This window comes from Pantoea sp. MBLJ3 (genome assembly GCF_000816655.1).
GTDB lineage: Bacteria > Pseudomonadota > Gammaproteobacteria > Enterobacterales > Enterobacteriaceae > Pantoea > Pantoea eucalypti.
Genome location: NZ_JSUT01000004.1, coordinates 1 through 115,343, shown reverse-complemented (window position 1 = coordinate 115,343; position 115,343 = coordinate 1). Strand labels below are relative to the sequence as shown.

The 115,343-nt window shown below is 55.4% G+C and carries 102 protein-coding genes, 2 tRNA genes and 1 riboswitch; of the genes, 64 read left to right on the top strand and 40 right to left on the bottom strand.

Translation table 11 applies throughout. From position 1 onward, the window contains the following. Nucleotides 1–430: 430 nt before the first annotated feature. A tRNA-Ile gene (locus NP77_RS05800) sits at nt 431–506 on the bottom strand. A 202-nt stretch (nt 507–708) separates the two neighbouring features. Then, nucleotides 709–1,500 carry an SDR family oxidoreductase gene (locus NP77_RS05795; protein WP_039659382.1) on the bottom strand — a complete coding sequence of 264 codons (792 nt, stop codon included), beginning with the start codon at nt 1,498–1,500 and terminating at the stop codon, nt 709–711. A gap of 138 nt (nt 1,501–1,638) precedes the next feature. On the opposite strand from NP77_RS05795, the gene NP77_RS05790 reads away from it, so the two are divergent. Both NP77_RS05790 and mug read left to right on the top strand, forming a co-directional pair. Continuing rightward, a complete protein-coding gene (locus tag NP77_RS05790; RefSeq protein ID WP_008925744.1) occupies nt 1,639–2,223 on the top strand; it encodes a TetR/AcrR family transcriptional regulator in 585 nt (194 codons plus the stop codon). Beyond that, nucleotides 2,220–2,738, top strand: coding sequence for a G/U mismatch-specific DNA glycosylase (gene mug / locus NP77_RS05785; RefSeq protein ID WP_039659380.1), 519 nt, complete (start codon nt 2,220–2,222; stop codon nt 2,736–2,738). Before NP77_RS05790 ends, mug begins: the two co-directional genes overlap by 4 nt. A 74-nt stretch (nt 2,739–2,812) precedes the next feature. On the opposite strand, the gene rpoD is transcribed toward mug, so the two are convergent. The 3 genes from rpoD to rpsU all read right to left on the bottom strand — a co-directional run bounded on the left by rpoD (nt 2,813) and on the right by rpsU (nt 7,063). Further along, nucleotides 2,813–4,654: an RNA polymerase sigma factor RpoD gene (rpoD, locus tag NP77_RS05780; protein WP_003848431.1), complete on the bottom strand. Its 1,842-nt coding sequence runs from the start codon at nt 4,652–4,654 to the stop codon at nt 2,813–2,815. 329 nt (nt 4,655–4,983) lie between these two features. Next, nucleotides 4,984–6,729, bottom strand: a complete 1,746-nt coding sequence (gene dnaG, locus NP77_RS05775) for a DNA primase (protein WP_039659379.1) — start codon at nt 6,727–6,729, stop codon at nt 4,984–4,986. A gap of 118 nt (nt 6,730–6,847) precedes the next feature. Further along, entirely contained in the window at nt 6,848–7,063 is a 216-nt protein-coding gene (gene rpsU, locus NP77_RS05770) for a 30S ribosomal protein S21 (protein ID WP_001144069.1), read from the bottom strand. 278 nt (nt 7,064–7,341) lie between these two features. Between rpsU and tsaD the strand changes: the two genes are divergently transcribed. After that, a complete protein-coding gene (gene tsaD / locus NP77_RS05765) occupies nt 7,342–8,355 on the top strand; it encodes a tRNA (adenosine(37)-N6)-threonylcarbamoyltransferase complex transferase subunit TsaD (protein WP_039659377.1) in 1,014 nt (337 codons plus the stop codon). 29 nt (nt 8,356–8,384) lie between these two features. Here tsaD and plsY read toward each other — a convergent pair whose 3' ends face one another. Beyond that, a complete protein-coding gene (gene plsY, locus NP77_RS05760) occupies nt 8,385–8,990 on the bottom strand; it encodes a glycerol-3-phosphate 1-O-acyltransferase PlsY (protein ID WP_003848436.1) in 606 nt (201 codons plus the stop codon). A gap of 108 nt (nt 8,991–9,098) precedes the next feature. Here plsY and folB point away from each other — a divergent pair, with 108 nt between their 5' ends. Further along, nucleotides 9,099–9,458, top strand: coding sequence for a bifunctional dihydroneopterin aldolase/7,8-dihydroneopterin epimerase (gene folB / locus NP77_RS05755; protein WP_039659376.1), 360 nt, complete (start codon nt 9,099–9,101; stop codon nt 9,456–9,458). Nucleotides 9,459–9,648: 190 nt separating this feature from the next. Beyond that, complete coding sequence (gene bacA / locus NP77_RS05750) at nt 9,649–10,467, top strand: undecaprenyl-diphosphate phosphatase (protein WP_003848438.1); 819 nt, start codon at nt 9,649–9,651, stop codon at nt 10,465–10,467. 15 nt (nt 10,468–10,482) lie between these two features. Here the strand turns inward: bacA and NP77_RS05745 are convergent, their stop codons facing one another. Next, the gene (locus tag NP77_RS05745; RefSeq protein WP_039659452.1) at nt 10,483–11,715 is read right to left on the bottom strand and encodes a multifunctional CCA addition/repair protein; all 1,233 of its coding nucleotides are present in this window, start codon (nt 11,713–11,715) and stop codon (nt 10,483–10,485) included. A 158-nt stretch (nt 11,716–11,873) separates the two neighbouring features. Continuing rightward, the gene (locus tag NP77_RS05740; protein ID WP_008925741.1) at nt 11,874–12,494 is read right to left on the bottom strand and encodes a TIGR04211 family SH3 domain-containing protein; all 621 of its coding nucleotides are present in this window, start codon (nt 12,492–12,494) and stop codon (nt 11,874–11,876) included. A gap of 272 nt (nt 12,495–12,766) precedes the next feature. Between NP77_RS05740 and NP77_RS05735 the strand changes: the two genes are divergently transcribed. The 3 genes from NP77_RS05735 to hldE all read left to right on the top strand — a co-directional run bounded on the left by NP77_RS05735 (nt 12,767) and on the right by hldE (nt 18,458). After that, nucleotides 12,767–14,077: an inorganic triphosphatase gene (locus NP77_RS05735; protein WP_039659374.1), complete on the top strand. Its 1,311-nt coding sequence runs from the start codon at nt 12,767–12,769 to the stop codon at nt 14,075–14,077. A gap of 33 nt (nt 14,078–14,110) precedes the next feature. Further along, entirely contained in the window at nt 14,111–16,963 is a 2,853-nt protein-coding gene (gene glnE, locus NP77_RS05730; protein ID WP_039659372.1) for a bifunctional [glutamate--ammonia ligase]-adenylyl-L-tyrosine phosphorylase/[glutamate--ammonia-ligase] adenylyltransferase, read from the top strand. Nucleotides 16,964–17,033: 70 nt separating this feature from the next. Continuing rightward, nucleotides 17,034–18,458 (top strand): bifunctional D-glycero-beta-D-manno-heptose-7-phosphate kinase/D-glycero-beta-D-manno-heptose 1-phosphate adenylyltransferase HldE, encoded by a 1,425-nt coding sequence (hldE, locus tag NP77_RS05725; RefSeq protein WP_039659370.1) that lies wholly within the window; start codon nt 17,034–17,036, stop codon nt 18,456–18,458. Between the two features lie 40 nt (nt 18,459–18,498). Here the strand turns inward: hldE and NP77_RS05720 are convergent, their stop codons facing one another. After that, nucleotides 18,499–18,888, bottom strand: a complete 390-nt coding sequence (locus tag NP77_RS05720) for an accessory factor UbiK family protein (RefSeq protein WP_039659368.1) — start codon at nt 18,886–18,888, stop codon at nt 18,499–18,501. Nucleotides 18,889–19,058: 170 nt separating this feature from the next. Next, nucleotides 19,059–19,216: riboswitch (FMN riboswitch) on the top strand. A 110-nt stretch (nt 19,217–19,326) separates the two neighbouring features. Between NP77_RS05720 and ribB the strand changes: the two genes are divergently transcribed. Beyond that, nucleotides 19,327–19,983 (top strand): 3,4-dihydroxy-2-butanone-4-phosphate synthase, encoded by a 657-nt coding sequence (gene ribB, locus NP77_RS05715; RefSeq protein ID WP_003848447.1) that lies wholly within the window; start codon nt 19,327–19,329, stop codon nt 19,981–19,983. 235 nt (nt 19,984–20,218) lie between these two features. Then, complete coding sequence (ygiD, locus tag NP77_RS05710; protein ID WP_003848449.1) at nt 20,219–21,004, top strand: 4,5-DOPA dioxygenase extradiol; 786 nt, start codon at nt 20,219–20,221, stop codon at nt 21,002–21,004. Nucleotides 21,005–21,056: 52 nt separating this feature from the next. Here ygiD and NP77_RS05705 read toward each other — a convergent pair whose 3' ends face one another. The 3 genes from NP77_RS05705 to tolC all read right to left on the bottom strand — a co-directional run bounded on the left by NP77_RS05705 (nt 21,057) and on the right by tolC (nt 24,505). Then, on the bottom strand, nt 21,057–22,217 hold the full coding sequence (locus NP77_RS05705) for a glutathionylspermidine synthase family protein (RefSeq protein ID WP_003848450.1): 1,161 nt from the start codon (nt 22,215–22,217) through the stop codon (nt 21,057–21,059). Nucleotides 22,218–22,224: 7 nt separating this feature from the next. Then, nucleotides 22,225–22,896, bottom strand: coding sequence for a DUF1190 family protein (locus NP77_RS05700; RefSeq protein WP_003848451.1), 672 nt, complete (start codon nt 22,894–22,896; stop codon nt 22,225–22,227). 142 nt (nt 22,897–23,038) lie between these two features. Then, a complete protein-coding gene (tolC, locus tag NP77_RS05695) occupies nt 23,039–24,505 on the bottom strand; it encodes an outer membrane channel protein TolC (RefSeq protein WP_003848452.1) in 1,467 nt (488 codons plus the stop codon). Between the two features lie 213 nt (nt 24,506–24,718). Here tolC and nudF point away from each other — a divergent pair, with 213 nt between their 5' ends. The 6 genes from nudF (at nt 24,719) to NP77_RS05665 (ending at nt 30,169) form a co-directional block, all read left to right on the top strand. After that, the gene (gene nudF, locus NP77_RS05690; RefSeq protein ID WP_033761442.1) at nt 24,719–25,354 is read left to right on the top strand and encodes an ADP-ribose diphosphatase; all 636 of its coding nucleotides are present in this window, start codon (nt 24,719–24,721) and stop codon (nt 25,352–25,354) included. After that, nucleotides 25,351–25,776 (top strand): DUF1249 family protein, encoded by a 426-nt coding sequence (locus NP77_RS05685; RefSeq protein WP_008925735.1) that lies wholly within the window; start codon nt 25,351–25,353, stop codon nt 25,774–25,776. The genes nudF and NP77_RS05685 overlap by 4 nt, the downstream gene beginning before the upstream one ends. 42 nt (nt 25,777–25,818) lie before the next feature. After that, nucleotides 25,819–26,646: a 3',5'-cyclic-AMP phosphodiesterase gene (gene cpdA, locus NP77_RS05680; RefSeq protein WP_003848455.1), complete on the top strand. Its 828-nt coding sequence runs from the start codon at nt 25,819–25,821 to the stop codon at nt 26,644–26,646. 3 nt (nt 26,647–26,649) lie between these two features. Further along, nucleotides 26,650–27,231 (top strand): esterase YqiA, encoded by a 582-nt coding sequence (gene yqiA, locus NP77_RS05675; protein ID WP_003848456.1) that lies wholly within the window; start codon nt 26,650–26,652, stop codon nt 27,229–27,231. Between the two features lie 48 nt (nt 27,232–27,279). Then, on the top strand, nt 27,280–29,175 hold the full coding sequence (gene parE, locus NP77_RS05670; RefSeq protein WP_003848457.1) for a DNA topoisomerase IV subunit B: 1,896 nt from the start codon (nt 27,280–27,282) through the stop codon (nt 29,173–29,175). A 94-nt stretch (nt 29,176–29,269) separates the two neighbouring features. Next, nucleotides 29,270–30,169, top strand: a complete 900-nt coding sequence (locus NP77_RS05665) for a LysR substrate-binding domain-containing protein (RefSeq protein ID WP_003848458.1) — start codon at nt 29,270–29,272, stop codon at nt 30,167–30,169. Nucleotides 30,170–30,549: 380 nt separating this feature from the next. On the opposite strand, the gene NP77_RS05660 is transcribed toward NP77_RS05665, so the two are convergent. Next, on the bottom strand, nt 30,550–30,858 hold the full coding sequence (locus NP77_RS05660) for a putative quinol monooxygenase (protein ID WP_003848459.1): 309 nt from the start codon (nt 30,856–30,858) through the stop codon (nt 30,550–30,552). 47 nt (nt 30,859–30,905) lie between these two features. Beyond that, nucleotides 30,906–31,487, bottom strand: a complete 582-nt coding sequence (locus NP77_RS05655) for an NAD(P)H-dependent oxidoreductase (RefSeq protein ID WP_003848461.1) — start codon at nt 31,485–31,487, stop codon at nt 30,906–30,908. A gap of 167 nt (nt 31,488–31,654) precedes the next feature. On the opposite strand from NP77_RS05655, the gene NP77_RS05650 reads away from it, so the two are divergent. The 4 genes from NP77_RS05650 to ftsP all read left to right on the top strand — a co-directional run bounded on the left by NP77_RS05650 (nt 31,655) and on the right by ftsP (nt 37,237). Next, nucleotides 31,655–32,419, top strand: a complete 765-nt coding sequence (locus NP77_RS05650; RefSeq protein ID WP_052250633.1) for a transporter substrate-binding domain-containing protein — start codon at nt 31,655–31,657, stop codon at nt 32,417–32,419. A gap of 189 nt (nt 32,420–32,608) precedes the next feature. Beyond that, nucleotides 32,609–34,882 (top strand): DNA topoisomerase IV subunit A, encoded by a 2,274-nt coding sequence (gene parC / locus NP77_RS05645; protein WP_003848464.1) that lies wholly within the window; start codon nt 32,609–32,611, stop codon nt 34,880–34,882. 45 nt (nt 34,883–34,927) lie between these two features. Further along, nucleotides 34,928–35,665: a 1-acylglycerol-3-phosphate O-acyltransferase gene (locus NP77_RS05640; RefSeq protein ID WP_003848465.1), complete on the top strand. Its 738-nt coding sequence runs from the start codon at nt 34,928–34,930 to the stop codon at nt 35,663–35,665. A 141-nt stretch (nt 35,666–35,806) separates the two neighbouring features. After that, the gene (ftsP, locus tag NP77_RS05635; RefSeq protein WP_003848467.1) at nt 35,807–37,237 is read left to right on the top strand and encodes a cell division protein FtsP; all 1,431 of its coding nucleotides are present in this window, start codon (nt 35,807–35,809) and stop codon (nt 37,235–37,237) included. A gap of 99 nt (nt 37,238–37,336) precedes the next feature. Here the strand turns inward: ftsP and dkgA are convergent, their stop codons facing one another. Then, nucleotides 37,337–38,161, bottom strand: coding sequence for a 2,5-didehydrogluconate reductase DkgA (gene dkgA, locus NP77_RS05630; RefSeq protein WP_003848468.1), 825 nt, complete (start codon nt 38,159–38,161; stop codon nt 37,337–37,339). Between the two features lie 204 nt (nt 38,162–38,365). Here dkgA and NP77_RS05625 point away from each other — a divergent pair, with 204 nt between their 5' ends. After that, nucleotides 38,366–39,274 carry an AraC family transcriptional regulator gene (locus NP77_RS05625; protein WP_008925731.1) on the top strand — a complete coding sequence of 303 codons (909 nt, stop codon included), beginning with the start codon at nt 38,366–38,368 and terminating at the stop codon, nt 39,272–39,274. 50 nt (nt 39,275–39,324) lie between these two features. On the opposite strand, the gene NP77_RS05620 is transcribed toward NP77_RS05625, so the two are convergent. The 5 genes from NP77_RS05620 to NP77_RS05600 form a co-directional block, all read right to left on the bottom strand. Continuing rightward, nucleotides 39,325–39,987, bottom strand: coding sequence for a DedA family protein (locus NP77_RS05620; RefSeq protein ID WP_003848472.1), 663 nt, complete (start codon nt 39,985–39,987; stop codon nt 39,325–39,327). A gap of 174 nt (nt 39,988–40,161) precedes the next feature. Beyond that, complete coding sequence (gene metC / locus NP77_RS05615; protein ID WP_039659364.1) at nt 40,162–41,352, bottom strand: cystathionine beta-lyase; 1,191 nt, start codon at nt 41,350–41,352, stop codon at nt 40,162–40,164. A 133-nt stretch (nt 41,353–41,485) separates the two neighbouring features. Then, nucleotides 41,486–42,772 (bottom strand): TRAP transporter large permease, encoded by a 1,287-nt coding sequence (locus tag NP77_RS05610; RefSeq protein ID WP_003848476.1) that lies wholly within the window; start codon nt 42,770–42,772, stop codon nt 41,486–41,488. Between the two features lie 13 nt (nt 42,773–42,785). Next, nucleotides 42,786–43,292, bottom strand: a complete 507-nt coding sequence (locus tag NP77_RS05605) for a TRAP transporter small permease (RefSeq protein ID WP_003848478.1) — start codon at nt 43,290–43,292, stop codon at nt 42,786–42,788. A 49-nt stretch (nt 43,293–43,341) separates the two neighbouring features. After that, a complete protein-coding gene (locus NP77_RS05600; RefSeq protein WP_003848480.1) occupies nt 43,342–44,313 on the bottom strand; it encodes a TRAP transporter substrate-binding protein in 972 nt (323 codons plus the stop codon). A gap of 350 nt (nt 44,314–44,663) precedes the next feature. Here NP77_RS05600 and exbB point away from each other — a divergent pair, with 350 nt between their 5' ends. The 3 genes from exbB (at nt 44,664) to NP77_RS05585 (ending at nt 47,377) form a co-directional block, all read left to right on the top strand. Then, nucleotides 44,664–45,386, top strand: coding sequence for a tol-pal system-associated acyl-CoA thioesterase (gene exbB / locus NP77_RS05595; RefSeq protein ID WP_181162245.1), 723 nt, complete (start codon nt 44,664–44,666; stop codon nt 45,384–45,386). A gap of 6 nt (nt 45,387–45,392) precedes the next feature. Next, a complete protein-coding gene (exbD, locus tag NP77_RS05590) occupies nt 45,393–45,815 on the top strand; it encodes a TonB system transport protein ExbD (RefSeq protein WP_039659362.1) in 423 nt (140 codons plus the stop codon). A 236-nt stretch (nt 45,816–46,051) separates the two neighbouring features. After that, complete coding sequence (locus NP77_RS05585) at nt 46,052–47,377, top strand: MFS transporter (protein ID WP_003848486.1); 1,326 nt, start codon at nt 46,052–46,054, stop codon at nt 47,375–47,377. Here NP77_RS05585 and NP77_RS05580 read toward each other — a convergent pair. From NP77_RS05580 to NP77_RS05560, 5 genes are read right to left on the bottom strand one after another with little or no spacing between them, the layout of a single operon-like run. Beyond that, the gene (locus NP77_RS05580; protein WP_039659361.1) at nt 47,374–48,351 is read right to left on the bottom strand and encodes a spore coat U domain-containing protein; all 978 of its coding nucleotides are present in this window, start codon (nt 48,349–48,351) and stop codon (nt 47,374–47,376) included. The two genes, NP77_RS05585 and NP77_RS05580, sit on opposite strands and share 4 nt — an antisense overlap. After that, nucleotides 48,348–50,795 carry a fimbria/pilus outer membrane usher protein gene (locus NP77_RS05575; protein ID WP_039659359.1) on the bottom strand — a complete coding sequence of 816 codons (2,448 nt, stop codon included), beginning with the start codon at nt 50,793–50,795 and terminating at the stop codon, nt 48,348–48,350. Before NP77_RS05575 ends, NP77_RS05580 begins: the two co-directional genes overlap by 4 nt. 7 nt (nt 50,796–50,802) lie before the next feature. Further along, on the bottom strand, nt 50,803–51,501 hold the full coding sequence (locus NP77_RS05570; protein WP_008925724.1) for a molecular chaperone: 699 nt from the start codon (nt 51,499–51,501) through the stop codon (nt 50,803–50,805). 25 nt (nt 51,502–51,526) lie between these two features. Further along, a complete protein-coding gene (locus NP77_RS05565) occupies nt 51,527–52,018 on the bottom strand; it encodes a spore coat U domain-containing protein (RefSeq protein WP_008925723.1) in 492 nt (163 codons plus the stop codon). 46 nt (nt 52,019–52,064) lie between these two features. Further along, nucleotides 52,065–52,634: a spore coat protein U domain-containing protein gene (locus NP77_RS05560; RefSeq protein ID WP_008925722.1), complete on the bottom strand. Its 570-nt coding sequence runs from the start codon at nt 52,632–52,634 to the stop codon at nt 52,065–52,067. 543 nt (nt 52,635–53,177) lie between these two features. Here NP77_RS05560 and NP77_RS05555 point away from each other — a divergent pair. The 3 genes from NP77_RS05555 to NP77_RS05545 all read left to right on the top strand — a co-directional run bounded on the left by NP77_RS05555 (nt 53,178) and on the right by NP77_RS05545 (nt 59,111). Continuing rightward, nucleotides 53,178–55,262, top strand: a complete 2,085-nt coding sequence (locus NP77_RS05555) for a bifunctional diguanylate cyclase/phosphodiesterase (RefSeq protein ID WP_039659450.1) — start codon at nt 53,178–53,180, stop codon at nt 55,260–55,262. A 171-nt stretch (nt 55,263–55,433) separates the two neighbouring features. Further along, nucleotides 55,434–57,578 carry a bifunctional diguanylate cyclase/phosphodiesterase gene (locus NP77_RS05550; protein WP_039659357.1) on the top strand — a complete coding sequence of 715 codons (2,145 nt, stop codon included), beginning with the start codon at nt 55,434–55,436 and terminating at the stop codon, nt 57,576–57,578. Nucleotides 57,579–57,707: 129 nt separating this feature from the next. Next, nucleotides 57,708–59,111, top strand: a complete 1,404-nt coding sequence (locus tag NP77_RS05545; RefSeq protein WP_033761419.1) for a PLP-dependent aminotransferase family protein — start codon at nt 57,708–57,710, stop codon at nt 59,109–59,111. On the opposite strand, the gene NP77_RS05540 is transcribed toward NP77_RS05545, so the two are convergent. Beyond that, on the bottom strand, nt 59,108–59,590 hold the full coding sequence (locus tag NP77_RS05540; RefSeq protein WP_003848494.1) for a YlaC family protein: 483 nt from the start codon (nt 59,588–59,590) through the stop codon (nt 59,108–59,110). The two genes, NP77_RS05545 and NP77_RS05540, sit on opposite strands and share 4 nt — an antisense overlap. A gap of 309 nt (nt 59,591–59,899) precedes the next feature. On the opposite strand from NP77_RS05540, the gene NP77_RS05535 reads away from it, so the two are divergent. Together NP77_RS05535 and NP77_RS05530 are read left to right on the top strand one after the other, a co-directional pair. Beyond that, entirely contained in the window at nt 59,900–60,511 is a 612-nt protein-coding gene (locus tag NP77_RS05535; RefSeq protein ID WP_003848496.1) for a cupin domain-containing protein, read from the top strand. A gap of 272 nt (nt 60,512–60,783) precedes the next feature. Beyond that, the gene (locus NP77_RS05530; protein ID WP_003848498.1) at nt 60,784–63,633 is read left to right on the top strand and encodes a bifunctional diguanylate cyclase/phosphodiesterase; all 2,850 of its coding nucleotides are present in this window, start codon (nt 60,784–60,786) and stop codon (nt 63,631–63,633) included. A 41-nt stretch (nt 63,634–63,674) separates the two neighbouring features. Here the strand turns inward: NP77_RS05530 and NP77_RS05525 are convergent, their stop codons facing one another. Beyond that, nucleotides 63,675–64,739 carry a LacI family DNA-binding transcriptional regulator gene (locus NP77_RS05525; protein ID WP_039659356.1) on the bottom strand — a complete coding sequence of 355 codons (1,065 nt, stop codon included), beginning with the start codon at nt 64,737–64,739 and terminating at the stop codon, nt 63,675–63,677. 223 nt (nt 64,740–64,962) lie between these two features. Here NP77_RS05525 and NP77_RS05520 point away from each other — a divergent pair, with 223 nt between their 5' ends. After that, on the top strand, nt 64,963–66,273 hold the full coding sequence (locus NP77_RS05520; protein WP_003848505.1) for an MFS transporter: 1,311 nt from the start codon (nt 64,963–64,965) through the stop codon (nt 66,271–66,273). A 10-nt stretch (nt 66,274–66,283) separates the two neighbouring features. Continuing rightward, a complete protein-coding gene (locus tag NP77_RS05515) occupies nt 66,284–68,647 on the top strand; it encodes a TIM-barrel domain-containing protein (RefSeq protein WP_039659353.1) in 2,364 nt (787 codons plus the stop codon). 60 nt (nt 68,648–68,707) lie between these two features. On the opposite strand, the gene ftnA is transcribed toward NP77_RS05515, so the two are convergent. Then, nucleotides 68,708–69,214: a non-heme ferritin gene (gene ftnA, locus NP77_RS05510; RefSeq protein WP_003848509.1), complete on the bottom strand. Its 507-nt coding sequence runs from the start codon at nt 69,212–69,214 to the stop codon at nt 68,708–68,710. 488 nt (nt 69,215–69,702) lie between these two features. Here ftnA and NP77_RS05505 point away from each other — a divergent pair, with 488 nt between their 5' ends. Genes NP77_RS05505 through NP77_RS05495 form a run of 3 tightly spaced genes read left to right on the top strand, consistent with a single transcriptional unit; the run spans nt 69,703 to nt 71,942 of the window. After that, nucleotides 69,703–70,371 carry a nucleoside recognition domain-containing protein gene (locus tag NP77_RS05505; RefSeq protein ID WP_039659352.1) on the top strand — a complete coding sequence of 223 codons (669 nt, stop codon included), beginning with the start codon at nt 69,703–69,705 and terminating at the stop codon, nt 70,369–70,371. After that, nucleotides 70,361–70,834 (top strand): YjiG family protein, encoded by a 474-nt coding sequence (locus NP77_RS05500; RefSeq protein ID WP_003848518.1) that lies wholly within the window; start codon nt 70,361–70,363, stop codon nt 70,832–70,834. Before NP77_RS05505 ends, NP77_RS05500 begins: the two co-directional genes overlap by 11 nt. Nucleotides 70,835–70,838: 4 nt before the next feature. Continuing rightward, nucleotides 70,839–71,942, top strand: a complete 1,104-nt coding sequence (locus NP77_RS05495; RefSeq protein WP_008925715.1) for a M20 peptidase aminoacylase family protein — start codon at nt 70,839–70,841, stop codon at nt 71,940–71,942. Nucleotides 71,943–71,986: 44 nt separating this feature from the next. On the opposite strand, the gene NP77_RS05490 is transcribed toward NP77_RS05495, so the two are convergent. From NP77_RS05490 to NP77_RS05460, 7 genes are all read right to left on the bottom strand, one after another. Then, nucleotides 71,987–72,658, bottom strand: coding sequence for a DUF1989 domain-containing protein (locus NP77_RS05490; protein ID WP_039659350.1), 672 nt, complete (start codon nt 72,656–72,658; stop codon nt 71,987–71,989). Nucleotides 72,659–72,671: 13 nt separating this feature from the next. Then, nucleotides 72,672–73,337, bottom strand: a complete 666-nt coding sequence (locus tag NP77_RS05485) for an amino acid ABC transporter permease (protein WP_033743155.1) — start codon at nt 73,335–73,337, stop codon at nt 72,672–72,674. Next, nucleotides 73,337–73,987: an amino acid ABC transporter permease gene (locus NP77_RS05480; RefSeq protein ID WP_039659348.1), complete on the bottom strand. Its 651-nt coding sequence runs from the start codon at nt 73,985–73,987 to the stop codon at nt 73,337–73,339. Before NP77_RS05480 ends, NP77_RS05485 begins: the two co-directional genes overlap by 1 nt. 6 nt (nt 73,988–73,993) lie before the next feature. Further along, nucleotides 73,994–74,641 carry an urea carboxylase-associated family protein gene (locus NP77_RS05475; RefSeq protein ID WP_033761425.1) on the bottom strand — a complete coding sequence of 216 codons (648 nt, stop codon included), beginning with the start codon at nt 74,639–74,641 and terminating at the stop codon, nt 73,994–73,996. Further along, nucleotides 74,625–75,254, bottom strand: coding sequence for a DUF1989 domain-containing protein (locus NP77_RS05470; RefSeq protein ID WP_033761428.1), 630 nt, complete (start codon nt 75,252–75,254; stop codon nt 74,625–74,627). The genes NP77_RS05475 and NP77_RS05470 overlap by 17 nt, the downstream gene beginning before the upstream one ends. 3 nt (nt 75,255–75,257) lie before the next feature. Continuing rightward, the gene (locus NP77_RS05465; protein WP_008925710.1) at nt 75,258–76,085 is read right to left on the bottom strand and encodes a transporter substrate-binding domain-containing protein; all 828 of its coding nucleotides are present in this window, start codon (nt 76,083–76,085) and stop codon (nt 75,258–75,260) included. Between the two features lie 250 nt (nt 76,086–76,335). After that, entirely contained in the window at nt 76,336–77,187 is an 852-nt protein-coding gene (locus NP77_RS05460) for a MurR/RpiR family transcriptional regulator (protein WP_039659345.1), read from the bottom strand. 308 nt (nt 77,188–77,495) lie between these two features. Between NP77_RS05460 and prfC the strand changes: the two genes are divergently transcribed. The 10 genes from prfC to mrdA all read left to right on the top strand — a co-directional run bounded on the left by prfC (nt 77,496) and on the right by mrdA (nt 88,851). Further along, on the top strand, nt 77,496–79,082 hold the full coding sequence (gene prfC, locus NP77_RS05455) for a peptide chain release factor 3 (protein ID WP_008925708.1): 1,587 nt from the start codon (nt 77,496–77,498) through the stop codon (nt 79,080–79,082). A 258-nt stretch (nt 79,083–79,340) separates the two neighbouring features. Continuing rightward, the gene (gene osmY, locus NP77_RS05450; RefSeq protein WP_039659344.1) at nt 79,341–79,955 is read left to right on the top strand and encodes a molecular chaperone OsmY; all 615 of its coding nucleotides are present in this window, start codon (nt 79,341–79,343) and stop codon (nt 79,953–79,955) included. Nucleotides 79,956–80,054: 99 nt separating this feature from the next. Next, nucleotides 80,055–80,216, top strand: coding sequence for a DUF1328 domain-containing protein (locus NP77_RS22805; RefSeq protein ID WP_003848537.1), 162 nt, complete (start codon nt 80,055–80,057; stop codon nt 80,214–80,216). Nucleotides 80,217–80,435: 219 nt separating this feature from the next. After that, nucleotides 80,436–81,488, top strand: coding sequence for a patatin family protein (locus NP77_RS05445; RefSeq protein WP_003848541.1), 1,053 nt, complete (start codon nt 80,436–80,438; stop codon nt 81,486–81,488). After that, the gene (locus tag NP77_RS05440) at nt 81,485–82,282 is read left to right on the top strand and encodes a TatD family hydrolase (protein ID WP_039659343.1); all 798 of its coding nucleotides are present in this window, start codon (nt 81,485–81,487) and stop codon (nt 82,280–82,282) included. The genes NP77_RS05445 and NP77_RS05440 overlap by 4 nt, the downstream gene beginning before the upstream one ends. 248 nt (nt 82,283–82,530) lie before the next feature. Further along, nucleotides 82,531–83,310, top strand: a complete 780-nt coding sequence (deoC, locus tag NP77_RS05435) for a deoxyribose-phosphate aldolase (RefSeq protein WP_008925705.1) — start codon at nt 82,531–82,533, stop codon at nt 83,308–83,310. 61 nt (nt 83,311–83,371) lie between these two features. Continuing rightward, nucleotides 83,372–84,700: a thymidine phosphorylase gene (deoA, locus tag NP77_RS05430; RefSeq protein WP_039659341.1), complete on the top strand. Its 1,329-nt coding sequence runs from the start codon at nt 83,372–83,374 to the stop codon at nt 84,698–84,700. Between the two features lie 95 nt (nt 84,701–84,795). After that, entirely contained in the window at nt 84,796–86,019 is a 1,224-nt protein-coding gene (deoB, locus tag NP77_RS05425) for a phosphopentomutase (RefSeq protein ID WP_039659340.1), read from the top strand. Between the two features lie 26 nt (nt 86,020–86,045). Continuing rightward, on the top strand, nt 86,046–86,759 hold the full coding sequence (gene deoD / locus NP77_RS05420) for a purine-nucleoside phosphorylase (protein WP_003848553.1): 714 nt from the start codon (nt 86,046–86,048) through the stop codon (nt 86,757–86,759). A gap of 220 nt (nt 86,760–86,979) precedes the next feature. After that, the gene (gene mrdA, locus NP77_RS05415) at nt 86,980–88,851 is read left to right on the top strand and encodes a penicillin-binding protein 2 (protein WP_008925702.1); all 1,872 of its coding nucleotides are present in this window, start codon (nt 86,980–86,982) and stop codon (nt 88,849–88,851) included. Between the two features lie 27 nt (nt 88,852–88,878). On the opposite strand, the gene NP77_RS05410 is transcribed toward mrdA, so the two are convergent. After that, entirely contained in the window at nt 88,879–90,198 is a 1,320-nt protein-coding gene (locus tag NP77_RS05410) for a PAS domain-containing methyl-accepting chemotaxis protein (RefSeq protein WP_039659337.1), read from the bottom strand. Between the two features lie 219 nt (nt 90,199–90,417). Here NP77_RS05410 and NP77_RS05405 point away from each other — a divergent pair. From NP77_RS05405 to NP77_RS05385, 5 genes are all read left to right on the top strand, one after another. Next, a tRNA-Phe gene (locus NP77_RS05405) sits at nt 90,418–90,493 on the top strand. Nucleotides 90,494–90,965: 472 nt separating this feature from the next. After that, nucleotides 90,966–91,931: a sensor domain-containing diguanylate cyclase gene (locus tag NP77_RS05400; RefSeq protein WP_039659335.1), complete on the top strand. Its 966-nt coding sequence runs from the start codon at nt 90,966–90,968 to the stop codon at nt 91,929–91,931. A gap of 745 nt (nt 91,932–92,676) precedes the next feature. Continuing rightward, complete coding sequence (locus tag NP77_RS05395; protein WP_004571242.1) at nt 92,677–92,841, top strand: general stress protein; 165 nt, start codon at nt 92,677–92,679, stop codon at nt 92,839–92,841. A gap of 503 nt (nt 92,842–93,344) precedes the next feature. Beyond that, on the top strand, nt 93,345–93,827 hold the full coding sequence (locus NP77_RS05390; RefSeq protein WP_004571241.1) for a ferritin-like domain-containing protein: 483 nt from the start codon (nt 93,345–93,347) through the stop codon (nt 93,825–93,827). 10 nt (nt 93,828–93,837) lie between these two features. Beyond that, complete coding sequence (locus NP77_RS05385) at nt 93,838–94,344, top strand: ferritin-like domain-containing protein (protein ID WP_004571240.1); 507 nt, start codon at nt 93,838–93,840, stop codon at nt 94,342–94,344. A gap of 72 nt (nt 94,345–94,416) precedes the next feature. Here NP77_RS05385 and treF read toward each other — a convergent pair whose 3' ends face one another. Both treF and NP77_RS05375 read right to left on the bottom strand, forming a co-directional pair. Further along, complete coding sequence (gene treF, locus NP77_RS05380; RefSeq protein ID WP_050540840.1) at nt 94,417–96,075, bottom strand: alpha,alpha-trehalase TreF; 1,659 nt, start codon at nt 96,073–96,075, stop codon at nt 94,417–94,419. A gap of 356 nt (nt 96,076–96,431) precedes the next feature. Next, nucleotides 96,432–97,289: an SDR family oxidoreductase gene (locus tag NP77_RS05375; RefSeq protein WP_039659332.1), complete on the bottom strand. Its 858-nt coding sequence runs from the start codon at nt 97,287–97,289 to the stop codon at nt 96,432–96,434. A gap of 97 nt (nt 97,290–97,386) precedes the next feature. Between NP77_RS05375 and NP77_RS05370 the strand changes: the two genes are divergently transcribed. The 8 genes from NP77_RS05370 (at nt 97,387) to NP77_RS05335 (ending at nt 104,359) form a co-directional block, all read left to right on the top strand. Continuing rightward, nucleotides 97,387–97,767, top strand: a complete 381-nt coding sequence (locus NP77_RS05370; RefSeq protein ID WP_004571237.1) for a helix-turn-helix domain-containing protein — start codon at nt 97,387–97,389, stop codon at nt 97,765–97,767. A gap of 780 nt (nt 97,768–98,547) precedes the next feature. Next, complete coding sequence (locus NP77_RS05365; protein WP_008925698.1) at nt 98,548–99,960, top strand: cytochrome ubiquinol oxidase subunit I; 1,413 nt, start codon at nt 98,548–98,550, stop codon at nt 99,958–99,960. Between the two features lies 1 nt (nt 99,961). After that, nucleotides 99,962–100,966: a cytochrome d ubiquinol oxidase subunit II gene (cydB, locus tag NP77_RS05360; protein WP_008925697.1), complete on the top strand. Its 1,005-nt coding sequence runs from the start codon at nt 99,962–99,964 to the stop codon at nt 100,964–100,966. Nucleotide 100,967: 1 nt separating this feature from the next. Then, nucleotides 100,968–101,141 carry a DUF2474 domain-containing protein gene (locus NP77_RS05355; protein ID WP_004571235.1) on the top strand — a complete coding sequence of 58 codons (174 nt, stop codon included), beginning with the start codon at nt 100,968–100,970 and terminating at the stop codon, nt 101,139–101,141. Between the two features lie 218 nt (nt 101,142–101,359). Further along, the gene (locus NP77_RS05350) at nt 101,360–102,229 is read left to right on the top strand and encodes a helix-turn-helix domain-containing protein (RefSeq protein WP_039659329.1); all 870 of its coding nucleotides are present in this window, start codon (nt 101,360–101,362) and stop codon (nt 102,227–102,229) included. Nucleotides 102,230–102,461: 232 nt separating this feature from the next. After that, nucleotides 102,462–102,644 (top strand): hypothetical protein, encoded by a 183-nt coding sequence (locus NP77_RS05345; RefSeq protein ID WP_231572317.1) that lies wholly within the window; start codon nt 102,462–102,464, stop codon nt 102,642–102,644. 321 nt (nt 102,645–102,965) lie between these two features. After that, entirely contained in the window at nt 102,966–103,748 is a 783-nt protein-coding gene (locus NP77_RS05340) for a siderophore-interacting protein (protein ID WP_039659328.1), read from the top strand. 71 nt (nt 103,749–103,819) lie between these two features. Further along, nucleotides 103,820–104,359: a PadR family transcriptional regulator gene (locus tag NP77_RS05335; protein ID WP_004571231.1), complete on the top strand. Its 540-nt coding sequence runs from the start codon at nt 103,820–103,822 to the stop codon at nt 104,357–104,359. Here NP77_RS05335 and NP77_RS05330 read toward each other — a convergent pair whose 3' ends face one another. After that, entirely contained in the window at nt 104,360–104,656 is a 297-nt protein-coding gene (locus tag NP77_RS05330) for a SelT/SelW/SelH family protein (RefSeq protein ID WP_004571230.1), read from the bottom strand. 239 nt (nt 104,657–104,895) lie between these two features. Here NP77_RS05330 and NP77_RS05325 point away from each other — a divergent pair, with 239 nt between their 5' ends. From NP77_RS05325 to NP77_RS05300, 6 genes are all read left to right on the top strand, one after another. Then, nucleotides 104,896–107,268, top strand: a complete 2,373-nt coding sequence (locus tag NP77_RS05325) for a TonB-dependent receptor domain-containing protein (RefSeq protein WP_039659327.1) — start codon at nt 104,896–104,898, stop codon at nt 107,266–107,268. A 49-nt stretch (nt 107,269–107,317) separates the two neighbouring features. Beyond that, entirely contained in the window at nt 107,318–108,349 is a 1,032-nt protein-coding gene (locus tag NP77_RS05320; RefSeq protein WP_004571228.1) for a hemin-degrading factor, read from the top strand. Then, nucleotides 108,346–109,167: a hemin ABC transporter substrate-binding protein gene (locus NP77_RS05315; RefSeq protein ID WP_039659326.1), complete on the top strand. Its 822-nt coding sequence runs from the start codon at nt 108,346–108,348 to the stop codon at nt 109,165–109,167. The genes NP77_RS05320 and NP77_RS05315 overlap by 4 nt, the downstream gene beginning before the upstream one ends. Then, entirely contained in the window at nt 109,160–110,158 is a 999-nt protein-coding gene (locus NP77_RS05310; RefSeq protein ID WP_039659324.1) for an iron ABC transporter permease, read from the top strand. Before NP77_RS05315 ends, NP77_RS05310 begins: the two co-directional genes overlap by 8 nt. Next, the gene (locus NP77_RS05305; RefSeq protein WP_082040832.1) at nt 110,158–110,934 is read left to right on the top strand and encodes a heme ABC transporter ATP-binding protein; all 777 of its coding nucleotides are present in this window, start codon (nt 110,158–110,160) and stop codon (nt 110,932–110,934) included. The genes NP77_RS05310 and NP77_RS05305 overlap by 1 nt, the downstream gene beginning before the upstream one ends. A gap of 91 nt (nt 110,935–111,025) precedes the next feature. Beyond that, nucleotides 111,026–111,523: a CinA family protein gene (locus NP77_RS05300; RefSeq protein ID WP_039659321.1), complete on the top strand. Its 498-nt coding sequence runs from the start codon at nt 111,026–111,028 to the stop codon at nt 111,521–111,523. Between the two features lie 28 nt (nt 111,524–111,551). Here NP77_RS05300 and NP77_RS05295 read toward each other — a convergent pair whose 3' ends face one another. Next, nucleotides 111,552–112,535: an MDR family oxidoreductase gene (locus NP77_RS05295; protein ID WP_039659320.1), complete on the bottom strand. Its 984-nt coding sequence runs from the start codon at nt 112,533–112,535 to the stop codon at nt 111,552–111,554. Between the two features lie 561 nt (nt 112,536–113,096). Here NP77_RS05295 and NP77_RS05290 point away from each other — a divergent pair. After that, complete coding sequence (locus tag NP77_RS05290) at nt 113,097–115,250, top strand: ornithine decarboxylase (RefSeq protein ID WP_039659318.1); 2,154 nt, start codon at nt 113,097–113,099, stop codon at nt 115,248–115,250. Nucleotides 115,251–115,343 lie beyond the last annotated feature (93 nt).

Sequence of the window (115,343 nt, the reverse complement as noted above, 5' to 3'; positions counted from 1 at the left end):
CGCGCTAAATAACTCTGAGAGTATTTCGAAAATCTGATGCATAGCTGTTGCTCACTTGTTCGAGTCAGGCAATGCCAATGACTTTAACATGAAGCTAATATTTAATGGGCCGGATTTATGAGAGGCGTTGAGGGTTAGTTACAGGTGAGAAACCGTGTCGCTGTTTCCGGCTTCAGCCATTATTGATGCGTGGTGGACTCTTTGAAACCGTCTACTGATTCTGCTGTGTGGCGCCAGCCGTGCCATTGATGATAAAGACTCGCAGAAGGCTCTGCAATTCACGGTCTTGATTCGGGCTGCTCAGGATAATCAGTTGAGGATTTCCCATGGCAGTGAAAATGCATCGCCACTTTGCCGCCACTCGAAAAGCCAGTAACAAAAAAGCCGCTTCAACGAGCGGCTTAGGTATATGTTTTTTTATCACTAAATTTGGTGGCCCCTGCTGGGTTTGAACCAGCGACCAAGCGATTATGAGTCGCCTGCTCTAACCACTGAGCTAAGGGGCCAGCGGAGCGGGGATTATAAAGTATCTCTTCAGGACGATCCAGCACTCAGCTACCGGTTGCTGAAATAAGCAGCAGCGATTTACCTGCTGATTTATATAACAAATCTGGCAACGCCTGGCGCAGTAGTCGCAAATCGGCACGGATAATGCTTCCCCGTGCCTTAAGTAAAACCCGATGTCAGGTGCTATGGCAGATGACTGACTCAGCCCTGACGGTAGCGGGATGCTGATCGATTCCTTGAAAGATGGGGAACCATGGCGCCACGTGCCTGATCGTAGTCGTGCCACATCTGCAGATCTTCCAGCGCCGGAATAGTTACCGTCTCCTTGCTGTCGAGTCCGGCCAGCGCGGCGTCCACCATCTCATCAACGTCCATCAGCATTTCAGTCGGGATTTCATTAATAGACTGGCCTGCGCGATCAAAAATCTCTGTACGGGTTGCGCCGGGTAACACCGCCTGTACCTGCACACCGCTCTCCGCGAGTTCACGCTGCATGGCGCGCGTCAGGGTCAGCACATAAGACTTAGTGGCGTTATAGGCGCCATTGAACATCTCATGCACCAGCGACAGCACCGAGGCGATATTGATAATAGTGCCGTGACCGCGTGCTTTAAATGCCCGGCCAGCCGCCTGTGCCAGACGCGTCGGTGCCAGAATATTTAACGCCAGCATGCTGTTGATGCGTGTGATGTCCGCCTCCAGAAACTCGCTTTCGACACCCATGCCTGCGTTGTTCAGCAGCAGCGTAATCTGTGCGTTGTTTGCGAGCTCTGACTCCACACGCTGCAGGTCCCGCTCATGCGTTAAGTCAGCCTTCATCACGGTTACCCGAATATCGTGCTGTTGTGTCAGCGCATCAGCCAGTGTGGTGAGTCGTGCCTGATCCCGTGCGACCAGGATGAGGTCATAACCGCGTGCTGCCAGTCGTTTTGCGTACGTTGCACCGATACCGCTGGATGCGCCTGTGATTAATGCTGTGCCTGATTTTGACATGTTTGCTTCCTCGTATGATGGTCGTCATAATGGTTATCAATATGACGACCATCATATGATTCGTCAAGCTGGAATATGATGAGTGTAATAATTACTATAATAGCCAGAAGCCATGCAGTTAAAACCGCAGGAGATGAGATGGAGAAGCAGAGCAGCAAGATGCAGACCCGCCAGCGTATCCTTGATGAGGCGGCGCGTGTGATGCGTGAAACCGGCACTGAAGGGATTGGGGTGGCGGCGCTGATGAAGCGGGTTGGCCTGACACATGGCGGCTTCTATGCACATTTTGCGTCACGCGAGGAGCTGGTTGAGGAGGTGCTGAAACATATGTTTGCTGAATCTGATACCTTCAGGCCTGCTAAATCCGTGACCCAACCAGCAACGCAGCTGGCTGATTTTATTGATAGCTATCTTTCCGAGGCGCATCGCAATGCACCGGCTCAGGGCTGTCCGCTGGCGGCACTGGTGAGCGAAGTGGCCCATCTTCCACAGCCGACACGGCAGATCTTCGCCCAGGGCTTCAATACGATGCATGCCGGTCTGGTGCAGATACTGCGTGAGCTGAGATTGCCGGATGTGGAAGCGCTGGCCTCCAGCATGCTGGCAGAGATGGTGGGCGCACTGGCGCTGGCACGGGCCTGTCCGGATGCTGAGCGGGCCAGTCAGATGCTGCAACGCAGTCGCGACGCGCTTAAGCAGCGTACGCTGGAGGTGGCGGCATGAGTGAGCATGCTATCCGCGACATTATCAGCTCCGATCTTGATGTGCTGTTCTGCGGCATCAATCCAGGTCAGTCAACGGCCCATCAGGGATTTCACTTTGCGCATCCCGGAAACCGGTTCTGGAAGGTTATTCATCTGGCGGGATTCACCCGGCAGCAGCTGAAGCCGGAAGAGGAGCAGCGCCTGACGGAAACCGGCTGCGGCATCACCATGCTGGTAGAACGGCCAACTGTGCAGGCAAATGAGCTTGCGCCTGATGAGCTGCGGGATGGCGGTAAACGCCTGATGGAGAAGGTTCTGGATTATCAACCCGCCGCGCTGGCCATTCTGGGTAAGGATGCATTCCGTCGTGCTTTTAAACAGAGCAAAGTCGAATGGGGCAAACAGCCGATATGTATGGGGAAAACTCAGGTGTTGGTGTTGCCGAATCCCAGCGGACTGAATCGTGCATCACTGGACGAGATGGTCGGGGCGTATCGTCAGCTCTGGCTGGAACTGCATCCGGAGAGTCACTGACGTCGGGCAGGGCAGGGGAGTGGCGCGAACAGGCAGGCATAAAAAACCCCGGCGAACCGGGGTTTTTGTCGGACTTAATCGTCGAGGAAGCTACGCAGCACTTCCGAACGGCTCGGATGGCGCAGTTTACGCAGGGCTTTCGCTTCAATCTGACGAATACGCTCACGCGTCACGTCGAACTGTTTGCCCACTTCTTCCAGCGTATGGTCCGTGTTCATATCAATACCGAAACGCATGCGCAGTACTTTCGCTTCGCGCGCGGTCAGGCCAGCCAGCACGTCATGGGTGGCAGAACGCAGGCTCTCTGACGTTGCAGAATCCAGCGGCAGCTCCAGCGTGGTGTCTTCGATAAAATCGCCCAGATGTGAATCTTCATCATCACCAATCGGCGTCTCCATAGAGATCGGCTCTTTAGCGATTTTCAGCACTTTGCGAATTTTATCTTCTGGCATCAGCATACGCTCAGCCAGCTCTTCCGGCGTTGGTTCGCGGCCCATCTCCTGCAGCATCTGGCGCGAAATACGGTTGAGCTTGTTGATTGTCTCAATCATATGCACCGGAATACGGATGGTACGCGCCTGGTCGGCGATAGAGCGGGTGATGGCCTGACGGATCCACCAGGTCGCATAAGTCGAGAACTTGTAACCACGGCGATATTCAAACTTATCTACCGCTTTCATCAGGCCGATATTACCTTCCTGAATCAGGTCGAGGAACTGCAGACCACGGTTGGTATATTTCTTCGCAATCGAAATAACCAGACGCAGGTTAGCTTCCACCATCTCTTTCTTAGCGCGACGCGCTTTGGCTTCACCGATCGACATGCGACGGTTAATATCTTTAACCTGTTCAATGGTCAGGCCGGTCTCTTCTTCAACCTGTGCCAGTTTCTGCAGGGAACGCATCACGTCATCCTGCACTTCCAGCAGTTTCTCAGACCACGGCTTGTTCATCGCCAGAGCGGCTTTGAACCAGCTTTCGTTGGTTTCGTTGCCGGTAAACAGCGTGATGAAGTTCTTCTTCGGCATTTTGCACAGCTCAATACAGAGCTTCATGATCAGACGTTCCTGAGTACGGACACGTTCCATCATAGTGCGCATGCTGCCTACCAGGTAGTCGAACTGCTTCGGTACCAGGCGGAACTGTTTGAAGACGTCAGAGAGGTTCTGGATTTCGGCAACGGCAGCAGCATGACTGCGACCTTTGCTCTTAATCACGCTGCGGGTCGCTTCATACTGCTTACGCAGGTCAGAAAACTTCTCGCGCGCCAGTTCCGGGTCGATTGAGTTATCGTCGTCGGAGCTGTCGTCATCCTCTTCATCTTCTTCTTCATCGTCGTTACGATCGGCTTCAGAAAGTTCAGAGCCTACGTGCGTTGCCGTTGGGGCAATATCTTCTTCTGCGTTAGGATCGACGAAACCGGTGATCAGGTCGGAGAGGCGTGATTCGCCTGCTTCAACTTTGTCATACTGATCCAGAAGATAAGTAATGGCTTCAGGGTATTCGGCGACAGAACACTGAACCTGGTTGATACCGTCTTCAATACGCTTAGCGATGTCGATTTCGCCTTCGCGCGTCAGCAGTTCAACGGTACCCATTTCACGCATATACATGCGAACCGGGTCGGTAGTACGCCCGATTTCAGATTCAACGCTGGATAACACCTGAGCGGCAGCTTCTGCGGCATCTTCATCAGTATCGGAGCTGTTTTCGTTCAGCATCAGATCGTCGGCATCCGGGGCTTCTTCAACCACCTGAATACCCATGTCGTTAATCATCTGGATGATGTCTTCGATCTGATCTGAGTCGACGATATCTTCCGGCAGATGGTCATTGACCTCAGCATAGGTCAGATAGCCTTGCTCCTTACCACGGGTGACAAGAAGCTTGAGCTGTGACTGCGGGTTTTGCTCCATAAGACGGTATCCACACTTCTGTTAAATTAGATTGGTGTCGGTCGGCAGCGCGCCAACAATAAGCAGTGAAGGCGTTTAGTTCTTGCCGCTGCCTTCATCGCGGCGTGGGCTTTGCCCATCAGTAATCGGCACTTAAGCCGCTTGTTAACTCTGTGCTAAGGGCCTGGCTTACTTGCCATTCTGCTTCCCGGCAGTGCTCGCTCTCCTCACGTACATCAGTACGCTCCGGGAGCTGTGCGCTGGCGGTAACCAGACTGGCAGCGACGCCGACCCCTAAAATTCGTGCGGCTGCCCTTTGATCGTTCAAGCGGGCAGCATGCTGAAAACGGTTATTTTCTGGCAAACGCCTGACTGAGTGTCCAGAATTCACGGCGCTCATCGGCGCTGAGTCCCTGAGTGCGCTCACGCGCAATCAAAAACTCCAGGCGCTCTTCAAGCGCTGCATCATAGATGCTGGCCAGCGAGTCCTGAAACACCGCTTCGGCTTCTTCATCTACTATCATGTGGTTCCAGATCGCCAGTGTTTCAAGCGTCTGACTAAAATTTGTTCCGCGATATAACTCTAGTAGCTGACCGGTGGTCAATCCAGGATTCTCATTACAACGGCCCACTAATTCAATAAATAGCGGTAAACCCGGCATTTTTGACTCAGACAGCCCATCCAGAGAAGGCACCATCGTGGCCAGTTGCGGGTTCTGAATCAGTAACGCAATCAGTACACGCATGGTGGTACGCTTCAACGGAGGCGCAACCGGCGCGGTTCCGCTTGCGGCCTGCTTCGGCATCAGCTTTTCAAGCTGATTATCGTCAAGAATACCCAGTTTATTCCCCAGCTCCTGACGCATATAAATACGTAAGGTCTCACCGGGGATCTGCGTTATCAGCGGTAAAGCCAATGTGCTCAGGCGCGCTTTTCCATCGCGTGAGCTCAGATCCACCTGCGGCAGCAGGCTATCAAATAAAAACGAAGAGAGCGGCATCGCCTGCTCCATCCTCGCTTCGAAGGCGACTTTACCCTCTTTACGAACCAGCGTATCCGGATCTTCACCATCAGGTAAAAACATAAAGCGTAGCTGACGACCATCATTCATGTAAGGCAATGCGGTCTCGAGCGCACGCCAGGCCGCTTCACGACCCGCTCTGTCGCCGTCGTAACAGCAGATCACGGTGTCGGTACTGCGAAACAGCAACTGAATATGTTCAGCAGTGGTTGAGGTGCCTAATGACGCAACGGCATAGTCGATGCCGTACTGCGCCAGCGCAACCACGTCCATGTATCCCTCGACCACTAACAGGCGGGCGGGTTCAGGATGGTTCTTAACGGCTTCATACAGGCCATAGAGCTGACGGCCTTTATGAAAAATGGGTGTTTCCGGTGAGTTGAGATACTTCGGCGTATCGTTACCCAGCACGCGTCCGCCAAAACCAATGACGCGTCCACGCTTATCGCGGATCGGAAACATGACGCGGTCGCGAAACCGGTCATAGGTACGGCCTTTGTCATTGCTGACCAGCATGCCCGCTTCCATCAATGACTCGCGGTCTTCCGATTGCTTGCCAAAACGTTTGAGAACGTTGTCCCAGCCGGCTGGCGCATAACCTATAGCGAAATGATTGATGATGTCGGCGCTCAGACCACGACGATCAAGATAGTCGCGTGCTGGCTGCGCACTGGATTGCTGCAGGCCCTGCTGATAAAAACCGTTCAGGTTCTCCATCAACTGATACAGGCTCTGGCGCTGATGGCGTTCCATCTGGCTGGGCCCGCTGCCTGCTTCGTAAGGCACGTCTAAACCGTGGGAAGTGGCGAGCTCTTCAATACTTTCAACGAACTCCAGACGATCAAAGTTCATTAAAAAGTCGATAGCATTGCCGTGTGCACCACAGCCGAAACAGTGATAGAACTGTTTTTCGCCGTTTACGGTGAAAGAGGGCGTTTTTTCATTATGGAAAGGACAGCACGCATGAAAATTCTTACCCTGCTTTTTCAGCTTAACGCGGGCATCGATAAGATCCACGATATCCGTGCGGGCAAGTAAATCGTTGATAAATACGCGTGGAATTCGTCCAGCCATACGCCCCAGATTTTCAGCTCATAAACGGCAACAAGCCGCGCTTCCTTTCGGAAAGCACGGCCTTTTACTTGACTCTGTCTGCGTGAATCACGCTGTGGAGGCGAACCTCCGGAACGACTTAGTACAGACGAGTGCGGCGTGCGTTTTCGCGAGCCAGTTTCTTGGCGTGACGCTTAACTGCTGACGCTTTAGCGCGCTTACGTTCGGTAGTCGGTTTTTCATAGAACTCACGACGACGAACTTCAGCCAGAACGCCTGCTTTCTCGCATGAACGCTTGAAGCGACGCAGTGCTACGTCAAATGGCTCGTTTTCACGTACTTTAATTACCGGCATGTAACTCTCACCTCGATAAAATTCGGTTTTTGCTGCTGACTGCGGCGCCAGCACATTTCAAAATGGTGCAGCATTTTACTCCAACTCGCGTTGGTTTGTAAAGCACCAAGGATAATTTGAAACCAACAGGAGCGTTTGCCTGTGCGGCTGCCGGTTTTTCCAGGGGCGGGAGTATAGCGCACTCTTTAGCCGACAGAAAATGACTTTTTACGCCGGATGTCCGCGCTGCACATCCTATTGCTGTGATAAACTGCGCGCCGCAAGAATGAGGTGATGCAATGCGAATTCTGGGTATTGAAACGTCGTGCGATGAAACTGGCATCGCTATTTATGATGACGAGGCTGGATTACTGGCTAACCAGCTCTACAGCCAGGTAAAACTGCACGCCGATTATGGCGGTGTGGTGCCGGAACTGGCCTCACGTGATCACGTGCGTAAAACCGTGCCGCTGATTCAGGCCGCACTGAAAGAGGCCGGTCTGGCGCCGCAGCAGATTGATGCCGTAGCCTACACAGCGGGTCCCGGACTGGTTGGTGCGCTGCTGGTCGGTGCCACCATTGGTCGCGCCCTGGCATTTGCGTGGAAAGTGCCTGCGGTGCCGGTCCATCATATGGAAGGCCATCTGCTGGCGCCGATGCTGGAAGAGAATCCACCGGAATTTCCGTTTGTCGCCCTTCTGGTCTCGGGCGGACATACTCAGCTGATTAGCGTTACTGGCGTCGGTCAATATGTGCTGCTTGGTGAATCGATCGATGATGCCGCGGGTGAGGCCTTTGATAAGACGGCGAAGCTGCTCGGTCTGGATTATCCGGGTGGGCCAATGCTGTCGAAGATGGCGCAGCAGGGCACAGCGGGACGCTTTACCTTCCCGCGTCCGATGACTGACCGTCCGGGCCTGGATTTCAGCTTCTCCGGCCTCAAAACCTTTGCTGCGAATACCATTCGCGCCAATCCTGACGATGATCAGACCCGTGCTGATATCGCCCGTGCGTTTGAAGATGCAGTCGTCGATACGCTGTCGATCAAATGCAAGCGTGCACTGGATGAGACAGGCTTTAAGCGTCTGGTGATTGCGGGCGGTGTCAGCGCTAACCGCACACTGCGCGAGCAGATGGCGATCATGATGCAAAAGCGCGGCGGAGAGGTGTTCTACGCCCGTCCTGAGTTCTGTACCGATAACGGTGCGATGATCGCGTATGCGGGCATGGTGCGGTTAAAAGGCGGCACCCGAGGCGAGTTGAGCGTCAGCGTGCGACCGCGCTGGCCGCTGGCGGAACTGCCCGCCATCTGATGTGAAAAAAGCCGGCTTGCCGGCTTTTTTTATGGTTGAGATTTCTTTTTGCGCTTCCAGATCTTGCCTTCCTGACCCCGCCACAGCCGCTGAATATTGTCGTGATGACGCAGCAGGATGAGACACGAGAGCATGGAGACCGGGAACGTGAACTGCGGTTTGAACCACCAGACATAAAAGGGCGCGATCAGGGCGCTGACGATGGCACCCAGCGAGGAATAGCCGCTGAGTAAGACCGTTAACAGCCAGGTCCCGGTAACCAGCCCGGTTAAGTCCCAGCCAATTGGCGCTATCGCGCCGAATGCAGTCGCCACGCCTTTGCCGCCGCGAAAGTGAAAGAACACCGGGTAGATATGACCCAGACAGGCCGCAATGGCGGTCAGGCCGAGATAAAGCGGCGTGACGTGCATCAGATAGGCCAGCCAGACCGGCACCATCCCTTTCAGCACATCAAACACTAATACGGTTGCTGCGGCGGCTTTACCGCCCAGACGCAGTACGTTGGTCGCACCGGGATTGCCGGAACCGTGTGTGCGCGGATCGGGCAGGCCAGCGAGTTTGCAAACCAGAATCGCACTGGAAATCGAGCCGCAAAGATACGCGAAAATAATCATACCAAGCGCGAAAGCACTCATAACACCGTACCGTTCCCTTTAGGGTCGTTTTGATCTCATCAACCGTGGATAATACGCATAATCCGCCGGAAGTGGTATCCGGCTTAGCCAAAAACAGAGACCCTCATCATGGATATCGTATTTATAGAACAACTCACGGTGTTCACCACCATTGGCGTTTACGACTGGGAACAGGGCATACAGCAGAAGCTGGTGCTCGATGTCGAAATGGCCTGGGATAACCGTCTGGCGGCCAGCAGCGACGATGTGAAAGATTGCCTGAGCTATGCGGATGTCTCATTGGCGATCCTGACGCATCTGAACGGGGGGCGTTTTGCCCTGGTTGAGCGGGTTGCTGAAGAAATCGCGGATCTGTTGATGAACCGTTTCAGTTCGCCTGGCGTGCGAATAAAGGTAAGCAAACCGGGGGCTGTAGCCCAGGCGGCGCAGGTTGGCGTGCGAATTGAGCGCGGGACTATTCCTAAATAAATACGATGTGATTGCCATCACAATGAAACCAAACCAAATTACTGTCTGTCATAGCGTGTGCCGTTTCGTTACAGCAGGCGAAACGGTGTAGACCTTAAGGTTTAATTCAGGCTTATAGCGGCATAATTTCAGGCGATAGCAGTGCGCTACCGCCTTTTTAATGGTTTGAAACGGATAGAGGGAACATTTGATGGCAGATATTCATCAGCTTTGGGTAGCTGCAATCCTGGGCGTTGTGGAAGGGCTGACCGAATTTTTACCGGTCTCTTCCACAGGGCACATGATTATAGTGGGTCACCTGCTGGGCTTTGAAGGTGAAAAAGCCGAGACCTTTGAAGTTGTGATTCAGTTAGGATCAATTCTGGCTGTGGTAGTGATGTTCTGGCGCCGTCTGTTTGGCCTGATCGGCATCCACTTTGGCGAAGTTAAACATGAAGGTGTTGGCACCGGCCGTCTGTCGTTGATCCACATCCTGCTGGGTATGGTGCCGGCGGTGGTTGTGGGTCTGGTCCTGCACGATCAGATTAAAACGCTGTTTAACCCGATCAACGTGATGTACGCGCTGGTGGTGGGGGGCGTTCTGCTGCTGGCTGCTGAGTACCTCAAGCCAAAACAGCCGAAAGCCGTCGGCGTTGATGATATTACCTATCGTCAGGCGTTCATGATTGGCTGTTTCCAGTGCTTAGCACTGTGGCCGGGCTTCTCACGTTCTGGTGCAACCATCTCGGGTGGCATGCTGATGGGCGTGAGCCGTTATGCCGCGTCAGAGTTCTCCTTCATCCTGGCAGTGCCAATGATGATGGGTGCGACCGTGCTGGACATGTACAAGAGCATCGGTTTCCTGACAATGGCGGATTTCCCGATGTTCGCCGTCGGCTTTGTCACGGCGTTTATCGTGGCGCTGATTGCGATCAAAGCCTTCCTTGAGCTGATTAAGCGCATCTCTTTCGTCTCGTTCGCGATTTATCGCTTTATCGTGGCGGCAGCGGTTTACATGGTCTTCATGTAAACCCTGGGCAGCCTGCTAGTCAGGCTGCCTGATCGCCAGACCCTGCGCGACGGCGTCAATTCGTCTCCGCGTCATCTCTTCCCGCACCTCTGCACCTTTAAACCCTGCTTCGACGACCGCTTTGGTCGGCACCGCCTGCGCCAGCGCAAAAGCACGACGCAGATAGTCGCCCTGCGGATAAGGCATGCTCTCCAGTCCAGCCCGCCCACGTGCATCCGCTTCGCTGGTCAGTGCCATCTGCTTAATACGCTGCGGCTTACGCCAGGCATCGATCCGATCAAACAGCGCCACCAGTGATGCCGGGGATTGCCGTTCGATGGTGTGCACAATGTCGTGGAACTCGGTCACGATTAACGCCAGATCGCGAATCGCGTTAGGTACCCGCAGTCGCTGACACAGCGCCTCGACCAGTGGAACGCCCGCCAGTCCATGACCGTGATGGCTCGGCCACAGTTCAGGCGGCGTCAGCGCCTTGCCGACGTCATGGAACAATGTAGCGAAGCGCACATCGATCTCGCTGGAGAGGGCTGCAGCCATCGCCAGTGTCATCAGGGTATGAACACCGGTGTCGATTTCCGGGTGCCATTTAATCGGCGCAGGAATACCAAACAGATTATCCAGCTCAGGAAACAGCACCTGCAACGCACCGCAGTCACGCAGAACCTGAAAATAGACCTGAGGATTACGGGCACTCAGCGCCTTTTCCGTCTCTTTCCACACGCGTTCGGCAGTGAGATTCGACAGCTCGCCGCTTGCGGCCATCTGCTGCATCAGTTGCTGGGTTTCGGGGGCAATACGAAAGTTGAGATGAGCAAAACGCGCAGCAAAACGCGCGACGCGCAATACCCGCAGCGGATCTTCACTGAAGGCTTCAGAGACATGACGCAGCAGGCGCAGGGCAATGTCACGCTGGCCATTATAGGGATCGACCAGTTCGCCGTTTTCATCCTGTGCGATAGCATTGATGGTGAGATCGCGGCGCTGTAAATCCTGCTCCAGCGTCACGTCGGGCGCGGACCAGGTGACAAATCCAGTGTAGCCTTTCCCGTTTTTCCGCTCGGTCCGTGCCAGTGCATACTCTTCGCGACTGACGGGATGCAGGAAAACGGGAAAATCACGACCGACCTGTTGATAACCCTGCTCAAGCATGGCTTCGGGTGTGGAACCAGTGACAACCCAATCTTTATCTGTAACCGGCAGATTCAGCAGCGCATCACGCACCGCACCGCCAACAAGAAACGTCTTCACGCAAAACTCCAGAGAAAAAGAAATGATCTGCATGCCGGGCACGTCCCGCGCCTGAAATCAGCAGTGCATCTCATTTTATTGTTGCACAGATTCCCCGGATTGCAGACATGCCAAAAGGGGGATCCTGCGATCCCCCGCGAAAACCCGACAGAATGGGGTCAGTTCATCCAGCGATCGCTTTTCTTACGGCGCGGCAACATATGCGGCAGTAGCAGTCCCAGCAGCAGGCCGACACCCAGCACGCCGCCACCATACATAAACCACTGCATAATGATGGTGCGCTGTTTGTCATCCAGCTGAACGTTGGCGGCGCTGACTTTCTTCTGCGCGACAATCAGCTCATTTTTGAGCTTCTGATTTTCGCCTTTCAGCCCATTAATCACGCCGTCGCTGCTGGCGACTTTGTTCTGCATCTCAGCGGTACGCTGGTTCCAGCTGTTGTCGATATTATCCAGCTTGGCCGTCAGATCCTTCACCTGCTGCTCAAGCTGCGGCACCCGGGTGCGCAGGCTCGGATTTGCGCTGAGCTGCGACAGAGGAATCCAGGTGGTGCGGCCTTCGGAATCGCGGATCTGGCCATAATGAGTATCGTTGTTGGTCTGTAATAGCTGAACTTCTTCCCCGGCATTCAGCTTACCGAGCAGGCGGAACTGATCGCCCGGCCCGCTACGAACCCAGGTTGAAAGCTCATCAGACACATAACGTTTTTCGTCGGCATGGGCAGGTGCAAGGGTGCTAAGGGCCAGCAAAGTGAGTCCAGCGAGTGTAATTTTTTTCATTCGATTTCGTTTGGCTTAGTCTGACTTAAAATTTACCGGCACAGTCTGGAGAGGCCTCGCATAAATCTGAATGAGAACTATCCTGGTCTCATGAGAGTGCGAAAAGGTCTGCGAAAGAGCAAAGAAAGCAGAGACAGCGCGGCTTCTGTGCATTAATCTTCGCCTGATAACCCCTTGCCCTCCAGGCGACAGCATGAGTAACCTGCTGATAATCGCCTGAAATATGCAGGAAAAACCCTCTTAAGTGCCAGCGGCGTAGTGAATAAAAAATTATGACCATCGAAATCGAACTAAAGTTCATTGCAACTCCACAGGCAGCCGGGAAACTGGCTGAACTGCTCTCCACTCTGCCGCATCAGCATCAGGCTGCTCGCGAGCTGACCAACATCTACTTCGAAACCGACGACAACCAGCTGCGACGCTGGGACATGGGATTGCGTATCCGTGGCGTTGACCAGCGCTATGAAATGACGCTGAAAGCCGCGGGGCAGACGCTTGGCGGACTGCATCAGCGTCCGGAATACAATGTAGAACTCAGTGAGCCAGTACTCGACATTGCGCGCCTGCCCGCAGAGATCTGGCCGCAGGGCACCGATGTCACTGCGCTGCAGCCGCGCTTACAGCCGCTGTTCACTACCCATTTCCAGCGTGAAGTCTGGCTGATCACCGCAGGCAACAGTGAAATTGAAGTGGCATTTGATCAGGGCGAAGTCACGGCGGGTGAGCTCAGCGAACCGTTGTGCGAGATCGAATTAGAGCTGAAACGGGGTGAACGCCAGGATCTGCTGGCCTTTGCGCAGCAGCTGGTGGCGCTGGGCGGTCTGCGTATGGGCAGCCTGAGCAAAGCCGCCCGAGGCTATCAGCTGGCCCAGGGTAATCCACCGCGTCAGGTTGAGGCGTTCCCGCTGCTGAAAGCCGGTGCGAAAGCGACTGTGGAGCAGGGTATGGTCGCCTCAATGTCGGCGGGGCTTCGTCACTGGCAATATCATGAAGAAGTCTGGCTGCGTGGTAACGCGGCGGCGCAGGACGCAGTGCGCGAAGCGCTGGATCTGCTGCGTCAGGCGTTCAGTCTGTTTGGTGCGCTGGTGCCGCGTAAAGCCAGTAGCGCTCTGCGTCAGCAACTGACCACGCTGGAAGAGACGCTGGTGAATGAAGAGCAGGAAGCCACCACGTTCTGCTTATCTTCCCTCTCTGTTGAGACGCAACTTGCGCTGACCCACTGGCTGGCGGAATCGCAATGGCGTCAGTGGATCGACGCTAAAGGAGAAGCCAAGCTTCAGGGATCGTTTAAACGCTTCAGCGATATCATGCTGAGCCGTGTTAATGCCGATCTGAGAGAAACCTTCATTACGGTAAAACAGCCTAATGAGTATCAGGACAAAGCCACCCGCCTGGCGCGTCAGCTGCTGACGGTGCACCTGCTGGCGGGTTCTTATCCTGTGGAAACGGTGATGGCCTGGCTTGATCCCTGGCAGCAACTGCAGTCAGCGATTCACGAAAAACAGACGTCCGGATTAGCCTGGCTGACGTCGCAGGCCCTGAAACAGCAGCCGTTCTGGCTCACCAGCGGCGCTGCCCGCTAAGGGACATTCCGTCACGCCATCAAGGAGGGAGTTATGTTGTCAGCACTGCCCGCGTTGCTACGCGACCAGGCCGAAGCGGCCGCCCGACAGCTGGAGATTCCGCTGGATTCGCTCAGTCCGGAGCAGGCTGCCGGACTGGCTTTCAGCGATTTTGTGCTGGAAAACCTGCAACAACATCCCGACTGGTGGCAGACGATGCTCGACCAGCCGCCGCAGCCTGATGAGTGGCAACACTATTCTGCATGGCTGAATCAGGCGCTGAATGCAGTCGACAGCGAAGCGAGCCTGATGCGCGAACTGCGGCTGTTTCGACGCCGTATGCTGGTACGTGTCGCCTTGATGCAGGCTCTGCAACACGCGACGACCGAACAGAGCCTGCAGCAGCTCAGCGTATTAGCTGAAGTGCTAATCAGCCGGGCACGTGACTGGGTCTATCAGGATTGCTGTCGCGATTTTGGTACACCCTGTAATGCGGAGGGTGATGCTCAGCCGTTGCTGATTCTGGGCATGGGCAAGCTGGGCGGCGGCGAACTCAACTTCTCCTCTGATATCGACCTGATTTTTGCCTGGCCGGAAAACGGCACCACACGCGGTGGACGGCGTGAGCTCGACAACGCCCAGTTCTTTACCCGCATGGGACAGCGGCTGATCAAAGTGCTGGATCAACCCACCATGGATGGCTTTGTCTATCGGGTGGATATGCGGCTCCGTCCGTTTGGCGACAGCGGCCCGCTGGTGATGAGTTTTGCCGCGCTGGAAGATTATTACCAGGAGCAGGGGCGCGACTGGGAGCGTTATGCCATGGTCAAAGCGCGGCTGATGGGGGATGACTACGATCGCTGGAGTCTGGAGCTCCAGCAGATGCTGCGGCCCTTTGTTTACCGGCGCTACATCGACTTCAGCGTGATCCAGTCCCTGCGTAACATGAAAGGGATGATCAGCCGCGAAGTTCGTCGACGTGGTCTGAAAAACAATATCAAACTGGGTGCGGGCGGCATCCGTGAAACCGAGTTTATCGTGCAGGTGTTCCAGCTGATTCGTGGCGGACGAGAGCGCTCGCTTCAGCTGCGATCGCTGTTGCCGACGCTGGAGGCGATCAAAGATCTGGCCCTGCTTCCTGCTGAGCAGGTCGATGCACTTCGCGACGCTTATCTCTTCCTGCGGCGGCTGGAGAATCTGCTGCAAAGCCTGGGCGACGAGCAGACCCAAACGCTGCCAGAGGATGAACTGCATCGTGCCCGACTGGCATGGGCGATGGATTGTGTCGACTGGGATGCTCTGATGACGCGGCTCGATGGGCAGATGGCGGCGGTGCGCGCCATTTTTGACGAGCTGATTGGCGAAGATACTCCAGACATTGGCGATCAGCGTGAGCTGGCGGAGTTTCAGGTGTTGTGGCAGGACCAGCTGGAGGATAGCGAGCTGGCGCCGCTGGTCCCGCAGCTCAGCGACGATCAGCGGTTAACGCTGCATCAGACGCTGGAGGCGTTTCGTCAGGATATCAATCGACGCACTATCGGTCCGCGTGGTCGTCAGGCGCTGGATCAATTGATGCCGCGACTGCTGAGCGAAGTCTGCCCGCGTGACGATGCGGCTGTCACGCTGAGTCGCCTGACACCGCTGCTGATCGGCGTGCTGACCCGCAGTACCTATCTGGAGCTGCTGACCGAATATCACGGTGCGCTGCGTCACCTGATTCGCCTGTGCGCCGCCTCACCGATGGTGGCCAGCCAGCTGGCGCGTCACCCCTTGTTGCTGGATGAATTACTCGATCCCGCCACGCTCTATCAGCCGACGGCCACCGACGCCTATCGCGATGAGCTGCGTCAGTACCTGCTGCGCATCCCCACTGAGGATGAAGAGCAGCAGCTGGAAGCTGTGCGGCAGTTTAAGCAGGCGCAACACTTGCGCATTGCTGCGGCTGACATTGCGGGCACGCTGCCCGTGATGAAAGTCAGCGACCATCTTACCTGGCTGGCAGAGGCGATTATCGAGTCGGTGGTCCGCCAGGCGTGGAATATGATGGTACAGCGCTACGGGCGTCCTTCGCATCTGAGTAATGAACATGAGCGCGGCTTTGCGGTGCTGGGCTACGGCAAGCTGGGTGGCTGGGAGCTGGGTTACAGTTCCGACCTGGATCTCGTCTTCCTGCATGACTGTCCGGCTGACGCGGTAACAGAAGGGGAGCGCAGCATTGATGGCCGTCAGTTCTATCTGCGCCTGGCCCAGCGCATCATGCATCTCTTCAGTACCCGCACTTCGTCCGGCATTCTTTATGAAGTCGATGCGCGGCTGCGTCCTTCGGGTGCGGCGGGCATGCTGGTCAGTACCTTTGAGGCCTTTGAGGAGTATCAGCGCAGTGAGGCCTGGACCTGGGAGCATCAGGCGCTGGTCCGGGCGCGCGTAGTATTTGGCGAGGCGACACTGGGTGAACGTTTTAACGTAATCCGTCAGGCGATTCTCTCACTGCCACGCGCCGCGGATGCGCTGCAAACCGAAGTGCGCGAGATGCGTGAAAAGATGCGTACTCATCTCAGTAACAAACATAAAGGGCGCTGGGATATCAAAGCCGACGCGGGTGGCATTACCGATATTGAATTCATCGCCCAATATCTTGTCTTACGCTACGCCGCTGAGCAGCCTGAACTGACGCGCTGGTCTGACAATGTGCGCATTTTTGAGCTGATGGCGAAGTACCATAAAATGCCCGCAGATGAAGCGCAGGCGCTGACGCAGGCCTATGTGACGCTACGCGACGCACTGCACCATCGCGCCCTGCAGGAGTTGCCTGGTCATGTTGAACCTGAGGCGTATGCAGCGGAACGGCAGACGGTGATGAACAGCTGGCAGCGCTGGCTGGTAACCCCTGCGTCTATCCTGGCGTGATGCTGATAGCACAAATCGCAACTGTGCTATCATCCGCGCACTATTTTTAATGCAGTCTGGAGTGTCTGGAATGAAAGTGACTCTGCCCGCGTTCGGCCAAGCCTCAGTGCTGGTTGTAGGCGATGTAATGTTGGATCGTTACTGGTATGGCCCAACCAGCCGTATCTCCCCTGAAGCGCCGGTGCCGGTGGTGAAAGTGGACACGGTTGAAGAGCGCCCTGGCGGCGCGGCAAACGTAGCGATGAACATTGCAGCACTCGGTGCCGCGTCGCGCCTGATTGGCCTGACCGGTGAAGATGATGCGGCGCGCGTGTTGAGTAACACGCTGAAAGACGTCAACGTTCATTGTGACTTTGTGGCGATCAAAAGCCATCCGACGATTACCAAACTGCGCGTGCTTTCCCGCAATCAGCAGCTGATCCGTCTCGATTTTGAAGAGGGATTTGATCAGGTTGATCCGGCGCCGATTCATCAGAAAATGCGTGAGTCACTGGCAGCAGCCGGTGCACTGGTTCTGTCCGACTACGCCAAAGGCGCGCTCTCCAGCGTGCAGACCATGATTACGCTGGCGCGCGAAGCGGGCGTGCCGGTATTAATCGATCCGAAAGGCACTAATTTTGCGCGTTACCGGGGCGCGACGCTGCTGACGCCGAACCTCTCTGAATTTGAAGCCGTGGTCGGCAAATGCAAAAACGAAGAAGAGATCGTCGCGCGCGGTGCGCAGTTAATTGCAGATTTTGATCTCGCTGCGCTGCTGGTGACCCGTTCAGAAAATGGCATGACGCTGCTGCAGCCGGGCAAAGCACCGCTGCATCTGCCGACTCAGGCACAGGAAGTTTATGACGTGACCGGTGCCGGCGACACGGTGATCGGCGTGCTGGCTGCGGCGCTGGCTGCGGGTGACTCGCTGGAAGAAGCCTGTTTCCTGGCCAATGCCGCGGCGGGTGTGGTGGTGGGTAAACTGGGTACGTCGACTGTCAGCACCGTCGAGCTGGAAAATGCGATTCACGCCCGCCCTGAACAGGGTTTTGGCATCATGACGGAAGCGCAGTTAAAAGCCGCCGTTGAGATGGCCCGCCGTCGCGGTGAAAAAGTGGTGATGACTAATGGTGTATTCGACATTTTGCATGCCGGCCATGTCTCCTATCTGGCAAATGCCCGCAAGCTCGGCGATCGCTTGATCGTCGCGGTGAACAGTGATGCGTCAACTAAACGTCTGAAAGGCGAAAGCCGCCCGGTGAATCCACAGGAAAACCGGATGATCGTGCTGGGCGCACTGGAAGCGGTCGACTGGGTGGTGGTATTTGAAGAGGATACGCCGCAGCGTCTGATTGCCGGCATTCTGCCTGACCTGCTGGTCAAAGGTGGCGATTACAAGCCGGAAGATATCGCGGGCAGTAAAGAGGTCTGGGCAAATGGCGGCGACGTGCAGGTGCTGAACTTCGAAGACGGTATCTCTACCACCAACATTATTAAAACCATTCGCGGTAGCTGAAGCAGAGCAGTAAGCGGGAGCCGGGCTCCCGCTAAACCGCTTATTCTGGCTTATTATCCGCAGCAGGCTTCGCCACGTCGGCAGCCGGTGCCTGTGACGCCGCTGGCGAACTCGCTACGGAGGCAGAAGGGGTGACTGCTGCAGAAGTGGTGACAGGTGCCGTTGCGGTCGGTGGCGTACCGGCTGACGAACCCTGACTTTCCAGCTGGGCCAGACGTTGTTCCAGCGCCGCCAGTTTCTCACGCGTACGCAGCAATACCTGCGTCTGCACATCAAACTCTTCACGGTTGACCAGATCCATACGGGTCAGCTGCGCCTGAAGAACCTGACGAATTTTCTTCTCGACATCATCACCAAACTCACGAACACCTTTAGGCATCGCTTCGTGAACCTGACGGGCAAGTTGTTCAATTTTTTTCGTGTCGATCATGATGATTTCCTGGTTACGGGAGCTGTGTCAGCGTGTTTACCAACGTAATAAGTGTTAAGTGTAATGCCAGAAATGAAAAGGATAAACCTCAAATCGGTAACGCAGGAAATGCAAAAGCAATTGCGCTATTGATGATTGCCGCTTCAAACGATCGGCGTTATAGTTTAAAGGCTTATTCTCAGGGCGGGGCGCAATTCCCCACCGGCGGTAAATTAGCTTCGGCTGAAAGCCCGCGAGCGCTTTATCTTGATGAAAAGAGAGATAAAGGTCAGCAGATCCGGTGTAATTCCGGGGCCGACGGTTACAGTCCGGATGGGAGAGGGTAACGACTTCTGTCGGACAATTGTGTCTGCTTCACGTTATTGCCACGTCTTTTTGACGTCACTCCTAAGCACGCCCTGATTCTGGTAACCCATACATTTTAAGGTTTTTATTACCATGAATCAGACGCTACTTTCTGAATTTGGCACGCCTGAACAGCGTGTAGAACGTGCTATCGCCGCCCTGCGTGAGGGACGCGGTGTGATGGTACTCGACGATGAAAATCGTGAAAACGAAGGCGACATGATCTTCGCCGCAGAAACCATGACGGTTGAACAGATGGCGCTGACCATTCGTCACGGCAGTGGCATCGTCTGCCTCTGCCTGACCGAAGCGCGTCGCCAGCAGCTCGATCTGCCTATGATGGTGGAGAACAACACCAGCTCCTTTGGCACCGGATTCACTGTGACCATTGAAGCCGCAGAAGGCGTCACCACGGGTGTCTCCGCTCAGGATCGTATCACCACTATCCGTACAGCTATCGCCGACAATGCCAAACCTTCTGACCTGCATCGCCCGGGCCATGTCTTCCCGTTGCGCGCCAGCGAAGGCGGTGTATTAACACGTGGCGGACATACGGAAGCGACCATCGATTTAGTGACGCTGGCCGGCTTCAAGCCTGCCGGTGTCTTGTGCGAACTGACCAACGATGACGGCAGCATGGCTCATGCACCCGAAGCGATTACTTTCGCTCGCCAGCACAACATGCCAGTAGTGACTATCGAAGACCTGATTGCATGGCGTCGCACGCACGAAACGCGCCACGCCAGCTAATCGTTCTGCTGCATTTAACGGGCCCCTTTCGGGCCTGTTTCCTTTGTGCCGTCCTCAGGATGGCCCGGTTTAATTCTTCGCATTCCTTCTCTTTTGTCCGATAAATATCTGAAATTCCTGCTACGTTAAATTTCATTCAAATTTCCTGATGATCTCCATCATGCTTATCAGCGTGATAAAGCGGCGAATGCGCGTATCGTAGTGGCTATCAAACAGACGATCCCGGGGATCACGAATGAGCCAGTTACGTATGCCAGCGCTGTTTTTGGGTCATGGCAGCCCAATGAATGCCCTTGAAGAGAACCGCTATACCGCCGCATGGCGTCATGCGGGTGACACTCTGCCACGTCCACGTGCGATTATTGCGGTTTCAGCGCACTGGTATACGCGCGGCACCGCCGTGACAGCAATGGCTCATCCTAAGACGATTCATGATTTTGGTGGCTTCCCGCAGGCGCTGTTTGACACACGCTATCCGGCGCCGGGATCGCCTGAACTGGCCCAGCAACTGGCAGAGCTTTTAGCGCCTGTCGACGTAAAGCTTGATCAGGAATGGGGACTGGATCATGGATCATGGGGCGTCCTCATCAGGATGTATCCCGATGCCGACATTCCGGTCGTGCAGCTAAGCATTGATGGCACTAAACCAGCGGCGTGGCACTTTGAGATGGGCCAGAAACTGGCTGCGCTGCGCGATCAGGGTGTGATGATTGTCGCCAGCGGCAACGTGGTGCATAACCTGCGTAAAGTGCGCTGGGACGGCAACAGCGAAGTCTATCCGTGGGCCAGCAGTTTTGAGCAGTTTGTCCGCGATAACCTGGCGGTGCAGAGCGATGCGGCTTCTCATCCGCTGGTCAACTTTATGGACCATCCGGGTGCGGCGCTGTCTAATCCAACACCCGAACACTATCTGCCGCTGCTGTATGTGCTGGGCGCACGTCAGCCGGATGAAACCATCAGCATTCCGATTGATGGCATGGAGATGGGTGCAATCAGCATGTTGTCGGTTCAGGTAGGTTAGGGCAAAGCTAAGAGAATACAGGCCAGAATCTGACCTGTATTCTCGCGGCGCGTTAGCCGATAAATGCGTGCGGGTAGAAACGGGAGAGATCCTGAGTGATCAAATCGCGATCTTCACGCAGGCCAATACCCGCCGGTTGATCGTCAATCAGCCAGCTGCCGATCAGCGTATAGCTGTCGCCAAATTTAGGCAGAGGATGGAACTGCTGAACGATCATTCCCTCTTCACCGTATGGCCCATCAACGCGGGCAATCTCCTGACCATTTTCTACGATCCGGATATTGGCACCTTCACGTGAAAACAGCGGCTTCACCACATATTTGTCCATGTGCGGAACGTCATCTTCGGCGAACCAGGCGGGCAGCAGGTTAGGGTGATTCGGGAACATTTCCCACAGCAACGGCAGCAGGGCTTTGTTCGAGACGATGCTTTTCCATGCCGGTTCAAGCCAGCGTACGCCAGCATCACCCAGCTTGGTTGAGAACATCTCACGCAGCATAAACTCCCACGGATAGAGCTTGAACAGGTTACTGATCACCTGATCCTGAGCATCGGTAAATTCCCCTTTTTCGCCCAGGCCAATTTCATCTATATAGAGAAATTCACTCGGCAGCCCCGCTTCAGTAGCGCAGTCCTGAAGATATTGCACGGTGCCACGATCTTCGTCGGTGTCGCGGCAGCAGGCGAAGTGCAGCCAGTTAAAGCCGTGCTGCTGATGTAATGCGGCAAAACGTTCAATCAGCTTTTCCTGCAGGCTATTAAACTGGTCACTGCCTGCCGGGAGCTGACCTGCGTTGAGCTGGTCTTCCAGCCACAGCCACTGGAAAAATGCCGCTTCATACAGTGAGGTCGGCGTATCGGCATTGTTCTCCAGCAGCTTCACATCGCCTTTGCCATCCCAGGCAAGATCAAGGCGTGAGTAAAGCGACGGCTGACGCTGATGCCATGAATCGCGCACGAAGTCCCAGGTGTGTTTTGGAATGCGGAATTTGGTCAGCAGCGCTTCGCTGTTTACGACCTTATCCACGACCTGCAGGCACATCTGATGCAGTTCTGCAGTGACATCTTCCAGATGCTCGATTTGCGCCAGCGTGAACTGGTAATAAGCATCTTCACACCAGTAGGGTTCGCCATGCATGGTATGAAAACGAAAACCGAACTCGGTGGCTTTTTCACGCCAGCCTGGGCGTTCTGAAATGGCAATGCGTTCCATCGGGGCGTTAGCCTCCCATTGAGCGGCTGGATGTACCGCTGGCGCTGCTTCGCTGCATGCTGTTCTGTTTCGCGACGGTTTCACCAAAGCCACCACGGGTAATGGTGGAGGTCGTTGCCGGTTTCGGTGCCAGCGCCGTTTTAGGCACGGTCATGGTTTTGCCGGAAGTGGCAGCACCATAGTTACGGCCGGAGGCATCAACAAACTGGCCGTTTGCCGGGCTGCGGGCATTTTTCGGTGAGAATAGCGGTTGCTGCGCAAAGCCCGAACCACCGCCCATCATGCGGCCCATCATGTAACCGGCCATTAGTGGCATCCAGAAGCTGCCGCCACTCTGCTGCGATTCAGCATTGGTGGTGCCAACGCCCGCCTGAGCCGGTGTCTGCTGACACTGATTTTCACCAAATTCAGCGACACAATCTTCACGCGTGGCATATTTTGGCGCAGTACGTTCAGCCTCTTTTTTAGCCTCATTGAATGCGGTAGTACACTGCGCACTCTGGCCCGGATTGGCTTTAGAACAGTCATCCGCATTCTGGTACATCGAAACCGTTTCATCGTTCTGTTCGCAGCCAGCCAGCATAAATACGGCTGAAACGGCGATAGCAACGGGCGTCAAGTGGCGTGCCTGCCAGCTTTTACGAAAAGCGGCATAGCGAATAGATTTTGTGCGTTTCATTATGATTATCCTGTGCCCAAAGGTAGCGCATAGAATAGGGGAAGGGGGGGTAAAATTGAAGCTGGAGGCCTGATACAACAGGGATCTTTACTTAGTTATACGTTCAACAGAGAGACGGGCCGCAAAGCAGCCCGTCCACTGATTATTGACCGAAAGGATTACCGCTGCTGTGGCGAGCCGCAGGACGCGCTGCCTCAGACGAGCCAGTTGCCACCGGACCGCTATCCACACGAGCGGTCTGCTGGGCATTTTCCGGCGCCACCGTTTCCGGGGAAGTCGGAATCTCTTTACCCAGCTGGCTGTTCAGTTTCTGCAGGCTCTGCTCGTTGAGCGTACCCAGTGCATAGCTGATATTCAGCTGGTTAATCAGGTAGCTATAACGCGCATCAGAGAGCTGCTGTTTCGCGTTGTAGAGCACGGTCGTTGCATCCAGCACATCGACGATGGTACGTGTACCCACCTGATAGCCCGCTTCGGACGCATCCAGTGAGCTTTGCGCAGAGACGACTGCCTGTTTGTAGGCGTTGATGCTGCTGATAGACGCATTCACGTTGTTAAACGAGGAGCGTACCGTCTGTACTGCTGTGCGGTGAGCGCTTTCCAGCTGTTCGCTGGCGCTGACAAAATTGTATTGCGCCTGTTTCACCTGAGAGGTAACGCTGCCGCCGCTATACAGTGGCAGTGAGAAACTCAGGCCAACCTGGTTTGAACCGGTAATTGAATCGGTAGAACCCTGGCTCTGGTTTGCACGGCTGCCGCCATATTTGCTGTTTGACATGCCGGTGGAGGCGGTCAGATCCAGCGTCGGCATATGGCCGGTTTCCGCTGAGCGAATCTGCTCACGCGCCAGATCCTGATTCAGACGCGCAGAGAGCAGTGACAGGTTACGGCTTTCTGCCTGCTTAAGCAGCGCACTCACCGCTTCGGGCTTATCGGTTCTGAAACGATCAATGCTCAGCGAAGCCAGCGACATATAGTCCATGCCGGTAATCTGACGCAGCGTTTCTACGTTGTTATCAAGATTGTTACGCGCGGTCACTTCATTGGCCAGCACGCTGTCATACTGCGCACGGGCGTTCTGAACATCAGTGATGGCAACCAGGCCAACGTTAAAACGCTGGGTGGTCTGATCCAGCTCGCGGTAGATAGACTGTTTCTGCGCTTCAGTGTAAGAAAGGGTATCAATCGCTTTCAGCACGTTGAAGTAGGCCGTTGCGGTGTTCAGAATCAGATCCTGCTGCGCCACCTGATAGGTCACATCCTGAATACCGGCGGTCTTTTCCTGCAGAGTCAGCGCGCGCCATTTCGACATGTCGAAAATAGTCTGGGTTAAATTCAGAGAGCCGCTGGTCGTGTTGGAATGAAGACCACTACTGTCGCGATAACCGTTATTATAGGCGTAGTCTGCACCCAGTCCGAGCTGAGGTAATAATGGGCTACGCGCTTCGTTGATTTTCTCAAAAGCAGAATCACGATCGGCAGCGGCGCTGCGCAGATCCGGGTTGCTCAGACGTGCTTGCTGGTAAACCTGAAGCAGGTCTTCGGCCTGGCTGGCGAAGCTGAAACCGCCCAGGCTAAGCCCAATAAAAAATGGGAGCAGTTTTTTCATTTGCATTCCTTTTGTTGCAGCAAATTGCAGTGGGTGCGCTGCCGGGTAAGCCAAAAAATTATCGCCGATTCTAGCAGAGGGCAACTGTGAGATAAGTTGGCTGAAAGTGCCTTCTATCTCTAATCTACGTAAATATTTCAGAAAGAACTACTTACATGGAGCACGGTTACAGGCTTTTTTCGCTCCACCCCAATCTGCACAAGGAACCTGATGATGCCGGAAGAAAAAAAATCCCCTGTGACTTTCACAAAAAACGATGTAGAAATTATTGCACGAGAAACACTCTACAAAGGTTTTTTTTCCGTTGAGCGATACCGCTTCCGCCACCGCCAGTTTAATGGCGAAATGAGTGGAGAAGTGCAACGCGAAGTTTTTGAGCGCGGACATGCTGCCGTGCTGCTACCTTATGATCCCTTACGCGATGAAGTGGTGCTGATTGAACAGATCCGCATCCCGGCTTATGACAGCAGTGCTTCACCCTGGCTGCTGGAGATGGTCGCCGGTATTATCGAGCCCGGTGAATCGGTCGAGCAGGTTGTGCGCCGTGAAGCCGTTGAAGAAGCAGGATTGGACGTCGGTCGGGTTAAGCCCATGCTTAGCTATCTGGCCAGCCCTGGCGGCACCAGCGAACGTTTATCGGTGCTGATTGGGGAAGTGGATGCCAGCCAGGCAGAGGGATGCCATGGTCTGGAGGAAGAGAATGAGGATATTCTTGTCCATGTGGTGAGCCGCGAACAGGCGTACCGCTGGGTGGAAGAGGGGATAATTGATAATGCGGCGTCTGTCATCGCCTTGCAATGGCTGGCGTTGCACCATGAAAAACTACGCGAAGAGTGGATACAAAAATGAAACAGCGCTATACCCCTGACTTTCCCGAAATGATGCGGCTCTGCGAAACCAATTTCGCCCAGTTACGCCGCCTGCTGCCGCGTAACGATGAGGCGGGAGAATCGGTGATCTATCAGGTGAGTGGCGCCCGTTATCAACTGACGATTCAGGAGTCGACACGCTACACCACGCTGGTGGAGATCCGCCAGGTCGCACCTGCCGTGAGTTACTGGAGTCTGCCCTCGATGTCGGTCAGGCTCTATCACGATGCGATGGTCGCCGAAGTGTGTTCAACTCAACAGATCTATCGGTTCAAAGCGCGCTATGATTATCCTAATAAAAAATTGCATCAGCGCGATGAAAAACATCAGATAAACCAGTTTCTCGCAGACTGGCTGCGTTACTGCCTGGCACATGGCGCGATGGCGGTTCCGGTCTGCTGATGCGTATAATGCAGTAAATGGCGTGGAGACGAAGGAAACGCTTTGGATAGCCTGCTAACTCTTCCTGCAGCGAACGGTTCCGAAATCAGGATTTTGCAAATCACGGATACCCACCTGTTCGCGGGAAAACATGAATCGCTGCTTGGGGTGAACACCTGGTCGAGCTACGACGCCGTGCTGGATGCGATTATTGCGCAACATCGCGACTATGACCTGATCATCGCCACGGGCGATCTCGCCCAGGATCACTCTATCGAAGCCTATCAGCATTTTGCTGAGGGCATCTCTCGCTTGCCGCGGCCCTGCGTCTGGCTACCCGGTAATCACGATTTTCAGCCCGCAATGGTGGATACACTGGCGGCAGCGCACATCAATGCCCATAAGCAGGTGCTGGTGGGTGAGCAGTGGCAGATTGTGTTACTCGACAGCCAGGTCTACGGTGTTCCGCATGGAATGCTGAGCGACTATCAGCTGGAGTGGCTCGACAACGCGCTGGCCCGCTTTCCGCAACGGCATACGCTGGTTATGCTGCATCACCATCCGCTGGCCTCTGGCTGCACCTGGCTCGATCAGCACAGCCTGCGCAATTCGCATCAGCTTGATGCCGTGTTGCAGCGCTACCCGTTAGCCCGGACGCTGGTCTGTGGCCATATTCACCAGGAGCTGGATATGGAATGGCATGGCCGTCGGGTGCTGGCGACGCCGTCTACCTGTGTCCAGTTCAAACCGCACTGTACCAGTTTTGCGATTGACACCGTGGCTCCCGGCTGGCGCTGGTTTACACTGCATCCGGATGGCGGCCTTGAGACCGAAGTGAACCGGCTTGACACCGACGCTTTTCGTCCCGATTTAGACTCCGAAGGATACTGACGCGTGGCAGCACTGCTCTATCTGCACGGTTTTAACAGTTCGCCGCAGTCCGCGAAGGCGACTCAGTTCCGGCAATGGTTAGCGATGCAGCACCCGGAGATCGACATGATCGTGCCACAGCTGCCGACCTTTCCCGCTGATGCGGCGGCAGTGCTGGAAGACCTGGTGCTGAGCCGCAGTGGCGAAACCCTGGGCGTGGTAGGATCGTCGCTGGGCGGTTATTACGCTACCTGGCTGTCCCAATGTTTTATGCTGCCGGCTGTTGTCGTCAATCCCGCAGTACGCCCTTTTGAACTGCTGGTGGATTTCCTTGGCGAAAATCAGAATCCCTACACGGGCCAGCAATATGTGTTAGAGTCACGCCACATTTACGATCTCAAAGTAATGCAGATTGAACCGCTGGAAGCGCCCGATTTACTCTGGCTGCTGCAACAGACCGGCGATGAAGTTCTCGATTACCGACAGGCACTCGACTATTACAGCGCGTGCCGTCACACGGTAGAAGAGGGCGGAAATCATGCATTTACTGGATTCGAGCGCCATTTCCCGCAGATTCTGGACTTTCTTGGTCTGAATCATCCCTGAGTAATGCGGAAATCGCACCAATTTCACCCTTCTAATCAGACATTTACGATGAGTCAATCAAACTATAACGCGGATGCCATTGAGGTCCTGACTGGCCTTGAGCCTGTTCGCCGTCGTCCGGGCATGTATACCGATACGACGCGGCCCAACCATTTGGGTCAGGAAGTGATTGATAACAGCGTCGATGAGGCGCTGGGCGGCCACGCGAAGCGGGTTGAAGTGATTCTGCACGCTGACCAGTCGCTGGAAGTTATTGATGATGGGCGCGGCATGCCGGTGGATATTCACCCGGAAGAGGGCGTACCTGCTGTCGAGCTGATCCTGTGTCGTCTGCATGCGGGCGGCAAGTTCTCCAATAAAAACTATCAGTTCTCGGGCGGTCTGCACGGCGTCGGCATTTCTGTGGTTAACGCCCTGTCAAAACGCGTCGAAGTCACGGTGCGCCGTAATGGCGAAATCTATGACATGGCGTTTGAAAATGGTGACAAAGTTCAGGATCTCACGGTTACCGGCACGGTGGCGAAACGCAACACCGGTACGCGCGTCCATTTCTGGCCTGATGAAAGCTTCTTCGACAGCCCACGCTTCTCGGTATCACGCTTATCCCATCTGCTGAAAGCCAAAGCGGTGCTCTGCCCTGGCGTTGAGATTGTCTTTAAAGACAAACTGAACAATACCGAACAGACCTGGTGCTACGAAGATGGCCTGACAGACTACTTGTGCGAAGCGGTGAATGGCTTACCGACACTGCCGGAAAAACCCTTTGTCGGTAGTTTTGCCGGCGATGTGGAGGCGGTGGACTGGGCGCTGTTATGGCTGCCGGAAGGCGGTGAACTGTTAACCGAAAGCTACGTTAACCTCATCCCGACGATGCAGGGCGGGACACACGTTAACGGTCTGCGTCAGGGACTGCTGGATGCGATGCGCGAGTTCTGCGAATACCGCAATATCCTGCCGCGTGGCGTCAAACTCTCAGCGGAAGATATCTGGGATCGCTGTGCCTATGTGCTGTCGGTCAAAATGCAGGATCCTCAGTTTGCCGGGCAGACCAAAGAGCGTCTCTCTTCACGTCAGTGCGCAGCCTTTGTCTCTGGCGTCGTCAAAGATGCCTTCAGCCTGTGGCTGAACCAGAACATTCAGACGGCAGAACAGCTGGCTGAGCTGGCGATCTCCAGCGCCCAGCGGCGTATGCGGGCAGCCAAAAAAGTGGTGCGTAAAAAGCTCACCAGCGGTCCGGCGCTGCCGGGCAAACTGGCGGACTGCACCGCGCAGGATCTGAATAAAACGGAATTGTTCCTTGTCGAAGGGGATTCGGCAGGCGGATCGGCCAAGCAGGCGCGCGATCGTGAATATCAGGCGATCATGCCGCTCAAGGGCAAGATCCTGAATACCTGGGAAGTCTCGTCCGATGAGGTGCTGGCATCGCAGGAAGTCCATGATATTTCTGTGGCGATCGGCATTGATCCTGACAGCGAAGATCTTTCGCAGCTGCGTTACGGCAAAATCTGCATTCTGGCGGATGCGGACTCAGATGGTCTGCATATTGCCACGCTACTCTGTGCGCTGTTCGTCAAACATTTCCGCTCACTGGTCAGCAATGGTCACGTCTATGTGGCCATGCCGCCGCTTTACCGTATTGATCTCGGTAAAGAGGTCTACTATGCGCTGGATGAAGATGAGAAAGAGGGCGTGCTGGAGCAGCTGAAACGCAAAAAGGGTAAACCTAACGTTCAGCGCTTTAAAGGGTTGGGTGAGATGAACCCACTGCAGTTGCGTGAAACCACGCTGGATCCGAATACCCGCCGCCTGGTACAGCTGACTATCAGCGAAGAGGATGTCGATCAGACGATACGCATGATGGATATGCTGCTGGCGAAAAAACGTTCCGAAGACCGGCGCAACTGGTTGCAGGAAAAAGGCGACACGGCCGATATCGACGTGTAAAAGACAGGACGCGAAAGCGTCCTGTTTTGTTTATGCTTGCACCTGTACACCTTCATCGAACCTGGCTGATTTAGAGAGCAGAGACAGCAATCTTGTGAAAATTACCCTGGAAGAGCTACGTGCCTGGGTAGCGGTGGTAGACAGTGGTTCCATTACTGCGGCGGCATCCCAGCTGGCGCAGACCAGTTCAGGCATCAGCCGGGCACTCTCCCGGCTGGAGAGCAAGCTGCAGACCACGCTGTTGCATCGCACTACCCGACGGCTGGCGCTGACCGAAGAGGGTCAGGTTTTTCTGGAGCATGCGCGCCAGATCCTGGCCTCCGTTGAGCAGGCCGAAGAGCAGATTGCCCTGCGGCGCGAGATGCCGTCAGGACGGCTTCGGGTGAACGCTGCAACACCCTTCATGCTGCATGTGATTGTGCCGCTGGTAGACGATTTCCGCGCCCGTTATCCGCTGATCCAGCTTGAGCTGAATACCGACGATATTATGATCGATTTGCTTGAGCAGCAGACGGACATTGCTATTCGTATCGGTGAACTGCGTGACTCTACATTACATGCACGGCTGCTCGGCAGCAGTGCGATTCAGCTGATGGCCAGTCCGGCCTATCTGGCAAAAGCGGGCACGCCACAAAGCGTGGCCGATCTCGCACAGCATCAAAAAATCGGCTTTAGTCATCCTGAATCCCTCAACGTCTGGCCGGTCCTGCAGCCTGATGGTGATTTCATGCGTATTAAGCCGACTATCTCAGCTTCCAGTGGCGAAACCATCCGGCAGCTGGCGCTGGCGGGACAGGGCATTGCGCGTATCTCCGACTTTTTCAGCCGGGAAGATTGCGCCACTGGCCGGCTGGTGCCTGTACTCTCCGCGGAAACCCGCGATCTGCGCCTGCCGGTGCATGCGGTTTATTACCGAAACACCACGCTCTCTTCGCGCATCGGCTGCTTTCTGGATTTTCTTCGCAGTGAGATTGATCGGCGGCAACTGCTGTAAGCCGGTCTGCCAGAAACAAAAAAACCTCTGTCGCAGGACAGAGGTTCAGATAGATGACAATTACGCATTCGGGCACATCTGACCGCAATGCATTCGCTCAGCGCGCAGGGGCCAGGGTCAGAGGAGGAAAACGTCCCGCGGCCTGGGACAAAAACGCCGGGAGCGTTTTTGAACAACGCAACGCGTTGGCCCGGTAACGGGCGCACCTCAGGGATGAGGTGCGTAATCGCGCGGGCCGGGCATGTCATGGATGACGGCTTTTGCGTTTTTCCGATCTGACCCTGATCCCTGTGCCAGCTCGATCTCACAGCGACGGTGGCCGGAATTTATCCCCAGCCTTAACCCCAGCTACACAACCGCAGTAAAGCCTTCAGCACTAATCAGGCGCTGGGTTCCAGCACCAGAATCTTCACATCCACCACATCATCTTTAATGATGCTGCGATGCGCATCCATGTGCGGCATCTGCTGATGCTGCTCAAGATGGCGCAGGCTTTCCCACTGCTCTAACATGAAAATGGAGTCCGGCGAGTTCTGCTTCCACGGCACCTGCGCCTGATGGTCCAGCAACGCGTCATACTGATGGCAGCCATCTTCTTCTAACACCAGCGGGATCAGCTTTTTCACCGCATCCAGCACGGCCTGACGGCGACCGGGTTTAACACAAATTTCAGCAACGACGGTTAACATTCGTGAATTCCTCTTTCGTGGGAAAATAGGGGTAGCCCCTCATCATCTTACGCAAAAACGCGGCTAAGATGGGTCCGATAAGCGGCAATATCACGCGGCACGTCCGGTGCTTTGATCACATCGTTGCAGATAAAGGTCGGCAGCGCTTCCATTCCCAGGAACTGGTTGGCTTTGTGGAAGTGCAGATAGAGACCATCGACGCCAACACCTTCAAAGAACTGCTCCGGGTCAGTAAAAGCCTGTAGCGGCGCATTCCACGTCAGTGACAGCATATATTTTTTGCCCTGCAGCAGACCGCCGGAACCGTACTTCTTCGCCGCATCAGAACGGGTTCGGCCATCGCTGGCGTAGAGCGAGCCGTGACCTTCGGTAAAGACCTCATCAATGTAACGCTTCACGGTCCAGGGTTCGCCCATCCACCAGCCCGGCATCTGATAAATCACGACATCGCTGTCGACATATTTCTGCACTTCATCGGCAATCACGTAGTTGCTGTCGGCCACGGTCACTGACACTTCATGGCCCATATCACGCAGCTGACTGGCTGCAACATCGGTCAGGGTGTGGTTCAGTTCACCTTTAGAGTGGGCAAACGTTTTGCCGCCATCAATAATTAAAATCTTGCTCATGCACAGGTTGCCTCGTTTTCTGAATATGTCGCCTAGCTTACACGTGCGCCATTCCCGGAAAAATGGGAGGTAGATCACAACACTTTTGCTGTGGCAGCAACAATACGCCGGTTTATGGCACCATCGTTGGGCAAACTCACTATGAAAACAGTCAAGAAAACATCAAAATGAAAAAAATCGTTTTCTCTTTACTGCTGGCCAGCAGTGCGGTCCAGGCACAATCTCATCTCGACACCATTCTCAGTTCTAAAACGCTCAGGGTCTGCACCACCGGGGATTACAAGCCTTACAGCTTTCTTCGCCCGGATGGTCAGTATGAAGGGCTGGATATCAGCATGGCGAACGCACTGGCGATGTCGCTCGGCGCGAAAGTGGAGTGGGTACCGACCACCTGGAAAACCCTGATGCCTGACTTTCTGGCAAAACAGTGTGATATCGCCGTCGGCGGCGTCTCCGTCACGCTGAAACGTCAGCAGACCGCCTGGTTCGCCCGGCCGCTGGATGTGGATGGCAAAATCCCGCTGGTGCGCTGCACAGATAAAGATCGCTTCCAGACCCTTGAACAGCTCAACCGGCCTGAGGTGCGGCTGATTGAACCGGCGGGCGGCACCAACGAAGCCTTTGTACACAGCCACCTGCCGAAAGCCTCACTGACGCTGTTCCACGATAACGTCACCATCTTCCAGCAACTGGTGGATAAAAAGGCGGATGTGATGATTACCGATGCCTCTGAAGCGCGTTTTCAGCAGCAGCATTACCCGACGCTCTGTGCGATCAATCCCGACAAACCGCTACAGTATGGCGAGAAGGCTTATATGATTCCGCGTGACGATATCAGCTGGAAGCTCTATGTCGACCAGTGGGTGCATCTCAGCACCGCCACCGGCGAATATCGTGATATTGCCCGCCAGTGGATGGGCGCAAAGCCCTGACGCACTCGCGCTGAGAGTCCATGCACCTGGCGCGAGAATCAGGTACTTCCGGCGACTGAAATCGCGCTGAGTGACGCCTGCTGTCCCGCGCTTCCCCTGTGACTAACACTGGCGAATAAGGTACTATCCTCGCCAAACCACCGCCGGGTGTCCCGCCGTTGTGGGCCACGATGTGAGGATGAGAAATTCATGAGTGAACTGACGCAGGATGGTGCAGAGCGTCTTGCCCTGCATACCTTTACCGAGGATGCGTATTTAAAATATTCGATGTACGTCATCATGGACCGCGCGTTGCCTTATATCGGTGACGGGCTGAAGCCTGTACAGCGACGCATTATCTACGCCATGTCGGAACTGGGTCTCAATGCCAGCGCCAAATTTAAAAAATCCGCGCGCACCGTGGGTGATGTGCTGGGTAAATACCATCCGCATGGCGACAGCGCCTGTTATGAAGCGATGGTATTAATGGCGCAGCCGTTCTCTTACCGTTATACGCTGGTCGATGGACAGGGTAACTGGGGTGCACCGGATGATCCCAAGTCGTTTGCAGCCATGCGTTACACCGAATCACGCCTGTCAAAATATGCCGAGCTGCTGTTAGGTGAGCTAGGCCAGGGAACGGTGGAATTTCAGCCGAACTTTGACGGCACGCTGCAGGAGCCAAAAATTCTGCCGGCGCGTCTGCCTAATATCCTGCTCAATGGCACTACCGGCATTGCCGTCGGTATGGCGACCGATATTCCGCCGCATAATCTGCGCGAAGTCGCTCAGGCCGCCATTGCGCTGATTGACGCACCAAAAACGACGCTGGAAGCGCTGCTGGATATCGTTCAGGGACCGGATTACCCGACCGAGGCGGAGATCATTACGCCGCGTGACGAGATCCGTAAAATGTATCAGACCGGTCGCGGCTCTATTCGCCAGCGTGCGGTATGGAAAAAGGAAGAGGGTGAGGCGGTCATTACCGCGCTGCCGCATCAGGTCTCCGGCGCACGCGTGCTGGAACAGATTGCTAACCAGATGCGCAATAAAAAGCTGCCAATGGTTGAGGATCTGCGTGATGAGTCTGACCATGAGAACCCGACCCGTCTGGTGATCGTGCCACGCTCCAATCGTGTCGATCTCGATCAGATAATGAACCATCTGTTCGCCACCACCGATCTTGAGAAAAGCTACCGCGTTAACCTCAACATGATCGGGCTGGATAACCGCCCGGCGGTGAAAAACCTGCATGAGATCCTGACCGAGTGGCTGGTGTTCCGCCGCGACACGGTCAAGCGTCGTCTTAATTACCGACTGGATCGCGTGCTGCGCCGCCTGCATATCCTGGAAGGATTGCTGGTTGCGTTCCTGAACATTGATGAAGTCATCGACATCATCCGTACTGAGGATGAGCCGAAGCCGGTTCTGATGTCACGTTTTGGCATCAGCGAAACCCAGGCCGAATCGATCCTCGAACTGAAGTTGCGTCACCTGGCGAAGCTCGAAGAGGTGAAGATCCGTGCCGAGCAGGCGGATCTGGAAAAAGAGCGCGATCAGCTGCAGGCCACGCTGGCCTCTGAACGCAAGATGAACACCCTGCTGAAAAAAGAGTTACAGGCTGATAGCGCCAGTTACGGCGACGATCGCCGTTCACCACTGCGTGAGCGTGAAGAAGCCAAAGCGCTGAGCGAAACCGAGCTGGTGCCGTCTGAACCGGTCACCATTGTGCTGTCGCAGATGGGCTGGGTGCGCAGCGCCAAAGGTCACGATATCGATCCGGCCGGACTGAGCTACAAAGCGGGCGACAGCTATCTTGCTGCGGCACGCGGCAAGAGCAATCAGCCGGTGGCCTTTATCGACTCCACCGGCCGCAGCTACACGCTGGATCCGACATCACTGCCTTCCGCGCGCGGTCAGGGCGAGCCGCTGACCGGCAAGCTGACGCCACCGCCGGGTGCCGTCGTTGAACAGGTGCTGATGGAGCCGGATGACCAGCGTCTGCTGATGGCTTCTGATGCAGGCTACGGCTTTATCTGTACTTTCAGCGATCTGGTATCACGTAACCGCGCCGGTAAAGCGCTGCTGACGCTGCCGGAAAATGCCCGCGTGATGACGCCGATGGCCGTCCATCATGAAGATGACATGCTACTGGCGATTACACAGGCGGGACGGATGCTGATGTTCCCGGTTGGCGAACTGCCGCAAATGTCGAAAGGCAAGGGCAATAAAATCATCTCGATTCCGTCAGCGGAAGCGGCTGCCGGTCAGGATAAACTGGCCTGGCTGATGATTCTGCCGCCGGGCAGCGCTATCACGCTGCACGTGGGCAAGCGTAAAATGCTGCTGCGCAGTGAAGAACTCCAGAAATTCCGCGCCGATCGCGGACGTCGCGGCACGCTGTTACCGCGCGGCCTGCAAAAAATTGATCGTGTTGAACTGGATGCGCCTGCGCGTCCGGCGAGCCCGGATAGCGAAGCGTAAACTACCCGGCTGACCCTGCGTCAGCCGTGGCTCAATGAGGGAACTATGTTACTGATTCTGCGTGCCATTATCGTCATCATTTATTCGATTTTAATCTGTATTTTTGGCTGTATCTGGTGTCTTTTTTCACCCCGCGATCCGCGCCACGTCGCGACGTTTGGTCGTCTGTTCGGCAAATTGTCGACGGTGTTTGGCCTGAAAGTAGAGTTGCGCAGACCGGAAGGCGCAGAGAATTATGGTAATGCGATCTACATCGCCAACCACCAGAACAACTACGACATGGTCACTGCGGCTAAAATGGTGCAGCCCTATACGGTCACCGTGGGCAAGAAGAGCCTGCTGTGGGTGCCGTTTTTTGGCCTGCTCTACTGGCTGACCGGTAATCTGCTGATTGATCGCGATGACCGGGCTAAAGCGCGCGGCACCATCGGTGAGCTGGTGGATCAGTTCAACAGCAAGCGCATCTCGATCTGGATGTTCCCGGAAGGGACGCGCAGTCGTGGTCGTGGCTTGCTGCCGTTTAAAACGGGTGCCTTCCACGCTGCCGTGGCGGCCGGTGTGCCGATCATTCCGATTGTGGTCTCGAACACACACGGCAAGATCAATCTTAACCGCTGGAACAATGGACTGGTCATCGTTGAAATGCTGCCACCGGTTGATGTTAAAGCTTTCGAGTCGTCGTCGGTACGTAAGCTGGCAACCCACTGTCGCGAACAGATGGCGGCAAAGCTGGAAGAGTTGAACGCCGAAGTCGCCGAACGCGAAAAAAACGGAAAAATCTGACCGGCGAATCACTCGCCGAACTCATCTGCAGGGATGCAACCCGGCGAGCCTTTACCGGCTCGTCGTGAACGCAGCACAGCAAAACAGATCAATAAAAACAGGGTCGGCGCTCAGCGCCACGCGTAAAGGGTCAGAAGTTTTATGTCTTTCAGCAGACGTCAGTTCATCCAGCTTTCTGCTGGAGCGGCGCTTAGCGCCAGTGTACTACCTCATGCGGCGCGCGCCGCTTCTCCAGCTAATGGCGATACGCCACTGCCCATTCCGCCGTTACTGGAATCCCGTCGTGGCCAGCCGCTGTTTCTGACGATGCAGCGCAGCCACTGGTCCTTTAATGGTGACAATAACAAAGTGCCGGTATGGGGCATTAATGGCCTCTATCTGGGGCCGACCGTTCGGGTTTACAGCGGCGATGACGTTAAGCTGATCTACAGCAATCGGCTGAATGAGTCAGTCTCCATGACGGTCAGCGGTTTGCAGCTGCCAGGGGCGTTAATGGGCGGTGCGCCACGTATGATGTCGGCTGGTGTGGACTGGTCGCCAGTGCTGCCGATTCGTCAGGCGGCTGCAACCTGCTGGTATCACGCTAATACCCCAAACCGCATGGCTCCGCACATTTATAATGGTCTGGCGGGCATGTGGCTGGTAGAAGATGATATCGGCAAACAGCTGCCGCTGCCGAAGCATTACGGTGTCGATGACTTCCCGATTATCATTCAGGACAAACGGCTCGATAACTTCGCCACGCCAGTCTATGACCCGCCACAGGATGGCGGCTTCCTGGGTGATACTCTGCTGGTGAATGGCGTACGCAATCCCTTTGTCGAGGTGTCACGCGGCTGGGTGCGTCTGCGCTTGCTGAACGCCTCAAATGCGCGACGTTATGAGATGGTGCTAAGCGACAACCGTCCGTTTATGGTCATCGCCAGCGATCAGGGCTATCTGCCTGCACCGGTGGCGGTGCAGCGTCTGTCACTGGCACCGGGCGAACGCCGCGAAGTGCTGATAGATATGTCGCAGGGTGATGAAGTGTCGATAACGGCGGGTACGGCGGCGGGCATCATGGACAGGCTGCGCGGTTTCTTTGAGCCATCCTCTATTCTTACCTCTACCCTGATCCTGACGCTGCGACCCACCGGCTTACTGCCGCTGGTGACAGATAATCTGCCAATGCGGCTGCTGGCCGATCAGATTCTGGATGGTGTGGCGGTTCGCACGCGCGAATTCCGCATTGGCGACAGCATGCCGGGCATTAATGGCGCGCTCTGGGATATGAACCGCATTGACACGACCGCGCAGCAGGGCACCTTTGAACGCTGGATCCTGCACGCTGACCGGCCACAGTCACTGCATATTCAGGGCGTGATGTTCCTGATTAAAAGCGTGAATGGGGCGCAGCCGATGGGCGAAGATCGTGGCTGGAAAGATACGGTCTGGGTGGATGGCAGCGTGGAGCTGATGGTCACCTTCCCGCAAAGCTCATCCGATCATTTCCCGTTCGTCTATTACAGCCAGACGCTGGAACTGGCCGATCGGGGTACGGCGGGGCAGCTTGAGGTGCAGCCCACTTCATAACAGCGCGGTCAGGCTGGAAAGACCGGCCTGACCGCGTTAATTACACGCTACTCTGCAGTTCCAGGGCAGCGTGTACGCATCACCGGGCGACGCATCCCCTTAGTTAAACGTCTCCGGATCCGGACCCAGACGATTGCCGCTGTCCAGTTTCGCAATATCACTCACTTCATGCTTATCCAGACGGAAGTCGAACACCTTAAAGTTCTCTTCGATACGCGCTGGCGTCACCGACTTCGGAATCACCACCAGGCCGCTATCCAGATGCCAGCGGATCACGATCTGCGCAGGTGTCTTGCTGTATTTCTTCGCCAGCGACTTAATGATCTCCTGATCGAAGACCCCTTTGCCGCCCTGAGCCAGCGGACTCCAGGATTCGGTCTGGATCTGATGCAGCGCGTTCCATGCATGCAGCGTACGCTGCTGAAGCATCGGGTGCAGCTCAATCTGGTTTACGACTGGCGTCACACCGGTTTCATCCAGCAGGCGCTTCAGGTGCGCTTCATGGAAGTTACAGACGCCGATGCTTTTGGTCAGCCCCTGCTGCTGCAGTTCGATCATCTTCTTCCAGGCATCAACGTAGTTGTCTTTTTCCGGGCACGGCCAGTGCATCAGATAGAGATCAACCTGATCCAGTTTCAGTTTTTCCAGGCTGGTTTCCATCGCCTGCTGAACGTTCTGCTGATCGTCGTTCCACAGTTTGGTGGTCACGAAAATCTCTTCGCGTGGCACGTCGGTTTCCTGGAGCGCCTGGCCAATCGCCTCTTCATTTTTATAGGCGGCGGCAGTATCGATGGAACGATAGCCGACCTCAAGCGCTTTCAGCACCGCATGACGTGCATCTTCGATGCTGGCCTGCCATACGCCGAGTCCCAGTTGCGGCATCATATTGCCATCGCGCAGTTTGATAATGGGTTGGTCTGCCATAGTTGCTCCTTTCCGTTGCGGTTAATCCGTGAGATTTCACTGTGCTTAAGTCTAGCCAACAATTCTCAGCCTGCTTAGCTCAGTCGATAACAGCACGCCTGGTCTTATGCCCGATTCGGTAAATTTATTGCCTGATTCTCCTGGCTGCTGGCGATTCAGGCATTCGCACGGCAAACTGGCTTTTTGTCCGAAAAAGGAGTCGCTATGGCGCACGATGCACTGTGTCACCGGCTGGCACAGCAGGTCGTCACGTTAATGACCCACGGTCACGACCGTCTCTGTCCGGTCGAAAATGTGTCGCTGATTTATGCGAATCAATATCGTCCGCGTACGCCGATGATGTATCAGCCCGGCATTGTGATCCTGTTTCAGGGCAGCAAAACCGGTTATCTCGGCAGCACCGTGTTTCAGTATGACGCCAGCAAGTATCTGATGCTCACCGTGCCGCTGCCGGTGGAGTGCGAAACCTGGGCTTCGCCGGAGATACCCATTGCCGGGCTGTGCCTCAACGTCGATACCGCCAGTCTGCAGGATCTGCTGATTGAAATTGGTGATGACGATCAGTTTCAGCCGCAGCCACAGACCTCGGGCATTCACTCGGCCTGGCTGACGGAGCCGATGCTGTGTGCCGCTGAGCGACTGCTGGATGTGATGACCCAGCCGCGCGATGCGCGGGTGCTGGGGCCGCACATCGTGCGGGAAATTATCTACTATGTGCTGACCGGCCCGATTGGCGGCGCACTGCTCTCACTGGTGAGCCGACAGACGCAGTTCAGCCTGATCGCGCGCGCCCTCCGGCGGATTGAGAATCACTATGCGGAAAACCTCAGCGTCGATGCGCTGGCGGCAGAAGTGAACATGAGCGTTTCAGCCTTTCACCATAACTTCAAAGCGGTAACGCAAACCTCGCCACTACAGTATCTCAAGCGCTATCGCCTGCATCAGGCGCGATTGCTGATGCTGCACGATGGACTGAAAGCGAGTGCGGCGGCGGTGCGGGTTGGCTATGAAAGTCCTTCGCAGTTCTCGCGGGAATTTAAACGTTATTTTGGCGTGACGCCGGGGGAAGAGGTTAATCGTGTCAGGCAGACGGTGACGGATTCCTCTTTGTAGGTCGCCGATCCGGCCGCCAGGAGGCGGCGGATCCCGAGGCTGTGGGCACGTCAGGCGCGTTTCTGGCGACGCTGTTTCCAGATCACCAGAATGCTGCCGAACAGACCGAGCACCAGCAACACCATCGGCAGTATCATCAGAATCGCCATCACCTGATCTTCATGACGCTTGATGAACGGCACCTGGCTGATGCCATAGCCAAAGGTCACCACAATGCCGACCCACAGCAGACCGCTGAGCCAGTTAAACAGCTGAAAACGACTGTTCTGTAAGCCCGCAATGCCCGCCATGGTAGGCAGGATGGTGCGGATAAACGCGAGGAAGCGGCCGACCAGCAGCGCCATCAGACCGTGACGGTTAAACATATTCCAGGCGCGCTGGTGATACTGCGCGGGCAGATGCATCAGCCAGCTCTTAACCAGTCGGGTATTGCCCAGCCAGCGACCCTGCAAATAGCTCAGCCAGCAGCCGAGGCTGGCAGCTGTCGTCAGGATCACCATGGTCGGTACAAAATCCATCACCCCTTTAGCCACCATCGCGCCTGCCAGCAACAGCAGACTGTCTCCCGGCAGGAAAGAGGCGGGTAACAGACCATTTTCCAGAAACAGCGTCAGAAACATCACGCCATACACTACCCATACCACATCCGGATTTGCCAGTGCGGCAAAATCCTGATGCCAGAGCGCCTGGACAATCTCGTGTAAAACACCCATTAGCGATTCCATCACGTCACAAGGAACAATCCGTCTGCGTTCAGACAGTACAGTGAACTCACCAACAATCTGAACGATGCGGGATAAATTTTAACAACAAATGAGCCGCTGCCCGGCAAACACTGCGGGCCACCGCGACCCGGTTTATCTTCTGTTTACTTTCTGTTGAGCGACTCAGCACGTCAGGCGCGAAAAACCGGCTTCCAGGTCAGCCAGCAGGTCATCAACATGCTCCAGGCCAATATGCAACCGCACCAGCGTGCCGGTGAAATCCACACCGCCCGCCGGACGAATCTCTGCCAGCTCTTCCGGCTGATTCGCCAGGATCAGCGATTCATAGCCGCCCCAGGAGTAAGCCATGCTGAAATGATGGAAGTGATCGAGATATTCCGCCAGCTGGGGTGTGTCTAATTTTTCCTGCAGGATAAATGAGAACAGGCCGCTGCTACCGTTAAAATCGCGCTTCCAGAATTCATGACCTTTGCTTTGCGCCAGCGCCGGGTGATTCACCCGCGCCACTTCGGGACGCGCCGCCAGCCACTCTGCCACCTGAATTGCGCTCTCTTCATGCTGGCGCAGACGGGTACCCAGCGTGCGCAGACCCCGGCTTGCCATGTAAGCGGTATCGGCATCGGCCATCTGGCCCATAAGATAGGAGTTCTCGCGCAGCTGGTCGATGCAGCGCGCATTAGCGACTGCGGTACCAATCATCGCATCGCTGTGACCAATCAGATATTTGGTGCCGGCCTGAATGGAAATATCGATACCGTGCGCCAGCGCATTAAACAGAATACCGGCCGCCCAGGTGTTGTCGATCATGATGATCGCCTCGGGCGCTTTGGCGCGTACAGCCGCCACAATCGCTGGAATATCCTGAACTTCCATGGTGATAGACGCGGGGGATTCCAGGAAAACAACCCGGGTATTCGACTGAACCAGTTCACCGATTTCGCTGCCGATGCAGTGATCGAACCAGCCCGTAGAAACCTGCAGCTTAGCCAGAATTTTCGTACAGAAGTCCTGCGTCGGTTCATAGACCGCGCCACTCATCAGCACGTGGTCACCCGCTTCAACAAATGCCAGAATCGCATTGGCCACGGCAGCCGCGCCGCAAGGGTAGAGCACGCAGCCTGCGCCGCCTTCCAGCTCGGTCATCGCATCCTGCAGCGCAAAGTGCGTCAGGGTGCCACGACGGCCATAAAAGAGTTCACCTTTTGCCCGACCGGCGGTGGCGCGTTTTTTCTCCGCAACGGTATCAAAAACCAGTGAGGAGGCCCGTTGAATCACGCTGTTCACCGAGCCCTGGGTATAACGCTTGCTGCGTCCTGCATTGACGAGCGTGGTATCAATTTTTCTGGTGGTCATGAGTCGCCTTTACCGCTTCGGACTAAGCTCTCACGTTACCACGAAACAGCCAGCAGGGTTGAGACTCAATGGTGATTATCAGAGTGCATCGCAGGAAAAAAAACGGCCCGCTCACGGGCCGTTTTTCTTTGCGTTACATCACGCCCATCAGGCGCGGTAACCAGAGCGAAATGGCGGGAATATAGGTAATCAGCATCAGAACGATAAACAGCATGCCGTAGAACGGTAGCATCGCCCCGACCACCTGCTCAATCTTCTGTTTACTTACCGCGCTGGCGACAAACAGTACTGTGCCGACCGGCGGCGTAATCAGTCCGATGCCGAGATTGGTCAGCATGATCATGCCGAAGTGCACCGGATCAATGCCCAGTGAGGTCGCCACCGGCAGCAATACGGGCGTGAGAATCAGAATCAGCGGCGCCATATCCATCAGCGTGCCCACCACCAGCAGCAGGATGTTGATGCACATCAGAATCACATATTTATTATCAGAGAGGCTGGTAAAGGCTTCGGTGATCATCGTCGGCAGTTGCATGAACGTCATCACCGCACCAAACCCGGCGGCGAAAGCGATCAGCACCATCACGATGGTGACGGTTTTAATGGTGCGAAACAGCAGGATATGCAGCTGATTCCATTTAAAGTCGCGATAGATAAACATGGTGACGAAAAAGGCCCAGATACAGGCGATCGCCGCGGACTCTGAGGCGGTGAAAATACCGGAGAGAATCCCACCCATGATGATGACCACGGTAAACAGGCCCCAGAACGCGTCAAAGAAAATCTTCAGCGCCTGACGAAACGGAATGCGCTCGCCTTTGGGATAGCCGCGTTTGCGTGCGAACCCCAGGCACATCACCATCAGGCAGCCTCCCAGCATCAGTCCCGGCAGGATACCTGCGACAAACAGCGAAGAGATGGTGACCATGCCGCCGGTTGCCAGCGAGTAAATCACCGAGTTGTGACTGGGTGGCGTCAGCACGGCCTGAACGGAGCCGCTGGCCGTTACCGCAGCGGCAAAATCACGCGGATAGCCTTTCTCCTCCATCTGCGGGATCATCACCGAACCAATCGAAGCGGTGTCCGCGACTGACGATCCGGAGATAGCACCAAAGAAGGTCGACGCGACGATGTTAACCAGTGAGAGGCCACCGCGAATAAAGCCGACAAAGATATAGGCGAAATTGACCAGCCGCCGGGCAATCCCACCCTCCGCCATGATCGCACCCGCAAGAATAAAGAACGGGATGGTCAGCAGCGAAAATTTGTTAATGCCATTAGTTATCTGAATCACCACCGCTTCCAGGGGCAGATCGATCCACCAGGCGCCGATAAAAGCGCTCAGGCCGACCGCAAACGCGACCGGAAACCCCACCAACAGCAACACCAGCAAACTGCCTATCAAGATTAATGCATCCATCTTCTGCTCCGGATTAGTGGGTGCCGCCCAGTGTGACAATGGGTCGCTGACTTTGATCGCCGGTCAGCAATCGCTCAACAACAAACAGCAGGGTGAAGATCGCGCCAATCGGGATCGGCAGATACATTTCGCCGTAGGTCACCGTCGGCAGTGAGGCGAGCGTCTGCACCCACATCGCTTCACACAGGCTGTAACTGGCCTGGAAGATCACCAGGCAGGTGAGGATCATCAGCAGATCGCAGACCCGCAGCATCAGGCGCTGGCGGGCAGGTGACAGACGATCGGTGACCATTGACACGCAGATATGTGTTCCGGCACGAAAGCCGACCGGCGCGCCGATAAAAGTGAATATGATCATGCAGATAATGGCGACCGGTTCTGGCCAGGAGAGTGCGCCGTTCATCACGTAACGGGCGAAGATGCCAACAGGAATGACCGTCACCATGATCAACAGCGCCACGGCGGCCACCAGCATGCACAGCAGATAAAGCCCATCCATCAGACGCGTATAAGCAGACATAATTAATACCTGATTAAGCACGCCACACGGCAGTGTGGCGCGGGAAGGGTTATTTCACGTCGGCGATTAGGGTCATCAGATCCTGATATTTGCCGCCGAATTGATCGCGCACCGGCTGGGTAGCCTTAACGAAGTAGTCGCGGTCGGTCTGCTGGAAGGTCACGCCGCCGGCCTTCATTTTGGCGATCGACTGTTCGGTGTAGGTCGCCCAGAGCTGACGCTCTTCATCCTGTGCCTCTTTGCCGAGCTTTTTCAGCAGTGTCTGATCGTCGGGTTTCAGGCGATCCCAGGCGCGTTTCGAAAACAGAATCATCTCTGGCTGAATAAAGTGGCCGGTGAGGGTGTAGTACTTCGCGACCGGCATGTAGTTATGGGCCACAAAGGTAGGTGGGTTGTTCTCGGTGCCATCGACCACGCCGGTCTGCATCGCACTAAAGACTTCGCTGACGCCCATTGCCACCGGATTTGCGCCCATCGCTTTCAGTGTCGCCAGTGAAATGGCGCTGTTCTGCACCCGGATCTTCATACCTTTGAGATCGTCGGGTTTTGCCAGCGGCTTCTTGGTGATCATGTTGCGCTCACCGGCATCCGTCCAGCCCAGGAAGACCATGCGGGCGTTGGGATCCTTATCAAACTTGCTGGCAATCTCGCTGCCTATCTCACCATCCAGCACTTTATGCATGTGGTCGACGTCGCGAAAAATGTAGGGCAGGGTGAGCACGCTGGTTTCCGGGGCGATAGACGTGACCGGAGCCAGTGAGACGCGGATCATATCGATGGCGCCCAGTTGCACCTGTTGCAGCGTCTGGTCTTCATCACCCAGCACGCCACCGGCGTAGATCTTCATCTCCAGCCGTCCATCAGTGGCCTGTTTGAGTTTGTCGCCCATGTGTTGCAGGGCAACCACAGTGGGATAGCCGGCTGGCTGCACTTCAGCGACTTTAATCACCTGTGCCGTGGCGGTGGAACTTATCATGATTGCCGCCAGGGCACTGGCCAGGCATGTTTTTGTCAGTCTCATTATTTTGTCTCCCGCAGAGGTAGGACGGCCTGGAGTCTGGGCTAACCGCAGAGTGCCGTGTGGAGCCAGCATAGTGAAAATGCGTCTGAGTAAAATGCAGTAATGTTGATTGAATGAATGGCGTCACATTTTGAAACGTTGTTTTAATAAATTTTCATGCAGCTTCACATTTTCGAAACGTCCCTGACGGAAAGTGTGTAAAGCTGGTCAAAGCGAGGTCTGTGACCAGAGTTGGGTTTGTAAATACTAATGAGAACTACTATCAATTCGCCGCCATTTTGCTATTATTCGCGCTTGTTTCGCATCCCTGAATCAGAAGTTGGAGAAGCAGCGTGGTAGCCAGTGATTTGATGCAAACGGACCTCTCCGTTTGGGGCATGTATCAACATGCCGATATCGTGGTAAAGGTCGTCATGATTGGCCTGTTGTTGGCATCGGTCGTGACATGGGCAATCTTTTTCGGCAAATATGCTGAACTCAGCGCCGCTAAGCGCCGCCTGAAGCGTGAGCAACTAGCGCTGGGCGAAGCCCGTAGTCTTAATGACGCCGCCCGCATTGCTCAGTCGTTTACCGGTCACAGCCACAGCGTCGTGCTGCTGAACGATGCGCAGAATGAACTCGAATTGTCGGCAGGTGTGGAAGATACCAACGGCATTAAAGATCGCACCAGTTTCCGCCTTGAGCGCCGCGTGGCTGCTTTCAGCCGCCATGCAGGCCGGGGCAATGGCTTCCTGGCAACCATCGGCTCTGTCGCCCCGTTTATTGGTCTGTTCGGCACTGTCTGGGGCATCATGAACAGCTTTATCGGTATTGCGAAAACCCAGACGACGAACCTTGCGGTGGTGGCTCCCGGTATCGCCGAAGCGCTGCTGGCAACGGCGGTGGGTCTGGTCGCTGCGATTCCGGCGGTGGTGATCTACAACGTCTTTGCCCGCATGATCGCTAACTACAAAGCCTCGCTGGGTGATGTTGCCGCTCAGGTGATGCTGTTGCAGAGTCGTGACATCGACCTGGGCACTGTGGCCAAAGAGGTTCCACGTCCCGCGACCGCCCAGAAACTGCGCTTAGGGTAAGCTGTTATGGCCATGCGATTAAACGACGATCTGCAAACCGACGGTGAAATGCATGAGATTAACGTGACGCCGTTTATCGACGTCATGCTGGTTCTGCTGATCATCTTTATGGTAGCCGCGCCACTGGCGACGGTCGACGTGCGCGTCAATCTGCCCGCCTCAACCAGCGCGCCGCAGCCGCGCCCGGAGAAGCCAGTTTATTTGTCGATTAAAGCGGATAAGCAGCTCTACGTCGGTAACGATCAGGTTACGCCTGACTCGCTGGTGAACGTGCTGACCAGCCAGACGCAGGGCAACAAAGAGACGACGATTTTCTTCCAGGCGGACAAGTCGGTGGATTATGAAACCCTGATGAGCGTCATGGATAAACTGCGCACGGCGGGCTATCTGAAAATCGGGCTGATGGGCATGGAAACCGTGAAGGAATAGCGAATTATCGGGCATCCTTAGAAGGCGACTATTGAGGTCGCCTTTTTTTATGCTGGCTCTCTGACCACATAAAATCGGGTCAAGCAGTGCTCAAGCCGATCACTTATGCTGCCTGATTCGGATTGTTAATTGGTTGTTACTTATGTACATAGATTTGTAAATTGCAATGGTGACTCACGTCACATTAATCCCGCTTCAGTCAGGCTAAAACGGCTAAAAAACAATAGGAAGCCGTTATGAGTCACACCCCGTCTTTACAAAAGCCGCCGAAAAGTGCTGCCCGAACTATCTTCAACGTCACCAGTGGTAACTTCCTGGAGATGTACGACTTCATGGTGTTTGGCTACTACGCAACCGCCATTTCAAAAACCTTCTTCCCGGGTGATGACCCGTTTGCTTCCCTGATGCTGACCCTGATGACCTTTGGTGCCGGCTTCCTGATGCGCCCGCTGGGGGCGATCATTTTAGGTGCCTACATCGACCATCATGGGCGCCGTAAAGGCCTGTTGCTGACGCTGGGCTTAATGGCGATTGGTACCCTGACCATTGCGGTGGTACCGGGTTACGCTACCTTAGGCGTGGCAGCACCGATTCTGATTCTGCTGGGGCGTCTGTTGCAGGGCTTCTCGGCGGGGGTTGAGCTGGGTGGCGTATCGGTCTATCTGGCCGAAGTTGCACCCAAAGGACGCAAAGGCTTCTTCGTGAGCTGGCAGTCGGGCAGTCAGCAGATTGCGGTGATCTTTGCTGCCCTGCTGGGCCTGATGCTGAATCATCTGCTGGCGAAAGAAGCGGTAACGGAGTGGGGCTGGCGTATCCCGTTTGTGGTTGGCTGTCTGATTGTGCCGTTCCTGTTCTATATCCGCCGGATGCTGGAAGAGACTGAAGCGTTCAGTAAACGTAAACATCACCCGAGCATGACGGAAATCATGCGGTCGGTCGCCAGCAACTGGGCGCTGGTGCTGGCGGGCATGCTGATGGTGGTCACCACCACGGTGATGTTCTACATGATCACCGCTTTTACACCGACCTTTGGCAAAACTGTATTGATGATGAGCGACAAGCAGGCGTTTCTGGTGACGCTCTGTGTGGGTGTTTCCAACCTCTTCTGGCTCCCGCTGATGGGTACGCTGTCGGACCGCGTGGGACGACGTCCGCTGCTGATTATTTTTACCCTGCTGATGATTGCCACCACCTGGCCGGTGCTTCACTGGATGGTGGGATCGGCCAGCTTCGCTCACCTGCTGGAAGCTGAGCTGTGGCTGTCGTTTCTCTATGCCAGCTATAACGGTGCGATGGTGGTTTATCTGGCAGAAATTATGCCTGCTGAAGTGCGCGCTGCCGGTTTCTCCATGGCTTACAGTCTGGCAACGGCGCTATTTGGCGGCTTTACACCTGCCATCTCCAGCTATCTGATTCACGCCACCGGTGACAAAGCGATGCCTGGCGTCTGGCTCACCTTTGCGGCGGTCTGCGGGCTGATCGGTACGCTGTTGATTGGCCGGATGGTGAAGCAGTATCAGCGGCGTCACAGCGCCACAACGACGGTCAGCGCGTCACTTTAAAACGATAAATCGACGACCACGCTGTCGCTGTAATTTCCCGCAGGCGGCGTGTTCTGAGTGGTCAGGATGCGCGCGGTGTAGTTAAAGCCGCGCGTCAGTCCATCCGCTGATACCGCTGTCGAGGTGGTACTGCTCCAGCGTTCAGTGCCTGCCGCTCCCCAGCGATTGCTGGTGGCACTTTTATAAATCTCATAACTCAGACGGTTCGCTCCGCTCGCCATGTTCCTGACGCTGCCCGCCGGATAACTGCCATTGTTCAGCCCGACGGTATAGGTACTGCCTTTACTGCACAGCACGTTAATGGTCTGCGATACATCGGAGAAGCTACTCACCAGCGGCGCACTGCCAAAGCTGATGTTGGGTGCGGTGATCGTCGTGCAATCGTTGGTGAGGACAGCGGTAACGTTAATCGGAATCACGCCGCTGCCTTGCTGCTCGCTTAAACAGAGATTACCCACGCCAATACTGGTGCAGATGCGGTAAGTCACAGCCATATTTAGCGTAACGGAATAGGTTCCCGCTGCAACCACCTGACCGGGAACAGTGCGCAGATAGACGGGAAGGGCAAAGTTAAGACTGCCCAGCAAACCTGCCAGATTTATCAGGGTTTGTGAGCTGTAAACAAACGGCGTGCTGCCAATCGTCAGTTCGCTGGCGCAGGCGCTGTCGGTGCAGAGCCGTACTGGCACATTATCGCTGCCGGTGTCACCACTGCGTTTCAGGACGCCCCGTGTGCCGCTGATATTGGTCGCGCCGGTCAGCTGAAACGTTATCTGGTTATTGCCAAGCAGTGACAACGCCGAGCCTGCGCCACAGTTGACGTTGGCGTTAGTGGTCACCGAGCTGACGGTGGTATTCGCCACAAACGTCGTGACCGAGCCGAAGCTGGCGGTCGACGCGGGCAGACCGCAGGCGGCGTAGCTCAGCGACGGCAGTGTCAGCAGCAGGGCAGCCAATAACAGAGATTTGATCATGGTTGGGTTCCGGACGTGAAAGATTCAGCGGGAGAGGCGGCGCTGCCTGCGGCGGGCGCGGGCAGCGCGCAGGTCAGAGGGCCATAGGTTTTCAGCGCCTGCGGCTGACCGCTGGCGATGCGCAGTTCGGTTTCACAGCGGCGGCCATCGGGCGTCACCACCTCCATCGGGTTTCTGGCAGTGAGATTTTCCATCCAGACGATGCCATCCCAGCCGACATACTCAGTGGCATGATCCGCACGCTGTACCAGGCTTGAGACCGGCAGCGGCTGGCCCTGTGCATCAACCAGGATCACGCTGGCAGAGCGCAGTTTTTCCACCGGGAAGTTAAGCAGGTAGCCGCTCTGACGTTTCACCGCAAAACGCTGCTCAACATGGGGCGTGGTCATATCGGCGGGCAGGTCGAGGGTGTCGATATCATATTTGGCCGGGTAGTAGCTGCTGATGGCGGGGACCAGCAGATAGCCCTGTTGGTTAGTGCGTCCCATCGACTGATTTTCATAGCGAACATTAACGTCGGGATAGCCCGTTTTCACCAGCACAAAAGCGTCGTTGATGGCGTTGGCGGCAAAGACGCTGTTGTCCATTAATACCAGTGCACCGGCGACATCGGCCCACTGAGTCAGATTGTCATTATCACCGTAGAAGCCCCCCGAGGTGTCGATATGGTTATTGCGGTAGCGCAGACTGCCCTGCCGGTAGTCGCCACTGTCGCCACTCTGATTCGCCCATGAGGCATCCCAGGCGAATCCACCGTCGCTGGGCATGGCACTGGAGGCATAGAGACGCTGGCTATCGCGACCGCGTTGATCGCGCTCGGTGCTGATCGCCGCGCTGCCCTGCTCGCCAAACGGGATCACCAGCGAGAGAGCACCGGTCCAGCTCTTCTCCTCCTGATCGCGGCTGGCGGAGACATAGAGGCTGCTGTTTCCCCACAGATTCTTACTCCATGAGAGGTTCCACAGGCGGGTGCGATCGCCCTGGCCGTCGGTGATATCGATGAAGGCGGCGCCGACGCTGCCAAAGCGGCTCAGTGAGATGCTGGCGCTGTATTGGGCAGTGCGGCGCGATAGCGTGTAACGGCTATCCGCCTGACTACCGGCACGGCTGCCGACCAGGGCCAGATTGCCAAAGTCGCTGCTGCGCTGGGTCTGCTGCGTGCCGATGTTGAACCAGCGATTGTTGTACTGATAGCCCCAGCTATATTGCCTGCCGCTGTCGCCATCAAGATGACTTTGTGCCACCGCGCCGTTAACCACGCCCCAGCTGCCAACCCGAAGCTGACCTCCCAGCCCGCCCATCGCCAGATTTTCGCTGCCCTCGGCGTGACTCTCCAGCGTCAGCCAGTCGGTCATGCCGTAGCGATATGAGCCACTGGCGGCAGCCGCACCGTAATCGAAGTTTTTAATGCCGTAATTTTCGCGAATCGCCCCGGCGGAGATAGCGTAGTCAGCCAGCCCCGATTTCAGCAGATTGCTGGAGACATAAAACGGCATGGTGGTGGTGACGCGTCGGCCGACCGCATCTGTGGTGGTGATCACCGCGTCACCCGCACCATTGACGAATGGCACATTGGTTAATGACCAGGGGCCAGGCTGCACATTTGCCTGACCGGAGCGATAGCCATTGATAAAGAGATCGACGGTGGAGGGGACTGCAGCCTGGCCAGAGAAGGCGGGTAGCGGATAGGTCACCAGGTCAGGACGGACGCTGAAGTCGCGACCCACACTGATGCCGCCGAGTCGGATGCTGCTGCTCCAGGCAAGCGAGTCAGTCACCAGATCCCCGACCCGCCAGCTCATCACCGCGTTCTCATCTTCATTGCTCCACCAGCTGTCGTAACGGATATAACCGTTGTCCTGATAACCGGGGCTGCCTTCCAGCTGCTGCTGCCAGACGCCGTTGGTAGAGACGTGTCCGGCATCACCGAACAGGCGCAGTTCGTTCCAGGCAGAAAGCCGGGTGCCGGTGGTATCGGTACGGCTGGCGTAGAGATCGTAGTTAATCAGCGCGCCGGCGCTGGTGCGCCCCGGATAGCGCGGTCCGTTCTTCGCCTCGCCAATCACCTGACCGGGAAGCCATTCCGGTGGTACGGTGAGCAGCAGCCGCTGACGGGCGGCGTCATATTCCACACTGACGGATTGCAGGCTGCTGACATCGATCTGCGCCTGCTCACCCAGCTTATCCAGTGGCAGACCGGCACGCTGCAGATCGCCGCTACGCAGCCAGAAATGGTCGTTGCGCTGCTCGACTGGCACAATGTTGCCGTTTTCCTGCTGGTTAATCACCAGCTCCAGCATATATTGCTGACCGCTGCTGCTGGTCTGCAGGCTGTGCGGTGGAGGCAGGGATGAATAGGTCTCCGCCAGCACAGGATCCGGCGTTAAGGCGTAAATGACGCTGGCTACCGTCAGCGCGCAGGGATGCAGGGAAAAAGGTCTCATTCAGCGCTTATTTCTGGGCAGCGCTGCGCCACGGGCTCTTGTTGACCTCTGCAGTGAGTTCGCCGCTGACCGGCGTGGTGAGTGGCCAGCGATATGTGCTGTCCGCGAGCACATAGCCATATAAACCGTCGCCCAGTTTGCGACCGCCGATAGTCACATTGCTCAGTCGGGCATGGCCATTGCCGCTGTTGGTCAGCTGCAGCCAGCGCTTGCCTCCCTCGCTAATCTGTTGCCAGCGCAGAGCCGGACGGGCACTGTCGGTGGAGAGCCCGGTGCCATACACGAACAACGGCACTGAGTAGCGCATCTGAAAGGTCAGTCCGGCCTGATTCTCGCCAGGATTGCGCGGCGTGGGAATCTCATCCAGCACCACCCGATAAGCCTGCTCTTTACCGGCCGCAGGCGGCGTCTGTTTAATCAGTCTGACCAGCTGTTTTTGTCCTGGCTCCATTCGCACCATTGGCGGGCTGGCGACCACCCGCTGCTGGGTCTGGTACTGTTCCTGTCCATTGATTTGCTGCCAGCTGAAAACACGGATCTGCATCATCGTGGTCGTGTTACCGCGATTCTCCAGCCAGAGTTCGCTGGCTTTCTCTTCAGGATTAATGGCGGGATCGATAGGCCATATCATCACAGAGTTAGCAGCAAAGGCTGCATGGAATAGGGGAGAACTTAACAGCAACAGCAGGGCGCGCAGTGGCTTCATGATCGTATCCTTGTTTTCTATCACCTCACCAGCTCAGGGTGACGGTCAGCGTATCGGTATAAACGCCGGCGCGCGCAGTGCCGGGCAGTTGCAGCTGGCCATAGATCGGCAGCGTAATGTTATTGGCATTGCTATAGCTCAGCGGCACCGCCTGATTGACCGGGATCACCGTGGTGCGGCTGGCATTACTAAAGAGCGTATAGGGAACGGTATTGCTGAAGTTGGGCAGTTTCAGGTTGCGGGTGGTGGTGAAATTGGCGCCCTGATTAATGCTCATGCTCAGCGTGGTGCCCGGCGTGCAGGCAAGATTTATCGAGGTACTCTGCACAAAGCTGGCGCTGGCGGGAGTGGCCGCCACGCCAGACTGTGTGCCAAAGTTAAGTGTGCCGAAAACACCGGTATTGGTTCCGGATATTACGCAGCCTGCCACGACAGAAGCCGTGACCTGAAAGGTGCTGGTGGGCAGACCCCAGGCGCTGAAACACCTTATCAGCAGAGGCAGACCGCATGCGATCATCAGGCTGGATCGCCAGAGAACCACCCTTATCTACCTGCGACAGTCGTTAATAGTTCACGGCAACGTTAATCGTATCGGTATAAGTTCCGGCAGGAATCAGGGGATTAAAACCGCCGCCAACAACCCGGCCATAAATGGCGTAGTTGGTGCCCAGTGTTGGGTCCGTGGTTCCACTGGCGGCGATTGGCGTATTGTTGGCGATAGCCGTGGTAAAAGAGGCGTCACTGTAGAGGGTATAGGCGATGCCCTGTGCATTATCCGATCCCAGAACCAGATAACGTGGTGATGCAGAGGCGGTGCCATAAATGGTCGCTGGCGCAGTATTGCTGCTGGTCACCACCACGTTATAGTCCTGACCCGTGGTACAGCGGACAAAAATACCGTTACCCGCCGCACCGACCAGCGTGGCGTTCAGGGTGTCGAAGGTCGCTGCACTGCTACCAAAATTCAGGGTACCGAAGTTAACGCCCGCCGTAGCTGACTGACCGTTTACCAGGCAACCCGTGGTCAGCGTTAACGTGGCATTGATGGTTCCGGAGGTCGTTGCCGCCTGGGTTAAGGGTGTCATTGCGACAGTTAATCCTGCAGCGGCACACAGAAAAAGCTTGAGTTTCATAATATTTCCTTACGGATTATCGAGAGTCAGTGCTTTTTCACCCGGTGTTTATTAACGATTCAACTCAAAATGATGAAATAAAAATTACAAGGCGGTTAGTGCCACTGTCCTGAGGGAAATCTTAGACTTAAGAATGATGATTTATATTAGTTTTACTTACTATAGATCAGTTAAAGCGTTACGCGAAGCCCTGCCAGTTATTTTTCATTAATCAAATGGCCTAAGTGGCCGATAACCCAGTAACAGCAAGGCATAAAAGCAAGAAAGAAAAAGAAAACTCTTTGTTTTTTCGGTCTCTGGCATGCTTTCCGCTTCGGTGATATGTTCCTTTACCAATCAGACATAATAACGATTTACCGGCCGTCTCAGCAGGCGGGAAATAAGATGCAGGTTTAAAATGCCCTGCGTCTGGGGGCGCGCTTTACCGGGCCTCCGGGATAACAAAAAACCGAAATTTAATGACTTTCACCCAACAGGTGTTTTTTGAATCACTTTCTGACTTTACACAGCACCCGTTTCTCAGCGGGTGGTGAGGAGCTGCACATGTTGCTTGTCACCTGGGATAGCGTTTTGATCTGCGTTTCGCTGATCGTCGCGTTTATTGCCTCATTTACAGCGCTGGATACTGCCGGAAGGGTGGCGGTATCCCGTGGCTGGAGCGCCCGATTCTGGTTGCTGGCAGGCGGAACTGCGATGGGGATTGGCGTCTGGGCAATGCATTTCATTGGTATGCTGGCGATGATGATGCCGATGACGATGCGCTATGACACGCGGCTGACGATACTCTCGCTGCTGGTGGCGATCATGGCGTCAATGTTTGCTTTTGGCCAGACAGTAGGCGGCCTGCATCTCACCCGTTATCGGTTACTGCGCGGCACACTGATCCTGAGTTCAGGGATTGTCGTGATGCACTACCTCGGCATGTATGCGCTGCTGATTGAGCCGCGACCTGAGTGGAATGTGCTGCGGGTGGCGCTCTCCGTGATCATTGCGTTTGTTGCTTCGGGCGTGGCGCTGTGGCTGGCGTTTCATCTGCGCCAGGGCGACCATCATCTGCTGCTGATGCGGGGACTGGCCTCACTGGTGATGGGGATGGCCATTGCTGGTATGCATTATGTCGGCATGTCGGCAGCCCGATTCAGCGAGAGCAGTATGATGCAGTCGGGTGGTGTGAGCAATTCAGGACTGGCGGTTTGGGTAACGCTCATTACGCTGATTATTCTGGGCATTACGCTGCTGAGTTCCATGCTGGATGCCCAACTGCGTGCCGCGCGACTGGAGACCCGACTCAGACACGCTAACCAGGAACTGCGTCAGCTGGCGATGCATGACAATCTGACCGCGCTACCCAATCGGGCCATGCTGGAGCAGCAGCTCGATCTGGCGATTAAACAGGCTATGCTCAACGAAAATCGCTTTGCCGTGATCTACATGGATCTTGATGGGTTCAAAGCGGTCAATGACACCTGGGGACACCACGTCGGTGATCGGTTGCTGGTGGCTGTGTCGGAACGGCTGCGTAGCCAGCTCAGCAACACGATGCTGCTGGTGCGTCTGGGAGGCGATGAATTTGTACTGATGGCGGAGGCATGCGATGTCACTCCAGCCCGTCAGCTGGCGCAAAAACTGGTCAAAGTGATCAGTACGCCGTTTGAACTGGATCGCTATGTGTTACACGTTTCCCTCAGTGCGGGCATTGCGATATTCCCGCTGCACGGTCGTAACCGGCAGGAGCTGTTATTCAATGCCGACTCGGCGATGTACCACACTAAACACAGCGGACGTAACGGCTGGTGCCTGTTTGAGCCGGCGATGAGTGATGCGACGCAGCATCAGCTGGCGCTGGCAAACGATCTGTGGGAGGCGATCGATCGGCAACAGATGCGGCTCTTCTATCAGCCCAAATTCCGTTCCGGCGGCACACGGCTAATGGGATTTGAAGCACTGCTGCGCTGGCAGCATCCGCAACGCGGGTTGCTGACGCCTGAGCTGTTTCTGCCGCGTGCCGAAAAAACTGGCCAGATCGTTGCACTGGGCAACTGGGTGATTGATGAGGCCTGCCGTCAGCTGAAAATCTGGCATAACCAGGGCAACAGCGACTGGACGGTCTCGGTCAATCTCTCCGCGTTGCAGTTTCACCAGCGTGATTTACTCCACACGCTGATGCAGACGCTGGCGCGTTACCAGTTGTCAGGCAGCGCACTGATGCTGGAAATTACGGAAGCGATTGCCATGCGTGATCACCTCTTCAGCCAGCAACGTATTCGTGAACTGCAGCAGGCGGGCGTTAGTGTGGCCATTGATAATTTTGGCATCGGCTATGCCAACCTGTTGCATCTGAAAGATCTGGATGCCAGCGAACTCAAAATCGATCGCAGCTTTATTAACTGCCTGCGACCCGGCAGTGAAGATGCGACCGTGGTCAGCGCCATGCTGACCCTGGCGCAGAGTCTTAACCTGCGCATGGTGGCGGAAGGGGTTGAGACAGAAGAGCAGCAGCACCTGCTCACCAGCCTGGGCTTTGATGCGCTGCAGGGATATCTGCTGGGCAAGCCGACGCCAGCGGATCGCATAGAGGCGTTTCGTTTTCCCGGACTGCGACCGCCTCTGGCATCAGCATCCGTCTGACGCTGACGCTGACACTGACACTGACACTGACGATAGATTTCAGCACTCAGAGTGAGTGGAAAGATGCAGGGTTCGCGGCTCATTAACCGCCGGGCAGTGCCGATAATTAAGAAAAGAAGTTTTAAAAATCCCTTACCTAAACACAAGCACGGCTTTTCGCGGGAACGCACTATGTTAGCAACCTCATACGACTCTTTTATCGTCATCGTCTCCGTTCTTGTCGCGATGCTGGCTTCGTTTACCGCCTTAGATATGGCGGGACGGGTGGTGCACTCCACGGGCAAAGTCGCGCTGGTCTGGCTGTTTGGCGGCGGTTTCTCCATGGGCATCGGCATCTGGGCGATGCACTTCATTGGCATGTTGTCGATGAACATGGAGATGGTGATGAGCTACAACGCCGGGCTGACCGCCTTCTCCGCTGCCATCGCGGTCTGCGCATCGATATTTGCCCTGTGGCTGGTCTGCAGTGGCGATTTGCCCCTGCCGCGCCTGGCGGGCGGCGCACTGATTCTCGGCAGCGGCGTCGTAGCGATGCACTATACCGGGATGGCAGCCCTGATGTTCTCGCCGGGTATTGTCTGGCGGTGGGGCTGGATAGGCCTTTCGGTGGTGATCGCGCTGGCCGCTTCTGGCGCAGCGCTGTGGCTGGCATTTAACCTGCGTGAAGGTCAGACTGGCCGGGTGACCCTGCTGCGTATTGGCGCATCCGTAGTGATGGGCTGTGCGATTGCGGGCATGCACTACACCGGCATGATGGCGGCAGAGTTTCCCGCTCACAGCCATTCGATGGGGCAGGGCGTTAACAGTAACTGGCTGGCGATTCTGGTCACGGTAGTCACTATCTCAATCCTGGGGATTACTCTGCTGGTCTCGATGCTGGATGCGCGGATGCAGGCGCGCACCTCCATTCTCGCCAGCTCACTGGCTGAAGCGAACCGCGAGCTGGCACAGCTGGCGCTGCACGACAATCTGACTCGCCTGCCAAACCGCATTCTGCTGGAAGATCGACTGGAACAGGCGATCAACAAAGCCAATCGTGAGCAGACGCTGTTTGCCCTGATGTTTATGGATCTGGACGGATTTAAGGCGGTTAACGACGCGTTCGGGCATCACATTGGCGACCGTCTGCTGGTGGGTGTGACCGAGCGGATGAGCCAGCAGATGGCTGGCTATTACACGCTGGCGCGACTCGGCGGTGATGAGTTTGTACTGCTGGTGGAGATCGACGATCCCAACGATGCGGCGGCCATTGCCGATAAACTGGTGAAAGCGGTGGACCGTCCGTTTGATATCTCACGCTATGAGCTGGTGGTCTCGCTGAGCCTCGGCATCGCTGTCTATCCTGGCGATGGCGAGGATGAGCGTGAACTGATGTTCAACGCCGATGCGGCGATGTATCACACCAAAAATAATGGCCGCAATGGTTACACCTTTTTTCAGCCCTCAATGAACATTCAGGCGCAGAGCCAGCTTCAGCTGAACAATGATCTCTGGCAGGCGCTGGATAACAATGAGCTGCGCCTGTTCTATCAGCCAAAATATTGCGCGCCACGCGGCCCGCTTCTTGGTTTCGAAGCGCTGCTGCGCTGGGAACATCCAAAGCGGGGTCTGTTATCGCCTGACAAATTTCTGCCAATGGCGGAAAAAACCGGGATGATTGTCAACATCGGCAATTGGGTGATTAATGAAGCGTGTCGCCAGTTGCGCCAGTGGCATTTGCAGGGCCATACGGACTGGTCAGTGGCGGTGAACCTGTCGGCGCTGCAGTTTGAGCAATCGAATCTGGTAGAGACAGTGGTAGATGCGCTGGCAAAACATCAGATTCCGGCCGAACTGTTGACGCTGGAGGTGACGGAAACCACCGCGATGCGCGATCCCGATGAGAGTGTGCGTATTCTCACCGAGCTGACTCAGCTTGGGGTGAAAGCCTCGATCGATGACTTTGGCACCGGCTACTCCAGCCTGCTCTACCTGAAAAGGCTACCGGCCAGCGAACTTAAGATCGATCGGGCCTTTGTGAATGAACTCCAGCATCAGCCGGAAGATGCCACCATCGTGTCGGCGATTGTGGCACTGGCGCAGTCACTGCAACTGAAAGTGGTGGCCGAGGGCGTTGAAACCGCTGAACAGCAGGCCTTTCTGACCGGCCTGGGTTGCAATACGCTGCAGGGCTTCCTGCTGGGCAGGCCGGTTCCCGCGGAACAGGTGCCGGAGCTGGCTAACTTTGTGGTAGCAGAAGACGAAGAGGTCGTTACAGATATCCGCCAGATGAGTGAAGCTGAACCGCTGCTGACACCGCAGGTTGCTGCGATCTGACACACCTGACACAGCGTAGCATCTGCGTGAATTGAGACGATAAGCGATTCGCACCGCCTGTCATTGATCGCCTGCCGTGGTAAAGTCTCGCGGCCAGATTATTCACGGTAAAACAGGGAGAGGCGACCCGTGGCGAAATACCAGCGATTGATGGATGAGATTCAGCAGCAAATAGAGGCCGGCATCTGGCTGCCAGGCACCCGTTTACCTTCGTTGCGTCAGCAGGTTGCGCAGCAGGGTGTCAGCCTGATGACCGTGTTGCATGCCTATGAGTTGCTGGAAAGCCAGGGCTGGATCGTTTCTCGTCCTCAGTCAGGTTACTACGTGGCACCGCGTGCCCTGGCGCCCGCACCGCTGAGCGTGGCGATCAGCGAACAGGTTGATATCAACGACTTTGTGTTTGATGTATTGCAGGCCACGCGCGATCCCGCCATCGTGCCGTTTGGTTCTGCTTTCCCTGATCCCGCGCTCTTTCCGCAGCGCCAGCTCATGCGCTCGCTGGCAAACGTCTCTCATCATCTTACCCCAACGGATGCGCTGCACAATCTGCCGCCTGGCAACGCCACGCTGCGACAGCTGCTGGCCCAGCGCTATGCGCGCCAGGGCATTACGCTGTCGCCGGATGAAATTGTCATCACCAGCGGGGCACTGGAGGCACTCAATCTCAGCCTGCAGTCCCTGACCGAGCCGGGCGATTACGTGATAATTGAGCATCCGGGTTTTTATGGTGCGCTGCAGGCGATTGAACGGCTCAAACTCAAGGCGCTGGCGATTCCGGTCGATGCAAAGCAGGGCATCGACCTTGCCCAGCTGGAGGAGGCCCTGCAGCGCTGGCCGGTGAAAGCCTGCTGGCTGATGACGACGCTACAAAATCCGCTGAGCGTGACCTTAACCCCGGAGCGTAAACAAGAGCTGGTCGAACTGCTGGCGCGTTATCAGGTGCCGATGATTGAAGATGATGTCTATGCCGAACTCTGGGCGGGTGATGTTGCGCCGCTGCCGGCTAAAGCCTGGGATCGTCAGGGGAACGTGCTGCATTGCGGCTCGTTTTCAAAGTCGCTGGTGGCAGGATTTCGCGTTGGCTGGGTTGCGGCAGGACAACATGCGCAGCGCATTCAGCGGCTTCAGCTGATGAGCACGCTTTCTACCAGCGCGCCAATGCAGCTGGCGCTGGCCGATTTCCTCGCTACGCGGCGTTACGACACCCATCTTAAGCGGCTGCGACAGATTCTGGCGAAACGACAGCAAATGGTGCGCCAGGCATTACTGAAAGTACTGCCACCGCAGTCAACGGTCAGTGAAGGGCGCGGGGGCTATTTTCTTTGGGTGACACTGCCGGACCCTATTAATACGACCCGGCTCTATCAGCAGGCGCTGGCGAAGGGGATCAGCATTGCACCGGGGCAGTTATTTTCGGCAGGAGAGCAGTTCAGCCACTGTTTTCGGCTGAATACCGCCTGGCCGTGGGATAGCCGGGCCGAGGCGGCAATAGAAACGCTGGGTCAGTTGATGGCGAAGCCGCTGGCAGATTAAACCTGCGCCGCTTCCTGGTGACCCCAGGTCAGGTAGTAGACATCATAGAAGTCCACTTCCCCTTTTTGCGTCAGCAGACGCTGGATGCCTGTCTTCACCCGTTCCGGTGCTTCAGGCAGCGACAGAATGCGAGAGATAGCCTGCTCGCGCACGGGCTGAATGTAATACCACTCGCCGTTGTAGCAGACGCGCAGATCGAGTGCATCAATATCTTCAAAGCGATATTTCGGATTGATATCCAGCAGCATCAGAACACTCATGACCAGCACAAATGCGGTGGCAAACCAGAAGGCGGGCCAGCCAAGCATCTCGGTAGAGAAAATCAGCGCCACGCACAGGCCATAGCAGAGATACATGACTGCCCAGAGGCCGGGGTGTTTTTTCAGAAACGAGAGGCTAAAGCGCGGCAAATTGTCGCGACGTTCTTCGCGATTAAGCGTAGCGATCTCGTCAATCAGGATTTGTTTAATAGCGTCCATTTGTTACCTCACTGTCATCTGTTAGCTATTACAACAGATAACAGTCAAGCATATCAGAAACAGATTCGTGCATTTTTTATATAACAGTTGATAAAACAGTTGTTGGCCATCCTCCCACCTGACATTTTGCAACACTTTGCCGCAGTAAAAACCGCTACCCTCTGCCACCCATGCACACTCTTGCCCTATTGTTAACGACACATTTGGCTTTAGGCAGCAATATCAGTCAATTATCCAAAATGTGTTGTCTGGCGCACATTGCATTGTGCCGCGGGTTTGCCACACTTAATAAAAAACCGGAGAACCTGTATGTGTGCCTCATCCTCCAGCCTGATGTTAATGATGTCCTTTGCCGCAGGCACTTTCTCGGCAGGGGCTTCTGATAATCCTCAGCATCTTATGCTTGGCATCCCGTCGGGTGGCGTCCCGAATAACCCGTTACCTCTGATTATCTGGCCGCGCGTGGTGCCGGAAGATGAGGAAATCGCGACGTGGTTTGAGAAAACGTTTGAAGAGAACGGCTGGCCACCCGCCTGGCGCTATCCGATTTTTCCCTACACCCACTTTCATCCCAACACCCATGAATTGCTGGGCGTGGCGGAGGGCTGGGCAGAAGTACTGTTTGGCGGCGACAGTGGCCGGATGGTGACGCTGCGCGCCGGTGATGCGGTGCTGATTCCGGCAGGCGTCGGCCATCGTCAGGTCAGCGCCAGCGACGACTTCATGGTGATTGGTGCCTATCCGCACGGCATGTCGCCGGAGACGCTGCGTGATGAACCGGCTAAGCTGAAAATGGCCCAGGAACAGGTAAAAAAAGTGCCACTGCCGACGCAGGACCCTTTCACCGGTAAAGAGGGCGCATTGACGGAGATCTGGCAGCCGATTGCCGCCATGCATTTACAGCAACAGATGGACCTGTAGAGACCTGCGTCCGTCGTGAAATGATTAAGCGCGAGCACGGCTCGCGCTTTGCTTTTCTGGCCTGAAATCTCTTTTAAACGTTAATGACATGGGCCTAATCCTGTTGTCATTCCATTGAATATTTGTCCGCCGCTGCCGATATATCACCTGCTAATATTAGTTATTCTTCTTAATGCGCTTGTGTTTGCAGACCTTTTCCGCTTTAGTCTCGGCCAGTTTATTAAGAACATTCCTAAGCCACTACCCGGCTATCGAGCAGCAGGCAAATAACAATGGATAATAACTCTGATGTCATCTATCGCATGCTGGTACAAAGCGTGATCGATTATGCGATCACCATGCTTAAACCGGACGGAACCGTCGCCAGCTGGAACGGCGGAGGCCTGCACGTCCTGGGTTACAGGCCAGACGAAATTATTGGTCAGCACGCCACCCTGTTTTACAACGAAGAGGATCGTCGTCGCGGTCAGCTGCAGCGTGAACTCGATATTGCGGCGAACGCCGGACGGTTTGAAACCGAAGGCTGGCGCTGTCGTAAAGATGGCAGCACCTTCTGGGCGCATGTGGTGATCTATCCGATCCGCAATGAAGTAGCCCGGCTGGTCGGATTCGCCGCTATCTGCCGTGACTGTACCCGGCAGCAGGAGCAGCAACACAAAGAGCGGGAGCAGGAGTCGCGCTTCCGTCTGCTGGTGGAAGGCGTCACCGATTACGCCATCTACATGCTCGATCATGACGGCAACGTGGTGAACTGGAACGCGGGTGCACAGCGGGCCAAAGGCTATGTGGCAGAAGAGATCGTCGGTCAGCATTTCTCCCGCTTTTACAGCGCGCAGGATCGGCTGGACCATGTCCCGGAGCAGAACCTGCAAACCGCGTATCGCACCGGCCGTTTTGAAGATGAGGGCTGGCGTTATCGCAAAGATGGCAGCGCCTTCTGGGCGCATGTCGTGATCGACACGATCCGCGACGATCAGGGCCAATTGCTGGGCTACGCCAAAATCACCCGAGACTGCACCGAACAGCAGCGCATTCGCAGTGAGCAGCGGGAGCAGGAGCAGCGTTTCCGTCTGCTGGTAGAGGGCGTCACTGATTACGCCATCTATATGCTCGACGTCGACGGCGTGGTGGTGAACTGGAATGCCGGTGCCGAGCGCGCCAAAGGATATAAGGCAGAAGAAGTGGTCGGTCAGCACTTCTCACTGTTCTACAGTTCCCATGAGCGGCTGAACCGGACGCCGGAAGCTAACCTCGGTATCGCGCTCAAAACTGGCCGCTTTGAAGATGAGGGCTGGCGTTACCGCAAAGATGGCAGCGCTTTCTGGGCGCATGTGGTGATCGACGCCATCCACGATGATGACGGTAAGCTGGTCGGTTTCGCCAAAATCACGCGTGATCGCACCGAACGCCGTGAGCAGGAGCAGCAGATTCTGCGCGCCCGCGATCTGGCTGAAGCTCAGAGCACTCAGAAAACCGCGCTGTCCAAATTCCTTGATAACATCATCGCCAACATCCCCTCCTGCGTGATTGTGGAAGATGCGATCACACGTGAAATTCTGCTGGTTAACGACCGCACTCAGCAGCTGTTCGGCCTGTCGAAATCACTGATCGTCAACAAGCGCCCGCACGAATGCATGTCCCCTGAACTCAGTGACTACTTCAATAATCTGGCCGATGTTGCGCTGCGCAGTGAGGGCATGCATGAGCGTGAGCAACTGCTGATGACCGCCAGCGGCGAGCGAATCCTGCATACCCGCGCGACCGCGATTAATGGTCAGGATGCACGTCGTAACTACTTAATGCTGCTAGTAGAAGATGTCACCGACCAGCGCGCAGCCGATGCCCGAATTCACCATATGGCGCATCATGACAATCTTACCAGCCTGCCTAACCGCATTTTGTTCCGCCAGCGTCTGAGCGAAGCCTTACGCACCGCTGGACAGATGCAACGCCAGACTGCTGCGCTCTGCCTTGACCTTGATAACTTTAAAAATGTGAACGATGCGCTGGGTCACCAGATTGGCGATGAGCTGTTGCGCAGCGTGGCTAAGCGTCTGCGCAACGCGCTGCGTGATCAGGATACGCTGGCGCGTATTGGTGGCGATGAGTTCGCCATCGTGTTGCCTCACGTCGCCGGTAATGATGAGGCGAGCGCAGTAGCTCAGCGCCTGATCGAGGCGATTCGTCCACCGGTTAACATTGAAGGCCATAATCTGTCGGTGGGGCTGAGCGTGGGCATTGCGCTTAGCACCACCATCACTAACACGCCGGAGCAGCTGCTGCGCTGTGCTGACATGGCGCTGTATGAAGCCAAGCGCAATGGCCGCAATCGTTATGAACACTTCACGCTGGAGATGGACGATGTGGCGCGCAGTCGGCGCCTGATTGAAAACGATCTGCGTGATGCGATCAGCGGCGGGCACCTTCGACTCTACTATCAGCCCATCACCAACGGCGATCATCACACCATTATTGGCTACGAGGCGCTGATGCGCTGGCATCATCCGATTCGTGGCTTGATCATGCCTAATGACTTCATCCCGATTGCAGAAGAGACCGGCCTGATTCATATGCTGGGGGCGTTTGCACTCTATGAAGCCTGTCGTGAAGCGGCGAGCTGGGAAGGGGAGCAGTCGGTTTCGGTCAACCTCTCTCCGCTGCAATTCAAAAACAGCTCGCTGGTGCCGGTGGTGGAAGGTGCGCTGAAGGAGTCGGGGCTCGATCCGGCGCGACTGGAAGTCGAGATTACCGAATCGGTGCTGCTGGATGACTCACTGGGAAACATCCGGACGCTGCAAAATCTCAAGGCGCTGGGCGTACAGATTGCGCTGGATGATTTCGGCACCGGCTATTCGTCGCTGAGCTATCTGCGCTCTTTCCCGTTCGACAAAATTAAAATCGACAAATCGTTCATCAACGATATGGGCGACAGTCGCGAGGCGCTGGCGATTATCCGCGCCATCACCGGCATGAGCCGCAGTCTGGATATCCAGATCACCGCTGAAGGGGTAGAGAGCGATGAGCAGTTTGCTAAGCTGCGCGACGAAGGCTGTACGCTGTTCCAGGGCTTCCTGTTTGGACGGCCTCAGCCATCGGAACTGCGGCTGAAAACGCTGGGTTAACCCGCGCGGAATGAGTCGACGCTGGGATAATCAAAGCTGGATCAATCATAAAGGCCATGCTGCTGGACCGGCGCATGGCTGAGATTATCGCGGATGCGTCGCACCGACTCACGCACCACCAGCCTGCCATTCAGTAGCAGACTGCCGGTCGGCGTACCGGGATTCAGCCGCATCTCCTGCAGCATTCTCACTGCCGCCGCACCCAGCTCATCACGCGGCACCTGCACCGAGGTCAGCGGAATATCGTGGATAGCGGCCAGGTTAAACCCATCCATGCTCATCACCGAAATATCCTGCGGTACCCGTAAACCAGCCTGCTCCAGGGCCGTGACGGCACCTGCTGCAATGTAATCGCCGCTGGCGAGAATCGCCGTAGGGCGGAGCGCATCAGGACAATGGCGCAGATATTCACCCAGCCGTTCCGCTGCCTCATTGCTGCTGAAACTGTTGAGGGTCAGCAGATGCTGACGACTGTCAAAGCGCAGGTTCATGGCGTGCCAGGCGTCCCGGACACCCTGAAGTCGCTGCTCCATGGTGTAGCGGCGCAGGCAGTGCAGCGAGAGAATTTGCCGGTGTCCCTGCTCAAACAGATAACGCGCTGAAAACTCTCCGATCAGCTGATGATGCGGCGAGACCGAGGGCAGGCGCATACGACGATCGCGGGCGTTAATCAGCACGCAGGGTTTGTTCATCTCTGCCGCCAGCTGATGAATATGCTCATCATCAATGCCAATCAGCAGCGCCGCTTCGGTCTGCTGCATCTTATCGATAAACAATGCCGCATCACTTTCCACCTCTTCCAGGGGGCAGTAGCGCAGACGCACTTCATGCGGCTCCACCGCCTGACTGATCCCCTGAATGACCTTGTAATAAAAAATATCTCTGCGTACATCGAAGGCGCGGGGCGGGGCAAAGACCATCAGGTTATTCAGCAGCAGGCGACCGCTATGCAGATTGGTCAGCACGCCCTGCTGCTGCGCCACGGCCAGCACTTTATCGCGGGTGGCGGGCCGGGTATTGGCTTTACCCGCCAGTACGCGCGACACCGTGCTGATCGAGACGCCGCTCAGTGCCGCAATTTCACCCACTTTCAGCCTTTGTTTCATTCTGTGATCGCCTTCAAATCTGCTAATGAAAAATTTTTCATAGGCTGCTGAATCGCGTCAGATAAGCGTTTCAGTGCCCATTTCTGTCGGGTTAAAGCCTGCCATGAAAATCGTTGCAAAAAAGTGGCTGTACCCACGTTTCGCACTTTTCTAAGTTCGTGAAAAGGACACGCGGTACGCCAGCTGGCGGTGTGCGTCATCAATGGTAATCAGGAGTGGCACAATGAGCCTCGAATCAACAACGAAACCCATCAGTGCGTCACGCACGGTGCGCGTGATTAAAAATTTACGCTGGTGGATGCTGGGAATGTTCCTGCTGGGTGTGACCGTCAACTACATCACCCGCAACTCGCTCGGCATTCTGGCACCGGAACTGAAAAACAGTCTGCATATGAGTACCGAGCAGTACTCCTGGGTGGTCGCTGCGTTTCAGCTGGCTTACACCCTGTTTCAGCCTGTTTGCGGCTGGCTGATCGATGTGATCGGACTGAAGATGGGGTTCCTGATTTGTGCGCTTATCTGGTCGGTGACCTGTCTGCTGCACGCCGGTGCGGGAAGCTGGCTGCATCTGGCGCTGCTGCGTTTCGTCATGGGTGCGTCGGAAGCGGCGGCCACACCGGCTAACGCCAAAGCGATTGGTGACTGGTTTCCCAAAAAGGAGCGTCCGGTTGCGGCGGGCTGGGCGGGCGTCGGCTTTTCGATTGGTGCCATGCTGGCTCCCCCAATTATCTATGTCGCGCATATTACTTTTGGCTGGCAGGGCGCATTTCTGCTGACCGGCGGCCTGGGCCTGCTGTGGGTGGGACTCTGGTGGTGGGGCTATCACTCGCCGGAGAGCCATCCTCGTCTCTCTGATGAAGAGCGTGCCTTTATTAATCAGGATAATGAAGCCATCGGTGAAAAACTGCCGTTCTTCACCGCGCTGAAAGTGATTGGTAAAGAGAAGAAATTCTACGGCATTGCGATTCCTGCGTTTCTGGCCGAACCGGCCTGGGCGGTGCTGAGCTTCTGGGTGCCACTCTATCTGGCCAATGAGCGCGGCATGGATCTCAAGCAGATCGTGATGTTCGCCTGGCTGCCATTCCTGGCTGCCGACCTCGGCAGCGTCGCCAGCGGTTATCTGACCAAAATCTATGTGCGCTGGTTTGGCATGACCCGCGTCAACTCGATTGTCGCCAGTTCGGTGACCGGCGCCCTGCTGATGGTTTCGCTGGCGCTGATGACGCTGGTGAAAGATCCCTGGCTGGCGATTGCCCTGATTTCCGTTGGTGGCTTTGGTCATCAGGTGATCTCCTGCATGCTGAGTGCGCTGGTGGTCGAGCGTTTTGATCGCCGCCAGATGGCCACTGTCAACGGCATGCGCGGCTCCTGCGCCTGGATCGCCAGTTTTATCTTCTCGCTGATTATCGGTGTCACCGCCGATACCATCGGCTTCAATCCGCTGTTTGTGGCGATGGGCTTTTTTGACCTGATCGGTGCCGTTTTCCTGGTGATGCTGATCGCCGAACGCCGCCAGCGCCCTGCTAACCCATAAGGATATCGCGATGAAAACCGTGAAGAACTGGACGCTGCATCAGCAGGCCGATCACTTTGTTGAGCTCAAGGTCGAACAACGTCATTTCCTGCGGCTTTATGTGCTGGAAGAAAAGCTGATGCGTGTGCTGCTGAAACGCGACGGTGAGCTGGCGCTGAACCGCACCTGGAGTATTGCGCCCGGTCAGGATGTGCCCTGGGAGGGACGTGACCGCGAGGCGCTGGATGGTTTTACATTACCGACGTTTCAGGTGGAGCACGATGCGCAGCAACTGCGTCTCAGCACGCAACAGTTGCGCGTCACCGTGCATCAGCCGCTCTGCCTGAGCTGGGAGCAGTTTGACGGCGCGAGCTGGCAGCCCCTGACAGCCGATCGGCACACCGGCGCTTATCTGCTGAATGCACACGGTGACGGGGTCGAGCACTATCAGCGTCGTCAGCCGCAGGATCGGGTGTATGGTCTGGGTGAGAAGAGTGGCGACCTGAACCGCGTTAACCGTCGTTTTGAGATGCGTAATCTCGACGCCATGGGCTACAACGCCGCCAGCACCGACCCGCTCTACAAACATATTCCGTTTACCCTGACGCAGCGCGATGGCGTCAGCTTCGGCCTGTTCTATGACAACCTCAGCAGCAGCTGGCTCGATCTGGGGAATGAGCTGGATAACTACCATCTGCCTTATCGCCGTTACCGCGCCGAGGCAGGTGATCTCGATTACTACATGATGCTCGGCCCGACGCTGCTCGACGTGACCAAAGCTTTTGTGCGTCTCACCGGACGCACGCTGTTTCAGCCGAAGTGGAGCCTGGGTTACAGCGGTTCTACCATGCATTACACCGACGCGCCGGACGCACAGCAGCAGCTGCAATCCTTTATCCGTCTGTGTCGCGAGCATGAGATTCCCTGCGACTCGTTCCAGCTCTCATCCGGTTATACCTCGATTAATAACAAGCGCTACGTCTTCAACTGGAACTACGACAAAGTCCCGAATCCCAATGCGCTGAGCGACGCGTTTCATCGTGCCGGCATGAAGCTGGCGGCCAACATCAAGCCCTGTCTGCTGCAGGATCATCCTCGCTATCAGGAAGTCGCATCACAGGGGCTGTTTATTCGTGACTCTGAGCAGGATCGCCCGGAGCGATCGGTGTTCTGGGATGACGAGGGATCGCACCTTGATTTCACCCATCCGCAGGCGGTGCGCTGGTGGCAGGAGAATGTGACTCAACAGCTGCTGGAAAAGGGCATCGATTCCACCTGGAACGACAACAACGAATATGAGGTGTGGGATGGCGAAGCGCGTTGTCACGGTTTCGGTCAGCCGATTGCTATCAAGCATATCCGTCCGGTAATGCCGCTGCTGATGATGCGCGCCTCGATGGAAGCCCAGCAGCAGTTTGCGCCAGACAAACGCCCTTATCTGATCTCCCGTTCCGGCTGTGCCGGAATGCAACGCTATGTGCAGACCTGGAGCGGCGATAATCGCACCAGCTGGCAGACTTTGCGCTACAACATCCGCATGGGGCTGGGCATGAGCCTGTCCGGGCTGTTTAACGTCGGACACGATGTCGGCGGCTTCTCTGGCGATAAGCCTGATGCCGAGCTGTTTGTGCGCTGGGTTCAGAATGGCGTGATGCATCCGCGTTTTACCATCCATTCATGGAATGACGATCACACGGTGAACGAGCCGTGGATGTATCCGGAAGTGACACCGATGATCCGCGAGGCGATCCGCCTGCGTTATCGCCTGATGCCTTACCTTTACAACCTGGCGTGGCAGGCGAGCGAAGAAGATGAGCCAATGCTGCGTCCGACCTTCCTCGATCATGAACAGGACCCGCAGACTTATCAGGAGTGTGATGACTTTATGCTGGGTCGCGATCTGCTGGTTGCCAGCGTCGTAGAGCAGGGCGCGCGCAGCCGCGATGTCTATTTGCCGCGTAACCGTGGGGGCTGGTATGACTGGCACAGCGGTAAAGCGTTTGCGGGCGGCGAAACCATCACGCTGGATGCACCGCTGGATCGGCTGCCATTGCTGGTGCGGGCTGGTGCGATCATCCCACTGGGCGAATGTGAAACCACGACGGATGCCCGCCGCGACACGGTACGGCAGTGGCAACTGTGGCCAGCACCAGAAGGCATAACGACTCAGGGCGAAATGTTTGATGATGATGGCGAGAGCCATGGCTGGCAGCAGGGCAATGCACTGTGGCTGAGCTGGACATTGTGCAGCAGCGCTAGCCGAATCGACCTGACGGTGGAAAAACGTGGCGATTACCAGCCCGCCTGGCGCGAGATCGCGCTGTTATTGCCTGAAGGCGAACATCGTGAGCTGTGGGTGAATGGCGATAAAGCGGCAAGTTACCGGCTGGAATAGCGGTGCAGTAGTGTCAGCAAGACGGAAATAAGATCGGCCCCGAAAAGGGGCCGATAAATATTATTCTGCGTGATTCTCGGTGCTCATGCGGCCCAGATCTTTATCGACCAGGAACAGACCGTTGCCGCTGTTGCTGACCAGCGCCAGTTTATCCAGCACAGTTTTGAACAGCTTCTCTTCTTCGTGCTGCTCAGCCACATACCACTGCAGGAAATTGAAAGTAGAGTAGTCCTGTGAAGTCATAGCAGCGTGGGCCAGCTCATTGATTTTGCTGGTGATCAGCTGCTCATGCTCCAGCGCCTGCTGCAGAATTTCATTCAGCGAGGTAAAGGCGACGGGTGGTGCGGCAATGGTGCCCAGCACCGGCATGCCGCCAGTATCGCTCAGGTAGTCAAACAGACGCTGCATGTGCTGCATCTCTTCGCGTGAATGCATCTTCAGGAAGGAAGCGGCACCCTCAAAGCCTTTGTCGCTGCACCAGGCGCTCATTTGCAGATAAAGATTGGCAGAGAAAAATTCCAGGTTCAGCTGGTCGTTTAAACGCCCAGTCATTTCAGCAGTCAGCATGGCCGAGTCCTTTTAAGAAGATGTTAAATACAGATGTAAAGTCGGTGAATTATGCATCAAACATGTGCGTAATGTGAAGCCTTTTCGGCAAAATAAGCTATTTTATCTGATTGATTTAAATAGAATTATTTCGGAAATTGAATGCGACCAATTCTCATCCTGCATCATACTTTGCCGGCCAATTAATTCAGGGTAATCAGCACCATGATAGTGCGACCGGGGGTGTTCATGCTGGTGCAGGCGCTGCAGCGACAGGTCAAATAACCGCATTCTGATGACGACCCGAAAATATAACGTTGCGGTATGGCAACGTTATTCCGGAGAAAAGTATATAGCCGGCATGAATAAAACGTCCCATCGCGACAGACGAGACAGTAATAATCATGTTTACAACTGCTCTGGCATAAATCCTGCTTGAAACTCACTTCCCAACGTTGAAATTTGCAATGCCAGGGAATTTGCGGCAAGGCAGTTATCAGGAGAAAGAAATGTCAGACGAGAGTGTGGTTAATCCGGTGAAACTGACGGCGACCAAAGGCAGTTATGTGTCGTTAATTTTTGCCATTCTGTTTTTTTCAGGGCTGTTTTATCACGTCGAGGGCCTTTCATGGTTAGGTGCGTTCGACTTCACCACTCTGGGCGGCAGCTTTGGTACCATGAAAGATCCCGCCAGTAACACCTTTCTGGGCGCAGGCGGACTCAGCGCCAAAGCGGGTTTCCTGTTTGCGCTGTCGCTGACGCCCACGGTGATGCTGGCGCTGGGCGTGCTGGAAATCTTCACCCACTATGGCGCGATTCGCGCAGCGCACCGGTTGCTGACACCTTTGCTTAAACCGCTGATGGGATTACCTGGCCATTGCGCTCTGGCGTTAATCACCGACCTGCAAAGCACTGATGCGGGCGCGGCATTAACCAAAGAGATGGCTGATCAAAAGCAGATCAGCAAAAAAGAGGTGGTCGTCATGAGTGCCTGGCAATATTCCGGTGCCGGGTTAATCAATAATTACTTCGCCATCGGTTCAGCGCTGTTCGCCTCCATGACACTGCCGATTATTATTCCGCTGTTATTAATGTTTGTTCTTAAATTTGTCGGTGCGGCGATAACGCGCGCTGTGTTAAACAGTGTTTATAAAAAGGATTTCGCTGATGGAAAATAAAATCGCAACCAGCAGTAATCCCTTTGATGTGTTTGTAACCGGCGCGCGTAAAGGCTTTCACATCGCCATTCATAATCTCATGCCGAATGTGGTGATGGCGTATGTGCTGGCTGAGGTGCTGAATCTGCTCGGCATCATGCAGTTTCTCGGGCATGTTTTTGCGCCGGTGATGGGGCTGTTTGGTCTGCCGGGTGAGGCGATTACTGTGCTGCTCACCGCGTGGCTCTCATCGTCGGCAGGCACGGGTGTCGCGGTCAGCCTGCTGACCAAAGGGCTGCTGACCGGTGCGGATATTACGATTCTGGCCCCGGCAATTTTCCTGATGGGATCGCAGCTGCAATATATGGGGCGGCTGCTGGGCGTGGCTGATGTGCCCAAAAAATACTGGCCGCTGCTGATGCTGGTGAGCATCATTAACGCGCTGATCGCAATGTCTGTTATGCGTCTGTTTATTCAGGAGTAACGCTGTGTCTGAGGTTTTAGAGCATTACCACTATTTGCATGAAATTCCGGAGCTGGGTTTTCAGGAGGTGAAAACCTCGGCTTATATCGCGGACCAGCTGGAGAAAGCGGGCCTGAAGGTAACGCGTAACATCAATAACACCACCGGTATTGTGGCGGAGATCGACAGCGGTGTTCCGGGTCCGGTGCTGGCACTGCGCGCGGATATGGATGCACTGGGTCACATCATTGATGGCGTGCCGTGCGCGCGTCACACCTGCGGTCACGACGGTCACTCATCGGTCGTGCTGACGGCGGCGACGGCGCTGCTGCAGGAGGGCACGGTGAAACGTGGCCGGCTGAAGATCCTGTTCCAGCCCGCCGAGGAGCTGGGTGCCGGGGCGCTGGCAATGATCGAAGGTGGCGCTCTGGATGATGTGGAGATGATTCTTGGCTTCCACCTGCGTCCGCTGGAGGAGTGTGTCGTCGGCCAGGCGGTGCCTGCGGTACTGTACTCCGCCTGCAGCACGCTCGAAGCCACCATCAAAGGCCAGCCCGCCCATGCGGCGCGTCCGCATCTGGGTGTGAATGCGCTGGATGCGGCCGTACAGGCAGTGCAGGCGGTTAACGCTATCCATCTTTCGCCCGGCCTGACCTGGAGCGTCAAAGCGACTCGCTTCCTGTGCGATGCGGGTGTCACCAACTCGGTGCCGGATGAAGCGCGCGTAGTCTGGGATCTGCGTTCGCAGGAGAACGGGCCGATGACGCTGCTGAAAGAGCAGGTTACGCGTGCCATCACTCACAGCGTGGCGGCACTGGGTGCCACTGCTGAGGTCCGCGTGCTGAAAGAGATGCCCGCTGCCGAAATTGATGATGAGGCGACGGCGGTGATCCGCGCCGCCATCGTCGAGGTGCTGGGCGAAGAGGGCGCATTGTCGACCCGCACCACGCCGGGCAGCGAGGACTTTTTCTACTATCCGGTGAAGCGTCCGGGTGTGAAAGCGGGCTTCTGGGGGCTGGGTACCAACCTGACGCCAGGACTGCATCATCCTGATATGCGTTTTGATCTCAGCTCACTGGAAATTGGCGTGCAGATCTTTAAAGCCTGTGTCAGAAAGGTGCTGGGATAGAGATTAACGTTGCCCGTCTCCTTGCGGCGGGCAACATCATTCTGTCAGGCTGGCACCCACGGTCCGGCCAGTTGGGGTTGCGGAAATCCTCCTGTGAGAATACGCAGTTCCGCATCACGTGGGGTATTGTCGCCCGCCCCCTGAATGCTGACGATATCCTGCGGGCAGGCGGAAAAGGCGACATAGCAATCCATCTCGGCGCGAAGGATGATGTAGTCTCCCGGACGCGTCACAACCGGCAGCGTTTTTAGCGTCATGCCGTCTGGCTGCACCTGAATATTCATGAAGATATTAAACGACGCCAGATTGCCGTGCGGCAGCTTTACGCCCAGCGCCGCCATACTCTCAAACAGATTGTCATGGCAGTTTCGGTGCGGTTCGGTACACCCCAGAAGCTCATAACGGCGTGCATCGCATGCTGCCATAAAGGTGTCGTGTACGCCCGGCGAGGTATCCGCAACCAGCGTCAGGATAGGATGGCGCTGGCTGGTGATAAAACTATCACCAACGTGAGGATTGAGGCGTTGGTTCCAGACGCGTGTCGCCTCCATCGACATATATTCAGTCAGGTCGTTTGCGTTATACGCCCAGCAATCCACGACCTGTGTGCCGTGCAGATTAATGACCTGCACCGCTTCGCCTTTGCGCAGTAAAACGGCTTTACCGTGACGCGCGGGGATAAGCAGCGTATCGCGCTGCGGATATTCAGCTGACATAAGATTCTCCTGACTAATGTGGCAAGGTGCGCCGGTAGCGCGTCATGCGAAATTCAATGCGGCGGGTCAGCCCGTCGAGCAGGCTGTTGAGTGCCCAGTAGCTGAGCGCTACGGTGAGGTAGATCTCCAGCGGAGCATAGGTCTCGGAGATCGCTTCCTTAGCTGCGTACATAAACTCCTGTACTGAGACGATGGAGAGCAGCGCGGAATCCTTGATCAGACCGATGAGCAACCCGACCAGCGGGGAGAGCATCTGTGGCAGCGTCTGCGGAAGTGCCACATCACGCAGTTGCTCCATCCGGCTCAGCCCGAGCACGCGACACGCCTCCCACTGACCGCGCGGCAGCGTCTCAATCGCACTGCGTATAACCTGGGCAACGTAAGGGGCGTAGTAGAGCGTCAGCGCCAGCACGCCTGCCTGCGGCGAGCTGAGGGTGATGTTATAGTCTGGCAACACGAAATAGAGCAGATAGATCACCACCAGCAACGGCAGCGCCTGGGTTAGCGCACTGTATAAACGCAACAGCTTTCGCCAGAAATGGGGAGCGCGCAGCATACCGATCGCCATAATGATGCCCCACAATAACGAGCATAATGCAGCGACGGCGCAGAGTTGCAGCGTCACCGCCATCCCCTCGCCCAGTGAGGGCAGTGCTGTAAGAATCGCCTGCCAGTCCATCATAGGCGTTTCCCTCTGAGTTCCAGCCGGCGGGCAATGCGCATCAGCGGCAGCGCGATTAACAGATAGCCCGCCGCGACCAGCAGTAATACCTGGGTTGCCTCATAGGTACGTGCGATCACAATCTGTCCGGCGTAGGTCAGTTCGGTAAGCGCCACCACCGACGCCAGTGGCGTGGTCTTGAGCAGAATAGTAAATTCGCTCACCAGCATCGGCAGGCTCGATCGCACGACCTGCGGGTTGATTACATACCACCAGGTTAGCCACCGGCTCAGTCCCAGTGTGCGTGCCGCTTCGCGCTGACCGCGCGTCACCAGGCTCTGATTCACGCGCAGAATCTCTGCCACGTAAGCGCCACTATTGAATCCAATGGGGATCACCGCCGCCAGCATGGGATGTCCACCAAGACCAAGACGTGGCAGGGTGAAAAAGACCACAAACAGCTGCACGATGGCGGGAGTGCCGCGCATCAGGCTGATATAGAGGCGGCCTGCGCAGCGCCACAACCAGAAGCGGCGCAGCTGAAGAAAACAGCCAAGCTGGCCCATCACAAGGCTAAGCAGCGCCGCCAGCAGCGTGAGTGAGAGCGTCATCAGCAGACCATGTCCCAGTTCGGGCAGAGCGCTGACCACCTGTTCATTCAGCCCCATCACCCACTAATCCTCGTTAAAATCGAAAAGATTTTCCGCAACGGCAAGGCGAAGCGGCGCAGGCTGGTCATTACCCTCAATACCGGTATTGCAGGCAGAAACGACAAACTGCATATCCATGGTGACGCGGCAGGTAATCGCGTCGCCAGCCCGGGTCAGGTTGGGTTCGGGCAGTATCTCTCCCGCCTGCGTTAGTCTGACGTGCATGAAGAGATTGATGGGGTCTGGCAGCTTCGGTGCCCGGATGCCGAGACGCGACAGCTCGCGACTGACTGCCTCCACACACCCCTCATCCTGATACCCCCGCGAGGCCAGGAAGTCGCGCGTTGAGGCGGGCAGCAGCAGGTCATGGCGCTTTACGCTATCTTTGCCCAGCACCATCATCGGGCGGCGGCGATTGTTTACCAGGCGCATGCCGGAGCCGAGCAGATAACTGTTGCTGAATACGCGGGTGTGATGAACAGAGAGCCATACCGTCGGATCCACAAGGCTGAACCCGAACAGCGATGCCACAGCACCCGGTGCCAGCGCGCTGATGCGCAGCAGCTGGCCCCGCAGAACCTGAATCGAACCCACACTGCCCGCCGCGACGGTGAGCGGGGCGGCAACCGAACGCGGTGCATCTTCTGTAAAACCTTCACGCATAAGCAGCATGGGTGACCTCCGCAGGTTCGCTGTCATGGATCTCAATGGCGATCGGCGTGACCTGCAGGCCATTACCGGGAATGATGTCCTGAGGACAGGATGAGACGGCGCAGATGAGATCGCACAGCGCCTCGAAGACGATCCTGTCACCGGCCTGACTGTGGGGATCGGTAACTTCCATGCGGCCATCGGCCGTCACCGGGCCGTTCTGAAACAGGTTGAAGGGTTCCGGCAATGCGTAATAGGTGATGCCGTGCGCCTTCATCCCTTCCAGCAGGTTATCGACGCAGTTGCGATGGCCTTCCACACCGAAATCGACACTAAAACGGGTGCGATCGCAGGCCGGGACGTTGGCATCGTGAATACCAATGGTGTCGGAGACGATGCGCAGCAGCGGCCGATTTTCGCTGGACCAGAGTGAATCCCCCGGTCTGAAGAAAAGCGAGCGAAGATGCTGGCGGGTATGCACCGGCGAGAGTTTCTCATCATGATTCGCTGCATTCACCGCAACGAAATCGGCAGCCTGCTGGCCCTCGCTGTCGATGATGGTAATCAGCTGGCCTTTACGAACCAGAAAAGTGCGGCCGTGCCCGGCGGGTATGGTGAAAGAGAGAGGGCTCATCGCTTACTCCGCGGGAATGAAGTTGGTGGCGGGCACGGTAAAAGTGGTGCCGAGATAGTGCTTCTGCAGTGCAGCAAGTTTACCGCTCTGCTGCATGGCCAGAATATGATCACTGATTGCCTTGTTCAGGCTGAGATCCTCTTTACGCGTGGCCCAGGCCATCCACTGCGAAGGGCCTACTTCTCCGGCCTGTACTAATTTGTCGGGATACTTCTTCACGATCGGTGCCAGCACCGCAATATCATCCAGCACAAAGTCAGCGCGTTTTGTCATCAGCGTACTGACGGTTTGATCCAGGGTATCGACACTGATGATGGTAATGGGCGGTTTACCCGCTTTCTTCAGCGCCTCATTGAAGCTTTTCAGCAACTGCTCCGGCACGCTGGCGCTCTTCACTGCGCCACGCAGTCCTGACAGGCGCTCAGGAGAGAGTCCGGATTTGCTGATCTTTTCGGCGTCGCTTTTACGCATCAGGACACCGTTAACGGTTTTGCTGTAGGGCACGGTAAACAGCACTTTCTTCGCGCGCTCTGCGGTGACGTTGAGTGATGATCCTTCCGCGTTAAAAGATCCTGAGATCAGACCGGGAAGAATGCCGCTGAAGGCGGTTTTCTGAAACACCAGTTTCACGCCGAGATCGTCGGCAAACGATCGCATGATGGCCACGCTGTAACCGGTGACCTCGCCATTATCACTGGTGTATTCATAGGGCGGGAAGGTCGGGTCGATGCCGACCGTGATTTTGCCGGCACTTTTAATGTCCGTTAGCGTATCAGCCTGCGCCGCACTGACGGCAAGCAGTGCGGCGATAAGCAGTGCGATTTTTTTCATTATGGTGGTCCCTGGTATGGGTGAAGGTCACCTGTACCTGAGCAGTTTTTGTGCCACGTTGTAACAGTGATGAAGCAGAAGGCTGATGCGCTACCTGCTTTTGTAAACAGAATCAGTGAGAAACGTGCGTTTCATATAATGATATTTATTTTTCTTTTGTTTCTGTGAGGAGGTTAAGAGGGCTGGCACGCCGGACAGCGGCGCACCTTTACAGGGCGTCAGATGAACAAAAATGCGTCAGCGTAGCGCACTATTCCAGCTCGTCGAGTTGCTGGTGCAGCACCTCAATTGCGGCAAGGCGTTCGCTACCGGCCTTACCTGAATGGCGTGCTACCAGCGAGCAAAGCAGATTACAGACGCCGGAGAGCGCCACCGTGCTGTCGAAAATCAGAGTGCTATCGGTATGGCAGCGCAGTGTCCAGCGCGCGTGGCGTGCAGGTTTTCCCGCCAGCGCATCGGAGAGATAGAGCATGGGAACCTGCTGCACGCTGAGTGCTGCCATTGCCGTATCCAGCGCGGGCATACGGCGGCGGAGACCGACGCAGATTGCCATATCCTGCGGGCCGAGCGTCGCAAGCTGTTCGGCCAGAGAATCGCCCGCGCGTGGTAGTAGCGTAACGCCGGGATGAACGTGCAGCAGATTGCGATAAATCAGGGCAGCAATAGTCTGACTGTGACGCCAGCCTAGCACCACGACGCGGCGCGCCTGGGCTATCGCCTCAACGCACGCCTGTAGTGTTTCCCCATCCAGCGAGCGGAAGGTATTGACCAGATTGGCAATCTCTTTTTCAAGATGCTGCTGCATCAGGCTGTCGAGTGGGGAAGCGCTGACGCCGGAGTGCAGATAAAGTGGCGATCCGCTGTTCTGCATCTCGCGCGCCTGACGACGCGCCGCCTCGTAGCTTTCATAGCCGAGATGACGAAAAAAACGGGTAGCGGTGGCTTTGGAGACGCCTGCGCTCTGCGCCAGTTCTGTGGCAGTATTCATCGCCAGCTGGCCGGGAGCCGCGAGCAGCACCTCCGCCAGCCGTTGTTCGTGAAGGGAAAGCTCATCCCAGTATTGTCGAATACGGCCCTCGAGGGGGACCGGTTTGGCGCTCATGGGGGATTCCCTGAAAATGAAAAACCTTATCCTGCACAGTGTGTGCCGGGTTGTCATCTGTTTTGACCTTTGCACACAGGCAGGCAACAATTTCCTCCGCCGCTGTTCGCCGCCGCGCGCAAAATATTGTATGCTATGCCGCCTTAAAGCTGACCAGGTAACCGGACTTCACGCCAATGTAACGTCGCGCTGACCCGCCAACGATAAAAGATCGTTTTTGGCACCGTTTACCCGCCGGTAAGGTTCTGCCGGCCACCGTGATTTATCAGCAGCGCCAGTACGTTGCGCTGCCTATTGAGAAGAATTCCATGTCTAATCCCTTTTTAGAAGAGGTGGCACGCCGCCGCACCTTCGCGATCATTTCGCACCCGGATGCCGGTAAAACCACCATTACCGAAAAAGTGTTGCTGTTCGGACAGGCTATCCAGACCGCCGGTACCGTAAAAGGCCGTGGCTCTAACCAGCACGCCAAGTCGGACTGGATGGAGATGGAGAAACAGCGTGGTATCTCCATTACCACCTCGGTGATGCAGTTCCCTTACCGTGATAGCCTGGTAAACCTGCTGGATACCCCAGGTCACGAAGACTTCTCGGAAGATACCTATCGTACGCTGACCGCCGTTGACTGCTGTCTGATGGTGATTGATGCCGCGAAAGGCGTCGAGGATCGTACCCGTAAGCTGATGGAAGTCACCCGTCTGCGCGATACGCCGATCCTGACCTTTATGAACAAACTTGACCGTGATATCCGCGATCCAATGGAAGTGCTGGATGAGGTGGAAAGCGAGCTGAAAATTGCCTGCGCACCGATCACCTGGCCTATCGGCTGCGGCAAGCTGTTCAAAGGGGTTTATCACCTCTACAAAGATGAGACCTATCTCTACCAGACCGGTAAAGGCCACACCATTCAGGATGTCCGCATCGTGAAGGGGCTGGATAATCCGGATCTCGACACTGCCGTCGGTGAAGAGCTGGCCGCACAGCTGCGTGAAGAGCTGGAGCTGGTGCAGGGCGCCTCGCACGAATTTGAGCAGGAAGCTTTCCTGAGCGGCAAACTCTCACCTGTCTTCTTCGGCACCGCGCTGGGTAACTTTGGCGTTGACCATATGCTGGACGGACTGGTTGAGTGGGCGCCACGTCCTATGCCGCGTGACACCGACACCCGCACGGTAGAAGCGAAAGAAGAGAAGTTCAGCGGCTTCGTGTTTAAGATCCAGGCCAATATGGACCCGAAACACCGCGACCGTGTGGCCTTTATGCGTGTGGTCTCCGGTAAATATGAAAAAGGGATGAAGCTGCGTCAGGTGCGTACCGGCAAAGATGTGGTGATCTCAGACGCCCTGACCTTTATGGCGGGCGACCGTTCACACGTTGAGGAAGCCTATCCCGGCGATATCATTGGTCTGCACAACCACGGCACGATTCAGATTGGCGACACCTTCACGCAGGGTGAGAACATGAAGTTCACCGGTATTCCGAACTTCGCGCCAGAACTGTTCCGTCGTATTCGTCTGCGCGATCCACTGAAGCAGAAACAGCTGCTGAAAGGGCTGGTTCAGCTGTCGGAAGAGGGTGCCGTGCAGGTGTTCCGTCCGGTGCATAACAACGATCTGATTGTTGGCGCGGTCGGGGTACTGCAGTTCGATGTGGTAGTGGCACGTCTGAAAAGCGAATATAACGTTGAAGCCATTTACGAAGCGATTAACGTCTCAACGGCGCGCTGGGTTGAATGCGACGATGCTAAAAAGTTTGATGACTTCCAGCGTAAGAATGAAGTTAACCTGGCGCTTGATGGCGGTGATAATTTGACTTATATCGCACCAACCATGGTTAATCTTAATATTACTCAGGAACGTTATCCTGACGTCCGTTTCCGCAAAACGCGCGAGCACTAATCGCCTGTTTCCGGGCCATTCCAGCTGGGAATGGCCCTGTTTTCCCCCTTCCAGACTCCTCCTAAAAACCCTGTTTTTCTTCTGTTTTGACGTGTGATCAACCAGTTAGCCAGGCAAATTGCAAAATGCCGTCTATGATTACTCTATCGGACGGCGGAAGAGACTTCTCTTGTCCTTACGTCCTGTTACGCAGCGGCCTTTGTTGCCTCTGTTTCGCCCACAGTTTTGGGTGAGTTAACTGATAGAAGGAAGATATCGATGAACAAGACTAAGATTGCTAAAACCCTGATGGCCGCCATGATTGGCTCAGCACTGATCAGCGGCAGCGCACTGGCTGACGAATCAATGTCGCAGAAAGCGTCACAGACAGCCGACAACGCGGGTTCGAAAATCGATAGTTCTATGAAAAAAGTCGATGGTTATATGGATGACAGCGGCATCACTGCCAAAGCTAAAGCAGCGCTGGTAGATGACGACGCAATTAAAAGCACGGATATCTCGGTAAAAACGCATAGCGGCGTCGTGACCTTAAGCGGTTTCGTCACCTCACAGGACCAGGCTGAAAAAGCGGTCGCTGTGGTGCAGAAAATCGAAGGTGTTAAATCCGTCAGCGACAAACTACACGTCAGAGACAGCAAATCATCTTCAGTGAAAGGTTATGCCGGTGATGCCGCAACGACCAGCGAAATTAAAGCTAAGCTATTAGCAGATGACATTGTTCCGTCGCGCAACGTAAAAGTTGAGACTACCGACGGTGTTGTTCAGCTTTCAGGGCATGTTGCTAATCAGGCACAGTCAGATCGTGCAGAAAGCATCGCTAAAGCCATTGAAGGCGTGAAAAGCGTTAAGAATGACCTGACGGTTAAATCTTAATAGCTAACGTGTGGCCGCTCAGGTGGCCACACGAATAAAAGATACCCATCCGGGGATAAACTAAGCAGTTCGATTTTTAAATAGGGTAAGGAGAGGCTTATGTTTCGTTGGGGCATTATTTTTCTGGTGATCGCACTGATCGCTGCAGCATTAGGTTTTGGCGGTTTAGCGGGCACAGCAGCATGGGCAGCTAAAGTTGTCTTCGTCGTTGGTATTATCCTGTTCCTCATCAGCCTGTTTACCGGCCGTAAAAAGCTTTAGCCGATGAGTTCTGCAGTCTAATGCAACGCAAAGCATAGAGCGGAGACCAGTCATCTGTAGCGACTGACGTGAAGAGAGGGACACTTTCACATCGCTGCAAGGTAAGCCAGCACCGCTGGCCTGCCGGTTAAAGGAATAGTTGACTGGTTCTCCGGCATGCTGCCGTCATAAACGGATCGATCCTCCAGCATACCCGGAACCCTTTTTGAGGTTCGCACAGTGGGTATACGCATTCCTGTTACACTCGGCACCATTGAACCTCTGGCCCTGACACCCTTTAAATCTCAGAAAATTGCGTTGGTGTGTGAAGGCGGCGGTCAGCGCGGCATTTTCACCGCAGGCGTTTTAGACGAATTCCAGCGCGCCCGATTTAATCCCTTTCATCTGATGCTTGGCACCTCTGCCGGTGCGCAAAATCTCTCAGCGTTTGTCTGTGGCCAGCATGGCTATGCCCGTCGTGTCATTACCCGATACACAACCAGTAAACTCTTTTTTGATCCGCTGCGCTTTGTGCGTGGGGGCAATCTGATCGATCTCGACTGGCTGATCGATATCACCCGCAGTGAATTCCCGCTGGCGATGAGCAGTGCGGAACCGTTGTTCTCCAGCGGCCGTGAGTTCTATATGTGCGCCTGCCGCAGCGATGACTATACGCCCGGTTATTTTAATCCCACGGCGGATAACTGGCTGGATCTGATTAAAGCCTCCAGTGCCATTCCCGGTTTTTACCGGCTGGGCGTCAATCTGGAAGGGATCAGTTATCACGATGGCGGCATCAGCGATGCCATTCCGGTGCGTGAAGCCGCCCGACGCGGGGCCGATACGATTGTGGTGATCCGCACCGTGCCGTCGCAGATGTTCTATACCCCGAAATGGTTTAAGCGCATGGAGCGCTGGCTCAGCACCGGCGCGCTGCAGCCGATGATTAACGTCCTGAATAAGCATGAGCAGAGCTATGGGGAAATTCAGCAGTTTATTGAGAATCCCCCCGATGATTTACGCATCATTGAAATTTTCCCGCCCCACGTACTGGCCAGCAGTGCGCTGGGCAGCAGCATCGCGGCACTGAATCAGGATTACCATCTGGGACGGCGCTGTGGTCGCTATTTCCTCGCTACGCTGGGCCAGTGGCTGAGTGATGCAGAACCGATGGTCTCAGCGCGGGTCGTTACGCCGCCTGCGCCGGTCGCCAATGCGCCCGATACCCGGTTGATCATCACACCTCCGCTGGCGGACAATGATGCGGATTACGACAAAGGATCGCTGGCATGAGGTTTATCGACACGCACTGTCACTTCGACTTTCCACCGTTCGAAGGGGATATCGCCGCCAGTCTGGCGCGCGCCGCTGAGGCGGGCGTGGAGAAGATCATCATCCCGGCGATTGATGCCAGCCGTTTTGAACGGGTCTGTGCGCTGGCCGCAGCACATCCGCCGCTGTACGCGGCGCTGGGCCTGCATCCGATTGTCATCGAACATCATCAGAACGCCCATCTCGATCAGCTGGAAACCTTACTGCAACAGCGGCCGCGTAAACTGGTGGCGATCGGTGAGATCGGGCTGGATCTCTATCGCGACGATCCGCAGTTTGATAAGCAGCAGCGCTTTCTTGAATCACAGCTTAAGCTGGCAAAGCGTTATGCGTTGCCGGTGATCCTGCATTCGCGCCGGACCCATGACAAGCTGGCACAGATTCTGCGTCGTCACGATCTGCCACGCCGTGGCGTGGTGCACGGTTTCGCTGGCAGCCTGCAACAGGCGCAGGCCTTTATTAAGCTGGGTTATGCGATTGGCGTTGGCGGAACCATTACCTATGAACGCGCCAGCAAGACCCGTCAGACCGTGGCGCAACTGCCGCTCTCTTCGCTTTTGCTGGAAACCGATGCACCCGATATGCCGCTGCAGGGTTTCCAGGGCCAGCCAAACCGTCCGGAACGGGCGCGTCAGGTGTGGCAAGTGCTCTGCAGCCTGCGGAATGAGTCACCTGAAGAGATTGCCGATGCGCTGTGGCACAACAGCCAGCAGCTGTTTCAGCTCGATCCCGCTTTCCCGGCGCTGCGTAACTGACTGTCCGCCTTTCGCCTGAACGCGACCCCTTGCGCTAAAATGTGATAATAGTAACATTGTACCTGCTGGCGTATAATCGTCCTCAGGTAGTGTAATTTACGATTTCAGTCACGTTTCATGTGGCAGGATTGCACCATTTTCTTATTCCAATGTGACTGCTGGCACATATCAGGCCGCTTCAGAGTGTTATTATTATAACATTCCGCCGGCAAGCCGGTGGGTTGCACCCCAATCCTTTGGAGAGCCTCATGACCGATATCAAACACCTTGCCCTGCGCGCCCTGAAACTGATGGATTTGACCACCCTGAATGACGACGACACCGATGCAAAAGTGATCGCCCTGTGTCATCAGGCTAAATCCCCGGCAGGCAACACTGCGGCAATCTGTATCTATCCGCGCTTTATTCCGATCGCGCGTAAAACGCTGCGCGAGCAGGGCACCCCGGAGATCCGCATCGCCACGGTGACCAACTTCCCACACGGCAATGACGACATCGACATTGCACTGGCCGAAACCCGCGCCGCTATCGCTTACGGTGCCGATGAAGTGGACGTGGTGTTCCCGTACCGCGCACTGATCGCCGGTAACAGTCAGGTCGGTTTCGATCTGGTGAAAGCCTGTAAAACCGCTTGTGCTGAAGCGGACGTGCTGCTGAAAGTGATCATCGAAACCGGTGAGCTGAAGCAGGAATCGCTGATCCGTCAGGCCTCCGAAATTGCCATTGATGCCGGCGCTGATTTCATCAAAACCTCCACCGGTAAAGTGCCGGTTAACGCTACGCCAGAAGTGGCGCAGATCATGATGAATGTGATCCGTGACAAAGGCGTCAGTAAGCAGGTTGGCTTTAAACCTGCGGGCGGCGTACGTACCGCTGAAGATGCCGCGATCTATCTGCAAATGGCAGAAGATACGCTGGGTGCCGACTGGGCCGATGCGCGCCATTTCCGCTTTGGTGCATCAAGCCTGCTGGCGAGCCTGCTTAACACGCTGGGTCACGACAGCGACACCAGCAAAGCGGGTTACTGATCCCTCAGGCGGTCGGTGACCGCCTGTTCCCCATCCTGTTTTCCCTGACCAGGGGGCTACCTTGTTCCTGCCACAAGAAATTATTCGCAAAAAACGTGACGGCCATGCGCTGACTGAAGAGGAGATTCGCTTCTTCATTAATGGCGTGCGTGATAACACCGTCTCGGAAGGTCAGATCGCCGCGCTGGCGATGACCATCTACTTCCACGATATGACGCTGCCAGAACGGGTCGCGCTGACGATGGCAATGCGTGATTCCGGTACGGTGCTTAACTGGAAATCACTCAACCTTAACGGGCCAGTGGTGGATAAGCACTCGACCGGCGGCGTCGGCGATGTAACGTCGCTGATGTTAGGTCCGATGGTCGCCGCCTGCGGCGGATATGTGCCGATGATCTCCGGTCGCGGCCTCGGCCATACTGGCGGCACGCTGGATAAACTGGAAGCGATTCCGGGCTTCGATATCTTCCCCAGCGATGACCGCTTCCGCGAAATTATTAAGCAGGTTGGTGTGGCGATTATCGGCCAGACCAGCTCGCTGGCACCGGCGGATAAGCGCTTCTACGCCACGCGTGACATAACCGCCACCGTTGATTCCATTCCGCTGATCACCGCTTCGATTCTGGCGAAGAAGCTGGCAGAAGGGCTGGATGCGCTGGTGATGGATGTCAAAGTGGGTTCCGGCGCGTTTATGCCCACCTATGAAGCATCAGAGGGTCTGGCGCAGTCGATTGTGGGCGTCGCCAATGGTGCCGGCTGCCAGACCACCGCGCTGCTGACAGACATGAATCAGGTTCTTGCCTCCTCAGCCGGTAACGCACTTGAAGTGCGTGAAGCGGTTCGTTTCCTCACCGGCGAGCAGCGCAATCCGCGCCTGCTGGAAGTGACGCTGGCGCTCTGCAGTGAAATGCTGATCTCCGGCAAACTGGCTGCCAGCGATGCCGAAGCACGTCAGAAGCTGATGACGGTGCTGGATAACGGCAAAGCCGCCGAGGTGTTTGGTCGCATGGTGGCTGCCCAGCAGGGACCGGCTGATTTCATTGAACGCTATGACACTTATCTGCCCCAGGCGATGCTGAGTAAACCGGTCTACGCCGACCAGCCAGGCATCGTCAGCAGCATGGATACTCGTGCGCTGGGCCTGGCGGTTGTGGCGATGGGCGGCGGACGTCAGCGTGCCAGCGACAGCATCGATTACAGCGTTGGCTTCAGTGAGATGATCACCCTGGGCGAGCGTGCCGATGCGCAGCGTCCGCTGGCGATGATTCACGCCAGCAGCGAAGACAAATGGCAGCAGGCTGCCGCTGCGGTTAAAGCCGCACTGGTACTCGGGGATTCCGCGCCAGCTGAGACGCCGGTTGTCTATCGCCGTGTGAGCAATATCAGCTAACTGACCAGTAACCGGTGCCAGCCGTGATGCATTCGGGTATACTGATCTGATCGCTTTTTTTTGACTTGTCACGCGCCATAGCGCAGGAGACTTGCATGAAACGTGCTTTTATTATGGTGCTCGATTCCTTTGGAATTGGCTCCAGTAAAGATGCCGATAAATTCGGTGACGTGGGTTCAGATACCTTAGGTCATATCGCCGAAGCCTGTTTTAACGGTGAAGCAGACAAGGGGCGTAAAGGTCCATTGCATCTGCCTAATCTCACCGCGCTGGGTCTGGGCAAAGCCGCAGAGCTGTCTACCGGCCGCTTCCCGCCAGGCCTGGATCCTGAAGCGAAGATCACTGGCGCGTACGCGTACGCCAGCGAGCTTTCGTCAGGTAAAGATACACCGTCAGGCCACTGGGAGATCGCTGGCGTGCCGGTGCTGTTTGACTGGGGCTACTTCAGCGACAAAGAGAACAGCTTCCCGCAGGACCTGCTGGACAAGCTGGTTGAGCGTGCAGACCTGCCGGGCTATCTCGGTAACTGCCACTCTTCCGGTACAGTGATTCTCGACCAACTGGGCGAAGAGCACATGAAAACCGGCAAGCCGATTTTCTATACTTCTGCCGACTCGGTGTTCCAGATCGCCTGTCACGAAGAGACCTTTGGTCTGGATCGTCTCTATGCGCTGTGCGAAATTGCCCGTGAAGAGCTGACTGAAGGTGGCTACAACATTGGCCGCGTTATCGCCCGTCCGTTTGTGGGTGACAAAGCAGGTCAGTTCGAACGTACCGGCAACCGTCACGACCTGGCCGTTGAGCCGCCATCTGCCACTATGCTGAAAAAGCTGGTGGACGAGAAGGGCGGTCATGTGATCTCCGTGGGTAAAATCGCGGATATCTATGCTGAGCAGGGCATCACCAAAAAGGTCAAAGCGACCGGTCTGGATGCGCTGTTTGATGCGACGATTCAGGAGATGAAAATCGCGCCGGATCAGTCGATAGTCTTCACCAACTTCGTTGATTTCGACTCAACCTGGGGACATCGTCGCGATGTAGCCGGTTATGCGGGTGGTCTGGAGCTGTTTGACCGCCGTCTGCCTGAGCTGATGGCGCTGGTTGGCGAAGATGACATTCTGATACTGACGGCTGACCATGGCTGTGACCCGACCTGGCATGGCACCGAACACACGCGTGAGCACATTCCGATTCTGATCTACGGACCGAAAGTGGAGCCGGGTTCACTGGGATACCGTGAAACGTTCGCCGATATTGGTCAGACAATTGCACACTACTTTGGCCTGTCCGAGATGGACTATGGCAAGAACATGCTGTAAATCAGCACTTTAATAAGGATTAAACAATGGCAACCCCACATATTAATGCTGAAATGGGCGATTTCGCTGACGTCGTACTGATGCCTGGCGATCCGCTGCGTGCAAAACACATCGCAGAGACCTTCCTGGAAAACGCGGTTGAAGTGAACAACGTGCGCGGCATGCTGGGCTACACCGGCACCTACAAAGGCCGCAAAGTCTCTGTAATGGGTCACGGAATGGGTATCCCTTCCTGTTCCATCTACACCAAAGAGCTGATCACGGACTTCGGCGTTAAAAAGATCATCCGTGTGGGCTCCTGTGGTGCCGTACGTGCCGACGTAAAACTGCGTGATATCGTGATTGGTATGGGTGCCTGCACCGATTCCAAAGTAAACCGTATGCGTTTTAAAGATCACGACTTCGCTGCGATTGCTGACTTCGACATGGTGCGTAACGCGGTTGATGCGGCGAAAAACCTGGGCGTTGAAGCGCGCGTGGGTAACATCTTCTCTGCCGATCTCTTCTACACCCCGGATCCGCAGATGTTCGACGTGATGGAAAAATATGGCATCCTCGGCGTAGAGATGGAAGCTGCAGGTATCTATGGTGTGGCCGCTGAGTTCGGTGCAAAAGCGCTGACCATCTGTACTGTATCCGACCACATCCGTTCCGGCGAGCAGACCACTGCTGCTGAGCGTCAGACCACCTTCAACGACATGATTAAGATTGCGCTGGAGTCTGTCCTGCTGGGTGATTAATCCGCGCGGCGGGTAATCGTTCCCGCCCGCTATCCGATCCCCTGTTCAGATCCTCCTTTGCGGGAGGATCTGATTTTCCCGCCTCGCCGTCCCGGTAACATTCACATCAAATGACACACTTTTGCTGAGGCTTGTGCATCTTCGCGCTGGCACCTCTGCATCCGGGCCTTATCATAGTGCGCAATAACAGATAAAAATTAATCGCCTGATATGCCTCCTGATGAACTTTCGTAACTTTGATGCTGAAGAGAAGCTGTTTGCCCGTCGTGCCGCAATAGCCTTTGCTCTGGTCTGTATCTGTTTCACCATTCTTGGCGTAAACCTTTATCGCCTGCAGGTGCGCGATCATAGCTACTACCAGACGCGATCCAACCAGAACGACATCAAGATGATCCCCATCGCCCCGACACGTGGGCTGATTTATGACCGCAACGGTATTCCGCTGGTGCGCAACGTCAGCTGGTACGCCATTACGCTGACCCCATACAAAATCACCGATATGGACGCCACACTGCGGGCGCTGACACCTTTAATTAATCTGACGCCCGATGAGATTGATACGTTCCGCCGTGCCCTGAAACAGACCAGTCGTTACAAGCCGGTGGTGCTGAAAGAGGAGCTGAATGAAGAGCAGGTCGCGCGCTTTGCAGTTAATCAGTTTCGCTTTACCGGTGCCAGTCTGGAAACCTATCAGGATCGCCAGTATCCCTATGGCGCCGATCTGGCACACGTGCTCGGTTATGTGTCGAAAATCAACGACAGCGACTACAAACGGCTGAACGCAGAAGGCATCGCCGAAAACTATGCCGCTGACCACAATATTGGTAAGCAGGGGATTGAGGGCTATTACGAATCGCTGCTGCACGGCAAGCCGGGTTATCAGGAAGTGGAGGTGGATAACCACGGCCGCATTGTGCGGGTGCTGAAAGAGGTGCCGCCAGTGGCGGGTAAAAACCTGACGCTGACGCTGGACCTGCATCTGCAACAATATATAGAGAGTCTGCTGGCGGGACAGCGTGCGGCGCTGCTGGTTGAAGATCCGCACGACGGCTCAGTGCTGGCGATGGTTTCCAGCCCCAGTTACGACCCCAACCCCTTTGTAAAAGGCATCAGCTATCAGGCCTACAAAAAGCTGCTGCAGGATAAAGACCTGCCGCTGATTAACCGCGTCACGCAGGGCCTTTATCCGCCTGCCTCCACGGTGAAACCCTATATGGCGATGTCGGCGCTGCTGACCCATGTTATTACGCCACAAACGCAGTTCTTTGGCGCGCCGACCTGGACGCTGCCAGGCACCGACCGGCACTATCGCGACTGGAAAAAGAGCGGGCACGGCATGCTGGATGTTACCCGGGCGATTGAAGAGTCTGCCGATACCTTCTTCTATCAGGTGGCATTCATGATGGGCATCGACCGGATTCACACCATGCTGAGCCAGTTTGGCTATGGCAAGTCGACCGGCATCGACCTCAATGAAGAGTACAGCGGCTTACTGCCGAGCCGTGAATGGAAGCAGAAGGTCCATAAAAAGACCTGGTATCAGGGCGATACGGTGTCTGTGGGTATCGGGCAGGGCTACTGGGTTGCGACGCCGATTCAGATGGTGAAGGCGATGGTGGCGCTGATTAATAATGGTCGGGTCATTGCACCGCATCTGCTGGAAAAAACCCAGCGCGGCACGCTGGTTGAGAACTACCATCCCGCGCAGCGCGAGGCGCAGATTGGCGATCCGCATTCACCCTACTGGTCGCTGGTTCGACACGCGATGTTTGGCATGGCTAACGCGCCAAATGGCACAGGTTATAAATATTTCCACACGGCACCTTATGGCATCGCCGCGAAGAGTGGAACATCGCAGGTGTTCAGCCTGCGCCAGAACCAGACTTATAACGCGAAGATGATCCCGGTGCGGTTGCGTGACCATATCTTCTACACTGCTTTTGCGCCGTTTAATGACCCGAAAGTGGCGGTGGCGTTGATTCTGGAGAATGGCGGTAACGAAGGGATTGTTGCGGCACCCGTAATGCGGGCGATTCTGGATCATATCTTTATTCCTTCAGCACCCGAAGCACCTGCTCAGCCTGCACCGTAAAAAGGGGGCGATTGCCCCCTCAACGTGTCAGGGTTTAAGTGTTTTAGTCACCTGACTGATGGCGCGCACGACGTCGGTTGCGCCTTCACGGATTTCCGCAATCACGCCGCCCGCCTCCTGGGCCAGCTGCACGCCCTGATCGGCGCGCTTCAGGTTTGATTCAATCCCTTTCAGTGCACGGTTCGCCAGCAGGTGGTTTTGCTGTACCCGATTTTCAATGTCGCTGGTGGCGCGGTTGATGTTCGCCGCCAGCGTGCGGACTTCGTTAGCGACCACCGCAAAGCTGCGGCCATGAGCTCCGGCACGCGCGGCTTCGATTGCGGCATTCAGCGCCAGCAGGTTAGTCTGATCGGCTATCCGGCGGATACCTTCCACAATCGCGCCGATACGATCGGAGGATTCACTCAGGCCAGTGATATCACCCGAGATCCCCTGCAGTTCACCGGCCAGGGCGTTCATGGTCTGCACACTGCTGGCGATAACATCAGCCCCCAGCTTTGTGCTGTGATCGGTTTGCAGCGCAGTGTGATAAGCCCGCTGTGCCGCGTCATGCTCCTGCTGGTTTTTTTCCACCTGCGCGGTGACATCGGTGGCGAATTTAACGATCTTGTAGAGCCTGCCCTGTTCGTCAAATACCGGATTGTAGGTGGCACGCAACCAGACCGTTTCACCGCGTTTATTCACGCGGGGAAACTGACCCGAGACAAATTCTCCCCGGTTCAGCTGCTGCCAGAATTCACTGTATTCGCGGCTCTCACGCAGGGCCTGCGAACAGAAGCGACTGTGATGAATGCCTTCCACCTCTTCACGACGGTATCCCATGGTTTTCAGGAAGTTGTCATTGGCTTTCAGCACTTCACCTTTAAGGTTAAAGGCGATGACTGCCATTGACCGTTCAATGGCGGTGGTGATGGCGCGCTGCTCATGCGCATCGTTAATATGACCGGTGATGTCGGTCGCCAGTTTGACGATTTTGATCACCCGGCCATGACGGTTCTGTACCGGCACATAATTGGCTTCCAGCCAGATTGGGCGGCTGTTTTTTGCCATACGCAGAAACTTATTGCTGAAGCTTTCGCCCCGGTTCAGTCGCAGCCAGAAATCCTGATACTCCCGCGACTGCAGCTGTTCCGGAGTGCAAAACAGGCTGTGGTGCTGGCCTTCAATCTCAGCCAGCGTGTAGCCCATGCGCGCCAGAAACAGCGCGTTGGCGCTGAGAATGGTGCCATCGGGAGAGAACTCAATCATGGCGATGGAGCCGTTGAGAGAGCTCAGCGTGGCAACTGAGTGTGAGCGCTTCTGCCAGCTATGGCGCGAAGCGATGCCTGATGTAATGGTGGAAAACATAGCGATCCTTATTATTAGTGTTGGTCTCGCATCCTATATCGGCAAAATCGCGGCACAATGCAGCCTTAACTCCGCTGAGTGAAATTTATACGGCTTGCCGTGAGGTTTTTGCGGCGGCTCAAAACCAGTCATTGAGTTGATGGAAAAGCGGTCAATCGAGTGAGTTTCGGCGAAAAGCGTTTGACGCTGCCGGGCCGCTTTGGTTTAATGCGGCCCGTTGCCCGAATAGCTCAGTCGGTAGAGCAGGGGATTGAAAATCCCCGTGTCCCTGGTTCGATTCCGGGTTCGGGCACCATCTTTAAAGAACCCGCCTCTGGCGGGTTTTTGCGTTTATAGAGCGAACCGCGTTATCGAAGGTTCGATTCACTCGCCACGTTCCTGTGGCTCGCCCTCCGGGTCGCGCTGGCACGCGATGCAAAAATGCTCCCGGCATTTTTGTCCGGGTTCGGGCACCATCTTTAAATAACCCGCCTCTGGCGGGTTTTTGCGTTTGTAGCGCTAATGCGGTCCACCTGACTCCATACCTTCCCGAACAATCCGAATTTGGTCTCTAACCGCCCATTCCGGCTCTTAATTCAGTAGCAATACAAATAGATTTCACGTCGAAATCACTTTGCTGTCCCGGCTCTGTGCTGCATTGCAAGAGCGTTGCCGCCTGAAATCCTGTCCAGCCTGCAATTGACCGGGGCTAATCGTGTTTTATAAGGCACCCTTTACAGAATCAACCTGACAGGCACAATAGCCCTTTTTCCAGCTCCGTCACGGTCATGTCAGAAGAAGCGCTGCGTCTGCAGATACAGAACCTGAAAAAGCATAATGCGCGTCTGAAGCGTATAGCGCATGACGCCCGTACAAAGCTTAACGCGGCGCTCGATGGTACCGGACTGTTCCTGTGGCAGCTTGATATTCCCAGTGGCAAGCTGGTGATCTTCAACCGGCGCTGGGGAGCGATGCTCGGGTTCCAGCCGAAAGAGACCGACGCCAATTTCGAATCCTGGAAGGAGAGTCTGCATCCCGAGGATGCCGATGAGGTTTTGCAGGCTTTTAACGATCACATCGCCGGGAAAGCGCCTTACTACGAAGCACTTCACCGCATGATTGCCAAAAACGGCAGTATTACGTGGGTGCTGGATCGGGGGCGGGTCAGCGAGTGGAATGCCCATGGCGAGCCTGTCAAAGTCATTGGCACGCACATCGATATGACCAAAGAGAAGCAATATGAAGAGCAGCTTGCCCTGCTGGCGCTTCACGATCCCCTGACGATGCTTAACAATCGCCATGCTTTGCAGAACTATTTCTGTGAGCTGAAAGCGCAGGGGCCACTCTGTGTTGTCTTTATCGATCTGGATAACTTCAAACACGTCAACGACACCCTGGGTCATCGCAGCGGTGATGAAGTGCTGATCCAGCTAAGCCATCGGTTTACAGAACTCGCGCCGGCAGAAGTGATGATTGGCCGGCTCGGCGGTGATGAGTTCGTGCTGTTAGTGCCGTTTGCGATTGACCATCCGCAGGTCAGACAACTGGCCCATGCCTGCCTTGACGCCGTGCTTGCCCCATTTGATATGGCAAATGGTCACGCCCTGATAGGGGCTTCTGTCGGGGTGTCACAGGTACAGGGAAGAGATGATTTTGATACTGCCCTTGCGCGCGCTGATGAAGCGATGTACCGCATTAAGAAAAACGGTAAGCGCGGCGTGGCGTTTGATCACGCTTTCCCGGATCCACTCTGACTCCGATTAACCCGGCATAGGCTTTGCCAGCTCCTGTTGAAAGACTTTATCTTCAGTTACTGCCTACTCTCACCCACAACATTTTGTACTTTGTTTTGCGCCTGCGTGTGCAATTTCCGCGTATCGCTGCAAAAATCACTTTTAGTACTATTCTGAAAATTCAATTTCACTGCCAGAATATGTAAGTCTTACCGCTTCGGTTAAAGTGCAATATCCGACTTAAATCCGAGTCTCTTTCAAATTAAAAAATTTATTCAAATCAGGATAATTGATCATTTAATGATCAATTTCGGCTGTTTTCAGCTATCGTGATCAAGGTTTACGCTTCGCTTATTTACAACGATAAGAAGGGGAAGTCAAAATCCTATTTATCGCTTCGCTTAGTGAAATTGATCGTTTGTTGATCATATTCACTACATGATATTGATTAAACTATCCACTTACCGCTTCGCTTATATTTTTTTCAATTGGACATTTTTTGAAAATGATCGATTAATAGGGCGCGGCGATTTTAGTTATAAAGCTTTTTCATGCCGCGGCTCTTTTATGAATAGAAAGGAGCATTGGTTGAAATCCGCTATCAATCCGGTTGAGGGTAGTACGAGCAATAAACCAGAACTGTGACGGGTTTTTTATTTATCTCACTTGATTGGTCCGTTTTTCTGACTACATTTATGTTGCTGAATCGGCCTGATGAAGTGTTAACTGTGCAAATTCCAATTTTTAATATTCAAAGAGGACGCATATGACTCAATATCGCGGTGGGGCCGGGAATTTTGCGGCCGACAAAGAGCGTGCTGCTGAAGCAGGACGCAAAGGAGGCCAGAAAAGCGGCGGTAACTTTAAGAACGATCCTGAACGTGCCATTGAAGCGGGGCGCAAAGGAGGTAAGGTTAGCCGCCGGAGCTGAAAGTCTTTAACACTGCTGTGACGGCAGGGTTACTCTGTTAGCCGGGCATTTTGAATCTGTTTAGTTCCTCGCGAAGATAATTACTCCCTGAATTATGTCATTGCTCCATCATTGGCAATAGCGGGAGCTGTTAATTGAACCGGAAGAGTTTACTCTTCCGGTTTTTTATTTCCGATAGGTTAAAGCTATACGATTTAATAAAACCGTGTACAACTAAGTTTTGACTGGTTCTTTTTTTATGCAGTTAATCTGAAAAAATGTATACAGTGTTTTATTACTTTGTACAAATTACGATGCAGCTAGCGAAGCCGCAAACATAAAAACATTCCCCTGCTAAATGTCTGCTGTAAAAAGGAAAATGCATTTTACATGCCACTTTTGTCTTAAATTCATACTGACGCAGCGTGCGATATTAAAAATCTCCACTAGACTTTTCAGGTGTCAACGATATGACTGGCGTTGCGTTATTACCGACGCAGCGTTTTAAACAATGAGGCTATCTTATGACAGTGAAAACGTTAAACGACCTGTTCATCCATGACCTATCCGATGTTTACAGCGCTGAGAAACAGATAACCCGTGCATTACCTAAAATGGCGCGTGCAGCCAGTGACGAAAATCTTATCGCTGCGTTTAATCAGCATCTGGAAGAGACCCGTGCGCAGATTGAACGACTCGACGAGCTGGTGGAAGTGACACCTGAAGTCAAAATTAAAAGAATGAAATGTCATGCGCTTGAAGGTCTGGTTGAAGAAGCACAGGAAATTATCGACTCGGTTGAAAAAGGTGAGATTCGCGATCAGGGGCTGATTGGTGCTGCACAGAAAGTTGAGCACTATGAGATCGCGACCTACGGCACTCTGCATGCGCTGGCACTGAAGCTGGGTTACACCAAAGCGGCAGAGCTACTGGAAGCTACTCTGAACGAAGAGAAGCAAACGGATGAGAAACTCACCCAGGTAGCCGAGTCTATTACCGTCTCTTAAGGAGTAATACATGACTGCGATAGAACATTATCATGACTGGCTGCGCGATGCGCATGCCATGGAAAAGCAGGCTGAAAGTATGCTGAGCAAGATGGCTGGCCGTCTTGAGCACTATCCGGCGCTGGAACAGCGTCTGGCGCAGCATCTGGAAGAGACTAAACATCAGCTGACACTGCTGGAGCAGCTGCTCGACACTCACGGTATCGATCACTCTGTGATGAAAGATGCGATGGGCAAAATGGCGGCGGCCGGTCAGGCTGTTGGCGGTATGTTCAATTCGGATGAAGTCGTGAAGGGCGCTATCAGTGGTTATGTCTTCGAGAATGCTGAGATCGCCAGCTACACCAGCCTGATTGCCGCGGCAGAGCAGGTAGGTGATACGCAGGGCGTACGCATACTTAACGAGATCCGTGACCAGGAAGTGGCGATGGCTGAGTGGCTGCTGCAGAACCTGCCAGAGATCACTCAGCAGTTTCTGCAGCGTGCGTCACAGCCGGGCGTGGAAGCGAAGAAGTAGTGCTGAATAGCGCGCATGAAAAAGCCGGGGATTCCCGGCTTTTTGCGTTAGTGCTTTTCAGGCTGGTGATATTCAGTCAGCCATTAAATGTCCATACATCGTCATCAGCTTACGCGTCACGCCGTTAGTCCAGCCAAAGCCATCCTGTAACGGATATTCACCGCCGCCGCCAGGACGCGCACGCTCACCGCTGATGTCATATTTCTCTACCAGCTTGTGATGCAACTGATAGAAGTTATTGACCGTATTCAGCCAGTTCACAGCCACTTCTGTTGCCAGCGTCTCTTCGCCATAGTTATTCAGGCCAACAATTGCCATCCACTGCATGGGTGCCCAGCCGTTAGGCCGATCCCACTGCTCCCCGCTTTCGACCATTGAGGTCAGCAGACCGCCGTTGCTCAGCAGCAGATGACGCAACGAGATCGCCTGCAGATGCGCCTGATGCGGCGTCGCCAGGCCCACAAACAGCGGAACCACTGAAGCTACGGTAAAGGCACCGAAACGCTCACGACGCCAGTCATAGTCGCGGAACACACCGGCGGTGCTGTCCCACAGATAACGGGTAATCGCACGTTTACGCGCTTCCGCCTTTTTCTGCCACGCCAGCGCCGTCAGCTCTTCACCTTTGGCGTGCGACAGGGTCGCGATCATCAGCTCCAGCTTGTACAGGAATGCGTTCAGATCGATGGGGATAAACTGAGTCGTTCGGATGCTCGACAGGCGTTTAGGATTTCGCAGCCAGCGAGATGAGTAATCCCACCCTGACTCCGCGCCAGCACGCAGATCACGATAGACTTCGCTGGCCGGACGTTTAGATTCGCGGGCAGTTTCGACATCTTCCATCCACGACTCATCACGCGGCGTATCGCGATCATCCCAGTAGCGGTTAAGCAGGGAGCCGTTTGGCATCCGCACCACGTGACGATAAGCCTGGTTCGGCATCAGTGAGCCCGCGCCATCCATCCAGAACTGATACTCCTTCATCAGCTGTTCCTGATAGCGTTTCGCACCGCGCACGCCATCTTCTTCGAACAGCTCTACCATCAGTGCAAACACGGGCGGCTGAGAACGGCTGAGATAGTAGGTACGATTGCCGTTTGGCACATGACCGTAGTTATCGATCAGCCAGGCAAAGTTGTCCGCCATGTGACGGAGCAGATCATCGCGGCCTGATTCTGCCAGGCCGAGCATGGTGAAGTAGGAGTCCCAGTAATAGGTTTCGCCAAAGCGTCCCCCTGGCACGACATAAGGTTTCGGCAACGGCAGCAGTGATGAGTGCGGCATATGCTGTTGCGGCATTTTGGTCAGAACCGGCCACAGGTCATCAATATGCTCGTTGAGGGTTTTATCCGGGTTAGAGACATAAAAGCTTTCGTTTACGCCAGGCAGATAAAAATGATCGGCGACAAAACGCGACAGGTCGAAATCACTGCTGCGTTTCTGTCGACGATAGCGCATCAGCACATCCAGCGGATCGTACTTAGGCGAACAGTCGGGGAAGGTTTTGCTATCCTCGAAAATCCGCGACATCTGGACATGTTCAAACAGTTCCAGATAACGATCGGCAGGGGTGAGTGCATCCGGAGCCGGTAAGCCTTCAATCAACTCCGGCTCGGGCTCAGAATCCTGCATGCGTTCCAGTTTCAGTTCATGGGGATCGTATTGATACTCAACTTCCGCCCCGGCACGAACCTCTTCAAGTGCATTTTGTTGCTGGCGATGGGTATTAATAACGGCCTCCTGAGCGGTCGTGGTTGCACAAAAGACAAATTATAGACCTCTCATTCAGCGGAACAACAATGCAGAATATCTATGAACGTAATAAAAATTGTCTATTAATCGAGGTTTTTTGATAAATCCCAGACAATTCAACCAAATATAGCAGTGTTCACAAAAAATACATTTCAGATGAATCTCTTAACGGAATGGATAAAAAAATTCAAACTGAAGAAAACTGGCGTTTATTCACATTTTGTAAAAGATAGCCGGGCCGAAAAGGGTGCAGAAAATGGCATACGTAACGGAACGCCGCGCAGAAAGGAGCAGGGAACTAAGCGGGCCTGGTTGCCCGCTCGTTGACAGCAGAATCAGGTGTTCGCCAGCGCCGCGCGAACGACTGTCTGCCAGGGCGTGGTCGGGCGACCAATCAGTTTGCTCAGCTGGCGGGAGTCATTGTACAAACCGCCTTTCTCTGCACCGGCATCCGAGTCTGCCAGCATCTCCGCCAGACCGTCTGGCAGGCCAGCACCCTTAAGCGCGGCGGCAAAATCAGCCTGAGACAGATTGACGTAATCAACCTTCTCACCACTCTGCGCGGCAATCTCTGCAGCAAACTGCGCCAGCGTGTAGCTGTCGTCGCCTGCCAGTTCATACACTTTGCCCGCCTGATCCTCACGGGACATGACTTCAGCCGCCGCTTCAGCGTAATCCTGACGGGCTGCAGACGCGATGCGACCTTCACCCGCCGCGCCGATAAATGCATGATGTGCCAGCGCAGGTGTAATGCTGGCGGCATAGTTTTCGGTGTACCAGCCATTACGCAGCAGGGCGAATGGGATGCCGGAGGCTTTCAGCAGCGCTTCTGTGGCGCGATGTTCAACGCCTAAGCCCAGTGGTGAGGTGTCCGCATGCAGCAGGCTGGTATAGGCGATGAAGCCTACGCCCGCCGCCTGTGCCGCTTCAATAACGGCTTTATGCTGCGCTTCACGCTGACCCACCTCACTGCCGGAGATGAGTAGCAGTTTATCGACGCCTGCAAAAGCGGCCCTGAGCGTTTCTGGCTGACTGTAGTCGGCCTGTCGGACCGTGATGCCCTGCGCCGCAAGATCGGCCGCTTTGGCGGGTGTACGGACAGCAGCGACGATCTCTTCTGCCGGCACTTTTTTCAGTAAAGCTTCGATAACGAAACGGCCCAGCTGGCCGGTGGCACCTGTTATTGCAATCATGCTATGACTCCTGTGGCTGTTGTTGAAATCCAGACTAAGATATAAACTAATTTTTAGTAAGTACTTACAGAAATGTTAGTTAAGGTGTGCTGATTAAATGTCTGATAAATTGAGTGAAAAATTTAGTCGCGGTGAATTACTTAACGTTAATTGTCCGTCGCGTGATGTGCTGAAACGCGTGACCAGTCGCTGGAGTGTATTGATTCTGCTGGCCCTTCAGGATCAAACGCTGCGCTTCAGTGAATTGCGCCGCACGGTCGGGGGCGTCAGTGAGCGAATGCTGGCTCAGAATCTGCGTTACCTGGAAGAAGATGGCTTCGTGCAGCGAATTGCTTACGATGTGGTGCCTCCGCACGTGGAATATCGCCTGACCCCGCTTGGACGTGAAGTCGGTGAGCAGGTTGTGGGCCTGGCAGACTGGCTGGAACTAAACCTGGGCCGGATTCTGGCGCAGCGCGAAAAATCTGCAGCAGAGTAAAGCTACCCCGTCTCAGCCGTCAGAATGTGACGGCATCGATATTTTTACCTGAAAATTTCTGAGCCCACTTTTGTTTACTGCCTCTCTGATGCCGCAGCCATGCGATAGCAATGGAAATAGATCCTTCAGGCTTTTCGTCCTGTTGCTGATTATTAAGTCGTTTTATCAATCTTCGGGTCGCAATATAGGAGAGTGTGTTGAGCGCTGTTAATAGTGAGGCGTTTTTTGACTCATTTATTTAACATCTTAATGTGTGTTTAACTTCGTGTTTTCTACTTTATTTTATCCATACTCACCTCAGGATTAGTAAGCATTAAACAAAAAAGAAAACAAAACGGCAGAGATGTGGGTTTAAGGGTTTAACCTCTTAAAATATAATGGTATTTAGATCTTTGCTTCTCACTTATAACCTTAAATAACTCCGATTTTTATAGCAAAAAAGTGCCTGAAAACAGGCCGTTGACGATACTTTACGTGCAGGCATTGCTTTCGCGCGTTCGACTTTTAAAGTGAGAAAATACGTAACATTAACGACACATAAGCACCCTCTGATTAACCTTTCGGCCTTATTTTTAAATAAAAATTTCCCGCCAAAAACAATGACCAAAATCAATAAAGACTGTTATAGTTTTCATTAACCCCACTGTTTCTTTTTCCTCGTCGCAAATAGCTCTAAATTTGCGGCGGGAATTTCAATAAGCGCAGAGAAGTCAGCGCATCAGGCTTAAGTTGTTAATTATAAGTAAATACATGGTGTTCTATGTGGCAAAGAGGTAAGCAATGTTCGGATTAGATGCCTTTCATCTGGCCAGGATTCAGTTCGCATTTACTGTATCCTTCCATATTATCTTTCCCGCCATCACCATCGGTCTCGCCAGCTTCCTGGCAGTACTTGAAGGTATGTGGCTTAAAACACGCGATCAAACCTATCGCGATCTCTACCACTTCTGGTCGAAAATCTTTGCCGTTAACTTCGGTATGGGTGTGGTATCAGGGCTGGTCATGGCTTACCAGTTCGGGACGAACTGGAGCGGCTTCTCTGCGTTTGCCGGGAGTATCACCGGCCCGCTGCTGACTTATGAAGTGCTGACGGCGTTCTTCCTGGAAGCAGGCTTCCTGGGCGTGATGCTGTTTGGCTGGAATCGCGTGGGGCCGGGTCTGCACTTCTTCGCCACCTGCATGGTTGCTCTGGGAACACTGATTTCGACCTTCTGGATTCTTGCCTCCAACAGCTGGATGCAGACGCCTCAGGGCTTCATCATCGAGAATGGCATTGTGGTGCCGCAGGACTGGTTGAAAATCGTCTTCAATCCCTCTTTCCCTTATCGCCTTTTCCATATGTCAGTGGCGGCGTTCCTGGCGAGTGCCTTTTTTGTGGGATCGTCAGCGGCCTGGCATTTGCTGAAAGGGAATAACAATCCTGCTATCCGTAAGATGTTCTCCATGGCGTTGTGGATGGCGCTGATCGTTGCGCCGATTCAGGCGATGATTGGGGATGCACACGGTCTGAACACCCTTGAGCATCAGCCAGCCAAAATCGCGGCGATTGAAGGACACTGGGAAAACCCACCGGGTGAGGCCACGCCGCTGATCCTGTTTGGTATTCCCGATATGGAACAGGAGCGTACCAAATATGCGCTGGAAGTGCCTTACCTTGGCAGCCTGATTCTGACGCACAGTCTGGATAAACAGGTTCCGGCGCTGAAGTCGTTCCCGAAAGAGGACCGCCCTAATTCTACGGTGATCTTCTGGTCATTCCGCGTGATGGTGGCGCTGGGGCTGCTGATGATTACGCTGGGCGTGGTCAGCCTGTGGCTGCGTTTCAAAGGCCGTCTTTACGAGTCGCGTCCTTTCCTGTGGTTTGCTCTGTTAATGGGGCCATCGGGTCTGATTGCGATTCTGGCGGGCTGGTTTACCACTGAAATCGGTCGTCAGCCGTGGGTGGTGTATGGCGTGCAGCGCACCATTGATGCGGTCTCGGCACATGGCGATATGCATATGAGCATCAGCCTGCTGGCCTTTATTCTGGTCTACAGCTCGGTGTTCGGTGTGGGATACCACTACATGATGCGCCTGATTAAGCAGGGACCGGTTGTCGGCGAAGGTCATATCACCGAAGAAGGTGGACCGGGTCAGAAGAAAACGCCAGCGCGTCCGCTTTCCGCTGCCACCTTTAAGGATGGAGACCACTAAGATGATCGATTATTCCGTTATCTGGTTTGTGATTATCGTCTTCGCAACCCTGATGTATATCGTGATGGATGGTTTTGACCTGGGTATTGGTCTGCTGTTCCCGTTCAATAAAGATGCCGGCGAGCGCGACATGATGGTTAACACCGTCGCACCCGTCTGGGATGGTAATGAAACCTGGCTGGTTCTGGGAGGCGCAGGCCTGTTCGGGGCATTCCCGCTGGCTTACGCGGTGATTACCGATGCGCTGTCGATTCCGCTGACCGCCATGCTGATTGGCCTGATTTTTCGGGGTGTCGCCTTTGAATTCCGCTTCAAGGCGGTTGAAGGTCATCGGGCATTCTGGGACAAATCCTTTATTGCCGGGTCTGTTTTAGCGACCTTCAGTCAGGGCGTCGCAGTCGGCGCGTTTCTGGATGGCATTCCGGTTGAGGGACGCCGTTTCGCCGGTTCCGCACTGGACTGGCTGGCACCGTTCCCGCTGTTCTGCGGCGTGGGTCTGGTGGTGGCCTATGCGCTGCTGGGCTGCACCTGGCTTATTATGAAGACCGAGAATGAGCTGCACCGTAAGATGTCCGCGCTGGCGACGCCACTGGTCATCGCGCTGTTAGTGATTATTGGTATTGTCAGCCTGTGGACGCCGTTTACGCATCAGGACATCGCACATCGCTGGTTCAGCAAGCCAAACCTGTTCCTGTTCCTGCCGGTTCCGGTGCTGGTGCTGCTCTGTTCATGGGGCATTGTGCGCGCCATTAAGCGTGAGGCGCACTATTCACCGTTCCTGCTGACGCTGGCGCTGGTCTTCCTGGGCTTCTCCGGTCTGGGTATCAGTGTGTGGCCCAACATTATTCCGCCATCCGTAACCATCTGGGATGCCGCATCGCCACCGCAGAGCCAGGCCTTTATGCTGGTGGGTAGCCTGCTGATTATCCCGATGATTCTGGGTTACACCTTCTGGAGCTACTACGTGTTCCGTGGAAAAATCAAAGCAGATGAAGGATATCATTGATATGAAAAGCCTCAGCAGCATGAAAGACCACAATCACAGTGAAGAGACGAAAGCGCCGTGGTGGAAACGGGTAATGTGGCTGGTGTTTATCTATGCCGCCAGCGTACTGGCGCTGGGCGTGGTCGCCTCGCTGTTCCGCATGATGATGACGGCAGCGGGTATGCGTAGTCATTAATTGTCGCAGACTCCGCCTCACCGTTATCAGGCGCAGTTTTTATCAGGAATCAAAAGGCTGACGGCAGTCAGCCTTTTTTAGTTAGTAACCTAAGCAATTAATGCGGAATTGCCCCGAACGGACGTGCACGGCTTACCCTTTCCTTACACTGATTCGCCATATTTGTTATCCTTTTTTCATTAAAACCTCAGTCTTAACCCGCGTCGTAAATCGCCATCATGCTCAGTCAGGCCATTAAAAAAAAGCACATCAACGATCTGGTCGAGTGGATTGAAGCCCATCTCACCGACGATATCAATATCGATCAAATTACGCTGAAATCAGGTTATTCGAAATGGCACATGCAGCGCATGTTCAAGGAGATGACCGGACAGACGCTGGCGGCGTATACCCGCAAACGGCGTCTGACGATGGCGGCTATGGCGCTACGTCTGACACGCATGACGCTGATCGATATCGCCGTGCGTTTTGGTTTTGATAACCAGCAAAACTTTACCCGGGTATTCAAAGGCCACTTTGCGCTGACGCCGGGCGCGTTTCGGCGTATTCCCCATTTGCCGGTGAAAAATTTCCATGGCCGCATTCTGGTGCGGTCGCTGGCAGAGCGCGCAACGCTGGTGGAACGCGAGGAAGAGCTGCATCTGCGAGGAGAGACGCAGGAGTGGGAGTGTAAGTTCGGTGATTACATTGCCGATCGCGATCACCGGGTGGCTGATCAGGCGCGGCAACTGGTCGCGCTTGCTGGCAGCCATGTTGCGCAGGGCTGGTTAGGCTTTCAGTATGGCCCCGGCCAGAGTTCGGCTGACCAGCAGAATATCAGCCTGTTTCAGGCGCTGGAGCCGCAATATGCCAGGCTGCTGGGTGACAATACCGATAACTGGCGTGAAGTGCGGGGGCTTTATGCGTCAATTCGCTGGAGCGGCAAACCTGAACAACTGACGCGTTTTATTGAGGATATTTACTATCAACATCTGCCAGCGCTGGGTGTAGCGCGCCGTCCTGGCAAAGACCTGCTGCGTCTCGACTTTGCACAGTGTAAGCCCGACTGGCTGAGCGGCGTATTTTCAATTCCGGTGATGCAGGCGTAGCCAGCAGGGCAGGGCGAGTGATTCCCGGCCCCGTTAATGCATATTTTGTGCGGTAAACTGTGACAAACCGCACGATTCTATAAACTAACTCGCCGTTCTGGCGTAAAATCCTTTTCCGAAACCCTGTCATACCGGAATCATCGTGCATCCGTGATGGGGCTGGAACATTCATCTGCATTTCAGGCCTTTTCTGGCCAAAAGACAAATAAAGACAACTATTATGCGACGCTTAATGATTTCACTGATTCTGGCATTGCCTGTTATGGCAATGGCGCAGCAGGCTGAGCCTTTCTCACCGCCTGCCGGACTGCATCCGCACTCTCAGGCCTCCCAGCATGAAATTCTGGGTGACGGTGAGCTGCCGGAACACACCAGCAGTAACGCTTCCCTCTCCGGATTTAACGACACGCTGTAAATGCTGATACGCTGCCAGACCCGGCGGCGCAACATGACCGGCTCGTCAGGAGCCGGTCAGATTTAACCTTCTCTGCCTGCCTTAAAAAACCCGCAAATACCTCTCTCTGAACGCTTGTCAGGGTCGCTTCACGCCTGCGATACGCACACCTGCATATCTGTAAAATATATCTTAACAAGTCCGATCGCATTTTTCGTTCTTGTGCTTAAGATATATCATAGCTAATCTCCATGCTTGAGATGAGAATGATTGTTATTCCATGAGATTTTCATGACAGTGCGCATGCCCCTGAATCACGGGTATAGCTTGAGGAGAGATATTTTGACTGCATCAGCTAATCAGCGTTTACCCCAGCGCGTCCGTAATGAACTGCGTTTCCGTCATATTCAGGTCACCAGTAAAACTAACATTGCCGGTAAATTCTGGCGCATACGGTTCAGCGGCAGCGATCTGGCGGGCTTTACATCGCCAGGCTTTGATGACCACATCAAGGTATTTTTCCCTTCCGCTGAAGGTGAAACACTGGCTCTGCCGCAGATGACCGACGCGGGCATTGTCTGGCCCGAAGGTTTGCGTCCGCAGGCGCGCGACTACACGCCGCTTGAATTCGATGGTGCCTCTTCTCTGACCCTGGATTTCTATATTCACCAGCAGGGCGTGGCGAGTGACTGGGCAACGCAGGCACAGGTGGGCGATAAATTAATTATCGGTGGGCCACGCGGTTCGCTGGTGGTGCCGACCGATTATGCATTTCAGCTTTACGTCTGTGATGAAACCGGGCTGCCAGCGTTTGCGCGTCGTCAGCGTGACGCAAGTGCCCAGTCTTTGCATCTCTATGCCTTTACCGATGACGCGACGGGCCACGGCTATTTATCGGATACGACTGGAGTAACGACAAACTGGTTGGGCAGCGGTCAGATGCAGAAAGCACAGCTCAGCCAGCTGATTGCCCGGCTGGATCAGCTCACACTCCCGGCGGAAGATTACTTTATCTGGCTGACTGGCGAAGGTGAGTTTGTGAAAGCGCTGGCTGACTACTTCACGGTGCAGCGCGGCCTCAGCAGTGATTTTGTGCGGGCGGTGGCCTACTGGCACCAGAAGTAAGCGGCTCTGCCAATTGAGTTTTGCCAGACGGCGGACTACCATCAATCCGACTTTTTCCCGCAGGGCAGGCCATGAAACAGCATCCGAATTCCACCTCATCTGACGATCAGAGTACGCGCGCAGGCGGCTGCGGCGGACGACGCAAACGACGCGAAAAGATGCTGGAAGCAAGTGAGATCCGCCTGCTGATGCTCCATTTCCTGGCGCAGAATGCGGCGCACGGCTATGAACTGATCAAGTCGGTTGAGGTGCTGTCGAAGGGAGAGTATTCGCCTAGTCCGGGGATCATTTACCCCAATCTGACGCTGCTTGAAGAGATGGAGGCGATTGAGGTGGTGGATGCGCAGACAGCGCGCAAAGCCTATCGTCTGACCGCAACGGGAGAGGCGCAACTGGCAGAGAACCTGGAAACGGTCTCCAGCCTGATCACGCGGCTCTCTACGCTGGCGATTCTGGTCAATAACCGCAGCATTCCTGCTGTAGAGCAGGCGATTTATGGGCTGAAGGTCGCGCTGAACCAGCGGCTGGCGCAGGAAGATATCTCAGAAACCGCGCTGCAGACGCTGATTAAGGCGCTGCACGACGCGGCTGAAAAAATCACTCACAGTTAATCAGCTGATTTCGGCTTTGTTTTTGTCGATGTGGCCCAGGGTACGATCCGGGAAACAGATGTCGCGTACGCGCTGTTTTAGCGTGGTCGCATCCGGGAAGCCACCATCACGCTTGCGTTCCCACAGCAGGTGCTCATCCAGCGTAATTTCAAAGATACCACCGGTACCTGGTTTCAGCGTAACCTCCGCCAGATCCTCAGCGAAAGTATGCAGAAGTTCCTGTGCCATCCACGCTGACCGCATCAGCCAGTTGCATTGCATACAGTAGTGAATAACAACCACAGGTTTTTGTGCCATAACTCTATTCCTTTACGTGTTGATAAATGCTAATGCATTCGGGTGAACAATTTGTGCGCTGTGGTTTATATCCAAATGTAAATAAGATTGATAATGATTATCAGTTGCATTAAATTTCAGTCGATAATTACTACACCAGCATGATGTTCTGACTTTTCACGGCTTTTATGCGGAGCCGTTTTACTTTTGCCAGCAAACAAGTGAGCGAATACTAACAATTAATCAGGTAATTCGCGCCTATGTCACCACGTTTTCGGAGATTGACGCAACCGCGTCTGACTCAACTGGCGTTGCTCGCCACCTTCATCAATACCACCTGCACTTATGCTGCGGGCAGTGAATCTGCTACGCTAGCCCTTTCTGACCGCTCTGACAGCAATACCGAACAGGTAATGACGGTGACGGCGCCGGAAATTAAAAAAACGGCAGGCAGTAAAACCTCGCTCTCTGCCAGCGATCTGCAACAGCGTGGTGCCACTGACTTTGGATCGATTATGCGCTATGAACCGCTGATCAGTGCCACCGGTACTAGTGGCGGTTCATCAGCCGGTAAGAGCGGTTTTGATCGGGCTGGTTATACCGGCTACAACATTCGAGGCCTCGAGAGCAACCGCGTCGGTCTGGATGTGGACGGCATTCCGTTGCCGCAGGCCACTGGCCGCAGCTATGTAGGACGCGCTGGTCTCGACAGCTTTGGCATTGGCCGCGATTACATCGATCCTTATATGTTTGGGCGTATTGAGATTGAGAAGGGCGCCACAGCAGTGGATCAGTCGAACACCTCAATTGGCGGCAACGTCTCGTTCCGTAACAAATCCCCGGACGACTATCTGTACTCCGGCAAGCCGACCTTTTTCGGCTATCAAAGTGACTACGACTCCGCCAGCCGCAGCTGGCACAACGGCATGACTGCAGCAGCAGGCGATGACACGCTGAGTGGCATTTTTGTTTACAGCCGTCGTGACGGACAGCAGACCCGTAACAACAGCGATACGCTCGATGCTTATCCGGCCAACTGGCACTCCGATGCCTTTATGACTTCCGGCATCTGGCAGCCCAATGATGCTCACAAGCTCAGCGCGACGGTCGATTACTATCACAAAACTCACCACAGCCATTACGACAGCTGGAGCACTTCCGGCAATACCGTCTGGGGAACGGCACAGCAGCAGAGTGATACCCGCCGCTGGGGCATCAGCCTGGCGGATGAGTACACCCCTTACAATGACCTGATCGACAGCCTGACGACCCGCGTTTACTGGCAGCAGACCCAGGCGCATGACAACACCCTAATGCCGTCGAGTGCCACCGCCAGGCAAACCGTCTATTCCGATTACAACAGCGACAGCTACGGTTTTGACACCCGAGCGCTTAAAAGCGTCGGGCGACATGAACTGAGTGCCGGGCTGAATGCGCGTCTGATGGATACTGAGCGACCTTTCCGTCAGTCACCGCCAGCCAGTGCTTTTACTGCGATTATGCAGCCGCAGGCTAACAGCCGCAGCTACAGCGTGGGCGGTTATCTGCAGGATACTATCAGCTTCGATGCTGACGGACATCGGGCGGCTATCGTGCCGGGCGCGCGCGTGGCCTATCAGAACACCCGACCACGTGATGTGGCGACGCTGACCACGAACAGTAGCGTGCTTGACGCCAGCGAAGTTTCAGCGCTCTACGGATCGCCAAACAGCGACACCCAGATATTGCCGTCGATCGCCTTCCAGTTCGATCTGACACCGAAGCTGATGACTTATCTGCAATATACCCGTGGCGCGCAGTTCCCCAACGATACCCAGCTCTATGGCTCATGGAACCTTGGCTCCAGCTATGCCGGCACCGCACAGTATGCGCTGATTGGTAATGCAGACCTGAAAACCGAAACCAGCAACAACTACGAGTGGGGTGTAAAAGGAGAGGTGGCAAAAGGCGTCACGCTTAACGCTGCCGCTTTTTATAACGACTATAAAAACTTTATTGCCTTTACACGTTACAGCCGGGCGGCTAATCCGGGTCAGTTCGTTAATGTGCCCGCCAACATTTACACCACCTATCAGGCGGAGAACCGCGATAAAGCCTACATCTACGGGGCTGAAATCAGCAGTAAAGTGAACTTCGGTAGCTGGTTCAATGAGGTCGAGGGTCTGAGCGCCAATCTGGCGTTGGGTTACACGCAGGGCGCGGCAAAGTCACGCTACCTTGGTGACCGCTACATCGATCTGGAGAGTGTTGCTCCGATGAAAGCGATTGTCGGACTCGCCTGGGATGATGAGGCGCGTGGCTACGGGGCCGCCGTTACCGCTACCTTTGTCAAAGGTAAGCAAGCCAGCGCGACTAACCGCGAAAGCTTCGCTAACAACGGCAGCAGCCTGGCCGACTCCAGCACCGATTACATGCGGGTACCAGGTTATGGCATGGTGGATATGACCGCTTACTGGCGCGTCGCACATAACGTCAGGCTGAGTGGCGGGCTTTACAACATAACCGATCGCAAATACTGGGATTACCTCAGCAGTCGTGAACTGACCAGCGCCACTCAGCAGGAGCGCAACGATCAGGCACTGGCCGTGATGCCGGGCCGTACTTTCCAGTTAGGTGTTAACGTCGATTTTTGATAGCCGTCGCCCTGCGCTGATGCAGGGCATTACTAAGAGAGCCTGAGTCATGAACCCGATTTATCAGCACTATCTTGCCCTTAAAGGTGAACAACCGAAGAAATATGCCCGCGACCTGGCTGCGCTGATCGGCATCAGCGAAGCGGAATTGTGTGAAGCGCGCATCGGCGTTGATGCCGTGGCGCTGAAACGCGATTTTCCGGCGTTGCTGAAGGCACTTGGCGCAGTCGGCGAAACCAAAAACATTACGCGTAACGCTTATGCGGTACATGAACATCTGGGTGAATACCACAATGTGCAGATTGGCGCACATGGTGGCCTGGTGCTTAATCCCCGTGCACTCGATCTGCGCCTGTTCGTCGGTCAGTGGTGCAGCGCCTTTGCTCTGCAGGAGCCAACCGGGCAGGGCGTTCGTCACAGTATTCAGATCTTTGATCGTCATGGCGATGCGGTGCTGAAAGTTTACGTCACGGAGCAGACCAACATGGCAGCGTGGCAGACGCTGATTGCCGACTTTACCGACGCCGCGGCGACGCCGCTTGTGGTCGAGCCGGCTGCTGCAGCTCCCCTGACTGAGGCGGTTGATGCCACCGCCATCGACCGTGAATGGCGCGCCATGACCGATGTTCATCAATTTTTCGCGTTGCTTAAGCGCCATCAGGTGTCACGACCGCAGGCATTTCGCGCGGTGGGTGACGATCTCGCCAGGCAGACCGGTAACGATGCGCTTGAGCGCCTGCTACAGATGGCACAGCAGGCGGGCAATGAAATTATGATTTTTGTCGGCAACCGTGGCTGTACTCAGATTTTCACCGGCAGGGTAGAGAAGCTGCAGCCAGTGGAAAACTGGCTCAACATCTTCAATCCGCAGTTCACACTGCATCTGATGGCTGATCAGATCAGCGAAAGCTGGGTAACACGCAAGCCAACGGGCGATGGCTTTGTTACCAGCCTGGAACTGTTCGCCGCCGACGGCACACAGATCGCCCAGCTCTACGGTCAGCGCACGGAGGGTACGCCAGAGCAGTCAAGCTGGCGCGAGCAGATTGGCGCACTCCACACGCCGGGAGCGGCGGCATGAAAAGAGTGATGTTGTTATGGCTGCTCATGACGCTGCCATCACTGGCGGCGGACCGGGTGGTGTCGATTGGCGGAGACGTCACCCAGATTATCTATGCGCTGGATGCCCAGTCACAGCTAGTGGCGCGCGACAGCACCAGTCTGCGCCCGGCGCAGGCCACCCGACTGCCGGACGTGGGTTATATGCGCCAGCTCAACGCCGAAGGCATTCTGGCACTGAAACCAACGCTGGTGATCGCCAGCGAGCAGGCGCAGCCGTCGCTGGTACTGCAACAGATTGCCCGCGCGGGCGTCAGGGTGGTCACGGTCAGCGGCGACAGCAGCCTGCAGGCGATCCCGCAGAAAATTATCACTGTGGGTCAGGCGCTGCAGCGTGAAAGCGAAGCTCAGGCTCTGGCACGGCAAATGACGCAGCAGATTCGCCAGTTGCCGCAGCAACCGCTGCCGGTAAAAGTGCTCTACATCATGGCGAACAGCGGCATGAAATCGATGGCGGCTGGAAATCAGACTGCGGCCGATGGCGCCATTCGCAGCGCCGGGCTGGAGAATGCTATGGGCTCGGTGCCGCACTATCAGGCACTGTCGCAGGAAGGGGTGATCGCCGCCGCGCCGGATCTGGTGGTAATCGGCGAGGATGGCTTGAAAACGCTGGGCGGCGAAGCGCAGCTGTGGCAGTTACCGGGTCTGACGCTGACACCTGCCGGGCAGCAGCACCGTCTGCTGGTGATCGACACCATGGCACTGCTGGGGTTTGGCCTTGATACACCGCGGGCAATCGTGAAATTGCGTCAGGCGGCGGAATCGCTGAACCATGATTAAGGATAATGCGCTGCGTGGCCTGTTGCTGATGCTGATCTTCCTGCTGGCGGCGATGGTGCTGGCGGCAAATCTGGGGGCGATGTCGCTTTCAGTGCGGGCGCTATGGCAGGCACCGCTTAGCGATCTTATCTGGCAGATCTGGCTGGATATCCGCCTGCCGCGCGTGCTACTGGCGGTGGTGATGGGCATGGCGCTGGCAGTCTCTGGCGCGGTGATGCAGGGTGTTTTTCGTAACCCACTGGCCGATCCCGGTCTGCTGGGGATCAGCAGCGGGGCGGGACTGGCGGTGGCACTGGCAATCATTATTCCGTTGGCGTTGCCGGCACCACTGGCATTGTGGCTACCGATGATCGCTGCGTTTATCGGCAGTCTGCTGGTGACACTGCTGCTCTTCAGTTTCAGTCGGCTGGCGCGCGGCAATCTTTCGCGGTTGTTGCTGGTCGGTATTGCGATTAATGCGTTGTGCGGTGCGGCGGTAGGCGTGCTGTCATGGCTGAGCAACGATCAGCAGCTGCGCCAGCTGTCGCTGTGGGGCATGGGAAGCCTTAGCCAGACACAGTGGCCCGCACTGCTGATTTGCCTGCTGCTGATTCTGCCAGCCTTGCTGCTGCTACAGACTCGCGCCCGCCACCTTAACCTGCTGCAGGCGGGCGAAGAGGATGCGCACTACATGGGGATTGATGTGAAGCGTACTCAGCATCAGCTGCTGATCCTCAGCGCGCTGCTTGTCGGTACAGCGGTCTCGGTCAGCGGCGTGATCGGCTTCGTCGGACTGGTGGTGCCACACGTGATGCGTTTTTGCCTTGGCGGCGATCATCGCTGGCTGCTGCCCGGCTCAGCACTGGCGGGGGCTATTCTGCTGCTGCTGGCCGATACGCTGGCGCGCACTCTGGTGGTTCCGGCCGAGATGCCAGTCGGGCTACTGACCAGCCTGATTGGCGGTCCGTGGTTTCTCTGGCTGATTCTGCGTCAACAGCGAGGGCTGGAGTGATGGAAATTTTACAGGCCAGGGGATTGTGTCTCGCGCACGGCGACAAAACCGTTATCGATAATCTCGACGTCACGCTGTCAGGTGGAGAGCTGGTGGCGCTGATTGGTCCCAACGGCGCAGGTAAATCGACGCTACTGCGGATGCTGACGGGATTTCTGTCGCCCGATCGGGGCGAGTGCTGGCTGGGCGACCGACGGCTGACGACATGGCCGCGTGAGCAGCTGGCACGACGTCGGGCAGTGATGCGCCAGCAGAACAACCTGACCTTTGCACAGTCAGCGCAGTCGGTCGTGGCGATGGGCCGTGCGCCCTGGCCGGAAGCGCAGACGACGCAAATTGTGGCTGAGGTCATGCGGCTGACCGGTTGTGAAGGGCTGGCGCAGCGCGATTACCGCCAGCTCTCCGGCGGTGAACAACAACGGGTGCAGCTGGCGCGGGTGCTGGCACAGCTCTGGCTGGAGGGAAGACCACGCGGCTGGCTGTTTCTGGATGAGCCGACCTCGGCGCTGGATCTCTTCTGGCAGCAGCAAACCTTGCGTTTACTACGCCAGCTGACGCGCGCCGGAGATCTCACCGTCTGTACCGTGTTACATGACCTTAATCAGGCTTCATTGTGGGCCGATCGCATACTGCTGCTGCACGCAGGCCAACTGGTGGCACAAGGCTCGCCGCAGGCGGTAATGACGGAAGCGACGCTGACGCGCTGGTACCAGGCCGATCTTCAGGTAGTGGCACATGCCGAAAGTGGACAGCCGCATATCCAGCTGCGTATCTAGACCGTTTCGCTTTAAAAACATTGTGTTGCGCGCTTTGAATCGCTGATTTTGCGCTATACCTGGAGTTCCGGGCAGCCTTAAGGAGACCATAATGGCAAAATCATTAGATCAAACCGCTGAGCAACTGGGTAATATTTTACTCTCCTCCGGACTTCATCTGGCGACCGCCGAATCCTGTACCGCCGGACTGATCAGCATGACGCTGGCCGCTGTGGAAAACAGCGGTGACTTCTATACCAGCGGCTTCGTAACCTACAGTGAAAATGCCAAAACGCGTCTGCTGGGGGTACATCCAGACACGCTGAAACAGCACACGGCGGTGAGCGAGAAAACAGCGAGGGAGATGGTGCAGGGAGCCTGCGCCCGCTCTGGTGAACCGGTAGGACTTTCAATCACCGGCTATGCCGGACCGGACGGCGGCGAGGATGGCACACCGGCAGGCACTATCTGGTTTGGCTGGGTCTTGCCCGACGGAAGGGATGAGGCGGAGTGCCACCAGTTTAGCGGCGATCCAAAATCGGTGATGGAGCAGGGCACGCAGTTCGCGCTGGAAGGGCTGATCAAACGGCTGCAGCGAGCCGATCGATAAAGGCGCGATTCACGCGCCTTTAAAAGCGTTAGCGGCAGTCGACAATAAGGCGGCCCTGCACATTGCCCTCCAGCAATGCCTGCGCACCTTCTCTGGCTTCACTCAGCGGAATGACCCGGCTCAGCTTATTGAGCCGTTCACTATCCATCAGCTCGCCGAGTCGCTGCCACGCCTGCTCACGAAGTGGCTTCGGACACATCACGCTATCGACCCCGGCCAGCGTAACACCACGAAGAATAAAGGGTGCAACGCTGGCTGGCAGATCGAGTCCCTGCGCCATACCGCAGGCGGCAACCGCGCCGTCACGCTGCGTAGCGGCCAGCACATTGGCCAGAGTATGACTGCCGACGCTGTCTATCGCGGCGGCCCAGCGCTCTTTTGCCAGCGGTTTGCCAGGCTGGGAAAGCGCTTCACGGTCAATGACCGATGCCGCGCCCAGCGTCTCGATCAGATATGCAGGGTCGCTGGTGCGTCCGCTCGACGCAACTACTTCATAGCCCAGACGCGCCAGCAGGCTGACGCTGTAGCTGCCGACGCCGCCACTGGCCCCGGTCACCAGCACCGGTCCGCGTTCCGGTGTGATGCCCTGTTTTTCGAGCGCCATCACACAGAGCATCGCGGTCAGCCCCGCTGTACCGATGGCCATGGTTTGCAGCGGACTCAGCGCTGCGGGCACACGGACCAGCCAGTCGCCGCTGACGCTGGCTTTCTGCGCCAGGCCACCCCACTGTTTTTCGCCCACGCCCCAGCCCGTCAGCAGCGCCACATCATCCTCTTTCCAGTCGGGATGGCGGCTGGCGGTCACACGCCCCACAAAGTCGATACCTGGCACCATCGGGAACTGGCGCACTATCGGGCCTTTGTTGCAGATAGCCAGGGCATCTTTGTAGTTCAGGGATGAGTAGCTGACGTCGAGTGTGACATCGTGGTCGGGCAGTTGAGATTCGGGGAGATCTTTCAGCAGGGAACGGTAACCTTGTTCGTCATTTTCAATGACCAGTGCCTTGAACATGCAGCCTCCGGCAGAGTGGGAAAGAGGGATCAGTTTACGCCTGACAGCAGTAATGCGGTAGGGCAATGGCCGCCTCGCCAGGTGAAGCGGGTGGCTGGCGCAGAAAAGCGTGCTGACAGGAGTGTAGAGGCTGATGCATAAATTTGCATATAATTCAGATAATTAGTCGAATTGTGAATTTTATATGATAAATAGACTATAAAAATCATGTTGTTACACTTACGCATGATGACTGAATAATTGCGTGGCTCGGGTTGTTCATGCCTAAAAAAGATGACATTATGACCGCCACTTTTTGACCCTGCTGCTTCACCATAGAGGACGTCGCTATGTCCGGTTCACCGCGCAGTCGCCCGGATTACCGTTCGCTTTTTCCGGCGCTCACCGGGTTTTCCTCATTTACGCACTCTGCGTTATTCCTCATGCGGTGAGGCCAGCCAGGCCGCGGCTGCGGGGCTTTTCTTCACGAGCTGCATAATGCCTTCCTGTTAATAATTCGCCGGGGCGCTGTCCCCATGATTGTGCCTCAGGCACTTCCTCCCTGACGTTAGGGATTCTGTTATGACTCCACTGAAAATTGCTGCCAGCGCCGCTGTCGCGCCCAGTCTGACCCTGAACACCGCGCGTGACGTAGTGACGCTGGATAACACCGACTTTACTGATGTGGCGGCGGTTGTCGTCTCGCTGGCGGATACCCGCAGCGGTGTGCTGGCGCTGCTGCGTCACACCGGCTTTAATCTGCCGGTGTTTGTCGCGAATGCGTTTGAAGAAGAGGTGATGCACCTGCCTGGCGTCAGCGGTGAGCTGAATGGTGAGCCGCAGGAGTGGATTGCGCTGGAAGCGGCTGCGCAGGCATATGAAGCTGAGCTGCTGCCACCGTTCTTCGAGACGCTGACCCGCTATGTCGATATGCAGAACAGCACCTTTGCCTGTCCCGGACATCAGGGCGGCGCGTTCTTTAAAAAGCATCCGGCGGGCAAACAGTTTTATGATTTCTACGGCGAGAATGTTTTCCGCTCTGATATGTGTAACGCCGACGTCAAACTGGGCGATCTGCTGATCCACGAAGGCTCAGCCAAAGATGCGCAGAAATATGCAGCAAAGGTGTTTAACGCCAATAAAACCTACTTTGTGCTTAACGGAACCTCAAGTGCCAACAAAGTGGTGACCAATGCGCTGCTGACCCGCGGCGATCTGGTGCTGTTTGACCGCAACAATCACAAGTCAAACCATCACGGCGCATTGATTCAGGCGGGCGCGACCCCGGTTTATCTTGAAGCGGCACGTAACCCCTTCGGCTTTATTGGCGGTATTGACGCGCACTGCTTTGATGAGGCTTATCTGCGCGGGCAGATCGCGGCAGTGGATCCGCAGCGGGCGCAAGAGGCGCGACCTTTCCGCCTGGCGATCATCCAGCTGGGCACTTACGACGGTACGGTCTACAACGCACGTCAGGTGGTGGATCGCATCGGTCATCTTTGCGATTACATCCTGTTTGATTCCGCGTGGCTAGGCTATGAGCAGTTCATTCCGCTGATGGAAGGCTGTTCGCCGCTGACGCTGGATCTGAACGAGAACGATCCCGGTATCTTTGTCACGCAGTCCGTGCATAAGCAGCTGGCCGGTTTTTCACAAACCTCGCAGATCCATAAAAAAGATAACCACATTCGTGGACAGCAGCGCTTCTGCCCGCACAAGCGACTGAATAACGCCTTTATGCTGCACGCTTCAACCAGCCCGTTTTATCCACTGTTTGCCGCGCTGGATATCAACGCCAGAATGCATCAGGGCGAAGCGGGGCGTCGCATGTGGGATGAGTGCGTCATGGTGGGCATTGATGCACGTAAAGCGATCCTGGACCGCTGTGAAATGATCCTGCCGTTTGTTCCAGAGACGGTAGAGGGTCAGCGCTGGCAGGATGCACCCACGGAGACGATAGCCCGCGATCTGCGCTATTTCAGCTTTGAACCGCAGGCGAAGTGGCATGGCTTTGCGGGTTACGCGCGCGATCAGTATCGGGTCGATCCCTGCAAGCTGCTGCTGACTACGCCGGGGATTGATGCGGCCAGCGGGGAATACAGTGATTTCGGGATCCCGGCGACCATTCTGGCGAACTACCTGCGTGAGAACGGCATCGTGCCGGAAAAATGCGATCTCAACTCGATCCTGTTCCTGCTGACCCCGGCTGAAAGCACAGAGAAGATGGCGAATCTGGTGGCGATGCTTGCGCAGTTTGAGCAGCACGTTAAAGAGGATGCGCCGCTGGCCGAAGTGCTGCCGACGATTTATCGCAAAAACGCGCAACGCTATGCCGGCTATACCCTGCGACGCCTCTGCCAGGAGATGCACGATCTTTACGTCAGTCACAACGTTAAAGATCTGCAGCGACTGATGTTCCGCGCAGCCGAGTTCCCGCCGGTCAGGGTGAATCCGCAGGATGCGCATCAGGCTTATATTCGCGGCGAAGTGGAGCTGGTGCCCATCGCCGAGGCGGCAGGCCGTGTCGCTGCGGAAGGCGCGCTGCCTTATCCACCAGGCGTGCTGTGCGTCGTGCCAGGAGAAGTCTGGGGCGGTGCGGTGCAGCGTTACTTCCTGGCACTGGAAGAGGGGCTTAATCTGCTGCCCGGTTTCTCGCCAGAGCTGCAGGGCGTTTACACCGAAGAGGATGACCAGGGACAGAAGTACCTGGTGGCGAATATGATAGTGGGATGCTGATCTGAGCAGGGACAGCGGCGGGTAGCGGCCCGTCGGGCCTTTTTGTTCGTGTGGTGCAGCGCTAAAGCTGAAGTTGTTCGCTGCGCGAACGGG

Coding starts and splice junctions, on each gene's coding strand:
- NP77_RS05795 (WP_039659382.1), bottom strand. CDS start 1,500: ATGTCAAAATCAGGCACAGCATTAATCACAGGCGCATCCAGCGGTATC.
- NP77_RS05790 (WP_008925744.1), top strand. CDS start 1,639: ATGGAGAAGCAGAGCAGCAAGATGCAGACCCGCCAGCGTATCCTTGAT.
- mug (WP_039659380.1), top strand. CDS start 2,220: ATGAGTGAGCATGCTATCCGCGACATTATCAGCTCCGATCTTGATGTG.
- rpoD (WP_003848431.1), bottom strand. CDS start 4,654: ATGGAGCAAAACCCGCAGTCACAGCTCAAGCTTCTTGTCACCCGTGGT.
- dnaG (WP_039659379.1), bottom strand. CDS start 6,729: ATGGCTGGACGAATTCCACGCGTATTTATCAACGATTTACTTGCCCGC.
- rpsU (WP_001144069.1), bottom strand. CDS start 7,063: ATGCCGGTAATTAAAGTACGTGAAAACGAGCCATTTGACGTAGCACTG.
- tsaD (WP_039659377.1), top strand. CDS start 7,342: ATGCGAATTCTGGGTATTGAAACGTCGTGCGATGAAACTGGCATCGCT.
- plsY (WP_003848436.1), bottom strand. CDS start 8,990: ATGAGTGCTTTCGCGCTTGGTATGATTATTTTCGCGTATCTTTGCGGC.
- folB (WP_039659376.1), top strand. CDS start 9,099: ATGGATATCGTATTTATAGAACAACTCACGGTGTTCACCACCATTGGC.
- bacA (WP_003848438.1), top strand. CDS start 9,649: ATGGCAGATATTCATCAGCTTTGGGTAGCTGCAATCCTGGGCGTTGTG.
- NP77_RS05740 (WP_008925741.1), bottom strand. CDS start 12,494: ATGAAAAAAATTACACTCGCTGGACTCACTTTGCTGGCCCTTAGCACC.
- NP77_RS05735 (WP_039659374.1), top strand. CDS start 12,767: ATGACCATCGAAATCGAACTAAAGTTCATTGCAACTCCACAGGCAGCC.
- glnE (WP_039659372.1), top strand. CDS start 14,111: ATGTTGTCAGCACTGCCCGCGTTGCTACGCGACCAGGCCGAAGCGGCC.
- hldE (WP_039659370.1), top strand. CDS start 17,034: ATGAAAGTGACTCTGCCCGCGTTCGGCCAAGCCTCAGTGCTGGTTGTA.
- NP77_RS05720 (WP_039659368.1), bottom strand. CDS start 18,888: ATGATCGACACGAAAAAAATTGAACAACTTGCCCGTCAGGTTCACGAA.
- ribB (WP_003848447.1), top strand. CDS start 19,327: ATGAATCAGACGCTACTTTCTGAATTTGGCACGCCTGAACAGCGTGTA.
- ygiD (WP_003848449.1), top strand. CDS start 20,219: ATGAGCCAGTTACGTATGCCAGCGCTGTTTTTGGGTCATGGCAGCCCA.
- NP77_RS05705 (WP_003848450.1), bottom strand. CDS start 22,217: ATGGAACGCATTGCCATTTCAGAACGCCCAGGCTGGCGTGAAAAAGCC.
- NP77_RS05700 (WP_003848451.1), bottom strand. CDS start 22,896: ATGAAACGCACAAAATCTATTCGCTATGCCGCTTTTCGTAAAAGCTGG.
- tolC (WP_003848452.1), bottom strand. CDS start 24,505: ATGAAAAAACTGCTCCCATTTTTTATTGGGCTTAGCCTGGGCGGTTTC.
- nudF (WP_033761442.1), top strand. CDS start 24,719: ATGCCGGAAGAAAAAAAATCCCCTGTGACTTTCACAAAAAACGATGTA.
- NP77_RS05685 (WP_008925735.1), top strand. CDS start 25,351: ATGAAACAGCGCTATACCCCTGACTTTCCCGAAATGATGCGGCTCTGC.
- parE (WP_003848457.1), top strand. CDS start 27,280: ATGAGTCAATCAAACTATAACGCGGATGCCATTGAGGTCCTGACTGGC.
- NP77_RS05660 (WP_003848459.1), bottom strand. CDS start 30,858: ATGTTAACCGTCGTTGCTGAAATTTGTGTTAAACCCGGTCGCCGTCAG.
- NP77_RS05655 (WP_003848461.1), bottom strand. CDS start 31,487: ATGAGCAAGATTTTAATTATTGATGGCGGCAAAACGTTTGCCCACTCT.
- NP77_RS05650 (WP_052250633.1), top strand. CDS start 31,655: ATGAAAAAAATCGTTTTCTCTTTACTGCTGGCCAGCAGTGCGGTCCAG.
- parC (WP_003848464.1), top strand. CDS start 32,609: ATGAGTGAACTGACGCAGGATGGTGCAGAGCGTCTTGCCCTGCATACC.
- NP77_RS05640 (WP_003848465.1), top strand. CDS start 34,928: ATGTTACTGATTCTGCGTGCCATTATCGTCATCATTTATTCGATTTTA.
- ftsP (WP_003848467.1), top strand. CDS start 35,807: ATGTCTTTCAGCAGACGTCAGTTCATCCAGCTTTCTGCTGGAGCGGCG.
- dkgA (WP_003848468.1), bottom strand. CDS start 38,161: ATGGCAGACCAACCCATTATCAAACTGCGCGATGGCAATATGATGCCG.
- NP77_RS05625 (WP_008925731.1), top strand. CDS start 38,366: ATGGCGCACGATGCACTGTGTCACCGGCTGGCACAGCAGGTCGTCACG.
- NP77_RS05620 (WP_003848472.1), bottom strand. CDS start 39,987: ATGGGTGTTTTACACGAGATTGTCCAGGCGCTCTGGCATCAGGATTTT.
- metC (WP_039659364.1), bottom strand. CDS start 41,352: ATGACCACCAGAAAAATTGATACCACGCTCGTCAATGCAGGACGCAGC.
- NP77_RS05610 (WP_003848476.1), bottom strand. CDS start 42,772: ATGGATGCATTAATCTTGATAGGCAGTTTGCTGGTGTTGCTGTTGGTG.
- NP77_RS05605 (WP_003848478.1), bottom strand. CDS start 43,292: ATGTCTGCTTATACGCGTCTGATGGATGGGCTTTATCTGCTGTGCATG.
- NP77_RS05600 (WP_003848480.1), bottom strand. CDS start 44,313: ATGAGACTGACAAAAACATGCCTGGCCAGTGCCCTGGCGGCAATCATG.
- exbB (WP_181162245.1), top strand. CDS start 44,664: ATGCAAACGGACCTCTCCGTTTGGGGCATGTATCAACATGCCGATATC.
- exbD (WP_039659362.1), top strand. CDS start 45,393: ATGGCCATGCGATTAAACGACGATCTGCAAACCGACGGTGAAATGCAT.
- NP77_RS05585 (WP_003848486.1), top strand. CDS start 46,052: ATGAGTCACACCCCGTCTTTACAAAAGCCGCCGAAAAGTGCTGCCCGA.
- NP77_RS05580 (WP_039659361.1), bottom strand. CDS start 48,351: ATGATCAAATCTCTGTTATTGGCTGCCCTGCTGCTGACACTGCCGTCG.
- NP77_RS05575 (WP_039659359.1), bottom strand. CDS start 50,795: ATGAGACCTTTTTCCCTGCATCCCTGCGCGCTGACGGTAGCCAGCGTC.
- NP77_RS05570 (WP_008925724.1), bottom strand. CDS start 51,501: ATGAAGCCACTGCGCGCCCTGCTGTTGCTGTTAAGTTCTCCCCTATTC.
- NP77_RS05565 (WP_008925723.1), bottom strand. CDS start 52,018: ATGATCGCATGCGGTCTGCCTCTGCTGATAAGGTGTTTCAGCGCCTGG.
- NP77_RS05560 (WP_008925722.1), bottom strand. CDS start 52,634: ATGAAACTCAAGCTTTTTCTGTGTGCCGCTGCAGGATTAACTGTCGCA.
- NP77_RS05555 (WP_039659450.1), top strand. CDS start 53,178: ATGTTGCTTGTCACCTGGGATAGCGTTTTGATCTGCGTTTCGCTGATC.
- NP77_RS05550 (WP_039659357.1), top strand. CDS start 55,434: ATGTTAGCAACCTCATACGACTCTTTTATCGTCATCGTCTCCGTTCTT.
- NP77_RS05540 (WP_003848494.1), bottom strand. CDS start 59,590: ATGGACGCTATTAAACAAATCCTGATTGACGAGATCGCTACGCTTAAT.
- NP77_RS05535 (WP_003848496.1), top strand. CDS start 59,900: ATGTGTGCCTCATCCTCCAGCCTGATGTTAATGATGTCCTTTGCCGCA.
- NP77_RS05530 (WP_003848498.1), top strand. CDS start 60,784: ATGGATAATAACTCTGATGTCATCTATCGCATGCTGGTACAAAGCGTG.
- NP77_RS05525 (WP_039659356.1), bottom strand. CDS start 64,739: ATGAAACAAAGGCTGAAAGTGGGTGAAATTGCGGCACTGAGCGGCGTC.
- NP77_RS05520 (WP_003848505.1), top strand. CDS start 64,963: ATGAGCCTCGAATCAACAACGAAACCCATCAGTGCGTCACGCACGGTG.
- NP77_RS05515 (WP_039659353.1), top strand. CDS start 66,284: ATGAAAACCGTGAAGAACTGGACGCTGCATCAGCAGGCCGATCACTTT.
- ftnA (WP_003848509.1), bottom strand. CDS start 69,214: ATGCTGACTGCTGAAATGACTGGGCGTTTAAACGACCAGCTGAACCTG.
- NP77_RS05505 (WP_039659352.1), top strand. CDS start 69,703: ATGTCAGACGAGAGTGTGGTTAATCCGGTGAAACTGACGGCGACCAAA.
- NP77_RS05500 (WP_003848518.1), top strand. CDS start 70,361: ATGGAAAATAAAATCGCAACCAGCAGTAATCCCTTTGATGTGTTTGTA.
- NP77_RS05490 (WP_039659350.1), bottom strand. CDS start 72,658: ATGTCAGCTGAATATCCGCAGCGCGATACGCTGCTTATCCCCGCGCGT.
- NP77_RS05485 (WP_033743155.1), bottom strand. CDS start 73,337: ATGGACTGGCAGGCGATTCTTACAGCACTGCCCTCACTGGGCGAGGGG.
- NP77_RS05480 (WP_039659348.1), bottom strand. CDS start 73,987: ATGGGGCTGAATGAACAGGTGGTCAGCGCTCTGCCCGAACTGGGACAT.
- NP77_RS05475 (WP_033761425.1), bottom strand. CDS start 74,641: ATGCTGCTTATGCGTGAAGGTTTTACAGAAGATGCACCGCGTTCGGTT.
- NP77_RS05470 (WP_033761428.1), bottom strand. CDS start 75,254: ATGAGCCCTCTCTCTTTCACCATACCCGCCGGGCACGGCCGCACTTTT.
- NP77_RS05465 (WP_008925710.1), bottom strand. CDS start 76,085: ATGAAAAAAATCGCACTGCTTATCGCCGCACTGCTTGCCGTCAGTGCG.
- NP77_RS05460 (WP_039659345.1), bottom strand. CDS start 77,187: ATGAGCGCCAAACCGGTCCCCCTCGAGGGCCGTATTCGACAATACTGG.
- prfC (WP_008925708.1), top strand. CDS start 77,496: ATGTCTAATCCCTTTTTAGAAGAGGTGGCACGCCGCCGCACCTTCGCG.
- osmY (WP_039659344.1), top strand. CDS start 79,341: ATGAACAAGACTAAGATTGCTAAAACCCTGATGGCCGCCATGATTGGC.
- NP77_RS22805 (WP_003848537.1), top strand. CDS start 80,055: ATGTTTCGTTGGGGCATTATTTTTCTGGTGATCGCACTGATCGCTGCA.
- NP77_RS05440 (WP_039659343.1), top strand. CDS start 81,485: ATGAGGTTTATCGACACGCACTGTCACTTCGACTTTCCACCGTTCGAA.
- deoC (WP_008925705.1), top strand. CDS start 82,531: ATGACCGATATCAAACACCTTGCCCTGCGCGCCCTGAAACTGATGGAT.
- deoB (WP_039659340.1), top strand. CDS start 84,796: ATGAAACGTGCTTTTATTATGGTGCTCGATTCCTTTGGAATTGGCTCC.
- deoD (WP_003848553.1), top strand. CDS start 86,046: ATGGCAACCCCACATATTAATGCTGAAATGGGCGATTTCGCTGACGTC.
- mrdA (WP_008925702.1), top strand. CDS start 86,980: ATGAACTTTCGTAACTTTGATGCTGAAGAGAAGCTGTTTGCCCGTCGT.
- NP77_RS05410 (WP_039659337.1), bottom strand. CDS start 90,198: ATGTTTTCCACCATTACATCAGGCATCGCTTCGCGCCATAGCTGGCAG.
- NP77_RS05400 (WP_039659335.1), top strand. CDS start 90,966: ATGTCAGAAGAAGCGCTGCGTCTGCAGATACAGAACCTGAAAAAGCAT.
- NP77_RS05395 (WP_004571242.1), top strand. CDS start 92,677: ATGACTCAATATCGCGGTGGGGCCGGGAATTTTGCGGCCGACAAAGAG.
- NP77_RS05390 (WP_004571241.1), top strand. CDS start 93,345: ATGACAGTGAAAACGTTAAACGACCTGTTCATCCATGACCTATCCGAT.
- NP77_RS05385 (WP_004571240.1), top strand. CDS start 93,838: ATGACTGCGATAGAACATTATCATGACTGGCTGCGCGATGCGCATGCC.
- NP77_RS05375 (WP_039659332.1), bottom strand. CDS start 97,289: ATGATTGCAATAACAGGTGCCACCGGCCAGCTGGGCCGTTTCGTTATC.
- NP77_RS05370 (WP_004571237.1), top strand. CDS start 97,387: ATGTCTGATAAATTGAGTGAAAAATTTAGTCGCGGTGAATTACTTAAC.
- NP77_RS05365 (WP_008925698.1), top strand. CDS start 98,548: ATGTTCGGATTAGATGCCTTTCATCTGGCCAGGATTCAGTTCGCATTT.
- cydB (WP_008925697.1), top strand. CDS start 99,962: ATGATCGATTATTCCGTTATCTGGTTTGTGATTATCGTCTTCGCAACC.
- NP77_RS05355 (WP_004571235.1), top strand. CDS start 100,968: ATGAAAAGCCTCAGCAGCATGAAAGACCACAATCACAGTGAAGAGACG.
- NP77_RS05350 (WP_039659329.1), top strand. CDS start 101,360: ATGCTCAGTCAGGCCATTAAAAAAAAGCACATCAACGATCTGGTCGAG.
- NP77_RS05345 (WP_231572317.1), top strand. CDS start 102,462: ATGATTTCACTGATTCTGGCATTGCCTGTTATGGCAATGGCGCAGCAG.
- NP77_RS05335 (WP_004571231.1), top strand. CDS start 103,820: ATGAAACAGCATCCGAATTCCACCTCATCTGACGATCAGAGTACGCGC.
- NP77_RS05330 (WP_004571230.1), bottom strand. CDS start 104,656: ATGGCACAAAAACCTGTGGTTGTTATTCACTACTGTATGCAATGCAAC.
- NP77_RS05325 (WP_039659327.1), top strand. CDS start 104,896: ATGTCACCACGTTTTCGGAGATTGACGCAACCGCGTCTGACTCAACTG.
- NP77_RS05320 (WP_004571228.1), top strand. CDS start 107,318: ATGAACCCGATTTATCAGCACTATCTTGCCCTTAAAGGTGAACAACCG.
- NP77_RS05315 (WP_039659326.1), top strand. CDS start 108,346: ATGAAAAGAGTGATGTTGTTATGGCTGCTCATGACGCTGCCATCACTG.
- NP77_RS05310 (WP_039659324.1), top strand. CDS start 109,160: ATGATTAAGGATAATGCGCTGCGTGGCCTGTTGCTGATGCTGATCTTC.
- NP77_RS05305 (WP_082040832.1), top strand. CDS start 110,158: ATGGAAATTTTACAGGCCAGGGGATTGTGTCTCGCGCACGGCGACAAA.
- NP77_RS05300 (WP_039659321.1), top strand. CDS start 111,026: ATGGCAAAATCATTAGATCAAACCGCTGAGCAACTGGGTAATATTTTA.
- NP77_RS05295 (WP_039659320.1), bottom strand. CDS start 112,535: ATGTTCAAGGCACTGGTCATTGAAAATGACGAACAAGGTTACCGTTCC.
- NP77_RS05290 (WP_039659318.1), top strand. CDS start 113,097: ATGACTCCACTGAAAATTGCTGCCAGCGCCGCTGTCGCGCCCAGTCTG.